Source organism: Achromobacter sp. UBA2119 (assembly GCF_002331005.1).
GTDB lineage: Bacteria > Pseudomonadota > Gammaproteobacteria > Burkholderiales > Burkholderiaceae_B > Achromobacter > Achromobacter animicus.
The window spans coordinates 504,622-619,964 of record NZ_DCYD01000019.1 but is presented as its reverse complement, the minus strand read 5'-3'; the positions used below and the strand labels follow the sequence as shown (position 1 = coordinate 619,964).

The 115,343-nt window shown below is 66.2% G+C and carries 100 protein-coding genes and 1 pseudogene (2 of these 101 only partly in view); 59 read left to right on the top strand and 42 right to left on the bottom strand.

Annotated elements, in window-relative coordinates:
* Positions 1–1,515, top strand: partial view of an ATP-dependent chaperone ClpB gene (gene clpB / locus B3098_RS26405; protein WP_175123530.1) — the 3' portion only. 1,092 nt of this gene lie to the left of the window's left edge; only the last 1,515 of its 2,607 coding nucleotides appear in the window; its start codon lies off the left edge, out of view; the stop codon is at positions 1,513–1,515.
* A 112-nt stretch (positions 1,516–1,627) separates the two neighbouring features.
* On the opposite strand, the gene B3098_RS26400 is transcribed toward clpB, so the two are convergent.
* Both B3098_RS26400 and B3098_RS26395 read right to left on the bottom strand, forming a co-directional pair.
* Positions 1,628–3,292: an S-layer protein gene (locus B3098_RS26400; RefSeq protein ID WP_286900082.1), complete on the bottom strand. Its 1,665-nt coding sequence runs from the start codon at positions 3,290–3,292 to the stop codon at positions 1,628–1,630.
* Positions 3,293–3,428: 136 nt separating this feature from the next.
* Positions 3,429–4,076 carry a TetR/AcrR family transcriptional regulator gene (locus B3098_RS26395; RefSeq protein ID WP_286900281.1) on the bottom strand — a complete coding sequence of 216 codons (648 nt, stop codon included), beginning with the start codon at positions 4,074–4,076 and terminating at the stop codon, positions 3,429–3,431.
* 161 nt (positions 4,077–4,237) lie between these two features.
* Here B3098_RS26395 and B3098_RS26390 point away from each other — a divergent pair, with 161 nt between their 5' ends.
* From B3098_RS26390 to B3098_RS26380, 3 genes are read left to right on the top strand one after another with little or no spacing between them, the layout of a single operon-like run.
* Positions 4,238–5,449 carry a Tm-1-like ATP-binding domain-containing protein gene (locus tag B3098_RS26390; RefSeq protein ID WP_286900080.1) on the top strand — a complete coding sequence of 404 codons (1,212 nt, stop codon included), beginning with the start codon at positions 4,238–4,240 and terminating at the stop codon, positions 5,447–5,449.
* Between the two features lie 12 nt (positions 5,450–5,461).
* Positions 5,462–6,292: a phosphoenolpyruvate hydrolase family protein gene (locus B3098_RS26385; RefSeq protein WP_286900079.1), complete on the top strand. Its 831-nt coding sequence runs from the start codon at positions 5,462–5,464 to the stop codon at positions 6,290–6,292.
* A gap of 57 nt (positions 6,293–6,349) precedes the next feature.
* Positions 6,350–6,796, top strand: coding sequence for an SRPBCC family protein (locus B3098_RS26380; protein ID WP_286900077.1), 447 nt, complete (start codon positions 6,350–6,352; stop codon positions 6,794–6,796).
* Between the two features lie 50 nt (positions 6,797–6,846).
* Here the strand turns inward: B3098_RS26380 and B3098_RS26375 are convergent, their stop codons facing one another.
* Positions 6,847–7,812: a LysR family transcriptional regulator gene (locus B3098_RS26375; protein WP_286900076.1), complete on the bottom strand. Its 966-nt coding sequence runs from the start codon at positions 7,810–7,812 to the stop codon at positions 6,847–6,849.
* Between the two features lie 89 nt (positions 7,813–7,901).
* On the opposite strand from B3098_RS26375, the gene B3098_RS26370 reads away from it, so the two are divergent.
* Together B3098_RS26370 and B3098_RS26365 are read left to right on the top strand one after the other, a co-directional pair.
* The gene (locus tag B3098_RS26370; protein WP_286900073.1) at positions 7,902–9,359 is read left to right on the top strand and encodes an N-acyl-D-amino-acid deacylase family protein; all 1,458 of its coding nucleotides are present in this window, start codon (positions 7,902–7,904) and stop codon (positions 9,357–9,359) included.
* A 28-nt stretch (positions 9,360–9,387) separates the two neighbouring features.
* Entirely contained in the window at positions 9,388–10,347 is a 960-nt protein-coding gene (locus tag B3098_RS26365) for a tripartite tricarboxylate transporter substrate binding protein BugE (protein ID WP_175123523.1), read from the top strand.
* 30 nt (positions 10,348–10,377) lie between these two features.
* Here B3098_RS26365 and B3098_RS26360 read toward each other — a convergent pair whose 3' ends face one another.
* From B3098_RS26360 to B3098_RS26340, 5 genes are all read right to left on the bottom strand, one after another.
* Positions 10,378–11,754 (bottom strand): sulfite reductase subunit alpha, encoded by a 1,377-nt coding sequence (locus tag B3098_RS26360; protein ID WP_414631316.1) that lies wholly within the window; start codon positions 11,752–11,754, stop codon positions 10,378–10,380.
* A 6-nt stretch (positions 11,755–11,760) separates the two neighbouring features.
* Positions 11,761–12,777: an FAD:protein FMN transferase gene (locus tag B3098_RS26355; RefSeq protein ID WP_414631315.1), complete on the bottom strand. Its 1,017-nt coding sequence runs from the start codon at positions 12,775–12,777 to the stop codon at positions 11,761–11,763.
* A 15-nt stretch (positions 12,778–12,792) separates the two neighbouring features.
* The gene (locus B3098_RS26350; RefSeq protein ID WP_175123521.1) at positions 12,793–13,593 is read right to left on the bottom strand and encodes a DUF4198 domain-containing protein; all 801 of its coding nucleotides are present in this window, start codon (positions 13,591–13,593) and stop codon (positions 12,793–12,795) included.
* 62 nt (positions 13,594–13,655) lie between these two features.
* Complete coding sequence (locus tag B3098_RS26345; protein ID WP_056562769.1) at positions 13,656–14,171, bottom strand: DUF2271 domain-containing protein; 516 nt, start codon at positions 14,169–14,171, stop codon at positions 13,656–13,658.
* 27 nt (positions 14,172–14,198) lie between these two features.
* Complete coding sequence (locus tag B3098_RS26340; RefSeq protein ID WP_286900066.1) at positions 14,199–14,825, bottom strand: PepSY-associated TM helix domain-containing protein; 627 nt, start codon at positions 14,823–14,825, stop codon at positions 14,199–14,201.
* A 202-nt stretch (positions 14,826–15,027) separates the two neighbouring features.
* Here B3098_RS26340 and B3098_RS26335 point away from each other — a divergent pair, with 202 nt between their 5' ends.
* Both B3098_RS26335 and B3098_RS26330 read left to right on the top strand, forming a co-directional pair.
* On the top strand, positions 15,028–15,582 hold the full coding sequence (locus B3098_RS26335; protein ID WP_056562763.1) for an HdeD family acid-resistance protein: 555 nt from the start codon (positions 15,028–15,030) through the stop codon (positions 15,580–15,582).
* A 5-nt stretch (positions 15,583–15,587) separates the two neighbouring features.
* A complete protein-coding gene (locus tag B3098_RS26330; protein WP_175123518.1) occupies positions 15,588–15,980 on the top strand; it encodes a fluoride efflux transporter CrcB in 393 nt (130 codons plus the stop codon).
* Positions 15,981–16,061: 81 nt separating this feature from the next.
* On the opposite strand, the gene B3098_RS26325 is transcribed toward B3098_RS26330, so the two are convergent.
* From B3098_RS26325 to B3098_RS26315, 3 genes are all read right to left on the bottom strand, one after another.
* Positions 16,062–16,850 carry a GntR family transcriptional regulator gene (locus B3098_RS26325; RefSeq protein WP_218344710.1) on the bottom strand — a complete coding sequence of 263 codons (789 nt, stop codon included), beginning with the start codon at positions 16,848–16,850 and terminating at the stop codon, positions 16,062–16,064.
* A gap of 21 nt (positions 16,851–16,871) precedes the next feature.
* Entirely contained in the window at positions 16,872–17,837 is a 966-nt protein-coding gene (locus tag B3098_RS26320) for a Bug family tripartite tricarboxylate transporter substrate binding protein (protein ID WP_286900063.1), read from the bottom strand.
* 89 nt (positions 17,838–17,926) lie between these two features.
* A complete protein-coding gene (locus tag B3098_RS26315) occupies positions 17,927–18,820 on the bottom strand; it encodes a LysR family transcriptional regulator (RefSeq protein WP_218344711.1) in 894 nt (297 codons plus the stop codon).
* A gap of 85 nt (positions 18,821–18,905) precedes the next feature.
* Here B3098_RS26315 and B3098_RS26310 point away from each other — a divergent pair, with 85 nt between their 5' ends.
* From B3098_RS26310 to B3098_RS26290, 5 genes are all read left to right on the top strand, one after another.
* Positions 18,906–19,751 carry an HpcH/HpaI aldolase/citrate lyase family protein gene (locus tag B3098_RS26310; RefSeq protein WP_286900061.1) on the top strand — a complete coding sequence of 282 codons (846 nt, stop codon included), beginning with the start codon at positions 18,906–18,908 and terminating at the stop codon, positions 19,749–19,751.
* 49 nt (positions 19,752–19,800) lie between these two features.
* Positions 19,801–21,009, top strand: a complete 1,209-nt coding sequence (locus B3098_RS26305; protein ID WP_175138440.1) for a CaiB/BaiF CoA transferase family protein — start codon at positions 19,801–19,803, stop codon at positions 21,007–21,009.
* Positions 21,010–21,063: 54 nt separating this feature from the next.
* Positions 21,064–22,068, top strand: coding sequence for a cyclase family protein (locus tag B3098_RS26300; RefSeq protein ID WP_286900059.1), 1,005 nt, complete (start codon positions 21,064–21,066; stop codon positions 22,066–22,068).
* Between the two features lie 65 nt (positions 22,069–22,133).
* Positions 22,134–23,120 carry a Bug family tripartite tricarboxylate transporter substrate binding protein gene (locus tag B3098_RS26295; RefSeq protein ID WP_175123512.1) on the top strand — a complete coding sequence of 329 codons (987 nt, stop codon included), beginning with the start codon at positions 22,134–22,136 and terminating at the stop codon, positions 23,118–23,120.
* Between the two features lie 66 nt (positions 23,121–23,186).
* Entirely contained in the window at positions 23,187–23,645 is a 459-nt protein-coding gene (locus tag B3098_RS26290; protein WP_286900057.1) for a carboxymuconolactone decarboxylase family protein, read from the top strand.
* Positions 23,646–23,686: 41 nt separating this feature from the next.
* Here the strand turns inward: B3098_RS26290 and hpnE are convergent, their stop codons facing one another.
* Genes hpnE through hpnC form a run of 3 tightly spaced genes read right to left on the bottom strand, consistent with a single transcriptional unit; the run spans position 23,687 to position 26,713 of the window.
* Positions 23,687–25,009, bottom strand: coding sequence for a hydroxysqualene dehydroxylase HpnE (gene hpnE / locus B3098_RS26285; protein ID WP_286900056.1), 1,323 nt, complete (start codon positions 25,007–25,009; stop codon positions 23,687–23,689).
* Complete coding sequence (gene hpnD, locus B3098_RS26280; RefSeq protein ID WP_175123509.1) at positions 25,006–25,869, bottom strand: presqualene diphosphate synthase HpnD; 864 nt, start codon at positions 25,867–25,869, stop codon at positions 25,006–25,008. The genes hpnE and hpnD overlap by 4 nt, the downstream gene beginning before the upstream one ends.
* A 13-nt stretch (positions 25,870–25,882) precedes the next feature.
* Entirely contained in the window at positions 25,883–26,713 is an 831-nt protein-coding gene (hpnC, locus tag B3098_RS26275; protein ID WP_175123508.1) for a squalene synthase HpnC, read from the bottom strand.
* Positions 26,714–26,862: 149 nt separating this feature from the next.
* On the opposite strand from hpnC, the gene alr reads away from it, so the two are divergent.
* The 6 genes and pseudogenes from alr to B3098_RS26245 all read left to right on the top strand — a co-directional run.
* Positions 26,863–27,990 carry an alanine racemase gene (gene alr / locus B3098_RS26270; RefSeq protein ID WP_279972284.1) on the top strand — a complete coding sequence of 376 codons (1,128 nt, stop codon included), beginning with the start codon at positions 26,863–26,865 and terminating at the stop codon, positions 27,988–27,990.
* 142 nt (positions 27,991–28,132) lie between these two features.
* Positions 28,133–28,852 carry an SDR family oxidoreductase gene (locus B3098_RS26265; RefSeq protein ID WP_175123506.1) on the top strand — a complete coding sequence of 240 codons (720 nt, stop codon included), beginning with the start codon at positions 28,133–28,135 and terminating at the stop codon, positions 28,850–28,852.
* A gap of 124 nt (positions 28,853–28,976) precedes the next feature.
* Positions 28,977–29,525, top strand: a complete 549-nt coding sequence (locus tag B3098_RS26260; protein ID WP_239215806.1) for a sigma-70 family RNA polymerase sigma factor — start codon at positions 28,977–28,979, stop codon at positions 29,523–29,525.
* The gene (locus B3098_RS26255) at positions 29,525–30,508 is read left to right on the top strand and encodes a FecR domain-containing protein (protein WP_286900053.1); all 984 of its coding nucleotides are present in this window, start codon (positions 29,525–29,527) and stop codon (positions 30,506–30,508) included. The genes B3098_RS26260 and B3098_RS26255 overlap by 1 nt, the downstream gene beginning before the upstream one ends.
* Before the next feature lie 87 nt (positions 30,509–30,595).
* Positions 30,596–33,022 carry a TonB-dependent siderophore receptor gene (locus tag B3098_RS26250; protein WP_286900050.1) on the top strand — a complete coding sequence of 809 codons (2,427 nt, stop codon included), beginning with the start codon at positions 30,596–30,598 and terminating at the stop codon, positions 33,020–33,022.
* Positions 32,968–34,170, top strand: a pseudogene (locus tag B3098_RS26245) (PepSY-associated TM helix domain-containing protein); the annotation flags it as partial. The gene B3098_RS26250 and the pseudogene B3098_RS26245, both read left to right, overlap by 55 nt.
* A 23-nt stretch (positions 34,171–34,193) precedes the next feature.
* Here B3098_RS26245 and hpaI read toward each other — a convergent pair.
* The 3 genes from hpaI to B3098_RS26230 all read right to left on the bottom strand — a co-directional run bounded on the left by hpaI (position 34,194) and on the right by B3098_RS26230 (position 36,385).
* Complete coding sequence (gene hpaI, locus B3098_RS26240; protein WP_175123500.1) at positions 34,194–34,994, bottom strand: 4-hydroxy-2-oxoheptanedioate aldolase; 801 nt, start codon at positions 34,992–34,994, stop codon at positions 34,194–34,196.
* Positions 34,995–35,034: 40 nt separating this feature from the next.
* Positions 35,035–35,496 carry a homoprotocatechuate degradation operon regulator HpaR gene (hpaR, locus tag B3098_RS26235; protein WP_105239511.1) on the bottom strand — a complete coding sequence of 154 codons (462 nt, stop codon included), beginning with the start codon at positions 35,494–35,496 and terminating at the stop codon, positions 35,035–35,037.
* 187 nt (positions 35,497–35,683) lie between these two features.
* Complete coding sequence (locus B3098_RS26230) at positions 35,684–36,385, bottom strand: hypothetical protein (RefSeq protein WP_286900046.1); 702 nt, start codon at positions 36,383–36,385, stop codon at positions 35,684–35,686.
* 418 nt (positions 36,386–36,803) lie between these two features.
* Between B3098_RS26230 and radA the strand changes: the two genes are divergently transcribed.
* From radA to B3098_RS26205, 5 genes are all read left to right on the top strand, one after another.
* Complete coding sequence (gene radA, locus B3098_RS26225; RefSeq protein WP_175123498.1) at positions 36,804–38,165, top strand: DNA repair protein RadA; 1,362 nt, start codon at positions 36,804–36,806, stop codon at positions 38,163–38,165.
* Between the two features lie 28 nt (positions 38,166–38,193).
* Positions 38,194–38,973 carry a sulfite exporter TauE/SafE family protein gene (locus tag B3098_RS26220; RefSeq protein WP_286900043.1) on the top strand — a complete coding sequence of 260 codons (780 nt, stop codon included), beginning with the start codon at positions 38,194–38,196 and terminating at the stop codon, positions 38,971–38,973.
* Between the two features lie 321 nt (positions 38,974–39,294).
* Positions 39,295–39,513: a hypothetical protein gene (locus B3098_RS26215; RefSeq protein ID WP_175123496.1), complete on the top strand. Its 219-nt coding sequence runs from the start codon at positions 39,295–39,297 to the stop codon at positions 39,511–39,513.
* Between the two features lie 332 nt (positions 39,514–39,845).
* Positions 39,846–42,176: a T6SS effector phospholipase Tle3 domain-containing protein gene (locus B3098_RS26210; RefSeq protein WP_286900041.1), complete on the top strand. Its 2,331-nt coding sequence runs from the start codon at positions 39,846–39,848 to the stop codon at positions 42,174–42,176.
* Positions 42,173–43,822 (top strand): type VI lipase adapter Tla3 domain-containing protein, encoded by a 1,650-nt coding sequence (locus tag B3098_RS26205; protein WP_286900039.1) that lies wholly within the window; start codon positions 42,173–42,175, stop codon positions 43,820–43,822. Before B3098_RS26210 ends, B3098_RS26205 begins: the two co-directional genes overlap by 4 nt.
* Before the next feature lie 141 nt (positions 43,823–43,963).
* Here the strand turns inward: B3098_RS26205 and B3098_RS26200 are convergent, their stop codons facing one another.
* The 3 genes from B3098_RS26200 to B3098_RS26190 all read right to left on the bottom strand — a co-directional run bounded on the left by B3098_RS26200 (position 43,964) and on the right by B3098_RS26190 (position 47,101).
* Entirely contained in the window at positions 43,964–44,920 is a 957-nt protein-coding gene (locus B3098_RS26200) for a 2-hydroxyacid dehydrogenase (protein WP_279972274.1), read from the bottom strand.
* 132 nt (positions 44,921–45,052) lie between these two features.
* A complete protein-coding gene (locus B3098_RS26195) occupies positions 45,053–46,024 on the bottom strand; it encodes a Bug family tripartite tricarboxylate transporter substrate binding protein (protein ID WP_286900037.1) in 972 nt (323 codons plus the stop codon).
* Between the two features lie 75 nt (positions 46,025–46,099).
* Positions 46,100–47,101, bottom strand: a complete 1,002-nt coding sequence (locus B3098_RS26190; RefSeq protein ID WP_175123493.1) for a Bug family tripartite tricarboxylate transporter substrate binding protein — start codon at positions 47,099–47,101, stop codon at positions 46,100–46,102.
* Between the two features lie 236 nt (positions 47,102–47,337).
* Here B3098_RS26190 and B3098_RS26185 point away from each other — a divergent pair, with 236 nt between their 5' ends.
* The 4 genes from B3098_RS26185 to garL all read left to right on the top strand — a co-directional run bounded on the left by B3098_RS26185 (position 47,338) and on the right by garL (position 51,176).
* Complete coding sequence (locus B3098_RS26185; RefSeq protein WP_286900036.1) at positions 47,338–48,267, top strand: dihydrodipicolinate synthase family protein; 930 nt, start codon at positions 47,338–47,340, stop codon at positions 48,265–48,267.
* A 114-nt stretch (positions 48,268–48,381) separates the two neighbouring features.
* Entirely contained in the window at positions 48,382–49,155 is a 774-nt protein-coding gene (locus B3098_RS26180; protein ID WP_370633056.1) for a FadR/GntR family transcriptional regulator, read from the top strand.
* 48 nt (positions 49,156–49,203) lie between these two features.
* Positions 49,204–50,316: an Ldh family oxidoreductase gene (locus tag B3098_RS26175; RefSeq protein ID WP_175123491.1), complete on the top strand. Its 1,113-nt coding sequence runs from the start codon at positions 49,204–49,206 to the stop codon at positions 50,314–50,316.
* 92 nt (positions 50,317–50,408) lie between these two features.
* Positions 50,409–51,176, top strand: coding sequence for a 2-dehydro-3-deoxyglucarate aldolase (gene garL / locus B3098_RS26170; protein ID WP_056562673.1), 768 nt, complete (start codon positions 50,409–50,411; stop codon positions 51,174–51,176).
* A 109-nt stretch (positions 51,177–51,285) separates the two neighbouring features.
* Here garL and lysA read toward each other — a convergent pair whose 3' ends face one another.
* On the bottom strand, positions 51,286–52,518 hold the full coding sequence (lysA, locus tag B3098_RS26165; protein ID WP_286900033.1) for a diaminopimelate decarboxylase: 1,233 nt from the start codon (positions 52,516–52,518) through the stop codon (positions 51,286–51,288).
* Between the two features lie 113 nt (positions 52,519–52,631).
* On the opposite strand from lysA, the gene B3098_RS26160 reads away from it, so the two are divergent.
* Positions 52,632–53,549: a LysR family transcriptional regulator gene (locus B3098_RS26160; RefSeq protein WP_286900030.1), complete on the top strand. Its 918-nt coding sequence runs from the start codon at positions 52,632–52,634 to the stop codon at positions 53,547–53,549.
* 184 nt (positions 53,550–53,733) lie between these two features.
* Here the strand turns inward: B3098_RS26160 and rpsT are convergent, their stop codons facing one another.
* From rpsT to B3098_RS26110, 10 genes are all read right to left on the bottom strand, one after another.
* Positions 53,734–53,997, bottom strand: coding sequence for a 30S ribosomal protein S20 (gene rpsT / locus B3098_RS26155; protein WP_043542310.1), 264 nt, complete (start codon positions 53,995–53,997; stop codon positions 53,734–53,736).
* A 288-nt stretch (positions 53,998–54,285) separates the two neighbouring features.
* Positions 54,286–55,254 carry a FecR domain-containing protein gene (locus tag B3098_RS26150; RefSeq protein ID WP_286900026.1) on the bottom strand — a complete coding sequence of 323 codons (969 nt, stop codon included), beginning with the start codon at positions 55,252–55,254 and terminating at the stop codon, positions 54,286–54,288.
* A gap of 196 nt (positions 55,255–55,450) precedes the next feature.
* Complete coding sequence (gene murJ / locus B3098_RS26145) at positions 55,451–57,010, bottom strand: murein biosynthesis integral membrane protein MurJ (protein WP_286900024.1); 1,560 nt, start codon at positions 57,008–57,010, stop codon at positions 55,451–55,453.
* 132 nt (positions 57,011–57,142) lie between these two features.
* Positions 57,143–57,901 carry a 3-hydroxyacyl-CoA dehydrogenase gene (locus B3098_RS26140; protein WP_175123486.1) on the bottom strand — a complete coding sequence of 253 codons (759 nt, stop codon included), beginning with the start codon at positions 57,899–57,901 and terminating at the stop codon, positions 57,143–57,145.
* 134 nt (positions 57,902–58,035) lie between these two features.
* Positions 58,036–58,692, bottom strand: a complete 657-nt coding sequence (adk, locus tag B3098_RS26135) for an adenylate kinase (RefSeq protein ID WP_175123485.1) — start codon at positions 58,690–58,692, stop codon at positions 58,036–58,038.
* A 91-nt stretch (positions 58,693–58,783) separates the two neighbouring features.
* A complete protein-coding gene (gene kdsB / locus B3098_RS26130; protein ID WP_286900021.1) occupies positions 58,784–59,548 on the bottom strand; it encodes a 3-deoxy-manno-octulosonate cytidylyltransferase in 765 nt (254 codons plus the stop codon).
* Positions 59,549–59,558: 10 nt separating this feature from the next.
* Complete coding sequence (locus B3098_RS26125; protein ID WP_175123483.1) at positions 59,559–59,741, bottom strand: Trm112 family protein; 183 nt, start codon at positions 59,739–59,741, stop codon at positions 59,559–59,561.
* A gap of 69 nt (positions 59,742–59,810) precedes the next feature.
* Positions 59,811–60,950 (bottom strand): tetraacyldisaccharide 4'-kinase, encoded by a 1,140-nt coding sequence (gene lpxK / locus B3098_RS26120; RefSeq protein WP_286900019.1) that lies wholly within the window; start codon positions 60,948–60,950, stop codon positions 59,811–59,813.
* Positions 60,947–61,360 carry an ExbD/TolR family protein gene (locus B3098_RS26115; protein WP_175123481.1) on the bottom strand — a complete coding sequence of 138 codons (414 nt, stop codon included), beginning with the start codon at positions 61,358–61,360 and terminating at the stop codon, positions 60,947–60,949. The genes lpxK and B3098_RS26115 overlap by 4 nt, the downstream gene beginning before the upstream one ends.
* A complete protein-coding gene (locus tag B3098_RS26110) occupies positions 61,357–61,980 on the bottom strand; it encodes a MotA/TolQ/ExbB proton channel family protein (RefSeq protein WP_175138397.1) in 624 nt (207 codons plus the stop codon). Before B3098_RS26110 ends, B3098_RS26115 begins: the two co-directional genes overlap by 4 nt.
* A 352-nt stretch (positions 61,981–62,332) precedes the next feature.
* Between B3098_RS26110 and xseA the strand changes: the two genes are divergently transcribed.
* The 6 genes from xseA (at position 62,333) to pcaF (ending at position 72,681) form a co-directional block, all read left to right on the top strand.
* Entirely contained in the window at positions 62,333–63,700 is a 1,368-nt protein-coding gene (gene xseA / locus B3098_RS26105) for an exodeoxyribonuclease VII large subunit (protein WP_286900016.1), read from the top strand.
* Between the two features lie 79 nt (positions 63,701–63,779).
* The gene (locus tag B3098_RS26100; RefSeq protein WP_286900013.1) at positions 63,780–67,040 is read left to right on the top strand and encodes an ankyrin repeat domain-containing protein; all 3,261 of its coding nucleotides are present in this window, start codon (positions 63,780–63,782) and stop codon (positions 67,038–67,040) included.
* A gap of 167 nt (positions 67,041–67,207) precedes the next feature.
* Positions 67,208–67,786: a superoxide dismutase [Fe] gene (gene sodB, locus B3098_RS26095; RefSeq protein WP_056324270.1), complete on the top strand. Its 579-nt coding sequence runs from the start codon at positions 67,208–67,210 to the stop codon at positions 67,784–67,786.
* Positions 67,787–68,065: 279 nt separating this feature from the next.
* Positions 68,066–69,772 (top strand): methyl-accepting chemotaxis protein, encoded by a 1,707-nt coding sequence (locus B3098_RS26090; RefSeq protein ID WP_286900010.1) that lies wholly within the window; start codon positions 68,066–68,068, stop codon positions 69,770–69,772.
* A 141-nt stretch (positions 69,773–69,913) separates the two neighbouring features.
* Positions 69,914–71,308, top strand: a complete 1,395-nt coding sequence (locus B3098_RS26085) for a chloride channel protein (RefSeq protein WP_286900276.1) — start codon at positions 69,914–69,916, stop codon at positions 71,306–71,308.
* Between the two features lie 167 nt (positions 71,309–71,475).
* Positions 71,476–72,681, top strand: a complete 1,206-nt coding sequence (pcaF, locus tag B3098_RS26080) for a 3-oxoadipyl-CoA thiolase (RefSeq protein ID WP_175123475.1) — start codon at positions 71,476–71,478, stop codon at positions 72,679–72,681.
* A 105-nt stretch (positions 72,682–72,786) separates the two neighbouring features.
* On the opposite strand, the gene B3098_RS26075 is transcribed toward pcaF, so the two are convergent.
* Together B3098_RS26075 and B3098_RS26070 are read right to left on the bottom strand one after the other, a co-directional pair.
* Positions 72,787–73,329 (bottom strand): DUF192 domain-containing protein, encoded by a 543-nt coding sequence (locus B3098_RS26075; protein WP_286900008.1) that lies wholly within the window; start codon positions 73,327–73,329, stop codon positions 72,787–72,789.
* A gap of 94 nt (positions 73,330–73,423) precedes the next feature.
* Entirely contained in the window at positions 73,424–73,669 is a 246-nt protein-coding gene (locus B3098_RS26070; RefSeq protein WP_006220277.1) for a cold-shock protein, read from the bottom strand.
* Positions 73,670–73,895: 226 nt separating this feature from the next.
* On the opposite strand from B3098_RS26070, the gene clpS reads away from it, so the two are divergent.
* The 13 genes from clpS (at position 73,896) to B3098_RS26005 (ending at position 96,996) form a co-directional block, all read left to right on the top strand.
* Positions 73,896–74,210 (top strand): ATP-dependent Clp protease adapter ClpS, encoded by a 315-nt coding sequence (gene clpS, locus B3098_RS26065; protein WP_056562630.1) that lies wholly within the window; start codon positions 73,896–73,898, stop codon positions 74,208–74,210.
* A gap of 170 nt (positions 74,211–74,380) precedes the next feature.
* Complete coding sequence (locus B3098_RS26060; protein ID WP_414631314.1) at positions 74,381–79,603, top strand: alpha-2-macroglobulin family protein; 5,223 nt, start codon at positions 74,381–74,383, stop codon at positions 79,601–79,603.
* Positions 79,600–81,810, top strand: coding sequence for a penicillin-binding protein 1C (pbpC, locus tag B3098_RS26055; protein WP_286899988.1), 2,211 nt, complete (start codon positions 79,600–79,602; stop codon positions 81,808–81,810). The genes B3098_RS26060 and pbpC overlap by 4 nt, the downstream gene beginning before the upstream one ends.
* Positions 81,811–81,865: 55 nt before the next feature.
* Positions 81,866–84,178, top strand: coding sequence for an ATP-dependent Clp protease ATP-binding subunit ClpA (gene clpA / locus B3098_RS26050; RefSeq protein ID WP_175138389.1), 2,313 nt, complete (start codon positions 81,866–81,868; stop codon positions 84,176–84,178).
* Positions 84,178–85,494: a paraquat-inducible protein A gene (locus B3098_RS26045; RefSeq protein WP_286899987.1), complete on the top strand. Its 1,317-nt coding sequence runs from the start codon at positions 84,178–84,180 to the stop codon at positions 85,492–85,494. Before clpA ends, B3098_RS26045 begins: the two co-directional genes overlap by 1 nt.
* A gap of 46 nt (positions 85,495–85,540) precedes the next feature.
* Positions 85,541–87,205 carry an intermembrane transport protein PqiB gene (locus B3098_RS26040; RefSeq protein ID WP_191575612.1) on the top strand — a complete coding sequence of 555 codons (1,665 nt, stop codon included), beginning with the start codon at positions 85,541–85,543 and terminating at the stop codon, positions 87,203–87,205.
* A gap of 6 nt (positions 87,206–87,211) precedes the next feature.
* Positions 87,212–87,895: a PqiC family protein gene (locus B3098_RS26035; protein ID WP_175138386.1), complete on the top strand. Its 684-nt coding sequence runs from the start codon at positions 87,212–87,214 to the stop codon at positions 87,893–87,895.
* Positions 87,896–88,067: 172 nt separating this feature from the next.
* Positions 88,068–91,889 (top strand): trifunctional transcriptional regulator/proline dehydrogenase/L-glutamate gamma-semialdehyde dehydrogenase, encoded by a 3,822-nt coding sequence (gene putA, locus B3098_RS26030; protein ID WP_286899985.1) that lies wholly within the window; start codon positions 88,068–88,070, stop codon positions 91,887–91,889.
* Positions 91,890–92,128: 239 nt separating this feature from the next.
* Positions 92,129–93,274, top strand: a complete 1,146-nt coding sequence (locus B3098_RS26025) for a branched-chain amino acid ABC transporter substrate-binding protein (RefSeq protein ID WP_279972239.1) — start codon at positions 92,129–92,131, stop codon at positions 93,272–93,274.
* Between the two features lie 182 nt (positions 93,275–93,456).
* Positions 93,457–94,386 (top strand): branched-chain amino acid ABC transporter permease, encoded by a 930-nt coding sequence (locus tag B3098_RS26020; RefSeq protein ID WP_175138385.1) that lies wholly within the window; start codon positions 93,457–93,459, stop codon positions 94,384–94,386.
* The gene (locus B3098_RS26015; protein ID WP_175123463.1) at positions 94,383–95,471 is read left to right on the top strand and encodes an ABC transporter permease subunit; all 1,089 of its coding nucleotides are present in this window, start codon (positions 94,383–94,385) and stop codon (positions 95,469–95,471) included. Before B3098_RS26020 ends, B3098_RS26015 begins: the two co-directional genes overlap by 4 nt.
* Positions 95,468–96,271 carry an ABC transporter ATP-binding protein gene (locus tag B3098_RS26010; protein ID WP_056324304.1) on the top strand — a complete coding sequence of 268 codons (804 nt, stop codon included), beginning with the start codon at positions 95,468–95,470 and terminating at the stop codon, positions 96,269–96,271. Before B3098_RS26015 ends, B3098_RS26010 begins: the two co-directional genes overlap by 4 nt.
* On the top strand, positions 96,268–96,996 hold the full coding sequence (locus tag B3098_RS26005) for an ABC transporter ATP-binding protein (protein ID WP_218344733.1): 729 nt from the start codon (positions 96,268–96,270) through the stop codon (positions 96,994–96,996). The genes B3098_RS26010 and B3098_RS26005 overlap by 4 nt, the downstream gene beginning before the upstream one ends.
* 45 nt (positions 96,997–97,041) lie before the next feature.
* Here B3098_RS26005 and B3098_RS26000 read toward each other — a convergent pair whose 3' ends face one another.
* The 3 genes from B3098_RS26000 to B3098_RS25990 form a co-directional block, all read right to left on the bottom strand.
* Positions 97,042–98,313 carry a CaiB/BaiF CoA transferase family protein gene (locus tag B3098_RS26000; RefSeq protein ID WP_286899978.1) on the bottom strand — a complete coding sequence of 424 codons (1,272 nt, stop codon included), beginning with the start codon at positions 98,311–98,313 and terminating at the stop codon, positions 97,042–97,044.
* A 21-nt stretch (positions 98,314–98,334) separates the two neighbouring features.
* Positions 98,335–99,123, bottom strand: a complete 789-nt coding sequence (locus B3098_RS25995) for an enoyl-CoA hydratase/isomerase family protein (RefSeq protein ID WP_218344735.1) — start codon at positions 99,121–99,123, stop codon at positions 98,335–98,337.
* Between the two features lie 61 nt (positions 99,124–99,184).
* Positions 99,185–100,180, bottom strand: a complete 996-nt coding sequence (locus B3098_RS25990; protein WP_286899976.1) for a Bug family tripartite tricarboxylate transporter substrate binding protein — start codon at positions 100,178–100,180, stop codon at positions 99,185–99,187.
* 128 nt (positions 100,181–100,308) lie between these two features.
* Between B3098_RS25990 and B3098_RS25985 the strand changes: the two genes are divergently transcribed.
* The gene (locus tag B3098_RS25985) at positions 100,309–101,013 is read left to right on the top strand and encodes a GntR family transcriptional regulator (RefSeq protein ID WP_286899975.1); all 705 of its coding nucleotides are present in this window, start codon (positions 100,309–100,311) and stop codon (positions 101,011–101,013) included.
* A 35-nt stretch (positions 101,014–101,048) separates the two neighbouring features.
* Here the strand turns inward: B3098_RS25985 and B3098_RS25980 are convergent, their stop codons facing one another.
* Positions 101,049–102,332: an MFS transporter gene (locus B3098_RS25980; RefSeq protein ID WP_286899972.1), complete on the bottom strand. Its 1,284-nt coding sequence runs from the start codon at positions 102,330–102,332 to the stop codon at positions 101,049–101,051.
* Positions 102,333–102,459: 127 nt separating this feature from the next.
* Between B3098_RS25980 and B3098_RS25975 the strand changes: the two genes are divergently transcribed.
* Both B3098_RS25975 and B3098_RS25970 read left to right on the top strand, forming a co-directional pair.
* Positions 102,460–103,092, top strand: coding sequence for a TetR/AcrR family transcriptional regulator (locus tag B3098_RS25975; protein ID WP_286899971.1), 633 nt, complete (start codon positions 102,460–102,462; stop codon positions 103,090–103,092).
* 171 nt (positions 103,093–103,263) lie between these two features.
* A complete protein-coding gene (locus B3098_RS25970; RefSeq protein ID WP_105239468.1) occupies positions 103,264–103,485 on the top strand; it encodes an XRE family transcriptional regulator in 222 nt (73 codons plus the stop codon).
* Between the two features lie 78 nt (positions 103,486–103,563).
* Here B3098_RS25970 and B3098_RS25965 read toward each other — a convergent pair whose 3' ends face one another.
* Positions 103,564–104,853, bottom strand: coding sequence for an Nramp family divalent metal transporter (locus B3098_RS25965; RefSeq protein WP_286899970.1), 1,290 nt, complete (start codon positions 104,851–104,853; stop codon positions 103,564–103,566).
* Positions 104,854–104,982: 129 nt separating this feature from the next.
* Positions 104,983–105,408, bottom strand: coding sequence for an OsmC family protein (locus B3098_RS25960; protein WP_056562575.1), 426 nt, complete (start codon positions 105,406–105,408; stop codon positions 104,983–104,985).
* A gap of 294 nt (positions 105,409–105,702) precedes the next feature.
* Here B3098_RS25960 and B3098_RS25955 point away from each other — a divergent pair, with 294 nt between their 5' ends.
* The 6 genes from B3098_RS25955 (at position 105,703) to B3098_RS25930 (ending at position 111,254) form a co-directional block, all read left to right on the top strand.
* Complete coding sequence (locus tag B3098_RS25955; RefSeq protein WP_175123455.1) at positions 105,703–106,857, top strand: ABC transporter substrate-binding protein; 1,155 nt, start codon at positions 105,703–105,705, stop codon at positions 106,855–106,857.
* Positions 106,858–107,035: 178 nt separating this feature from the next.
* The gene (gene ehuB / locus B3098_RS25950; protein WP_286899966.1) at positions 107,036–107,947 is read left to right on the top strand and encodes an ectoine/hydroxyectoine ABC transporter substrate-binding protein EhuB; all 912 of its coding nucleotides are present in this window, start codon (positions 107,036–107,038) and stop codon (positions 107,945–107,947) included.
* Between the two features lie 9 nt (positions 107,948–107,956).
* On the top strand, positions 107,957–108,610 hold the full coding sequence (gene ehuC, locus B3098_RS25945; RefSeq protein WP_105239463.1) for an ectoine/hydroxyectoine ABC transporter permease subunit EhuC: 654 nt from the start codon (positions 107,957–107,959) through the stop codon (positions 108,608–108,610).
* The gene (gene ehuD, locus B3098_RS25940) at positions 108,607–109,278 is read left to right on the top strand and encodes an ectoine/hydroxyectoine ABC transporter permease subunit EhuD (protein WP_286899962.1); all 672 of its coding nucleotides are present in this window, start codon (positions 108,607–108,609) and stop codon (positions 109,276–109,278) included. The genes ehuC and ehuD overlap by 4 nt, the downstream gene beginning before the upstream one ends.
* Entirely contained in the window at positions 109,275–110,045 is a 771-nt protein-coding gene (ehuA, locus tag B3098_RS25935) for an ectoine/hydroxyectoine ABC transporter ATP-binding protein EhuA (RefSeq protein WP_105239461.1), read from the top strand. The genes ehuD and ehuA overlap by 4 nt, the downstream gene beginning before the upstream one ends.
* A gap of 96 nt (positions 110,046–110,141) precedes the next feature.
* On the top strand, positions 110,142–111,254 hold the full coding sequence (locus tag B3098_RS25930) for an NADH:flavin oxidoreductase/NADH oxidase (protein WP_175123451.1): 1,113 nt from the start codon (positions 110,142–110,144) through the stop codon (positions 111,252–111,254).
* A 121-nt stretch (positions 111,255–111,375) separates the two neighbouring features.
* Here B3098_RS25930 and B3098_RS25925 read toward each other — a convergent pair whose 3' ends face one another.
* The 3 genes from B3098_RS25925 to B3098_RS25915 all read right to left on the bottom strand — a co-directional run bounded on the left by B3098_RS25925 (position 111,376) and on the right by B3098_RS25915 (position 113,321).
* On the bottom strand, positions 111,376–112,026 hold the full coding sequence (locus B3098_RS25925) for a dUTPase (RefSeq protein WP_286900273.1): 651 nt from the start codon (positions 112,024–112,026) through the stop codon (positions 111,376–111,378).
* Between the two features lie 91 nt (positions 112,027–112,117).
* Positions 112,118–112,669, bottom strand: coding sequence for a hypothetical protein (locus B3098_RS25920; RefSeq protein ID WP_286899959.1), 552 nt, complete (start codon positions 112,667–112,669; stop codon positions 112,118–112,120).
* A gap of 13 nt (positions 112,670–112,682) precedes the next feature.
* Positions 112,683–113,321: a DedA family protein gene (locus B3098_RS25915; RefSeq protein ID WP_175123449.1), complete on the bottom strand. Its 639-nt coding sequence runs from the start codon at positions 113,319–113,321 to the stop codon at positions 112,683–112,685.
* Between the two features lie 106 nt (positions 113,322–113,427).
* Here B3098_RS25915 and B3098_RS25910 point away from each other — a divergent pair, with 106 nt between their 5' ends.
* Positions 113,428–114,468, top strand: a complete 1,041-nt coding sequence (locus tag B3098_RS25910; RefSeq protein ID WP_286899956.1) for a metal-dependent hydrolase — start codon at positions 113,428–113,430, stop codon at positions 114,466–114,468.
* 146 nt (positions 114,469–114,614) lie between these two features.
* Positions 114,615–115,343: the 5' portion of an IclR family transcriptional regulator gene (locus B3098_RS25905; protein ID WP_191575594.1), read on the top strand. The gene runs 39 nt beyond the window's last position; only the first 729 of its 768 coding nucleotides appear in the window; its start codon is at positions 114,615–114,617; its stop codon lies off the right edge, out of view.

Here is a 115,343-nt window from a genome sequence, read left to right as displayed (position 1 = left end):
ACCGACCCGGCCATCGTCGCGGCCGCCGAGCTGTCGCATCGCTACATCACCGACCGCTTCCTGCCCGACAAGGCCATCGACCTGATCGACGAAGCCGGCGCGCGCATCCGCATGGAAATCGACTCCAAGCCGGAAGTGATGGACAAGCTGGACCGCCGCATCATCCAGCTCAAGATCGAGCGCGAGGCCGTCAAGAAGGAAACGGACGACGCCTCCAAGCGCCGCCTGGGCGTCATCGAGGACGAGCTGCAAAAGCTGCAGCGCGAATACAACGACTTCGAGGAAATCTGGAAGGCCGAGAAGGCCGCGGTGCAAGGCACGCAAGCCATCAAGGAAGAGATCGACAGCGTCCGCGCCGAAATGGCGGAACTGCAACGCAAGGGCCAATTCGACAAGCTGGCCGAGCTGCAATACGGCAAGCTGCCGGATCTTGAGGCACGTCTGAAGGCCGCCGAGGTGGGCGCTGCCGAGGCCGCCGAAAACGCCGAAGGCGACGAATCGCGTCCGCGCCTGTTGCGCACGCGTGTCGGCGCCGAGGAAATCGCCGAAGTCGTGTCGCGCGCCACCGGCATTCCGGTGTCGAAGATGATGCAGGGCGAACGCGAAAAGCTGCTGCACATGGAAGAGTTCCTGCACAAGCGCGTGGTGGGTCAGGACGAGGCCGTGCGCCTCGTGTCCGACGCCATCCGCCGTTCGCGTGCGGGGCTGGCGGATCCGGCGCGGCCGTATGGCTCGTTCCTGTTCCTGGGCCCCACCGGCGTGGGCAAGACCGAGCTGACGCGTGCGCTGGCTGAGTTCCTGTTCGACTCTGAAGAGCACATGATCCGCATCGACATGAGCGAGTTCATGGAGAAGCATTCGGTGGCGCGGCTGATCGGCGCGCCGCCCGGATACGTGGGCTACGAAGAGGGCGGCTACCTGACCGAGGCCGTGCGGCGCAAGCCCTACAGCGTGGTGCTGCTCGATGAAGTCGAAAAAGCGCACCCGGACGTGTTCAACGTGCTGCTGCAAGTGCTGGACGACGGCCGCCTGACCGATGGCCAGGGCCGCACCGTCGATTTCCGCAACACGGTGATCGTCATGACGTCGAACCTGGGTTCGCACCATATCCAGACGCTGGCTGGCCAGCCGTACGACGTGGTCAAGGAAGTGGTGTGGGATGAACTGAAGCAGACGCTGCGGCCTGAATTCCTGAACCGCATCGACGAAGTGGTGGTGTTCCATGGCCTGGAAGCGCAGCACATCGAGTCCATCGCCCGCATCCAGCTTCGCCGTCTGGGCGAGCGCCTGGAAAAGCAGGAGATGCGGCTGGAAGTGACGGAACCGGCCCTGGCCGAACTGGCCCGCTCCGGCTTCGATCCGGTGTTTGGCGCGCGCCCCTTGAAGCGTGCGATCCAGCAGCAGATCGAGAACCCGGTGGCGCGTCTGATCCTGGAAGGCAGGTTCGGTCCGCGCGACGTGGTCCCGGTGGATTGGCAGGATGGCCAGTTCGTCTTCACCCGCACGTTGCAGTGATCGCGCTGCAATAAGCAGAATGCCCGGCGCGTAGCCGGGCATTTTTTTGTCTGCGCCGTAGCGCCGCAGCGCCGCCGCGCCGAACAGATCGGCGCGGCGCTGGGCAATCACATCACTTCGCGACCGTCACGAACACCGGGTTCGAGTAGAACCACAGATCGTTGTAGTTGCGGGCGTTGATGGCGTTGAAGCGCGCCGCGTTGTCGGCAAAATCGACCTTGGCGTCCGGCAGCGGTTCGCCCGCCGCGGTTTCGCCTGCCACGTCCACGCCAAGATTGGTGCCGCGCAGGCGCAGGTATTGGCTCTTGTCGGCTTTGATCGTGGTCGTGATGACGTTGTAGCCATCTTCGTCGACCTTCCAGTCGGCCTTGGTGAAGCGGGCCAGCACGCGCGTCGTGGGGTTGGTGTCGGCGTCGTATTCCGGGGTGCCGGGTGCGGCGCGTTCGGTCACGTCGCCGACGATCAGGTCCACGTGGTTGACGGTGGGCTTGACGTAGGTGGGGTTGCCGCTTTCGATCGGGTACTCGTAGTTGTTGCGCTCGGGGCTGCGGAAGCGGATCGTGACCTCGACGGTTTCACCCTTGGCCGCCTGCAGTTCGCCGCCCATGTGCACGGCGCCAGCCGCGCCCTTGGCCTGGAAGTCCAGCGCGTCGATCAGGTCGCCGAAGACGCCGAACATACGGCCGCTTTTCAGGCCCGTGACCACGGCCGCCATGTCGTCGCCGTCCTTCCAGACGTACGTCTTCGAATATTCGCCGGGCGCGTAGCCGCTGCTGTACAGACCCTGGCTCGTGCGGAAGTGGTAGTCCGAATCGGCCACGTTCCAGATGCGTCGGCCTTCGCCCAGCAGCGCGTCCCACGTGCCGCCCAGGTGCGCGACCAGGTAATCGGTGCCGCCGTACGTGCGGTTGGGCAGGAAGGCGTTGGTGTAGGCGGTGGCGTAGCCGCCACGGTCCGGTTCCATCTGGTTGCCGACCATGCCCTCGATCGCGAAGAAGACGCTCGGGGCCAGGTCATTCATCTCGCGCAGCTGGGCGATGGTGTACTTGCCCGCGTAGCGCGACGGGTGGTTCAGCAGCATGTAGCTGTCGGGGTACTTGTCGCGCAGCCACTTCAGCGCGGCCAGCGAGTCGGCGTGCGTGGTGAACGCGCGCGTTTCGCCGGACAGGCGCGAGACCAGCAGCGGGTCGAACAGGTTGGGATCACGGTTGGTGAACAGGTACTCGAACTCGGCCACGGCCTCCAGCGACTTGGGCGACTGCGGATCGTTGTAGCCGATGCCGATGTTCACGTGGTCATGCGTGGGCATGTCCCATTCGAACGACGAGAAGATGATCTTGCCGGCGTAGCGGCCCGCGGCCTGCGCCTGCTTGATGTAGGGCACTTCGTACTGCGCCATGCCTTGCGAGAACGGGATCGATCCGCCGGGCAGGTTGACGCCGGTATGGTCGCGGGCGGACAGGCGCAGATGGTTCGAGATGGCGGCCCAGTCCAGCTTGTAGCGGTCGAACGCCTGATCCAGCGCGCTTTCCAGGCTGACCTGCGCGTCGTCCGACTGGAACGTGTGCACGTGCAGATCGCCCGTGGACCACGCACCCGTTTCGACCGGCTTGGGTTGCTCTGCGGGCGGCGTCGGGTCGGTCACGACGGGCGGCGTCGGCTCAGGGGTGACCACCTCGTCATCGTCATCGCTGCCACCGCAAGCGCTCAGCAGGGTCAGGCAAGCCAGCGACAAGGGCATGATGGCTCGCCGCAGGCGGGATACTTCGAACTGCATCTACAACACTCCAACGTCATGTCGGCATGCAACGCGCATGCCGCAAAGCGCGCAACTATGCGGGCGGGGAATGACGTGGGAATGACAGTGGCGCGCCGGATGTCGTTTTCCGTGCGCCTGGCGTTGCCTTTAGCAGCTATTTTTTCGCCGTTCGGGCTTCGGCCAGCGCCTGCGTGATGATGGCGTTCGCGGTCCAGCGCACCACATCGGTGACCTCGGGCAGGTCGAGCTTCCAGATGTCCTTGAGCACCAGGAACACCTCGGTGCCGTACACCAGCGACAGCGCCTGCGCGACGCGGTCCTGCTGCGCCGGCGTCAGGTCGGCGGCCAGGGGTGCGATGGCGCGCCTGAGGATGTCGACGCGGTGGCCGCGCACCAGTTGGGGCTCGGCGCCGGCCTTGCCTGCGCTGGCCTGCGCATGCTGTTGCAGCGACACCTGAATGGCAGCGCGCAGCGGCGCCTCGTGCGCCGCCAGCCGCGGATACGCAAAGCGCAACAGCTCGTCGACGCGCGCCGCCGCGTCGGGCGCATCGGAATTCCACGCGAGGATGGGGCCCAGGCTTTCGTCCACCACGGCGGCGATCAGCGCGCTCTGGCTGGGAAAGTAGCGGTAGGCGGTGGCGCGCGAGACTTGCGCGTGTTCGGCCAGCTCGGCGACCGAGGGCGTGACGCCTTGCGCCATCAATTGCTGGGCGGCGTCGAGCAGGGTCTTGCGCATCCGTGCGCGCGGCCCGTGCGGGGGTTCGCCGCTGGCGGCTGCCTGCGGGCTGGCGGGGGCGATCAGCTTCGTGCCGGCCGCTGCCGAGGACGCCTTGCGGGCGGGGGATTCGGATTGACGTGAGACAGGTGTCTCAGTATGATTCTTTCGTCTCATTTCTGGATTCTACGGGCCTTTGGCCTCACATATCGAGGCGCGCACGCAGTGTAGCCGCCCGCGGAGGAGTCATGACGCATACCAAGCAGCGGGTCTTTGTCGCCGCGACCTACGACACCAAGGGCCACGAGGCCGGCTACGTGGCGGATCTGCTCCGGCGCGAGGGGCTGGACGTGGTGTCGGTGGATGTCTCGACCTCGGGCGCGCCCAGCGCCGCGCAGGTCTCGGCGCAAGAGGTCGCGCGCAACCACCCGGACGGCGCCGCGGCCGTCTTCACGGGCGATCGGGGCACGGCGATTGCGGCCATGGCTCTTGCGTTCGAGCGCTACGCCGCCGGCAACGCGGAAATCGGCGCGCTGCTGGGCCTGGGCGGCTCGGGTGGCACGGCGCTCATCACGCCGGCCATGCGCGCGCTGCCCATCGGCACGCCCAAGGTGATGGTGTCCACGATGGCGTCCGGCAATGTCGCGCCTTATGTGGGGCCGTCGGACATCGCGATGATGTATTCCGTGACCGACGTGGCGGGCCTGAACCGCATTTCGCGCCGCGTGCTGGCCAATGCGGCCGGCGCGATCGGCGGTGCGTTCCGCCAGTCGTCGGCCGCGGCGGCTGACGATGGCCGGCCGGCGGTAGGCATCACCATGTTCGGCGTCACCACCGCCTGCGTGCAGCAGGTCACGCCGCTTCTGGAATCGCAATTCGACTGCCTGGTGTTCCATGCCACTGGCACGGGCGGGCAGTCGATGGAAAAGCTGCTGGACAGCCGCCTGCTTGCCGGTGTGCTGGACCTGACCACGACTGAGGTCTGCGACCTGCTGTTCGGCGGCGTGCTGGCCTGCACCGATGACCGCTTTGGCGCGGTGGCGCGCACGGGCGCGCCCTATGTCGGGTCGTGCGGCGCGCTGGACATGGTGAACTTCGGCGCGATGGACACCGTGCCCGAACGCTACCGCGCCCGACGCTTCTATCCCCACAACCCCCAGGTCACGCTGATGCGCACGACCGCAGAGGAAAACACGCGGCAGGGCGAATGGATCGCCGACCGGCTGAACCGTTGCGACGGCCCGGTGCGCTTCCTGATTCCCGAGGGCGGCGTGTCCGCGCTGGATGCGCCGGGCCAGGCGTTCTGGGATTCCGAGGCCGACGCGGCGCTGTTTGCCGCGCTGGAGGCCAACCTCCGGCAGACGGCGGACCGCCGCCTGATCCGCGTGCCTTGCCACATCAACGATCCGCTGTTCGCCAGGACGGCGGTCGACCACTTTCTTGAAATTGCCGCACATTGAAGGACTGCCGCCATGCCGCGTTTTGACCGTAACGAACTGCTGGACAAGTTTCGCGCCATGATGCGCGCGCGTACGCCCATCGTGGGTGGCGGGGCGGGCACCGGGCTGTCGGCCAAGTGCGAGGAAGCGGGCGGCATCGACCTCATCGTGATCTACAACTCGGGCCGCTACCGCATGGCGGGCCGCGGCTCGCTCGCGGGCCTGCTGGCCTACGGCAACGCGAACGAGATCGTCGTGGACATGGGCCGCGAAGTGCTGCCGGTGGTCAAGAAGACGCCGGTGCTGGCCGGCGTGAACGGCACCGATCCGTTCTGCGACTTCGACGTGTTCCTGGACGACCTGAAACGGCAGGGCTTTGCCGGCGTGCAGAACTTTCCCACTGTCGGCCTCATCGACGGCAACTTCCGCGCCAATCTTGAAGAGACCGGCATGGGCTATGCGCTGGAAGTCGACATGATCCGTCTGGCGCATCAAAAGGGCATGCTGACGACGCCGTACGTCTTCAACGAGGACGACGCCGTGGCCATGGCCCGCGCGGGGGCTGACATCATCGTGGCGCACATGGGGCTGACCACCGGCGGGTCCATTGGCGCTGAAACGGCGCTGACGCTGGATGATTGCGTGGGCGCCATCGACCGTATTGCCGAGGCCGCGCTGGCGGTGCGCCCGGATATCATCGTGCTGTGCCACGGCGGCCCGATCGCGACGCCCGACGATGCGGCCCACGTGCTGCGCGCGTGCAAGCATTGCCACGGCTTCTATGGCGCCAGCTCGATGGAACGCCTGCCGACCGAACAGGCCCTGACGGCCGCCACGCGCGAATTCAAGAACCTGACCTTCTGATCCCCATCGCCGCAGTTTTCGGCTTATTCGACACGCATTGCGTATAACGGAGCCCGTATGCCGCATACCGTACACATCACCGCTGTCGTCCACGCGCCATTGAACAAGGTCTGGCCGCTGTTCCGGGATTTCAACGGCCTGGCAGGCTGGCATCCCGGCGTCGCGGAGAGCCGGCTGGAAGCGGGCGGCCGCCATGACGTCGTGGGCTCGGTGCGGCATCTGACGCTCAAGCCTTCCGGCTTCGTGCGGGAGCAGCTTTTGATGCTGGACGATCCCAATACCGAGCTGCGGTATTCGATCATCGAGACGGATCTTCCGATGCGCGATTATGTCGCGGGCGTGTCGCTGCATCCGGTCACCGAGGGCGGCGGCACGCTGGTGCAATGGTGGGCCGATTTCCGCGTCGAGGGGGCAGCGTTAAACGATGTGGCTGCGGCGGTCGGGCAGAACGTGTTCGCGGCGGGATTGGCCGCGTTGGACGAGAAGCTGCGCGCGGGTGTCTGACACCCGATCGCAGGGGCGGCGCCGGTCAGCACGCGCGTAACACCGCGCACCTAGTGTTTCTGCCGTGTGGCGGACAGGCGGCGGCAGCCTGCGGGAAGCGGGGCCGTGCGCAGGTAGTCGTGGATCGATGCGATCAACGCCTGCGCGGCCGGGCTCAGCGGGTATTCCTTGTTGCGGATGACGCATAGCGTGCGCACCACCGTGGGCCGGGCCAGCAGCGCGTAGGCCAGCCCTGGCTCCATCACGCGTTGCGCGGCCAGCGCCGGCAGCAGCGCGACGCCCATGCCTGCCTTGACCAGCGCGGCCTGCGACGTGGTGCTCGATGCTTCATAGAACGGCGCCGCCGCCTCGATGGGCAGGTCGGCGCGGGCGCGCAGCAGGGCCATGATGCCCGTTTCATCCACCACCCCAACCAGCTTGCGGCCGGTCAGGTCGGACCAGCGCATGGCGCCGTCGCGCCCCGGGCGCAGCGTGGCGTCGTCCTGGCGGTAAAGCACACCGAAGCGGTCTTCGAGCAAGGCGTCGAATTGGAGGCCGGGGGCGTCGGCCCAGCGGCTGGTCAGGCCGAAATCGACCTCGCGCGCGGCCACTTTGCGTTGGATGCGGCCGGAGTTGTCGTCGCTGAGATAAAGCCGCACCGCCGGATACTGCGCCGCGAACACGGCGGCGGCGGGCGCGATGAGCTGCGTGATGGCCGACGGCGCCGCCGCCACGCCCACCCGTCCGCGTTCCAGCGCGCCAAAGCGCACCACGTCTTCGATCACGCCATCAAAATCCGCCAGCAGCCGCATGACGCGCGGCAGGAATTCCTCGCCGGCCGGCGTCAGCAGCACGCGCCGGCTGGTGCGCGCAAAGAGCTGGGTGCCCAGCGCGTCTTCAAGCTGGCGAACCAGGCTGGTGACGGACGACTGCGTCTGGAACAGGCGTTTGGCGGCATGCGTGAAGCTGGACTCCTGGGCTACCGCCACAAAGGCGGTCAGGTGCTTCAAGGTGACGTGCTTGGGCAGGCGATGCATTTCAAAACGCGATAGATGGATCAATAAAAACAATTTTTCCAGATTGATCGCGCGGACGATACTAGGTCCTTCACCAAGGCAGGAACACCATGCAGGAGACTTTGGATCTGATCATCGAAGGCGGCTGGCTCATCGACGGGCTGGGCGGTCCGCGCAGGCGCGCCGATGTAGGCGTGGCGGGCGAACGCATTGCGGCGATCGGGGACCTGTCGAAGGTGCCAGCGGCCACGCGCGTGAACGTCGCGGGCAAGATTGTGGCGCCCGGCTTCATCGATGTGCACGGTCACGACGACCTGATGTTTGTGGAAAAGCCCGATCTGGCGTGGAAGACGAGCCAGGGCATCACCTCGGTTGTCGTGGGCAATTGCGGCGTCAGCGGTGCGCCCGCACCGCTGCCGGGCAACACCGCGGCGGCGCTGGCGCTACTGGGCGAGACGCCGCTCTTTGCCAGCATGACGCACTACTTCGACGAGCTGCGCGAGCGTCAGCCCGTCATCAATGTGGCCGCGCTGGTGGGCCACGCCAACCTGCGTCTTGCCGCAATGCGCGATCCGGCGGCCCAGCCCACGCCCGACGAACAAGCCGCCATGCAGCAGATGCTGGCCGACGCGCTGGACGCGGGCGCCGTGGGCTTCAGCACGGGTCTGGCCTATCAGCCGGGCGGGGTGGCGCAGCCGCCTGAACTGGAAGGGTTGGCCCGCGTGGCGGCGGCGCGCGGCGCGATGCATACCAGCCACATCCGCAACGAGGGCGACGCGGTCGAGGCGGCCGTCGACGAGGTGCTGACCATCGGCCGCAACACCGGCTGCGCCACCGTGCTGTCGCATCACAAGTGCATGATGCCGCGCAACTGGGGCAAAAGCGCCGCCACGCTGGCCAACATCGACCGTGCCCGTGCCGAGGGCGTGGACGTGGCTTTGGACATCTACCCGTATCCCGGCAGTTCCACCATCCTGATCCCGGAGCGCGCCGACACCATCGACGACATCCGCATCACGTGGTCGACGCCGCACCCCGAATGCAACGGCGAGTACCTGAGCGACATTGCGGCGCGCTGGGGCTGCGACAAGACCACGGCGGCCGAACGCCTGTGCCCGGCCGGGGCGATCTATTTCGCGATGGACGAGAACGAGGTCCGCCGCATCTTTCAGCACGAATGCTGCATGGTTGGGTCCGATGGCCTGCCCAATGACGCGCATCCGCATCCCCGGCTGTGGGGCAGCTTCACGCGCGTGCTGGGGCGCTACGTGCGCGAGGCGCAGCTTGTCACGCTGGAGGCGGCGGTGGCCAAGATGACCGCGCTGCCGGCCCGCGTCTTCGGGCTGGCGGAACGTGGCCGGATTGCCGTGGGCGCGTGGGCGGACATTGTGGTGTTCGATGCCGATACGGTGATCGATCGCGCCACCTGGGAAGCGCCGACGCTCGCGTCTGCCGGTGTGGAGCACGTGCTGGTCAATGGCACGCCGGTTTTTCCGGCCACGGCAGACACCCCACGGCCCGGCCGCATTCTTCGCCGCGATCAGGCCGCGGCCCAACCCCTTCCATAACAACAGCCGTACCAGGAGACCCAACATCATGATCCGCAAGACTTGCGCCGCCCTGGCGCTGGCCGCCGCGCTGCCGGCCGCTCACGCCGCCTTTCCCGACCGCCCCATCACGCTGATCGTGCCGTTCCCGGCGGGCGGTCCCACGGACATCGTCGGCCGCGTGGCCGCGGCCAAGGCAGGCGAAATTCTGGGCCAGCAGATCGTCGTAGAGAACCGCACGGGCGCGTCGGGCACCATCGGCATGACGGCCACCGCGCGCGCCAAGCCGGACGGCTACACCGTGGGCCTGGCCACCGTCAGCACGCACGGCACGGCGCCGCACCTGTTTCCCAACCTGGCCTATGACCCGGTCAAGGACTTCACGCCCATCAGCAACCTGGTGACCAGCCCCAACATCCTCAGCGTGAATCCGAACTTCCCGGCCAAGACGCTGGCCGAGTTCGTGACCCACGTGCGCGCCAATCCGGGCAAGGACGGCTACGCGAACGCGGGTGCGGGCGGCGTGAACGACCTGGGCATGATCTGGTTCCTGCAGATCATCGGCGGCAAGATGAACAGCATTTCCTATCGCGGTTCGGCGCCGGCGCTGACCGACACGGTGGGCGGCGTGGTGCCGGTGATTTTCGACAACTTTCCGTCGTCGCTGCCGTACGTCAAGAGCAATCACCTGAAACCCCTGGCGATTACTGGAACGGCGCGCAATCCGCGACTGCCGGACGTGCCGACCTTTGCCGAGCAGGGCTACAAGGATTACGACGTGACGGCCTGGTACGGCGTGGTGGGGCCGGCCAACATGCCGGCCGATGTGCGCGACAAGCTGGCGGATGCCTTTGCGCGTGCGGTGCGCGATCCGGCGACCGCGGCAAAGATGGAAGAGACCGGCGCGTTCCCGCTGGGCAACACGCCGGCGCAGTTTGGTGAGCAGATCAGCACGGAACGCGATCGCTGGAAGACCGTGATCGAGCGCGCGCAGATCAAGCTGCAGTAAGGACTCGGGAAACGCGGGCCGCGTGCGTCGTCAGTACACGTCGCGCCGGTAGCGGCCCGCATGCTGCAGGGCCTGCAGGCGGTCCGCGCCCAGGATGTCCTGCAGCGCGGCTTCCACGCCGCCCGCCATCCCTTGCAGGCTGCCGCAGACATACACGGCGGCGCCGGCATCCACCCAGGCACGCACGGCGTCCGCCTGGTCGCGCAGGCAGTGCTGCACATAGCGGCGCTCAGGCTGGTCGCGTGAAAACACCGCATCCACGCGTTCCAATGTGCCGTCTTGCCGCCAGGCGTCGATCTCATCGCGGCAGAACGCGTCGCAAGCGGCGTTGCGCTCGCCGAAGACCAGCCAGTTGCGGCGGTGGCCGGCAGCGCGGCGCGCTTTGATCAGCGCGCGCAGGCCCGCAAGGCCGGTGCCGTTGCCGATCAGAATCAGCGGGCGGTCGTCAGCCGGCGGGTGGAAATTTCGGTTCGTGCGTACACGCAAGGCGATCTCGTCGCCGGTCTGCGCAATGTGCGTGAGCCAGCCGCTGCCCAGACCCAGCGCGCCGTCGGCGCCTTGCATCTGGCGCACCAGCAGCTGGATGGCGCCGTCAGCGGGCAGCGAAGCGATGGAGTATTCACGATGCGCCTCCAGCGCGCCGCCGCGTTCGCGCCGGGGGCCGATTTCGGCGATGTCGCCCGCCTGCCATGCTGCCGTGCTCTCGGGCGGCGGCGACAACGTCAGCAGATAGCAAGGGCCGCCCTGGCTGCCGGGATTTAGCAGTTCCCGGCCCGCCAGGCGCCAAGTGTCGTAGACGGGCGCTTCCCAATCGGGCAAATCGCTGCGGCCGGCCAGCAGGCCCAGATGATGCTGCCAGTGGCGTAGCGCGGCCGCGTCGTCGTTGTCGACCTCGACCAGATCGAACAACGGCGTCGCGCCTTGCGCGTGCAGCCAGTCGTTCAACCGGTGGCCAAAGCCGCAGAACTGCGCGTACTCGCTGTCGCCGAGCGCCAGGACGGCATATTGCGCACCGGCCAGCGCGGCGCCCTGTGGCGTCTGTTGCATCTGGCCGGCAAACGCCGCGGCCGCATCGGGCGGATCGCCCTCGCCGTAGGTGCTGACGACAAACAGCATGCGCCGGCAGGCGGCCAGACGTTGAAGGTCCAGTTGGTCCAGCGAGGCGACGCGCACGGTCAGACCGCCGGCGCGCAGAGATTCCGCAGTCTGCATGGCCAGCGACTCGGCGTAGCCGGTCTGGCTGGCGTAGGCCACCAGCACGGCGTCTTCGGGCGCGGGTGCGCTCAGCGCCTGCAGCGCCAGCGCGTGTTGCGCATGCTGGCGGCGGGCGCGTTGCCAGGCCCACAGGCACAGCAGCAGCCAGGTCAGCACCACGCACGTTGCCGCGATCAATCGGGTGTGCAACATGGGCATTCAGGTTGCCAGGGCCAGGGCTTCAAACTGCGGGGTGGCGACGACGCGCCAGGCGTCTTCGCCGCGCACGATGAACAGCGCGGCGAGGCCATGGCGGCGCGCATAGGCCAGCCCCTCGGCTTCGCCCAGCACCGTCAGCACGGTGGCCAGCGCGTCGGCCTGCATGCAGATGGGGTGCAGCACGGTTACCGAGGCGACCGCGTTGCGTACCGGGTGGCCGGTGCGCGGGTCGATCGTGTGGGCGTAGCGCGCATCGCCGTCGCCGGCGTGGCGCCGGTAGTCGCCCGACGTGGCGATGCTGCAGTTGTGCAGCGGCAAGGCCAGCGCATGGTCGTCGCTGGCGTCGGGGACTTCAATGGCCACGCGCCAGGATTGTCCGTCGGGACGCTTGCCGCGGGCGCGCAACTCGCCGCCGACTTCGACCAGGTAATCGGTGATGCCCAAGGCATCGAGCGCCATCGCCGCGCGGTCCACGCCGTACCCCTTGGCGATGGACGACAGGTCCAGATAGACGCCGCCGGGCTGCCAGGCCGCGCGGCGGTCTTGGTCCAGCGGCACGCGCCGCCAGCCGCAACGATCAAGCGCGGTCTGGATGGCGGCCGGAGAGGGCGGTTCAAAGGCGCGCTGGTGCGGCCCGAAACCCCAGGCATTGACCAGCGGCCCGACGGTGGGGTCGTAGGCGCCGCCGCTGTCCTCGGCCAGCATCAGCGCATGATGCAGCACATGGAAAAACTCGGGCGGCAGCGTCTGCCAGCCGGACTCGGCGCGGTTGTAGCGCGTGATGTCCGAGTCTGCTTCCCAGGTGCTCATTTGCGCGACGACCTGGTCCAGCGCGGCCTGGATGCCTTGCCGTGCTGACGCTTCGGTCACGCCCGCCGGCAGCGCCAGGCGCGCGGACCAAGTGGTGCCCATGGTGGCGCCGGCCAACGCGGCCGGGCGCGCTGGCATGGCGCCATAGGCGACGCGAACGGCCGGGGCCGCCGCGTTGCGCGGTGCGAAGGAAGGAGAGGTCGCCACGCGCGCGCCTGTGCCTTACGGTTGCAGCACTTCGACGGTGCCGGCGTACGACAGGCGGCGCTTCTTGGCCTGCGGCACGGTGACCTTGGCGTCTTCCATGCCGGCTTCGATCCAGTACAGACCGGGCTGCGGCCACTTCACCGAGAACTTGCCGTCCTTGTCGGTCTTGATCTGGATTTCGCCGACCTTGTCGCGATAACGGCTGCCGCCCGGCACGACGTTCACGTCCAGGTCGGCGGCGGGCTTGCCGTCCAGCAGCATCTGGAACGTGGCCGCTTCGTCCGTGAAGAGGTCGTTCGGGTGCGTCACGGGCGCCAGCTCCAGGCCACGGCCCACGGGCTTGACGGCCGAGGGCTTGCCGGCGGTGACGAAGGTCTCGACGCGGCCCAGGCTTTGCGAGACTTCAAGCTCGTCGGCCTTGGCCGGCACGGCCTGCGCCATGCCTTCCACCTTGCCGAAGTAGCGCTTGTTCTTGCCGTCTTCCTTCCAGCGCGCGAACACGCCGTCGTTGACCACGGCAACGCGGTAGGTGCCGGCTTGTTTCAACTGCAGGTCGAACGTGCTGCGCAGCTTGCCGCGGTTGATGTTCTCGGCTTCGGCGGCATTGCCGTCCGGCGCGGTGACGGTCAGGCCGTCCAGGCGCAGCGGCGCGTGGTTGAAGTAGAACTTGTCGTTGCCGACCGCGGCGTCCACGGTGATCCAGCTGTCGGTGCCGGACAGCACCGTCGAGGAGGGCACGATCCAGACGTCATGGGCGTGAGCGGCAAAGGGCAGGCACAGCGCCAGGGCGGCGGCCAGTTTGGCGGCGGATTTCATCGTTGCGTTCCTTGCGTTTCTTGCGTTGCTTGCGTTGCTAAAGGGGCTGGTCACGAGGCCGGTCAGGGTTTGAGGTCGAGCGCGATGGCGCCCAGTTCGTGTTCGCCGCGCGCGCTCAGTTGCTCGGCCTTTTGCGGCGGCCATTGGAAGGGGATGCGCACCAGTTCGCGGCCGCCCACTTCGCGCGCGGCTTCGACCACCACCGCGTACTGGCCGGGCTTGAGCTGCGCGAGCGGCTTGCTGGCCGCGTCAAACGACAGCGCGTGCTTGCCCACGGGCTTGGTCGCGCCGCTGACGCCGTCCACCGGGAACTGCTGGTTGCGGCCGCTGCGGCGCCACCACTGGCGCATGTCTTTGAGCCACTCGGTGCCTTCGTTGTTCTTCTTGGCCACGTCGTACCAGACGGCCAGGTCGGTGGCGACGCTCTGGTCGGGGTTCTCGATCCAGATCGCCACGTACGGGCGGTGGTATTCGGCCACGTCCAGACGCGGCACCTCGATGGACAGGCCGATGTCTGCGGCATGGGCCGTTCGGGCGATCAGGCCGGCGAGCAGCGCCGGCAACAGCAATTTGCGCATGGAAATCTCCAGGGCGTATCGATGGAATCAGTGAATGAAAAGCAGCGCCAGCACCAGCGGAATCACGACGCCCAGTCCCACCATGGGCCAGGTTGCGCTGCGGTTGCCGGCGTGCATCTTGAGCAGCACCAGTCCGGTCAGCGAGAACACCAGACAGGCGACGGCAAAGATGTCCAGGAACCAGCTCCACGCCAGACCCGTATTGCGGCCCTTGTGCAGGTCGTTCAGGTACGAGATCCAGCCACGGTCGGTGCGCTCGTATTCGATGTCGCCGCTGGCGCGGTCGATGGACAGCCAGGCGTCGCCGCCCGCGCGGGGCAGCGACAGGTAGACCTCGTCGGGCGACCACTCGGCGGTCTTGCCGGCTGTCGAGGCGTCCAGCGTCTCGTCCAGCCAGGCGGCGACCGAGGCGGGCAGGGGCGCCTTTTTTGCCGCGGGCGCGGCGGCGAGCTGCTGGAGCTGGGATTCAGGCAGACGGGCCTCGCGGCTGGTCACCACGGCCTTCGATTCGATGTGTGACGCGTTGTTCAGCGTCAGCCCCGTCACCGCGAACAACAGCATGCCCAGCAGGCAGAGCGCAGAACTGATCCAGTGCCACTGATGCAGTGTCTTGAGCCAGTAGGCGCGGCGGCGGGGAACGGGTTGGGTGTCCATGGAATGTCGGGCAGGAAGCGGCCGGATTCTAGCATTTAATGAGAATTACTCTTAAAAAAGCGCGGCCTTTTCGCGCACGAAAATTTCAATCGATTTCGGCGGAAAGCGCCTTATTTGCCGAAGCTGAATGCAGGCTGAACGGATGCGCCTGCCGGCCAGCGGGACTAAGATAGGCCACCCTTTGCAAACACCGGAGGTCGTCATGCTGCAACAGCAAGTCGTGGATCAAATCGGTCGTCATTGGGGATGGGTGGCGCTTCGCGGCGTCGTTGCCATCCTGTTCGGGTTCATGGCCATGTTCATGCCGGCCATCACCTTGTCGGCGCTGGTGCTGGTGTGGGGCGCTTTCGCGCTGGTGGACGGGGTGCTGGCGCTGATCGCCGGATTCCGCATCCGGGACAACGGCAAACCGCTGTGGGCGCTGATCATCGTGGGCCTGCTGGGCGTGGCGGCGGGTATCGTCACCTTTCTGTGGCCGGGGCTGACCGCGCTGATCCTGCTCTACATCATCGCGATCTGGGCGATCGTCGCAGGCGTCTTCCAGATCATTGCCGCCGTGCGCTTTCGCAAGGCCATCCGCAACGAATGGCTGCTGGGCCTTTCCGGGCTGGTGTCGGTGGCCTTCGGCGCCATGCTGGTCATGCAGCCGGGCGCGGGTGCGCTGGCGCTGGTGTGGGTGATCGGGATCTATGCCGTGTTCTTCGGCATACTGCTGCTGGTCTTTTCCCTGCGTCTCAAACAACACGGCACCGTCTGACCTCCATGTCCGCCTATCAAACGCTGGTTCCCCTGAATTTCCTGGCCGTGGGCCTGGGCGCGATCCTTGGCGCGTGGTCCCGCTGGCTGGTCGGTCTGTGGCTGAATGCGGGCTCGTGGCCGTGGGGCACACTGGCGGTCAATCTGGCCGGCGGGTATCTGGTAGGCGTGGTGCTGGCGCTGGTGGCCGGGCATCCCGAGTGGCCCGCCTGGGTGCGGCTTGGGGCCATCACCGGTTTCATGGGCGGGCTGACCACGTTCTCGACCTTCTCGGCCGAGACCGTCGCGATGCTGGAGCGTGGCGCGTATGTCAGCGCGCTGGGCTATGCCGGTTTCAGTCTGGCCGGGTCGCTGGCGCTGACGGCGGCGGGGCTGGCCACGGTCAGTCTGCTGCGCTAGGCACGTTGACGCATGTGCTTTAGCGGCGATTGAAGCTGCGGGCGTGCCGCCGCCATTGACGTCTTGCGCGTGCCGCGCCGATCAGGCCCCGTCTGCACGCGTGGCGACCGCCGCGGGCAGCCACGTCGGCTGGCCGGGCATGTCGTGCGCCTGCATGTTCATGCGGTATTCGTAGCGGTCTGGCCGGTAGCGGGCATGCAACCACTCTACCGGCCGCCCGGACTCGTCGCGCACCACACGGTGCAAGCTGAGCAGGGCCGAACCCACCGGCACCTCCAGCAATTCGGCGATGCCGGGCTCGGCCAGCACGGCTGAAATCGACTGTTCGGCCCGCGCCACGCGCACGCCCAGGTCGCGGAAGATGGCCAAGAGCGGTTTGGCGTCCAGATCCTGGCGGCGGATGCGCTGGCCGATGTCATCCGGCACAAACGTGGTCAAGTAGGAAAACGGCTGGCCTTCGTGGCTGCGCACGCGCACGGCGCGCTGCACGGGTGCGCCGGGCGGCAGTTCCAGGCGCGCCGCCACTGGCGGCGGGGCGGGCGCGGTTTCCAGTTCAAGCAGGCGCACCTGCGTGTGCATGCCCATGCGGGCCAGGTGCGCCATCAGCGCATCGATACCCGCACCGTGCTGCGGGCCCGGAAACTGCGCCGGCGGGGCCGCGAACGTGCCGCGCCCCTGCCGCCGCTCGATGAGGCCATCGGCCGCCAGCGCATCGAGCGAGCGCCGTATCGTCAGCCGGGACACGCCGTATTCGGCGGCCAGCGCGTTTTCGCCGGGCATCGCCCTGTCCGTGGCGAACCCGCCTGCTTCAAGCCGTTGCTTCAGCAACAGATAGACCTTGTGATAAAGCGGCAGCGGGCTGTCGGGCACGGAGGGGCTCCTGGTTGACGTTCAGTCGACGGTCGCGCCGGTGAACTTGACGATCTCGGCATAGCGCGCGATGTCCTCGCGCACGAAGACGCCCAGTTCCTCGGGGCTGCTGCTGACCGCGCTGGCGGCCTCGCCTTCGAGCAGCTTGCGGAACGATGGCGTGTCGACCGCCTTGCGCGCCGCGGCGTTCAGGGCCGCCAGCTTGTCGGCCGGCATCTTGGCCGGACCAAACAGCGCGAACCACGCGTTCGATTCGAAACCCTTGATGGTATCGCCGATGGGCGGCACGCCGGGAAACTGCGGCAGCGCCTGCGGACTGGTGACCCCCAGCGCCCGCAGTGCGCCGCTCTTGATGTGCGGCAGCGCGTTCAGCGAACTGGCGAACATCATGTCCACCTGACCGCCCAGCAGGTCGGTGATGGCCGGCGCCGTGCCCTTGTACGGCACGTTCAGGATGTCCAGGCCCGCCATCATCTTCATGCGTTCGCCGGCCATGTGCAGCGACGACCCGATCGCGCCCAGCGCCATCGTGTGCTTGCCGGGGCTGGCTTTGACCAGCGAGACGAACTCCGGCATGGTGCGCGCCGGAAAGTCCTTGCGCACGACCAGCACGCTGGGCACGTTGGCCAGCATGCTGATCGGCGTGAAATCGGCCACGGGGTCGAAGGGCAGGTTCCGGTACAGCGTGGCGTTGATGGAAAAGCTGGTGAAGGTGACCAGCAAGGTATTGCCGTCGGGATTGCTCTTGGCGACATAGTCGGCGGCGATGTTGCCGCCCGCGCCCGGCTTGTTCTCAACCACCACGGGGCGCTTCAAGTCCACTGCCATGTGCTGCGCGATGCTGCGCGCCACGGTGTCGGTGGTGCCGCCCGGCGGTGCGCCCACGACCAGCCTGATGGCGTCCGCCTGCGCGAGGGCGGGGGCGGTTGGCATGGCGAACGCCGCCAGCAGCGCGCAGCCCGCGGCGATCCGATGAAGTCCCGGCATGAGTTGTCTCCTGATATGTTGTATTGAGGACAATACAAGTATAGGAAGACGCTCCCGGGCACGCCAGATCGTTTCCCCGTAGAAAGGCGTCAATTGTCCGGCGCACCTGCCGCCTTCGCGTACTCCACGATGGCGATGTCCCGGAACGCCTGGATCAACGCCAGCCGCGGCGACACGCGCGACCAGATCAGTCCGAAGCGGCGCGGTTCGCAGTGCGCGGGCAGCGGCAGGGCGAGCAGACCCAGCCGTTCGATCGTGCCGTTGGTGGACCGGGGCAGGATCGCCACGCCCAGATCCCGGCTCACCATGACCGCAATCGATTCGATCGCGTTCAGCTCGAACCGGTCCCGCGGCGTGATGCCGACGCGGCGCAGATACTCGTCGACATGCCGCCCGCTCCAGTCGTTGCGCTGGTAGCGGATGAACGGCTCCGCGGTGAGCAGGCTGTGCGGATGACGGCCGGCGTGGCGCGGGGCCGCCGCCAGCACATAAGGTTCTTCGCGCAGCAACTGCCAGCCCAGGCTTTTGGACAGCGGATAGGGCGCTTCCAGCGCGATGGCCGCATCGAGTTCGCCGCTTTCAATGGCCGGATAGAAGCGGGCGCTGTGGCCGGGCTGGATCTCCACGCTGATCAGCGGATGGCGTCCAACCAGATGTTCAAGAATGGCCGGCACCATGGAGTTCAGCGCGGTGTTGCCGGCGCCCAGCCGAAGCTCGCCCATCATCTCGCCCGACCGCGCCAGGTAGCGGATCTTTTCGATCCGCTCCAGGACCTCGCGCATCGGTCCGATCAGTTCGATTGCCTTGGCCGTCAGGTGCACGGTGCGGCCGGCGCGCGCGACCAGTGGCACGCCCAGCTCCTGTTCCAGCTTGCGGATCTGCTGGGCGACGGCGCCGTGTGTCAGTCCCAGGCGGCGGGCGGCCTCGGCCATGGAGCCGTGCTGCGCCACGGCGGACAGCGTGTGGAGAAAGTCGGTGTTCATGATGATAGAGATTCTATCTTCTTATCGTATGGCGGCTTTCCCCTGGCGGCGTGCAGCGCGGTCACAATGCGGCCAGGAGACCACAATGAGAAGCAAGCTTTTCGTGCCGGCGTCACGCCCGGAACTATTCGACAAAGCCATGGCCAGCGCTGCCGATGCACTGTCCTTCGATCTGGAGGACGCGGTCGCGCCGCCTCGCAAGGCGGCTGCGCGTGCCGAGCTGGCCAGCTGGCTCGGGTCGCCCGCCTTTCAAACGGCGCAGGCTCAACATCCCAAGAAAATTATCGTTCGCGTCAATGCGTCGGACACCCCTTATTTCGCGGACGACCTGGACGCGCTGGGACGATCGCCGATCGACATGCTGAATCTGCCCAAGGTCGAGTCCGCCGACGCGCTGCGCGAGGCCGCGGACCGCGCCGGCCAGGCCGGTTTCGAGGGCGAGCTGCTGGTCACCGTTGAAACGCCGCTGGCGCTGGCCCGCGCGGCCGAGCTGGCGGCGGCGCACCCGCGCGTGGCAGGCCTGCAATTGGGGCTGGCCGACCTGTTCGAGCCCCTAGGCATCGACCGTTACCGGCCCGAGACCCTGCGCGCGGTGATGCTGGCGTTGCGGCTGGGCGCCGGTTCCGCGGGCAAGTACGCCATGGACGCCGCCTATGCCCGCGTGCGCGACGGCGAGGGCTTCCAGGCCGAGGCGCAACTGGCGCGCTCGCTGGGTTTCCTGGGCAAATCCTGCGTGCATCCCAGCCAGATCGCCATCGCCAACGAGGTCTTCGGATTCAGTGCCGAAGAGATCGATGCGGCCGAACGGATCGTCGCGGCAAGCCAGGCGCAGGAAGGGGTGGGCGCCTTTCTGCTGGACGGCAAGATGATCGACGCGCCCTTCGTGCGGCGCGCCCGCGACGTCCTGCTGGCCGCAGGACGCGCCGCCTGAAACGGCCTGCGCGAATTGCGGCCGAGCTTTTTATCGGATGAATTGCATGATGGAAATTGAAACCTCCGCTCAGTTGCCGCTGGCCGGCGTCAAGGTGCTGGACCTCAGCGCCTACATCGCGGGTCCGTACGGCTGCGCCTTGCTGGGCGACATGGGCGCCGACGTGATCAAGGTCGAGCCGCCCGAAGGCGACAACCTGCGCAAGTACCCGTCGACGCTGCCGGCCGAGAGCCGCGCCTTTCTCGGCATCAACCGCAACAAGCGCGGCCTGTGCCTCAATCTGAAAGACGAAGCGGGTTACGAGGTGCTGGTCAGGCTGGTGCGCGAGGCCGATGTGCTGGTCCACAATTTCCGCCCCGGCGTGCCGGAGCGCCTGCGCATCGACTTCGCCACGCTGGCCGCCATCAACCCGCGCCTGATCTATTGTGCGATGACGGGTTACGGCGCGGCCGGTCCGATGGCGCGCCACGCGGGCTACGACCAGGTGCTGCAGTCCATGACCGGCATGTGCGCGGCGCAGGCCAAGCCCGACGGCCCGCCCGAGGTGCTGTACGGATCGGTGGTCGACTACTACGGCGCCGCGCTGATCTCCAACAGCGTGTCCGCCGCGCTCTATCAGCGCGAGAAGACCGGGCGCGGGCAGGCCATCGAAGTGTCGCTGCTGGGCAGCGCGCTGGCCATGCAGTCCGCCCGCCTGGTCTGGGCCGAAGGCGAGCCGCGCCGCATCGAACGCGACATGCGCTCGGGCGGCATCACGGGCATCCATCCCACGCGCGAAGGCCATCTCTACATCTCGGCCAACACGCCGCATTTCTGGCGTGCGCTGTGCGATCACCTGGACCTGCAGGATCTGGCGGACCATCCCGACTACGACACCGTGAAAAAGCGCGCGGCGCAGGCGGCCGTGCTGATCCCGCTGGTGCGCGAGGCGCTGGCGCGCGCATCGGCCCGCGAATGGGCCGAGCGCTTCGGCCAGAGCGTGCCTTGCGCGGAGGTGCGGCCGGTCGAGGACATGTTCGACCACCCGCAGGTGGAGGCGATGGGATTCATGCGCCCGTATCACAGCGAGAAGGCGGGCAATTACCTCGGTCTGGCGCAATGGGCGCAGTTTGGCGGAGCCGCCGCGCAAGACGAAGCCAGTGCCGGCGCCGTGCGCGCCGCGCCGGGTCTGGGTGAACACAGTCGCACCATTCTGTCCGCCCTGGGATACACAACGAGCGAAATCGACCAATTGCTGCACACCTCCGTGGTGCAATAAGCAGTAACAACCAAGATAAGAATCGTCCGGCAAAAGGGCGAGGAGACAGGAATCATGAATCAAGCGCAACGCTATGTGCGCCGCCCGGACGGATCGAACTGGGGCGATTTCGGACACGATGACCAGCTGGGCACCCTCAACCACCTTGACGTCCAGGCGCGCCTGGCCGCGGTTGCCGAAATCCGCACCGGGATCTCGTTTTCGCTGAGCCTGCCGCTGACCGTGCCGCGCGCGCCGGTGCTGAATCCGCGCCGCAAGGGCCCGGTGATCCAGCCTGCCGAAAAAAACGGGGTGCCGGTCTACCGCTATCCGCTGGACCGCGACGTGCCGGGCGCCACCGATGTCATCAGCGACGACCGCGTCACGCTGTCGCCGCAATATTCCACGCAATGGGACGCGCTGGGGCACGTGGGCTCGATGTACGACGCCCATGGCACCGGCCAGCCGCAGCCCACCGGCTACAACGGTTTCGCCGTCAGCGAGCCCGCCACTGAGGGCTTTACCGGCACCCGCGACCTGTCCATTGAACCGATGGCGCGCCACGGCATCCAGGGACGCGGCGTCATGGTGGACCTGCGTGCCCATTTCGGTGATGCGCAGCGCAAGGTGTCCCACCGCGAGCTGATGGACGTGATGCGCGCCGATGGCGTGGAAGTCCGGCCGGGCGACGTGCTGTGCCTGCACACCGGGTTGGCCGACCTGGCGCTGACGCTGGGTGACGACGAGCAAGAGCGGCTCAAAACGAGCTGCTGCGTGCTGGACGGCGCCGATGCGGACCTCTTGGCGTGGATCAAGGACAGCCGGATCGCGGCCATCGCCGCCGACAACCACGCGGTCGAACTGCGCAACCATCACCTGGACACGGGCAAGGGCGCGCTGCTGCCCCTGCACGAGCAATGTCTGTTCAAGCTGGGCCTGCCGTTGGGCGAGCTCTGGCACCTGACCCCGCTGGCGCAATGGTTGCGCCAGCACGGCCGGCATGCCTTTTTCCTGACCGCGGCGCCCATGTACGTGCCCGGTCTGGTCGGCGCGCCGGTCAACCCCATCGCGACCGTCTGACGACGGCTCGCGCCACGACCCTTGACCGATCGAACATCCCCGCAGGGGAGACCCGAGGAGCACACATGAAGAAAACCCGTCGCACGGCCCTGGCCGCAATTCGTCCGCTGGCAGCCGCCATCGGTCTGGCCACCGCATTTGGCGCGGCGCACGCCGCCGGCTACCCCGAGCAGCCCATCACCGTGGTGGTGCCGTATTCCGCCGGCGGCGGCGCGGACAACGCCGCGCGCATCATCGCGCAAGGCATGGGCGAAGTCGCCGGCCAGAGCGTGGTGATCGAGAACAAGGGCGGCGCCAGCGGTTCCATCGGCGCGGCGTTCGTGGCGCGGGCCAAGCCCGACGGCTACACCGTGCTGTACGACGCGTCGTCCTTCTCGATCAATCCGGTGCTGCGCAAGCTGCCTTATGACGCCAAGAAGGACTTCGTTCCGGTCTCGCAGGCCGTCAGCGTGCCCAACATCCTGGTGGCCGCGCCTGGTTCCAGCTTCAACAACCTGCAGGACTTCATCGATGCCGCGCGCGCCAAGCCCGGCCGCCTGACGTTCGCGTCCTACGGACCGGGCAGCCTGGCCCAGATGGCCGCCGAGCTGCTCAAGAAGGATGCGAACCTGGATATGGTGCACGTGCCCTACAAGGGTGGCGCACCGGCCATCGTGGACGTCATGGGCGGTCAGGTCGACGTCTACTTTGCCAACGCCGCGTCCAGCCTGAACTACGTCACCGGCGGCAAGCTGAAGGCGCTGGCGGTCTCGTCGTCACAGCGCATGCCCGAACTGCCCAACGTGGCGACCGTGGGCGAAGCCGGCATCAAGAACTTCAACGTGGTCGAGTGGAACGGCTTCTTCCTGCCGGCCGGCGCCAGCCCCGAAGTGGTGGCCAAGCTGCAGGACCTGGTGCAAAAGGCGCTGGCGCGTCCTGATACCCGCGAGAAGCTCGCCAAGCTGGGCCTGACGCCGGTCGGCAGCAGCGCCGAGGACTTCGCCAAGTTTGTCGACGCGGAACAGACCCGCTGGGCCGAGGTCGTGAAAACCAATAACATCCAGGTGAATTGATCATCCGGGGGCGGGCGCGGCAACGTTTGCACGCGCCAGCCCCCGATCCGAATGGAGATTGACCAGATGAGCCGGGAAGACGATTTCGAGCGCGGCCTGGAAAACCGCCGCGCCGTGCTGGGCGATGAATGGGTGCAGCGTTCGCTGGATCGCGCCACCAAGTTCACCGCCGACTACCAGAACATGATCACGCGGTATGCCTGGCACGATATCTGGAGCCGCCCCGGATTGCCGCACAAGGCGCGCCGCATGATGGTGCTGGCGGTGACGTTGTCGCTGGGCCGCTGGGAAGAATTTGAACTGCACGTGCGCGCCGCGTTGACGGCGCAGGACGCCTCGCGCCTGACGCCCGACGAACTCAAGGAAGTGCTGCTGCAGAACGCGATCTACGCGGGCGTGCCGGCGGCCAACACGGCCTTCAATCTTGCGCAGAACATCCTGCGCGAGGTTGCGGGGCAGATCGGCTACGAGCTCGCCGCGGCGGATCCGCGCCAGGCCGACCTGTTCGGGACAAAGCAGGCCTGACCGGTCTGCGTCAGGCGGGCGGCTTGCCCGCCTGACGCTGTTCAGTCCGCGCGGGGATTCAGCACGCGAGCCGCCTGCAGGCCGCTGCGCACCGCGCCTTCCAGGACGCCGGGATAGCCGGTGTCGGTCCAGTCGCCCGCCAATGCCAGCGTGGGCCACGGCGTCGTATTCAGCGGGCGGGTCAGGCCCGGCACCGCTGCAAACGTCGCGCGCTTTTCAATGAACAGTTCAGCCGCGGCCACCTCGGGCATCGGCGGCAGCCGCAGCGGATGCGCCGCGGCCTGTTCGGCCACCTGATCGATCAGGGCTTCAATGGTTTGCCGCCGGTTGCGTTCGCTCATGCCGATGGCAGCGCTGGCCACCACGGCCAGCTCCCCGGCCTTGGTGTCGCCCGCGAGCTGGGCGCGGTCGAACAGCCACTGGCCGGCATGGCCGCGGGCCGCATCCTCGCGCAGCATCATCATTGGCTCGGGCAGCCGCCACGGGCCAGCCAGCCGTATGTTCAGCGTGGCGATGGGCAGATAGTCGAAGGCCTTCAGCGCATCGAGCAGCCCCGTGGCGCCGGCCTCGCGCAGCGGACCATCCAGGAGGCGCGCGGCGAAGGTGGGTGGCACGGCCAGCACGGCCGCGTCAAAACGTTCCTGATTGATGTCGATGCCGTCGGCGGACGGATGCAGCTGGCGCACTGTGCTGCCATAGCGCATGGTGACCTGTCGCGCGGCGGCGTCCGGCCACAGCGCCGACAGGTCCGTGCACGGCAGCAGCATATCGCTGTCTTCGCGCGCGCCAGCCAGGCTGTCGCGCAGCACGCGGGCGAACAGCACCGCGCTGGCCGAAGCAATTGGCGTGTTCAGCGCGGCCAGGCAAAGGGGTTCCCACATCTGCCGGATCAGCACGTCGGATTGCGCGTGATAGTGCAGCAATTGCAGCACGGTCCAGTCGCGCGGCGGCGACCAGGACATGGTCTTCAAGCCGCGCATCAGGCGCAGCATCGCCAGCCGGTCGCCCCACGACAGGCCACGTGCGCGCAGGACGGCCATGGCCATGTGCAGCGGCGCCGGCAGGCGCGGGGCGGACAGGTTGAAGCGGCCGTCCAGGCTTGCCAGCCGCAAGGGGCGCCGCATCAGCAGGGCGTCGGGGTTGCGGCCCACGCGGCGCATCAGCGCCAGGGTTTCCTTGTAGGCGCCGCACAAGAGATGCTGGCCGTTGTCGAGCGGTGCTTCAAAATCGCCATGGAACACGCGCCGCGCGCGGCCGCCGGGGGTGTGCCCGGCCTCGAACACCGTGACCTTGGCGCCGGCTTCACGCAGGGCGACGCTGGCCGCCAAGCCGGCCCAGCCTGCGCCAATGACTGCCGCCTTCACCGGGCCAACCGGCGGACCAGGCCGCGTCCGCCGCCCACCCAGGTTTTCCAGGCGAGCCAGAGTTTGCGCAAGGGGGTGAGCGAAATGCGCTGGTGCAGCACCTGCCAATTGTCGCGCTCGATCTCGTCGAGCAGCGCATGGTAGATGGCGGCCATCATGAGTCCCGGACGCTGCGCGCGCCGGTCGGCCTCGGGCAGGTTGCTCATCGCCTCGCGGTAGAGTTCGCGGGCGCGGTCGGCCTGGAACTTCATCAGCGCGCTGAAGCGGTCGGAATACTCGCCATTCAGGATGTCCGAGGCCTTGACCTCGAACTGCTGCATGTCGTTGACCGGGATATAGATGCGGCCGCGGCGGGCGTCGTCGCCCACGTCGCGGATGATGTTGGTCATCTGGAACGCCAGGCCCAGCTTTTCGGCGTAGACCAGCGTCTTGGGATCGGAATAGCCGAACACGCCGGCGGACAGCTCGCCCACGACGCCGGCCGCGTGCCAGCAATACTTGCGCAGGCCGGGCCAGTCCAGATAACGGGTCTGGTCCAGGTCCATTTCCATGCCGTCGATCACGGCCAGCAGGCGGGCGCGGGTGATCGAACAGCTTTCCAGGTGCGGCTGCAACGCGCGCGTGACGGGATGGTCGGGCTTGCCGTCGAACATCTGGTCGATCTGCGTGCGCCACCAGGCGAGCTTGATGCGCGCCAGCGACGGATCGGTGCACTCGTCGACCACGTCGTCGACTTCGCGGCAGTACGCATACAGGGCCGTGATGGCGCGCCGGCGCTCGGGAGGCAGGAACAGGAAGGAGTAGTAGAAGCTGGAGCCGCTTTTGGCGGCTTTTTCCTGGCAATACTCGTCAGGGGTCATTAGGCACGGCCTGTTACTTGATGGAGCGCCACAACATGATGGCCCAGTCTTTGGCGCCCAATTCGGGGCGATTCATGAATACATCGTAGCCGCTCGCCTCGATCCGCTCCAGGACGCGCAGCCCGCCTTGCACCACCAGGCGCAGCTCCAGGCCGATGCGGCCCGGCAGGCGGCGCGCCAGCGGAGCGCCGAAGTGTAGCAGCGCGCGTGTGCGGTCAACCTGGAAGGCCATCAGCTCGCGCCACGCTGGCGTAAGCCGGCAGGCGGCCAGGTCTTCATCCGACACGCCGTGGCGGCGCAGGTCTTCCTGCGGGAGGTAGACGCGGTGCTTGTGCCAGTCCACCCGCACGTCCTGCCAGAAGTTCACCTGCTGCAGGCCGGTGCAGATGGCGTCGGACTCGGTGATGTTCTGCGGCGTGCTGGCATCGAACAGGTGCAGCATCAGGCGCCCGACCGGGTTGGCCGAGCGGCTGCAGTAATCCATGAGGGTGGTGTAGTCCTCGTAGCGCTTGACCGTCAGATCCTGCTCGAAGGCGGACAGGAGGTCGTAGAACGGCGTGATCGGCAACTGGTGGCGGGCGATCGTCTGCGCCAGCGGCCCGAAGATGTCGGACAGGGGCGGCAGGCCGGGCGCCGGGGGCGTGCCGGGTTCGGCGCCGATGCGGTGCAGCTCGGTGCGGAACGTGGCGAGCTGAGCGAGGCGCTCCTCGTCGGTCGCGCTGCCTTCGTCGGCAATGTCGTCCGCGGCGCGGGCGAACCGGTAGATATCGGTCACGGCGCCGCGCAGCCTGCGCGGCAACAGCAGCGAGGCAACGGGAAAGTTCTCGTAGTGATCGATGGACATAAAAAGAGGCCAGTGGGCAGGAATGGACCTGCAAAGACGGCGTAAAGCGGAAAACGGTCTCATTTTAGAGTAGTCGCCCGCGCTTGATCCGGCGCGCCGCCGCCGGGGGCGGCGATCAGTTAGACTTGGACGCCACAGGATCCCACACCATGCCGCGCCCAATATCCGCCACCGTTTCCGTTTCCGCCCTTGCGCACAATCTGGCCACCGTGCGCCGCCACCTGGACCAGACCGCCGCCGCGGCCGCCGGGCTGCCGCCGTCGATCTGGGCCGTCATCAAGGCCAACGCCTACGGCCACGGTATCGAGCAGGCGGTAGCGGGCTTTTCCAAGGCGCAGGGCCTGGCCATGCTGGACCTCGAAGAAGCCGTGCGTTGCCGCGAGGCCGGCTGGGGCGGGCCGATCCTGCTGCTGGAAGGCTTCTTCAACCCGTCCGACCTCGACATCGTCGACCGCTACCATCTCAGCAGCACGGTCCACCACCGCGACCAGCTCGACATGCTGGCCCGCGCGCGCTTGTCGCGTCGCGTGGACATCATGCTCAAGCTCAACAGCGGCATGAACCGGCTGGGGTTCAGCCCGGCGGCGTTTCCCGCCGCCTACGAGCGCGCCGCGCTGCTGCAGCAGCAGGGCACGCTGGGCTCGGTCGGCAAGATGACTCACTTTGCCTGCGCGGATGGCCCGCAAGGCGTGAACGAACAGCTCAGCGTCTTCAATTCGGTGACGCATAAGCTGCCCGGCGCGATCAGCGTGTGCAACTCGGCCGCCGCCCTGCGCTTTGCCGACATCGCCGTCGGCTCCGAAAGCCAGGCGCACTGGGTGCGGCCAGGCATCTGCCTCTACGGCGCGTCGCCTTTCGCGGATGCCGAAGCATCCTCTTTCGGCCTGAAGCCCGCCATGTCGCTCCGCTCGGAAATCATTGGGGTCCAGGAAATCAAGGCCGGCGACTCCGTCGGCTACGGCGCACTGTTCCGCGCCGAACGCGCCATGCGCATCGGCATCGTGGCCTGCGGCTACGCCGACGGCTATCCGCGTCACGCCTCCACCGGCACCCCGGTCGTGGTGGCGGGTATCCGGACCCAGCTGCTGGGGCGGGTATCCATGGACATGCTGGTCGTTGATCTGGGGCCCGTGCCGTCCGCCGGGGTCGGTTCGCCCGTGTCGCTATGGGGCGAAGACGGCCCCTCGGTGGACGAAGTCGCCAGCGCGGCCGGCACCATCGGCTATGAACTGCTGTGCGCCCTGGCGCCGCGCGTCCCGGTCACCCGGGACGTCTGATCCCCCCGGCGCCACGGCGTCCAGGGGGCAAGAATTGCTACGCAATTTACAAGACACGCGGCGCCGGATGGTGTCTACTTTGAAAACCGGGCGCTCAGGCGCCCGTTTTTGACCAAGAAAACAGACTGCGAGGTTTCAATCCATGAAGGACAAATGCGTGCTCATTACGGGCGCCACCAAAGGCATAGGCTGGGCGCTTACTCAGCGGTTGTCCGACATGGGCTGTCACGTGGTTGGGATCGCGCGCAACACGACCGACGTCGATTTCCCGGGCTACCTGTACGCCTGTGATCTGGCCGACGCCGGCCGCACCGAAGAGGTCCTGCGCGAAATCCGCGAAAAATTCCCCGTCGACGCCGTCGTCAACAATGTGGGCATCGTGTCGCCCCAGCCGCTGGGCGAAATCGATCTGGCCACCCTGTATAACGTGCTGGACCTGAACGTGCGCGTGGCGGTGCAGGTCACGCAGGCCTTCATTGAATCCATGAAGGTGCGCCGCGCCGGCCGCATCGTCAACGTGGTCAGCCGCTCCATCCACGGTGCGCTGGACCGCACGGCGTATTCCGCCGCCAAGAGCGCGCTGGTGGGTTGCACCCGCACGTGGGCGCTGGAATTGGCCGAATACGGCGTCACCGCCAACGCGGTCGCGCCGGGTCCCATCGAAACCGAAATGTTCCGCGCCACCCGGCCTGCCGGCAGCGACAACGAAAAGCGCGCGCTGGCTTCCGTGCCCATGAAGCGCCTGGGCACCCCGGCCGAAGTGGCCGCGGCCATCGCCTTCCTGTTGTCGGATGACGCGGGTTTCATTACCGGCCAGGTGCTGGGCGTGGACGGTGGCGGCAGCCTCGCGGGCCGTTCCTGAATATCGCCGCTGCAAGTGTGAACAACGCACCCCACGGGGTGCGTTTTTTTGGCTGGCGCAAGCATGGCGGCGTTCAGCCGGGCTTGTATAATAATAACTATCATTTCCATTTTGGATGCTCGCCGTGTCGGACCGAGAGCACGCAGTTGGCGCATCGCTTTCCGCCCTGTACACCGCGCATTGCGGCTGGTTGCAGAATTGGCTGAATCGCCGTCTTCAGGATAATCACCAGGCCGCCGACCTGACCCAGGACACCTTTCTGACCTTGCTGGTGCGCCGGCACGCCATTGCGGATGTGCGTGAGCCCCGGGCATTCCTGACCACTATCGCGCGCGGCCTGCTGATCGATTTCTGGCGGCGCCGGGACATTGAACTGGCCTGGGCCGAAACGCTGGCCGCGCGTCCCGAGATCACCCACCCATCCCCCGAAGTGCAAGTCCAGGCGCTCCAGGCGCTGGTCGAGATCGACCGCAAACTGCATCGCCTGGGCGTGCGCGCGCGCGCCGCTTTCCTGATGCACCGTATCCACGGCATGACGCATCCCGCCATTGCGGCAGAGCTGCGCGTGTCCGAGCGGACGGTGCGCAACGACATCGCGCAGGCCATGCTGTGCTTTTTGCTCGATACCGACCTGCAACCCGCTGGTGTGTATGGCGAAGAGGCAGGACGTTGATGGGCGCCGCCGCCGTCGATCCGCGCATTCTTGAGGCTGCCGCGCAGTGGTATGCGCTGCTGAGCTCGGGGGCGGCCAGCGAGCAGGAGCGCGCACGCTGGCAAGCATGGATGGACGCCGACAACGCGCATCGCCGGGCGTGGCAACGCGTCGAGGATGTGGGCGCTCAGTTCGATGCGCTGGTCGCCCAGCCGATGGGACGTGAGGCCAGCCTGGCCAGCCTTAATGCCGCCGCGCAGGGCCGGCGCGAGCGCCGCCGGCTGCTGACGGTTGCGCTGATTGCAGGCGCGACGGGATTGCTGGGCCTGGGCATTGCGCAGTCGCCAGCCGGCCGTCGAACCTGGGCGGTCTGGCAGGCGGACCTGGTCACACCGGTGGGCGGATCGAAAGAAATCCGGCTTGCCGACGGCACGCTGATCCAACTCAATACCGATACCGCAGTGAAGGTCGACTACACCCGCGACCAGCGCCGCCTGGTGCTGCTGCGCGGCGAGATCATGATCGCCACCGCGCCCGACCCCGGGCGCACCTTCGTGGTGGACACGCCAGAAGGGCGGTTGCAGGCGCTGGGTACGCGGTTCAACGTGCGCAGCCTTGACGGCGAAACCACGCTCGCCGTGCTGGAGGGCGCGGTGCAGGCGCATTTTGCGGGGGCGCCGCCCGCCGGGATTCGAGTCGATGCCGGCATGCGGATGCGTGGCGGATCGCAAGGCATGGACGCGCCGGCAGCGCTGCGGGCCGACGACCACAACTGGACACGCGGCATCGTGCAGTTCGAGGAGGCGCCGTTGGCGCGGGTGGTCGCGGAACTGGCGCGTTACCGCCGCGGGCATCTCGGTTATGCCGATGACGTGGCGGCGCTGCCCGTGACGGGCACGTTCCCGCTGCATGACAGCGATCGCGCGCTGCGCCTGCTGAGCCAGGCACTGCCCGTGCGCATCAGCCAGCCGCTGCCGTGGTGGACGACCCTCCAAGCCCGCTGAACCCTCGCTGTTACAAATTAGTTTGCCGCTTTTGCCGCGCTCATCCGGCCTATGGGCAATTCAACACCCATATCGCGGATTCGTGGCATGACCATCCCCCTCACTGTTTTCCCCAACCTTCCGCGCCGCCGCGCGCGCATCGCCCCGCTGGCGCTTGCCATCGGCGTGATGCTGAGCGGCGGGGCGCCCCTGGGCGTCGTGCACGCGCAGTCCATCCAGACGCAGGTCCGCGACTACGACATCCCGGCCGGACCGTTGAGCCAGGTGCTCAATCTGTTTTCCGCCGAAGCCGGCCTCTTCGTCAGCGGCCACGGCGATCTGAGCAGCGGCCGGCAGAGCCCCGGCGTACGCGGCAGGTATACGCCCGAGGCCGGGATGGCCGCGTTGCTGACCGGTACCGGTCTCGTGGCGGAACGTCTGCCCGATGGCGGCTTCGTCCTGCGGCAAGGCCGCCAGGACGTGACGCTGCTGGAGCCGATTGCGGTGACCGCCCAGATCGAACGCCCGGATGGCCCGGTGCTGGGCATCGCCGCCACGAACAGCGCCACGGCAACCAAGACCGACACGCCGATCATCGAAACGCCGCAGTCGATCTCGGTGGTGAGCGCCGCGCAGATCAGCGATCAGAAGGCGCAGAATCTGCAACAGGCGCTGGGCTATACGCCCGGCATCATGCCCGGCATCGTCGCCAAGAGCTCGATGTTCGAAGACACGATGAGCATCCGCGGCTTCGAAGCCAACCCGCAGACCGGCAGCTATTACCGCGACGGCATGCGCTACATGATCAATCAGTACAACGGCAAGCAGGAGCCGTACGGACTGGAGCGGGTGGAAGTGCTGCGCGGGCCGTCATCCGTGCTGTATGGCGCCGCCGCTCCGGGTGGCATCGTCAACACCGTGACGAAGCGTCCGCCCGGCGAAACGATGGGCGAGATCAATCTGGACGGCGGCAGTTTCGACCGCCGTCAGGTGTCGGCGGACATCGGCGGTCCGATCGATGAGGCCGGGGTGTGGTCCTATCGCCTGACCGGCCTGTTTCGCGAGAGCAAGCAGTTCATCGACTACAGCGCCGACGATCGCACCTACATCGCGCCCGCGTTGACGTGGCGCCCGTCAGCGGCCACCTCGGTCACGCTGCTGGCCAACTATCAGCGCAGCAAGACGATCAATCCGACGGAGGTGCCGGTCACCGGCTCGCTCTGGACCAACCCGAACGGACAGGTTCCGCGTTCGCGCTTTCTGGGCGAGCCCAACAACAACCGCTTCGACGTCGAATCGACGTCGTTGGCCGTGCTGATCGAACATGCGTTCAATGACACGCTGAAGTTCCGCCAGTCGATGCGCTACTACGACGCGGACCTGACGATGCGCTACGTGCTGCTGCAAGGCGACGTGGACGCCGCGACGCAGCGCAGGGTGGCGCGTTCGGCACGCGGTTTCGATGACCGCACCACGGTGCAGACGATCGATACCAACATCGAAAAGCGATTTGAAACGGGGCCCGTGACGCAGACGATTCTTGCGGGCTTCGATTACACACGCTCCACCTACAACAGCGACCGCCTGCGCGGCAATCTGCGGCCCATCGACGTCTTCGATCCGGTGTACATGCCCGGCGATGTCGTGGTCCTGCCCTGGCAGCAGCGCCGCAACACCGAGCATCGCCTTGGCATCTACCTTCAGGATCAGTTGAAGATCGCGGACAAGGTGGTGGTGCTGCTGGGTGGACGGTATGACAACGTGCGCGCCGAGAACCGCGCCTTGCACGCGCCGTCCACCAATTCGAACGACAAGGACACCGCCTTCACCGGCCGCGCCGGCGTGGTGTATCTGGCGGACAATGGCCTGGCGCCGTACGTCAGCTTCAGCCAGTCGTTCGAACCCACCAGCGGACGCGACCGCACCGAGGGCGCCTTCGAGCCCAGCCGCGGGACGCAGTACGAAGTCGGCATCCGATATCAGCCTGCCGGTCAAGACATCATGCTGAGCGCGGCGCTGTTCAACCTGGAGCGCAAGAACGTGCTCACGCCGGATCCGGTGGATCCGACCTTTCTGGTGCAGACCGGCAAGGTGCGCTCGCGCGGCCTGGAGCTCGAGGCGCGCGCACGCGTCACGCCGCAAATCGATGTGATTGCCGCCTACACCTACACCGACGCCCGCGTGGTCAAGAGCAATCTGCCGGGCGAAGAGGGCGAGCGCTTCAACACGCCTCTGCACGCTGCTTCCCTGTGGACCGATGTGAACCTGTCGGAGTGGGTGCTGATGGGACTCAAGGCCGGCGCCGGCGTGCGCTATGTCTCGGCGCGTCCCGATCGGCCGTCCAGCGGTTCGCTCGGCGGCGCCGGCTACACGCTGATCGACGCGCGCGTCAGTTATGAAAGCGGCCCGTGGCTCTACGCGCTCAACGTCACCAACCTGACGGACAAGACCTACATTCCGTCGATCTGCTACGGCGGCGTGTGCGACTACGGCGAGCCGCGCCGCATCATCGGCACGGTGAGCTACCGCTGGTGAACGTGCGCGCCGCGCTGCTGCGGCTGCATCGCTGGACCGGCCTGGTGCTGGCCGGCTTTCTTTGCCTGGTGGCGCTGACCGGCATCCCGCTGGCGTGGTACGACACGCTGGACGCCGCCACCGCGCCGGCCTTGCATCGCGTGGCGCCGCCTTCGGCGGATGCCACGCGGCTGGACGCGTTGATCCTGCGGGAACACGTAGCCCGACTCGCGCCCGCCGCGGCGATGCCCGCCACGCCGCTCGGTGGACAGGACGGCCGCAGCGTGCCGTTCCCGGTCTGGCTGCACGAGGAAGGCGCGGGCGCGCCGGTGCTGCACGAGGTCTTCGTCGACCCGTACTCCGGCGCCATTCTGGGCCAGCGCCGCTGGGGCGATCTGCGGGAAGGGCTGCGCAATCTGATGCCGTTCCTGCATCGGATCCACACGGCCCTGCTGTTCGAGGGTATCGGCGAGCTGTTGCTCGGCATTGTCGCCTTGGCGTGGACGCTGGATGGATTCGTCGGCGCGTGGCTCACGCTGCCTGCCCGGCCCCGAGCGCGCAAGCCGGCGTCCTCCGCGTGGCAGCGCTGGGCGCCCGCCTGGCGCATCCGCTGGCAGGGTGGTCCGCATAAGCGCAACTACGATTTGCATCGTGCCGGCGGGCTGTGGCTGTGGGCAGCGCTGACGCTGATGGCATGGAGCAGCGTCGCGCTGAACTTGCCCTCCATTTACGATCCGGTGATGCGTGCCGGTCTGAGCTATCAGGCCGATCCCCGGCGCGGCGCGGCCGTGGCGGCCGGTGACCCGATGCCGCCTGCTCAGGCCCGCGACGCCGGGCGGCGGCTGATGGCGGAACTGGCTGCCCGCGAAGGCTTCGTCGTGCTCGGCGAACACTGGCTGGCGCTGGATGCGCGCCGCAAGCTGTATCGCTACAGCGTGCGTAGCAGCCGGGATCTGCGCACGCGTAGCGGCGCGACGTCGGTCGTGTTCAATGCGGTGAATGGGCAGTTCATTGGCAGCCATCTTCCAACGGGCAGGGCCGCCGGCGACACCGTCAAGCATTGGCTGACCAGCCTGCACATGGCGGCGTTCTGGGGCTGGCCGTTGCAGCTGATGGTGGCGCTGGTCGGCGTGGTTACGCTGGCGCTAAGCGTGACCGGGGTCTGGCTGTGGTGGACGCGCCGCCGCGCCCGTCAGTACGGACCCTTGCTTGCGCCGACGGCGGCCAGTTCCTTGAACTCGCCGGCCAGCGCCTCGGCCGCGCGCGCCAGCAGTACGGCGTCCACGCCCACCGCCACGAAGGTCGCGCCCAAGGACAGGTAATGCTTGGCCTGCGTCACGCCGCTGTGCAGGATGCCTGCCGCCTTGCCGGACCGCACGATGCGCGCGATGGCATCGTCGATGGTCTTCTCGACCACGGGATGCTCCGGCTGGCCCAGGTAGCCCATGCTGGCCGACAGGTCGGCGGGTCCGATAAAGACACCATCCACGCCGTCCACGGCCAGGATCTCGTCAAGCGCCGCGATGCCGTCCGGGGTTTCGATCTGCACCAGCACGCACATCTGGTCGTTGGCGCGTTCAAGGTAGTTGGGAATGCGATTCCAGCGCGACGCGCGCGCCAGCGCACTGCCCACGCCGCGGATGCCCTGCGGCGGATAGCGCACGGCAGCAACCGCGGCGGCCGCTTCCTGTGCCGATTGGATCATGGGCACCAGCACGGTCTGCGCGCCGGTGTCCAGGATCTGCTTGATCTGGACGGGGTCATTCCAGGCCGGACGCACCACGGGGGCAACCGGATACGCCGCCACGGACTGCAATTGGGCGAGGGTGGAGTCGAGCGTATTGGGCGCGTGCTCGCCGTCGATCAGCAGCCAGTCGAACCCGGCGCCCGCAAGGATTTCCGAGGTGTAGGCGCTGGCCAGGCCGGCCCACAGGCCGATCTGGGGTTTGCCGTCGCGCAGGGCTTGCTTGAACGTATTGGTCAGGAGGTCCATGGACTGGGGATCGCGTGGAGGGAGGAGAGGGGATTGACGTTCAGGGCGTACCGGCATCACGGGTGGGGCCGTCGCGCTTGATGAGGTCGACCATGGCGTCCACATCGGTGTACAGGCGCTCCAGCAATTCCTTGCCGATCCTTTCTTCGATTTCCTGGTACTTCGCGTCGACCTGGGGCCGCATGCGGTCGATGAGCTTGTTGCTTTTGGCGGTCAGGGAGATTTCCTGGCGGCGCTGGTCGGCGCTGGACCGCGTGCGCTTGATGAGCCCTTGCTCTTCCATGCCGGCCAGCATGCGCGTGAGGCTGGGGCTCAGGATCTGACAGGCCCGGGCGATCTGATTGGGTTCCAGCGAGCCTACCTCGCTCAGCGTGCGCAAGACCCGCCATTGCTGTTCGGTGACGCCGGCTGCGTGCAGGATGGGGCGGAAATGCGCCATCAGCGTTTCGCGCGCGTAGAGCAGCAAATGGGGAAGATTGCGGTGGTGGAAGCTCGGACTCATGGCGGCTATGTTAGCAAGAAGCCGCCCAAAAAATGCTCAATTATTCAGGCCTGAACGAGGCCTGCCCCGGCGCGGCGGCGGGCCGGGGCAGGGGCAGGTCAGGGGGGCAGAGCAGCGGCGCAGTCAGGCCGCAGTCAGGAGGCAAAGCCAAGGCCGCATTGGGACTGGCGAGGGCCAGTCCCGGACGTCACGCCGGGTTCTGGCGGGACAGTTCCTGCAGGTCGTCGGGCAGCGCAAAATCGGGCGCGCCCCGCTGCAGCTCGCGCAACGCCTGCACGGCGTCTTCTTCGCGGTCGTCCACGATCAGGCCGCGGATCTGGGCCACGCGCGCCTCGATGTCCTGTTCGGTAAAGGCTGCAACCTGCTGTGCTTCTGCCGGGGCCTCCTGCACGGCTGCTTGCGCGGATTCCTGCGCAGCCGTTTCAGGGGCCGCGGGCTCGGCGGGTGCTGCGGCCGCGGCGGGTTGCGCCGCTGCAGGATGGGTCGATACGGGTTGGGTCGATGCAGGTTGCGACACCGCCGGCTGTGCCGGGACGGCTGGTTCCTGTTGCAGCGCGACGACGCGGCGCAGGGGCGACGGATCGCTGGCCGGCGCGGCGGACGCGGAAGGCGCAGCCTGCGCGGCGTCGCTTTCCTGCACGGCCACCAGTTGCATCTGAGGCTCGGTGTCCTCGATGGCCTCGCGCATGTCGGTCCATGCAAAAAGGCCTGCGACCATCACGGCGCAGGCGGCGGCGCCCCAACCGGGATGCCAGCTATGGCCAGGGTGCCATCTGCGTCGTACTGCGGCATCCAGTTCCGGATTGGCGCCGGGACCCGGCTTGCGGTACAGGGCGCGCAGATCCCGTTCATCGTCTTCGTCAAAAGGGGGGCGATAAGTAATGCTCATGCGCGTACTCCTCGCACATACGCCGGGTGGCACAGCGTATCCGCGTTCGACCTTTGCGAGCGCCGCGCCGGTGGTCCGGCGTCTGGTCGTGCTTGGGTCATGTTCCGGTTTGAGCGGTCTCGTGAAAGGCCGCGAGTGATTGCGCCGCGATTCCCCACGCAGTGCGTCGCAAGGACGTCCGTCGTGGAGTATGCCGTCCGGTTGGGACGGTTCGACAATATGCGCTGCACCTGGCGATTATGCGCGATTTGAAACCGATCGGGCAGGAAATTTCTTCTGTTTGCATCATGTAACTGCTGTGCGTCCCTGTTTGTGAAAGCTGTCTGAAAGAAATGTCTTCCGCCCGCACGCAACCGGTGTGCCAAAACGATCTCTGTACTGGCGCAGCGCCCGGAGGTTGCCGGGTACACTTTCGCGCATGGCAAAAACCCGAACCGTATATGTGTGCGCCGATTGCGGCGGCACCACCCCCAAGTGGCAGGGAAAATGCCCGCACTGCAACGCGTGGAACACGCTTGAAGAAACGGTGGAATCGTCCGCGCCCGCGGCCGCTGCCCATCGTTATGCGCCGCTGGCCTCGTCCAGCCCGGTGCGCAGCCTGTCCGAAATCGAGGCCCGCGAAACCCCGCGCACGCCCACCGGCCTGGACGAATTCGACCGCGTGCTCGGTGGCGGCCTGGTGGCCGGCGCGGTGGTGCTGATCGGCGGCGACCCCGGCATCGGCAAGTCGACGCTGCTATTGCAGGCGCTGGCTTCGCTGTCAGAGTCCACCAACGTGCTGTACGTCACGGGCGAAGAATCCGCCGAACAGGTCGCGCTGCGCGCGCGCCGGCTTGGCCTGCAAACCGGCAACGTCAATTTGCTGGCCGAAATCCGCCTCGAAGCCATCCAGGCCGCGGTGTCGGAACAGAAGCCGTCGGTTGCCGTCATCGACTCGATCCAGACGCTGTACAGCGGCGAACTCACCGCGGCGCCCGGCTCGGTCTCGCAGGTGCGCGAATGTGCCGCGCAACTCACGCGGCTGGCCAAGCAGACGGGCATCGCGATCGTCATGATCGGCCATGTCACCAAAGACGGCGCGCTGGCCGGCCCGCGCGTGCTGGAACACATCGTGGATACCGTGCTGTATTTCGAGGGCGACACGCATTCGTCGTTCCGCCTGGTGCGCGCGTTCAAGAACCGCTTTGGCGCCGTCAACGAACTGGGCGTGTTCGCCATGACCGACCGCGGCCTGCGCGGCGTGGCCAATCCGTCCGCCTTGTTCCTGTCTCAACACGAACAGCAGGTCGCGGGCTCGTGCGTCATGGCCACGCAGGAAGGCACACGCCCGTTGCTGGTCGAAATCCAGGCGCTCGTCGACAGTTCCCATGCGCCCAATCCGCGCCGCCTGACGGTCGGCCTTGAAGGCAACCGGCTTGCCATGCTGCTGGCCGTGCTGCACCGGCATGCGGGCGTGTCCACCTTCGACCAGGACGTGTTCGTCAACGCGGTGGGCGGCGTGCGCATCACCGAACCCGCGGCCGACCTGCCGGTGCTGCTGGCCATCATGTCTTCGCTGCGCGACCGGCCGCTGCCGCGCGGTCTGATCGCGTTCGGCGAAGTCGGTCTGGCCGGCGAGATCCGTCCCGCCCCGCGCGGGCAGGAGCGCCTGCGCGAAGCCGCCAAGCTCGGCTTTTCGGTGGCCCTCATCCCCAAGGCCAACGCGCCGCGCCAGCCCATCGAGGGCCTGGAGATCTGGGCGGTGGACCGGCTGGACGCGGCACTGGAAAAGCTGCGCTGATGCGTGGCGTCGTTGGTTGGAGCAATACGTGAGTCTGTTCGTCATCGCCGCATGCCTGGCCGCCGGCTGCATGATCGGTTTCATGGGCGGCGTGCTGGGCATCGGGGGCGGGCTGATCGCCATTCCGGCCCTGGTCCTGCTGATGGGCATGTCGCAGCAGCTCGCGCAGGGCACGGCGCTCATCATGGTCTTGCCGACCATCATGATGGCCGTGCGCAAATACAACCAGCAGACGCGCATCGACAAGCGCGTCGCGCTGGCCGGGGCGGCGGGCGCAGTGGTGTTCACGTGGGTCGGCGCGCAGATGGCGCTGGGCATCGACTCGACCTTGCTGCGCCAGAGCTTCGCGGTGTTCCTGTTTTTCATCGCACTGTTCTACGTCTGGCAGACTTGGCGCGCCTCGCGCCCGGCGGCCCATCACGCACCCCGGCCGACACGCGCCACGCCCGTCTTCACGCCCCGGCGTGCCAGCGTGTTGGGCATGCTGTGCGGCACGCTGGGCGGGTTCTTCGGCGTAGGCGGCGCGGTGCTGGCCGTTCCCATCATCACAACGGTCTTCCGCCTGCCGCAGACCACCGCGCAAGCGCTCGCGCTCAGCATGGTGATCCCCGGCTCCATGATCGCGCTCATCACCTACACGTGGGCAGGCCAGGCCAACTGGATGGTCGGCGCGCCGCTCGCGATCGGCAGCCTCATCTTCGTGCCCATCGGCGTGCGGCTTGCCTACCGGCTTCCTGAACGCAAGCTGAGAGCGTGCTTTGCGCTGATGTTGTTTGCCACCGTCGCGTTGCTGGCGTTCGAAGGGTAAACCGACAAAAAAATAGCCGCCCCGCCGCCGGGGGCAAACGCCTCGGGGAGCAGCAAGCGAGCGAAGCGAGTGCGGCGTGGGGGCGACAAGAACAGCCGCCCCGCCGCCCGGCCGCCCGAAGGCGGGGCAGCCCCCTCGGGGGGCAGCAAGCGAGCGAAGCGAGTGCGGCGTGGGGGCAACAATTCTTTAGTGACCGAAAAATTGTGGTTCGGCGTTGAACCTTCTGGATGGGCAAGCTTCAAACCGCATACGGGCCTAGCGGCATCGTGCCGCCCCGTAACGGAAGAGGGCATCTGCCCTTCACCAACCAGGAGTACTTAGATGACGACTCACTCCCGCATTGCTGCGTTTCTTTCCACTTCGGCCCTGTGCCTGGGCCTCGCTGCCGCGCCGTCGGCGTTCGCGGCTGGCGCCAGCAAGACCGGCGACACCAAGACCCAGGCGCATCACAAGCATCACAAGGCTGACAAGTCGTCCGCCAAGCATTCAGCAGGCGCAGCGACCAACCACAAGTCCGGCGCCACGACGCCGACCAAGTAACCGCGCCGGGCGGCGACGCCCACGTTCCTTTGCGCGACAAAGACTGACCGGACACGCGGGGGCCGGAAAGTCGAAAGCCTCTCGGTATGGGCGCCGAGAGGCTTTTTCATTTCTGTTATCTGGCGCAAAAAGAAAGCAGGGCGTTGACGCAACCGTGGAATCGATGCGTAGCTTGCTCAAACGCATTGATGGACTCGTTCCATTTCGTTAATAGGACGCTTCTGATTTACGAGCCCCATGGGCGGCTTGTACAAGTGTCGATGCCATTCGGCGCTAAATATGCCTATACCCAACTTTCGGGAAACACTCGGAGGTCATAGGGAGTTGAAGGGATGTACTCGCCCCCCATTACCGGAAAGACCCGAGCGCTCGTGGCGCCCAATGCCACGGATGCCTATGTTCAAAAGCAGCAGCCAAAGCCCTGCATCGTGATCTTGATCCACGGGGTCAACGATCTGGCAGGCGTCTACGACACACTGGAAACCGGCATCTGCATCGGCCTGAATGAACGTCTGGACCACCTGCTCACCAAACGCGGCGAGCGCAGCCCGGCTGCGCTGAATCCCGCCCGGTACACGTCGCCCAAGGACGATGACGGCAGAGCGCCGGACCCGGACGCGGTCTACTACCGCCGCGTGGCGACGTTAGGCAAATATGGCGGTCGTTCGCGTAGCGTGGTCATCCCCTTTTATTGGGGGTTTCGCGAAGAAGAAGGCCGGATACAGAAACAGACCACCCATGGCGAATGGCTTGACCGCTTCGGCAATCGACTCGACAAGGCCGGGTCCAAGGAGGGCGGTCCCTTTGCCAATGCCACGACGGCCCTGCCGGACATGTTTGGCCAGGGATTCTCCGGCAAGGTGGCTGGGTTGCCTGCCAACTTGATGTTTGGATCTCCGGATCATCCGCTTTTTCCAGCGCCGTCGCGGCGTTACATGGTACTGGCGGCGCAGCGGCTGGCCATGCTGGTCCGGATCATTCGCGCCTATCGGCACCCAGATGGTCGTTCAGGCGCAGACGACACCATCAACGTGGTCGGGCATAGCCAGGGCAATCTCATTACGCTGCTGGCCAATGCCATGCTTCACGATGAAGGCCAGCGCCCCATCGACGGCTTTGTCCTGATGAGCCCACCCTACAGTCTGGAGGAAACCGTCTTCGAACGCAGTGAGTTGGGCAAGGCTCAGCAGACGACTCCCGCACGCGTAAAGACGCTGCGCAATATCGTCAGATTTATCGCTGACAACGCCCATCCGAAGCCGTCTTTGGCTGACATGGCCGATGCCACGAAAGATAGTTGCATCGGAGGTCTACGCTGGACGGGGCAGCAATGCGAAACCTCGATTGATGGCGATAAGGTGAGCTTCGCCGAGCGGGACAATCGAGGCAGCGTGTTTCTGTATTTCTCGCCGCAGGACCAGACCGTTGGCATGGCCAACGTTCAGGGAATCGGCTGGCAAGGCGTTGGTGAACATGCCAGCTACTACTGGTACTTTGATCCCGATGCTTCAAGCGCCACGACTTGCCGCGTTGAATCCCAATCGAGCTCGGATGGAGGGGATTACAGGCGCTTCGATGTGCCCGCCCTGGCTTCACTCGGTGCGCAGTTCTTCCAGCGTGTCTTCACGATACGTGAGCGAGACGGCCAGGGCGAGCACGTTGGCAAGCCTCCTTCCTATACCTACAAGCTGGTGGGACACGGCGTCTTGGGAATGGGTGAAAGCACCTGGGAAGGCACCCAATTCGGGGCGGGGCGCAAGATGGTGGCGAACGCCGATTTTTTGGTTGGACAAACCGTCACCATCCAGGCGCCGGCTCTGCCCGCTCTCTTCCTCCCGGATTTTGTTGCCGACGGTACTTCGCAGGGCCACGAAGGTTCCCGGGGCATCAAGCCCGTATGGATGGATACCGACCCCATCGACGCTTCGATTTCCATAACCAATGGCGGCATCAATGCGCAGACGACCCGGGTGATATCACTGCCCATCGCCGATCTGCGTGGCCCGGCGCTACGGCGCGCATTGGAGGAAAAAGCCCCCGATATCAATGATCCAAGCCGTAACCCCTACCTGGCTCCGGAAAACAATGAATGGGCTTCCGACTGGCATCGTGTCGCGCACATCAAGCCGCTCGGTGGAGGACGCTACGAAGCCATTTTTGAAGAGTCGCCTAACGAGGCGCGCCGGCGGATGATGGATGCGCCGGCGGGCAGCAATGAACCCATTTCGTTCCACTCGGCGATTCCCATGAGTGCCATGCACAGTCGTCGTGCCGTGGCCTACGACCTGGCCATCGGCCAGGCTTGCAGTATTGATGATGAGGTGTTCTACGCCTATTTGTGCCGCGTGGCGGATTGGCGGCTGCATTGGGAGAAACGAGATGGAACCTGGGGTGGTTCTCAGGACGCGGCAGCGAGCGATGAACCCGACGAAGCAGTATTGGAATGCTACGAGGCTGAATCAGAGGCGAATAGAAAGCTGATTGCCGCTACCTCCCTTTACCAAAGCGACGAGATTCCGCCTCCAGATAGTCCACTCCAAGGTGGTGGCTTCCTACCGCAGACGACGCTTGATGCGAACTATCCCAGCCTGGTCGCCTGGCAGAGCGTGAGAGATAGGAGCGAAGGCCGGGGTCTACAGTGCGGCTCAGGGAGGAGCCTATGAGCCCCATCTCGCTCCTGGCCGCATCATTGCTGTTGCGTTGGTGGGCGGTCGCCCCTGAGGCGCCACCGTTGCCCGAGCCGGAAACCGCGCCTCTCGCGGCAATGGCGTGTCCGTTGCCATCGGCTGAAGCGCATCGCACGGCGGCGGTCTTACCGAATACTCCCTCTGCTTCCAAAGGTGCTCCCATGTTGCAACCTCGTCTGGAAACCCTGGATATCGTCCGCGTGGGACTGAGTCTGGATGTCTATCGTCAAGGACAGGCCTGGGCGCAGTTGCGTAAGCAAAGCGCCGATCAACCCAATGCCTTGCTCGTGGATAGCGCCTTGCCGATGGATCCGCGCGACTATCCCGTTGACGGTACGCTTAAGGACATGGCCTGGGGCCAGCGAAAATCCAACGCGCTGGAACTGGCCCTGAAGAGTTTCCCGGAACGCTGGCCTCTGCCGACCATGGTGGTTGTAAGGGACTACAACCCAAAAATGGACCGGCCGCGTGTGCCGCCCGAGGAAATGGAAGTGGCGCTCAGAATAATGGCAACAGCAGAGCGCGGTGATGCAGGGTTGCACTGGCACCGGCTCCGTCAGTTGGACAATGGCGTCGTCTGCAATACCAACCCGGAAGCAGTAATCGAATCCATCTTTCAATTGTTCGAGCGCAATCCGGACATGCCAGCCTTGCTGGTCTATGCGCTCGACAGCTTCAACTTGCGGGCGGCGCTGTCCAGCAAGAATACTCGCCTGAACGACATTTCACCGCGCGGCGAGCGCACCCATCAGACACCCACCGATGCCGTCGTGGCCCTGGTTGTCGCCCGCCCCGAGCGTCTGGCTTGGCTGCGCGAGTTCGCCAAGTACACCAAAGAAAAACCTGACTCTATCGACCCGGCCTTCATCGGCTGGGAACGTTCACCGCGGCAGGCGTTCAAGCCGACAACGTTCTTCGCCGAGCCGATTACGCGCCGAGGCTTTGAGCAATGGGATCGCTTGAAGGTACTGGCGCGGTTGCATCGGCCGGTGACGGTTTCGTTGCACGCGAAAGATGACGCCGAAGTGCTCCTCAAGAACCCGGAACGGGACCAGGCAATTGCCAGCGGCTGGGACCAAGCGATCACGGCGCTGGGTTCCACGCCAACGCGCGCTTTCTTCGACACGGGCAAACTTTCGGGCGGAATTGCGCAGTTGGCTCCGGCCCTGCAACGGGTGCAGCACCCCCTGGACCTGCTGGACTCAACCCGAAGTTACGACCTTTCCCAACGGGTAGGCGATACAGGCGCCGCATCGCCCTTTGTCGGCCTGGCGCTGGCCACGATGGCGAGCTATCTCAATGCCGACAGTAGTCTGGTGGTGCCTTTGCGCCGCGCCGATCGTGCGACCTTCATCGGCATCAGCCCACCGGCGCCTGGTAAAAAACCCGTTGACGATCCGTTTGGCGTTTCGCTGAGACCACAACACACCGCAGTTACCGACGAGCCCTCCCCGGAGTTCAGGGCCTGGCTGGGGCAACGGCATGTTGACCACCAGCGTGAGCAGGAACGCAGTGCCCCGCGTTATCGAGACCCGGCAGTCGTGGCCCGGGAACAACGCGTTCTTGATGACTTTATTGCGGGCCTTTCCGGCGACGACTCTCTGGGGCCGAAGAATAACTAGGTTTCGCAGAAACGGAAATTGGTTGCCTGGCGCGACTGCGCTTCCCGATCGCCTTATGCCGACATCAATTCCGCGCCGAATGGTGAACCAGGTCAAGAATGCGCCGCCGCTCAGCGCCATGCCGGCGGCGGCCGCATTCGCTTACTCCACTGGCGTGATCACGCGGCCGTTCTCGAAGAACGACTGCAGGTTCTCCAGCATCATGTCTTCCATCGCCAGGCGCGTTTCCTCGGTGGCGCTGCCGATGTGCGGCAGCAGCACGGCCTTGTCGCTCTTGATCAGCGCTTCCGGCACCTTGGGCTCGTGCTCGAAGACGTCAAGCGCGGCGCAGCCCAGCTTGCCGGCTTCAAGCGCGGCGACCAGCGCCGTCTCGTCGATGACCGGCCCGCGTGCAATGTTGACGATGATGCCCTTGGGTCCCAACGCCTCGAGCACGTCGCGGTTCACCAGGTGGCGCGTGCTCGGTCCGCCGACGGTTGCCACGATCAGGAAATCGGCCCACTTGGCCAGGTCCGTCAGCGAGGCCTCGTAGCCATAGTCGACGTCGTCGCGCTTTCTGCGGTTGTGATAGCGCACGTCCATGTCAAAGCCCGTACCGCGCTTGGCGATGGCTTCGCCGATGCGGCCCAGACCCACGATGCCCAGTTTCTTGCCGCTGACGCGCAGCCCCAGCGGAATGCTGCCGTGCACCTGACCCCATTGGCCGGCACGCACGAAGCGTTCGCCCTGGCCCATGCGGCGCGCGCCGGCGATCAACAGGCCCCAGGCCAGATCGGCCACGCAATCCGTCAACACGTCCGGCGTATTGCTGACCAGCACGCCACGCTTGCGCGCGGCCTCGACATCGATCGTCTCGTAGCCCACGCCCCAGCTGCAGATGGCCTTCAGGTCGGGCAGCGCGTTGATGAGGTCGGCGTTGGCGCCGAAGTTCGCGGACGTGACGACGGCGGTGACGCCCTTGCCATGTTCGGCCAGCGCGGCCTTGCGATCCGGGTACTTCCACAATTCGATGACGTCATAGCCGTCGGCCAGGCGCTTGTTGGCGGAGGGAGAGCCGGCCAGCGAGCCGACCTGGATGATGCGTTGCTTGGTGGTCATGTTGTCGTACGGTTGGGTGGCGAAGGGGTCATGCTACTTGATTCAAGCTGGGATGCTGCGGGCCCGTCCTGCGTGCGTGGCAACAGGACAGGCCCCGGACAAAAGATGCCCGCCTCTGGGCATCCCGTGGCTTTACTCGAGCTGAATGTTGGCTTTCTGGATCACGTCCTTCCAGCGCTTGACCTCGGCCTGCTGGAATTCCGCGAACTGCTGCGGCGTGTTGGCGACCACTTCAAAGCCCAGGCCTTGCAGCGTCTTGTGCGTCTGCGGCTCGCGCAGCGCGGTGCGCAAAGCCTCGGCCAGCTTGTCGACGACCGGCTGCGGCGTGCCCTTGGGCACCGCAAAGCCCTGCCAGGAATACACGACCATATCGTTGATGCCGGCCTCGGCCAGCGTCGGCACATCGGGCAGGTCCGTCGCGCGCGTGTCGCCCGTGATGGCCAGCGCCTTGAGCTTGCCCGCCTTGATGTGGTTCTGCACCGCGCCCACATTCTGGAAGGACACGTTGACCTGGCCGCCGATCAGGTCCGCGATGGCGGCGCCGCCGCCCTTGTACGGCACGTCGACGCCGGTGCTCTGCGTGCGCTGCCGGAACAGCACGGCCGACAGGTGGTCCGACGATCCCGTGCCGGACGAGGCGTACGACACGCGGTTCGGATTCTTCTTGGCGTAGTCGACCAGTTCGGCCACGGTGCTGGCCGGGAACGACGTCGCCGCGACTAGCACGTTGGGGTTGCGCACCGCCTGCGTCAGGTAGGTGAAGTCCTTGCTGGGGTTGTACGACAGGTTCTTGTACAGGGCTTCGTTGATGGCGAAGGTGCCGATGGATCCGACCATCATGGTGTAGCCGTCGGGCGTGGAGCGGGCCAGCGCCTGCGCGCCGATCGCGCTGTTTGCGCCCGGCTTGTTCTCGACGACGAAGGTCTGCCCCAGCATCTTCGCCAGCGCCGGCGTGACCGAGCGCCCGGTGATGTCGGAAGAACCGCCTGGCACGAAGGGCACGATCATGGTGACGGGCTTTTCCGGGTAACCGGCGGCAAGGGCCGCCGGCGACCCAAGCACAACGGCGCCCGCCGCGAGTACGGCGCTGATCAGTTTGTTCATGGTGTCTCCTGGTTCGCGTGATGATGAAGAGCCCGCCGCTCACGCGTTGCGGACGGGCCCCGGATCGGCGCAGGGTCAGTCGACCTTGGCGCCGGATTTCTTCACAACGTCGGCCCACTTGACGGTTTCCTGGGCCATGAACTGCTTGAACTGGGCGGGCGTGTTGCCGGATGGGGTCGCGCCTTGCGCCTGAAGCTGTGCGCGCACGGGCTCCTGCTGCAAGGCCGCCGCCACGTCTCGCTGGACCTTTTCCACGATGGCGGGCGGCGTGCCGGCCGGCGCCAGCAGACCGAACCAGCTCGAGGCCTCGTAGCCCTTCACGCCGGCTTCAGCCATCGTGGGCACGTCGGGCAGGGCGGGGGAACGGTTGGCGGTCGTCACGGCCAGCGGGCGCAGCTTCCCGGCCTTGATAAAGCCCATGGACGAGGGGAGATTGTCGAAGATCAGGTCCGCCTGCCCGGCCATCACGTCGGTGAGGGCCGGGCTGCTGCCCTTGTAGGGCACGTGCGTCATGCGCGTGCCGGTCATGCTCTGGAAGAGTTCGCCCGACAGATGCGTGGAAGTGCCGTTCCCCGTGGACGCCATGTTGACGCTGTCGGGATTGGCCTTCAGGTATTTGATCAGGTCCGCCACGTTGCGGATGCCGTGCTTGTCGGCGAACTTAGGGTTGACCTCCAGGATGTTGGGCACCGGGATCACTAGCGTCACCGGCACGAAGTCCTTGACCGGGTCATAGGGCAGCTTGGCGTACACGGACTGATTGATGGCGTGGGTGCTGACCGTGCCCATCAGGAAGGTATAGCCGTCGGGCGTGGCGCGCGCGGCTTCGGCCGAGCCGACATTGCCGCCGGCGCCCGCCTTGTTGTCGACCACCACGGGCTTGTTCCAGCTCTTGCCCAATTCGGCCGCCACGACGCGCGCGGCTATATCGGCAGTGCCGCCGGCGGGGAAGGGCACGATGATCTTGACCTCGCGTTCGGGGTAGTCCGCGAAAGCCGGCGAGGCCGGCAGGGCAAAGGCGGTGGCCGTCAGCAGGGCGGCCGCAATAAACCGGCCTCGCACAGGGGCTGCATGCATGGAATTCGTCTCCTCGGTGTGCGCGTGGCCGCGCATCGTTTCTGGGGGGTATTCCGCTCCCGGCGAGCCGGGAGCTCAAAGCCGCATGCGGCCCGCGCCTCATGCGACTTGTTTGCTGCCGAACTACTTGTAAAACAAATATAGGTATTGAGCTATAGCTTGTCAACCAAGTATACTTTTTTCACCTTACTTATCTGACAACCGCACTGACAACCCACCCGCCAGGAGTCCCTTCCATGAAAACCACCCCGGTCACCGCCCAGGATCTGCAGCGCTCGGTCATCGCCGTGCCGCCGCTGGCCCGCAACGCCGATCTGTCGCTGAACGAAGCGGCCAACAAGACGCTGCTCGGCCACCTGGAAGCGGGCGGCGTGCGCAACGTCATGTATGGCGGCAACGCCAACTTCTACAACGTGGGTGTGAGCGAATATGCACGCATCGTAGACATGCTGGCAAGCCTGGCGGGTCCGGACACCTGGATCCTGCCCTCGGTGGGGCCCGACTACGGCAAGATGATGGACCAGGCCGCCATCCTGCGATCGCGCGCCTTTCCGACCGCGATGCTGCTGCCCATGTCCTTCCCCTATACCGACGCCGGGCTGGCCGACGGCGTGCGCCGCTTCACGGATGCGCTGGGCAAACCTGCGGTGGTCTACATCAAGTCGGCCGACTACCTGGCCCCGGAAACCGCGGCACGTCTGATCGAGGAAGGCCGTCTCGTCGCCTTCAAGTACGCCGTCGTGCGCGACAACCCGTCCGAGGACGCCTACCTGTCCGCGCTGCTGCAAGCCGTGGATTCGCGCTGGGTCGTCAGCGGCATCGGCGAGCGCCCGGCCATCGTCCACTACCGCGAATTCGGCCTCAAGAGCTTTACGTCGGGATCCGTCTGCGTGGCGCCGCGCGGTTCGATGCGCCTCCTGCATCTCTTGCAGGAAGGCCGCTTCGACGAAGCCGAAGCCGTGCGTGAGCAGTACATAGGCCTGGAAGACTGCCGCGACGGCATCAGCCCCATTCGCGTGCTGCACGATGCCGTGACGCTGTCGGGCGTGGCGGACATGGGCCCGATGCTGCCGCTCCTGACCGGCATCTCCAGCACCGAACGCGAACGCGTAGCGCCCGTGGCGCGCGCGCTGGCCGCCTGGGACCGCGAAACCGCCACGGCATGACCGCGTGCGGCGCAGCGGACGCAATGCGGGTACGATGAGCGCCGTCCGCGCATCGCAGCAGTCTTTCAGGGCCTGTTCTCCGCGCGAGGACAGGCCCTACTACCAGGAGTTTCCGTGGCTCGACCCAAAGCATCCCCCTCATCCACGCCGCACGCGCCCGACGAGGCGCAAGCGCCCGCCGCGCCGGTGCTGGAACGCGGGCACCGGGTGCGGCTGGCGGACCAGCTTTACGGGCAGATCTTCGAACAGATCGTGTCCGGCGGACTGAACGTCGGCGACAAGCTGCCGTCCGAAAACGAAATCTCCGAACGCTTCGGCGTGTCGCGGCCCGTCGTGCGCGAAGCCTTGCTGCGCCTGCGCGCCGACGGCCTCATCACCGCGCACCAGGGCCTGGGCACTTTTGTCAGCCACCAGCCTGCGCCGCGCCTGAAGGCCTTCAACGATGTGCAGAATGTCAGCGCCTATCTGCGCGCCCAGGAGGTGCGTGTGGCGCTGGAGGGCGATGCCGCGCGCCTGGCCGCGCTGCGGCGCACCGATGATCAGCTTGGAAAGATTGCCGACGCTCACGCGGCGTTTGCGGACACCCTGGCAAAGGGACAAGTGTCCGCCGAAGCGGACCTGGCCTTTCATGCCAGCATTGCCGAGGCCAGCGGCAACGACTTCTATCTGGGCGTGCTGGAAAGCATCCATGAGTCCATCAGCGGCTTCATGCGCCTGACGCTCAACCTGACGCGCACCGGCTCGCGCCAGCGCGCGCAGCGCGTCGTGGACGAACATGCCACCATCCTGGACGCCATCCGCGAACAGGACGGCGAACGCGCGCGCGTCGCCATGCAATTCCATTTGGGCCAGGCGCGACACAGACTGGTCGACCGCGACCGGGACTGACCCCGCTGCCGACGCCCGCCACACCTACAAGACGACAGGAGACAGACAGTGTCAGGGAACGGAGCAAACGCCACGGCCGTGCCGGTGGAGCAGGTGCGAGAACAGATCCTGCAGGTGCTGATGGCATGGGGCATGGCCGAAGACCTTGCCCACATCACCGCGGGCCTGATGGCGCGCACGGACCTGCTGGGCATCGATTCGCATGGCATCTCCATGCTGCCCGCCTATGAGGACAAATGGCGCGCCGGCACGCTGCGGCTGGACGCACGGGCCCGCGTGGTGCGCGACGGCGGCGCCAGCGCGCTGATCGACGGCATGGGCGGCCTGGGCTATCCGGTCGCCGCGCAGGCCATGAACCTGGCCGTGGACAAGGCGCTGGAACACGGCGTGGGCGCTGTCTCGGTCTGCAACTCGCACCACTTCGGCGCGGCCGGCGTCTATGCGCGCATCGCCGTCGAGCGCGGCGTGGTGGGACTGGTCACCAGCAGCGCCAACGGCGTCATCATGGTGCCCACGCGCGGCGCGATGCCGATGCTCGGCACCAATCCCATCGCGTTCGGTGCGCCCGCCGCCTACAACGAACCCTTCGTGCTCGACATGGCGACGACGACCGTCGCGGCCAACAAGGTCAAGGTCTACGACTTCCTGGACAAGCCGCTGCCGCCGGGCTGGGCGGTGGACGGGCAGGGCGCGCCGGTCACGGACGCGGATGCGGCCATGCAGTACATCTTCAAGCGCCCCGAGGGCGGCCTCACGCCGTTGGGCGGCACCACCGCCATGAGCAGCCACAAAGGCTATGGCCTGGCGATGATGGCGCAGATCCTGGGCGGCACGCTCAGCGGCAGCGCGTTCGCTGCGCGGCGTGCGGGCACGCGCCGTCCCGGCGAGCCCGACGACGTCGGACATTTCTTTTTGGCGCTCAACCCCGACGCCTTCCGCGCGGCCGGGTCGTTCGAAACCGACATGGACGACATGATCGACGCCATGCACGACACGCCGCCCGCCGATCCCGCCGAACCCGTGCTGGTGGCGGGCGAGCCCGAAGCGGCCGAACGCATGCGCCGGCTGCGCGAGGGCATCCCGATTCCCGCAGCGCTGGCCGAACGCCTGCGCGGCATCTGCGAGCGCGCTGGCACGCCGTATCTGCTGGATCCCGCCTGACCGGTCGTGGCGCGCGCGCAAGAAGCCCGGGGCGCTTTGCGTTCCCGTGGCCATCGGATTCCAAGTTCACTTTTCAAGACATGAGGTCAGCAATGAATTCACCTCTTCCCAATCGTTTCCGGCAACGCATCCTGGCCCGCGAGCGGCTCATCGGATTCTGGATGTGCATGTCCAGCCACATCACCGCCGAACTCGTCGGCCTGGCGGATTTCGACTGGCTGCTTCTGGATGGCGAACACTCGCCCAACGAGGTGCCGATGTTCCTGCAGCAGCTCCAGGCCCTGCAGGGCAGCGCCAGCGCGGCCGTGGGGCGTCCGTCCTGGAATGATCCGGTCGAGATCAAGCGCCTGCTGGATATCGGTTTCTACAACCTGCTGATTCCCTTCATCGAATCCGAAGAAGATGCGCGCCGCGCGGTGGCCGCCACGCGCTACCCGCCGCAAGGCATTCGCGGCGTGGCGGGCGCGATGCGCAGCAACCGCTACGGCACGGTGCCGGATTATCTGCACACCATCAACGACAACATCTGCGTGCTGCTGCAGATCGAAAGCCGTCCGGGCATTGAGGCGGTGGACGAGATCGCCGCCGTCGAAGGCGTGGATGGCGTGTTCATTGGCCCGTCGGACCTTGCTGCGGCATTGGGTCATATTGGCAACCCCGGCCACCCCGAGGTGCAGGAGGCGATCCGCCACCTGCATCAGCGCGTGACTGCGCAAGGCAAGGCGGTGGGCATTCTGGCGCCCGTGCATGCCGACGCGCGCCGTTATCTGGACATGGGGATGCACTTCGTGGCCGTGGGGACCGACCTGGGCGTATTCAAGCAGGCGACCTTCGCGTTGCGCGAGGCGTTCCCGACCTGATGTCTTGATGCGCCAGGCCCCCCGTGGGGGCATTGGCCGTTGCGAGCGAAACCGCTACGCCGGCGCCGGACAGGCAAACTGTCCGGCGCCGTTTGCATTTACAGGCGGCTTACTCTTCCAGCGCGAGCAGCTCGGCCACGGTCTGGCGGCGCCGGATCAGGCGTGCCTCGCCCTGGTCCAGCAGGACCTCCGGTGCGAGCGGTCGGCTGTTGTAGTTCGAGGACATCGACGAACCGTAAGCACCTGCGTTGTGAAAGACCATGAAGTCGCCGATGCGCGGACGAGGCAGCAACTGGTCGGTCATGACGCCGCCTTCGTTCTGCGTGAATACGTCGCCCGATTCGCACAGCGGGCCGGCCACCGCGATGCGCGTCTGCGGCGCGTCCTGCGGGTCGCTGCCGTCCGGCGCATGCACCGAGATCCGGTGATAGCTGCCATACATGGCCGGGCGCATCAGATCGTTGAAGCCCGCGTCAACCAGCGCAAAGTCGCGCTCGGGACGCCGGTTGATCGAATGCACTTCGGCGACCAGCACGCCGGACTCGGCGATCAGGAAGCGGCCGGGTTCGATCTCCAGGCGGATCTCATGACCCAGATACTGGGCAATGCGCTGACGCGCGGCATCCCATTGCTCGAAGTAGTGATCGCAGTCGATGCGCGGCTCGCCGTCACGGTAGGGGATCGACAGCCCGCCGCCCGCCGAAATGGCTTCGATGTCGTGATCCAGCGACTTCACCACGTCCACCATGGCGTCGCACACGTTGGAAAGATGGCCGTAGTCCACGCCCGAACCGATGTGCATGTGCACGCCCACCAGCTTCAGGCCGTGGCGGCGCACGATGGAGATCGCCTCGGCCACATCGCCGATCCAGATGCCGTGCTTGCTTTGCGGGCCGCCGGTGTTGGTCTTGTTGCTATGGCCGTGGCCAAAGCCCGGGTTGATGCGCAACCAGACGCGATGGCCCGGCGACGCCTGGCCCACACGCGACAGCATATCCAGCGACCCGGCGTTGACCGTGATGCCGTGCTTGAGCGCGGTGGCCAGCGTGGCGTGGTCGATCAGGTCGGCCGTGAAGACGATGCCTTCCGGTTCGCTGCGCGGGTCGAAGCCGGCGGCCAGGCTGCGTTCGATCTCGCCCAGGGATACCGCATCCACCACCACACCTTGCGCGCGCATCAGGCGCAGGATGTGCAGGTTCGAGCACGCCTTCTGCGCGTAGCGGATCGTGTCGAAGCGGCGCAGTTGGGCGATGCGTTCGCGGATGACGGCGGCGTCGTACACCCAAAGCGGCGTGCCGTGTTCGGCGGCAAGTTGGGTGAGCTGGCGCGGATCGAAGGTCATGATGAAAGGAACCCTGTGGGAAGTGAAGCGAAGGCGGCATGATGCCTGCGGCGATCCATCCAGTAAAATGCTTTGATTTACGACACCGATTCATTCCTGATATGGGAGGCGCGATGCTCACGCATCGGCATATCGAAGTCTTCCGCGCGGTGATGATCGCGGGCAGCGTGACGAAGGCCGCCGATCTGCTCAACACGTCGCAGCCCACCGTCAGCCGCGAACTGGCTCGGATGGAGCAAACGATCGGTTTCGCCCTCTTCGAACGGATCGCGGGGCGCCTGCGGGCCACGATGCCGGCGTTGGCGCTCTTCGAAGAGGTGCGGCAGTCCTACGCCGGCCTTGAGCGCGTGGCGTCCGCCGCGGCCCGTTTGCGGGCATTTCGCGAAGGGCAGCTCTCGGTGATCACCTTGCCGGCGTTTTCGCATTCGATACTGCCCGATGCGTTTCAGCGTTTTCATGGTCAACACCCGGGCGTTAGCCTGTCACTCGAAACGCAGGAGTCACCGCTGCTCGAAGAGTGGCTGACGGCGCAGCGCTATGACCTGGGCCTGACCGAACACGATGCCGCGCCCGCCGGCACCCGGCTGGAATTGCTGGTGCAGGTTGACGAGGTCTGCGTGCTGCCTGACGGCCATCCGCTGCTGGCGCGCGCGGCGGTCGAGTTGGCGGATTTTGAGGGGCATTCCTTCGTCAGTCTGTCCGCCAGCGATCCCTACCGCGTCCAGATCGACGAAGCGTTCGCCCAGGCGGGCGTGTTGCCCCGCTCCATTGTGGAAACGCCTACTGCGGTGTCGGTTTGCACATTCGTGCGGCAAGGACTGGGCCTGGCGATCGTCAATCCGCTGACCGCGCTGGACTTCGTGGGACGAGGGCTGCACATCCGGCCGCTGACGCGATCATTTCCGTTTCGCGTCAATGTGGTGCTTCCGGAACACCGTCCGGGCAATCCGCTGGTCGGCGCGTTCATGGAATCGCTGCACGACGCCGCGGCAGCCATCAAGGGCAGGCTGGCGGCAGCAGAATCCGCATGAAGCGGGGGAAGGCACGCTCGAGAGGGGCGGCCCGGTAGGCAGGCTGAGACGCAGGTGCTGGACCTTGGGGCGCGCAGCGAACCGTTCAGTCAATCGGCGCAGACAACAAAAAAGGATGCCCTTGGGCATCCTTTTTTATTTGCCGTATTCGTGTCGCCCCGGAAGACCGGAGCGGCAGAATGGCTTAGGCCAGCGCCTTGATGGCGGCAGCCAGGCGGCTCTTGTGGCGAGCGGCCTTGTTCTTGTGGATGATGTTCTTGTCAGCCACGCGATCGATCACGCTGGTGGCCTTCTGGAACACTTCGCCAGCCGCAGCCTTGTCGCCAGCGGCGATGGATTGGCGAACGCGCTTGATGGCGGTGCGCAGCATCGAGCGCAGGCTGGAATTGTGCTTGTTGCGCTCAACGGATTGGCGAGCGCGCTTGCGGGCTTGGGCGGTATTGGCCATGTTGCTTTGTAAGTTGAATTCGGCAAAGTCGAACATTGTAGCAAGTCCCGTGGGGAATGCAAGCTTTTAATGTCGCTTCAACCGATGGAGCGCCCGTCAACCGGGCGGGAGGGCGCTGCTGGGAAGAATTCCCGGGTTGGAGAACCCTTGCGTCAGATCCTCTTGAAAACATGAGGAAAATTCGCGGCGCCTATCGATAAAACCAATGGACAAACCACTGGATAAAAACTAGGTGTCGAGTATACAACGGAAACCGCGCCGCCCGGCATACCTTCGGGGCGGACGTTGTCAGGCGGCGACGTTGATGGAGACGAACCAGGGCGTGAAACGGCGCACCTGGATGGGCATCTGGTCTTGCAGGCTGTCCAGCGCGGCGTCGGTGTCGTCCAACGGAAAATGGCCGGACACGGGCAAGCCGCCTGCGGCCATGGACACGCGCAAGGTGCCGCTGCGATAGGGGCGCAGCGCCGCGATGACTTCGCCCAGGGGGCGGCCACGGGCCTCAACCCAGCCCGATTCCCAAGCGGCTTCGGCCATGAGCTCGGCGCGCGGCGTGTCCATGCGGGCATTGTCGAAACGGGCGCCGGTGCCGGCGCGAATGGTGCCATGCGCCCCGGACATGGTCTCGACTTCGGCTTCGTGTTCGTGCACCACGACGACCGTACGCTGCGCCTGCTGGCGCACCATGTAGCGGGTGCCGAGCGCGCGGACCGTGCCTTGCGCAGTCTGCACCAGAAAAGGACGGCGGGAATCGGGTGCGACCGACACGGTCACGGCGCCATCCAGCAGACGGACCTGACGATACGCAGGCGTGAAGTCCAGGTTGACGCGGCTGCGCGCGTCGAGCAAAAGCTGGCTGCCGTCCGACAGCAGGTAGCGGCGGCGCTCGCCCGTTGCGGTGGCCGCGTCGGCGGCAACGTTGTTCAGCGGGTAGAACGCATTGCCGACATAGGCAGCGGCCGCGCCGGTGCTGACGAGCGCAAGCGCGCCAGTCAGAAAACGGCGGCGGGGCGGCACGATGGCGGCGGGTGGGGGCGGGATCAGCGACTGGGCAGCGGCAGCGGCGTCGCCACTGCCGGTGGCATAGGCGTCGCCAAGCCGGCCAAACGACGAACCTGCCAGGGTGCCCGTCAGTTGCTGCCAGGCGTTTTCATGGACAGGGTCAGCCGCTCGCCAAGCCAGGAAGTCGTTGTAGTCTTGGGCCGTTGCCTTGCCGGAGCGCAGCAGCAGCAGCCAATTGATCACCTGGTCCGCCATGGGTTGTCCTTGGGCGTACTTCAATTCATGCTTCCCGCAGGCGGGGGCCTACAGGGGGTCCTCTCAGTGGCAATTTTTAAATCATAAAGGTTTTTTACCAAAGATTACGGGGTGGTTGTCAATTCTTGACGAAATTAATGCGAAAAGCCGGCGTTTGGCCGGCTTTTTGAAGGCAATGTAGCCCGAACAGGCGGAATTACTGCTTCGGGCGTCGTCCGAAGTCCCTGGGGCGAAATCCAAACAGTAACAACATTCCGAAGTACACCACGCCGCTTGCCGCCAGCACGCCGGCCAGCAAGAGGACACGCTGGCCGGAGTGCGTTTGCAGCGCGATCCAGTCGATCTGTGTGTCCGCATACCAGAGCAGCGCCGCCAGCCCGGCCAGCGCGGGCACCAGGCGCAGCGCAAACGCAGTCCAGCCGGCGCCCGGCATGTACACGCCCCGCCGCCGCAGCCCGATCAGGAGCGCCAGCGCGTTCAGGCAGGCGCCCAGGCCAATGGCCAAGGCGAGCCCCGCGTGGGCCAGCGTCGGCACCAGCATCACGTTCAGCAGCTGCGTCACCACCAGCACGGCGATGGCAATCTTCACGGGCGTGCGGATGTCCTGCTTGGCATAGAACCCGGGGGCAAGGATCTTGACCGCAAGCAGTCCAATCAGCCCGGCAGAGTAGGAGATGACGGCCAGGCGCGTCTGCAGCACGTCCTGCGCGCTGAAGGCGCCGTAATGAAACAGCGTGGCGACAAGGCCGTCCGACAGCATTGCCATGCCCACCGCCGCGGGCAGCCCCAGCAGCAGTACCAGGCGCAGGCCCCAGTCGAGCAGCGCGCTGTAGCCGCCGTGGTCGTCGCGGGCATGCGCCGCGGACAGGCTGGGCAGGAGGACGGTGCCCAGCGCCACGCCCAGCAGCGCCGTGGGAAATTCCATGAGGCGGTCGGCGAACGACAGCCACGTCACGCTGCCCGGCGTGAGCCACGTCGCGATATTGGTGTTGATCAAGAGCGAGATCTGCGCCACCGACACGCCCAGCGTGGCGGGCGCCATCTGCTTGAGGATGCGCTGCACGGTCGGATCGGCCCAGGCCTGCCCAAAGCGCAGCGAAAAACGTGGCGTCAGGCCCAGGCGCGCCAGGGCCATCCATTGCACCGCCAATTGCAGCACGCCGCCGATCATGACGCCGACGGCCAGCGCGTAGACCGGGATGTCCATGCGCGGCGCAAGCCAGATGCAGGCGCCGATCATGGACAGGTTCAGCAGCACGGGCGTGAAGGCGGGCACTGCAAAGCGCCGCCACGTATTGAGCACGCCGGACGCGAAGGCGATCAGCGACATGCAGAGGATGTACGGGAACATCATCCGCGTCATCCAGACCGCCGCGCCGAATTCGGTGTCGCGCGCCGCACCCCGCAGGCCGCTGGCCATGGCGGACACCACCCAGGGCGCCGCGACGATGCCGATCAGCGTGACCAGCATCAAGGCGGCGGTCAACAGCAGGGCCACGCGGTCCAGCAGCGTGCGGACTTCTTCTTCGGAGCGGTTGTTGCGCGCGGCGCCCAGGATGGGGACGAAGGCCTGGGCGAAGGCGCCCTCGGCGAACAGGCGGCGCAGCAGATTGGGAATGCGGAAAGCGACCCAGAAGGCGTCGGTAATGGGGCCGGCGCCAAACGCGCGGGCCACCAGGATGTCGCGGATCAGGCCGGAAATGCGGGACAGCAAGGTGAAACTGCTGACCGTGGCCGCCGAACGGAACAGGCTCATGGGTGGACTACTGAAGTGAAAAGCGGGCCGGATCGCCGCGTTGATGGGGACGGAATGCCGGCCATCTGCAGGGCCGGCATTGCAAGGCAGGCCCCTTTGGACCGGCCCGTACGGACCGGCCATAAAGCTGAGTTACTTCGGCGGCATGCGGATGGCGCCGTCGAGACGGATGGTTTCGCCGTTCAGCATGTCGTTGGTGATGATGCTGTGGACCAGCTTGGCGTAGTCTTCCGGGCGGCCCAGGCGCGCGGGGAAGGGGATGCTGGCGGCCAGCGAGTCCTGCACTTCCTGCGGCATGCCGAAGATCATCGGGGTGCCGAAGATGCCCGGGGCGATGGTCATGCAGCGGATGCCGGTCTTGGACAGGTCGCGCGCGATCGGCAGCGTCATGCCCGCAACGCCTGCCTTGGAAGCTGCATAGGCCGCCTGGCCGATCTGGCCGTCAAAGGCGGCGACGGATGCCGTGTTGATCATGACGCCGCGTTCGCCGGTGGGTTCGGGCGTATTGGCGCTCATGGCCTCGGCGGCCAGACGCATCATGTTGAAGCTGCCGATCAGGTTGATCGACACGACTTTCTGAAAGAGCTCCAGCGGGTGCGCGCCATTCTTGCCGACGATCTTGGCGGCGGGGGCGACACCCGCGCAGTTGACCAGACCGAACAGCGAGCCCAGTTCCAGCGCGGCGGCCACGACCTTCTTGCCGTCGGCTTCCTGCGTCACGTCGCAGTGCACGTAGCGCTGGCCGAGTTCCTTGGCGAGGGCTTCGCCCGGCTCGTCCTGCAGGTCGGCAATGACGACCTTGGCGCCATGTTCGACCAGCATGCGGGCGGTGCCGGCGCCCAGGCCGGATGCGCCGCCGGTAACGATGAATACCTTGTTCGCGATTTCCATGTGTGTACCACCAGATCAGTTCAAGGGAAGGAAGGCGGCGCGCCGGGCGCCGGATGCAACAAGGCCTTCGGGCCTGGGCCGGAACGCGCTGCGTCCGGCCGGCGCCGAAGGCCTTTGGGCCATCGAGACGCCGATCAGCTTTGAACGGCTTCGAACAGGCGCGACTTGATTTCGTCGACGGCGCCCACGCCCGAGATCTTGCGGTACTTCGGGGCAGCGGCCGAATCTTGCTGCGCCCAGGCCGAGTAATAGTCGACCAGCGGACGCGTCTGCTCGCGGTACACCGACAGGCGATGGCGCACGGTTTCCTCGCGGTCGTCGTCGCGCTGGACCAGGTCCTCGCCGGTGACGTCGTCCTTGCCTTCGATCTTGGGCGGGTTGAAGCGCACGTGGTAGCTGCGGCCGCTGGGCTGGTGCACGCGGCGTCCGCTCATGCGTTCGATGATGTCTTCTTCGGGCACGGCGATTTCCACGACGTAGTCCAGCTTGACGCCGGCGCTCTTGAGCGCGTCGGCCTGCGGGATGGTGCGGGGAAAGCCGTCGAACAGGTAACCGTTGGCGCAGTCGGGCTGCGTCAGGCGGTCTTGCACGAGGCCGATGATGATCTCGTCGGAAACCAGGCCGCCGGCGTCCATGACCTTCTTGGCTTCAATACCCAGCGGGGTGCCCGCTTTCACCGCGGCGCGCAGCATGTCGCCGGTGGAGATCTGGGGAATGCCGAAGTGCTGCGTTAGAAACGCGGCCTGGGTGCCTTTGCCGGCGCCGGGGGGTCCGAGCAAGATGAGACGCATGAGTGCTCCTGAAGGGGTTTATTTTTTGTGATCCGGGGGATTATGCCGCAACGCAGCAGCCAATGCGGGGCTGCGCCATGGGAAATAACCCTTATATCTGATTGCTGTAGATCAAGCGGACGCGTTCGAGATCGGCCGGGGTATCTACCCCACCTGCAGGAGGCGTCGACGCCCGATGGACGACGATGACGTGGCCGTGTTCCATGGCCCGCAATTGCTCCAGCGATTCGAAGCGTTCCAGCGCGCCTTGCGGCAGGGTCGGGAAGCGGCGCAGGAACGACGCGCGGTAGGCGTACAGGCCGATGTGATGCCAGGCGGGCAGTCCCTGCGCCAGCACGCGTTCGCCGCCGGCCAGCGCGTCCCGCGCCCAGGGAATGGGGGCGCGCGAAAAATACAGCGCGCGGTCGTCCGCGGCGCAGACCAGCTTGACGACGTTGGGATTGAACAGCGCCTCGGCGTCGGCCAGGGGGCAGCCACAGGTGGCGATGTCAGCCTGCGGATACGCTTGCAGCTTGGCCGCCACCGCGTCGATGAGTTCGGGTTCGATCAGGGGCTCGTCGCCCTGCACGTTCACCACGATGGCGTCGTCGGGCAGGCCAAGCTGCTCGACCGCTTCGGCCAACCGGTCGGTGCCGGTGGGGTGATCGCCACGGGTCATCAGGGCGCGCAAGCCGTGCGCCTGCGCCGCCTGCTGCACGCGCCCGTCATCGGTGGCGATGAAGATCTGCGAGGCGCGGGACAGGGCAGCACGGTCGGCGGTGCGCACGACCATGGGCTTGCCGGCGATGTCGGCCAGCGGCTTGTCGGGCAACCGGGTCGACGCAGTGCGTGCCGGAATGATGGCGATGAAGCTCACGATGCGGCGTTCAGCGAGGGGCGGCGGTGTCGTCCAGCGCGCGGGCCTCGGACTCCAGCATGACCGGAATGCCGTCGCGCAGCGGGAAGGCCAGCCGGTCCGCGCGGCAGACCAGTTCGGCCTGCTGCCGGTCGTGTTCGAGGCGGCCCTTGCACAAGGGGCAAACGAGGATGTCGAGAAGGCGGGATTCCATGACCGCGATTCTAAAACAGTTTTGCCGCCGGACAGCGCGCGGCGCGTCGGGGTTGCGGCAAGCGGCCTGTTACGCCGTTGGGTTGCGGCCCCGATTTTCGCCGCCACCGTTCTGCCCACGACCCGGGCGCTCTTTGCGAGCGCGCAGCAGGTCGGCCAGCCAGTCAAAGAGCTCCGGGTCGGAGAACGCGGCTTGCACCGGCACTTCCCACAAGCGGGGATCGTTCAAGGCGCCGCATTTGATGGCGTCCTTGGCGGTCACCAGGATGACGTCGGCGTCCAGCGCCTGGAAGGGTGACGTGGCGTAGTCGTGGTGATCGGGCAGGGATAGCGTTGCGGACAGCGTGATGCCGGCTGCCCGCAGCGTGGTGAAAAAGCGTTCCGGATTGCCGATGCCGGCTGCGGCCGCAATGCGCGGCTGGCCGGCAAAGGCGGACAGCGGCTGCGAGGCCTGTCCCCCGATATGGCGCGCCAGGCCGGGTTCGAGCCACATCTGGATATGGCGGGGCCGGGTGTCTGACACCATCGGGACACGGCCGTCATGCTGCGAAGGCGCCTCAAGGGTGTCGGACACTGCAGGCGAGGCGCTGGGCGTACCGATATTCGTGACCACGGCGTCCACGTCGGCCAGACGGCTGGCGGGTTCGCGCAGCGGGCCGGCGGGCAGCAGGCGCCGGTTGCCCACGCCGCGCTGGTCCTGCACCACGATTTCGATGTCCCGTGCTAACGCCAGATGTTGCAGGCCGTCGTCCGAGACGATGACATCGACCTTCGGATGCGCCTGCAGCAACACCTGGGCGGCGAGGGCGCGCTTGGGGTGGATGCACACGGGGGCGCCGGTGGCGCGCGCGATCAGCGCGGGTTCGTCGCCGAATCGAGCGGCTTCCAGGTCGCCCAGCCCCACCCGCGGATGGGGACCGACCTTGACGCCATAACCCCGGCTGACCACGCCCGGCGTGTAGCCGCGGGCCCGCAGGTTTTCGACGGTGGCGATCACCATGGGCGTCTTGCCCGTGCCGCCCACGAAGATATTTCCGATGACGACCACGGGCACGGGCGGCCGGTAGGACACCTTGGCGCCGCTGGCGTAGCGCGCGCGCTTGCGCTCGACCGCCCAGGCGGTCAGCGCGGACAGCGGGCGCAGGGCGGTGGACAGCCAGCCGCCGCGCTGCCATTGGCGGGCCAGCAGTGATGCGCGTCGGGTTTTCAACGGTTGGTCTGGGCTGCGAAATTGACGCGGCCGATGCCGGCAAGGCGCGCGGCTTCCATGATGTTGATCACGGACTGGTGGGTGGCCTGGGCGTCGGCATTGATGATGACGAGCGGCTCGGTCTTGCCGGCCGCGGCCTGGCGCAGGGCGTCGGCGATTTCGGGCGGCGTGGAGACGTCGATCAGGGTTCCGTTCAGGGCGTAGCGGCCATCCTGGCTGACCGCGACTTCCAGCGCGGGCGGCGTGTCCTGTTCGGACGATGCCTGGGGCAACGTCACCTTCAACTGCGTGAACCGGGTGAACGACGTGGTGGCCGCCAGGAAGATGAGGATGACCAGCAGGACGTCGATGAGCGGAATCAGGTTGATGTCCAGCTCATCGCGGTCGCCCCGGGAACCGCGGAAATTCATGGGCGGGCCTCGCGGGAGGCGCGCGCCGGCGCAAGGGCACGGATCAGGCGCGATGCAGCCTGTTCCATGGCGTTGAGGTAGCCGTCCACGCGGCCGCGCAGATAGCGGTGCGCAATCATGGCGGGAATGGCGATGAGAATGCCGAAACCGGTGTTGTAGAGCGCAATCGAAATGCCGCGCGCCAGTTGGGCGGGGTCGCCGCCGCCGGGCGTGTAGGAGCCGAAGATTTCGATCATGCCGACGACCGTGCCGAACAGGCCCATCAGCGGGGCGACGACGGCGATGGTGCCGATGGCGGAAATGTAGCGGCTGAGATCATGCGCGACGGCGCGGCCCGTGTCTTCGACCACATTGCGCAGTTCTTCGCGCGGCAAGTGGCGGTGGCGCATCACTTCGGCCAGCACGCGACCCAGCGGCGAATTGCGTTCCAGCCGGTGGATCGAGTCTGGCGTGTCCTGGTGATTGCGCAGCATTTCGGCGACCTGCTCGTTCAGGCCGCGCGGCATCACCAGGTTTCGGCGCAGGGACAAAAAGCGCTCGAAGATCAGCGCCAAGCCCAGCACGGATGTCGCCAGCAGGGGCCAGATGGGCCAGCCGGCCTCGCGCAGAATGGAAAGCAAAGCGGTCAACTCCTGAGGAGCCGATGGCGCCGCAAGCGGCGCACAGTGGCATCTAAACAAGCCGAAACTGTAACGGTGCGGCGCGTATGTGGCAAGGCAGGGGAAGACCCGAATTATCCACAGAATCTGTGGATAATTCTGTGTAGAACTCAGCCGGAAGGCTTATGGGCACGGGGCTTGCGCTTGTTTGCTTCAAATGCGCGCACTGCTGTGTCCTATATAAGTCCTTATAAATCAATGATTTGCACCGAATTTGCTGGCTTTCTGGGCAGTTCGTGCAAATTTCTGCGAACGCGGTATCATTGCGCCCCGCTCCGCCTGCCCTGTGGACAGGTTCGCATCGGAAAGCCCCATGACAATTGAGCTCCCAGTCACAAACAACGCATTTGCGCGGGATATCCTTACAGTTGCCCAGCTAAACCAAGCAGTGGGGCAGTTGCTGGAACGCAGCATCCCGGCGCTGTGGGTTCGCGGCGAGATTTCCAACTTCACGCAGGCAGCGTCCGGGCATTGGTACTTCACGCTCAAGGACAGCCGGGCCTCCGTGCGGGCCGTCATGTTCCGCAGCCGCGCCAGCGCCGTGGGCTTCGTGCCTCGGGCAGGCGACCAGGTCGAGATTCGGGCGCGCGTTTCCCTGTACGAACCGCGGGGCGACTATCAGCTCCAGGCTGACGCCATGCGGCGGGCAGGATTAGGGAATCTGTACGAGGCTTTTTTGCGCCTCAAAGAGCAACTGGCCTCCGAGGGGCTGTTCGATCCGGCCCGCAAGCGCGAGCCCGTCCGTCTGCCCCGCGCGATCGGGGTGATCACCTCGCTGCATGCGGCAGCGCTGCGCGACGTGCTGTCGGCCCTGGCCCGGCGGGCGCCGCAGGTGCCGGTCATCATCTATCCGGCCCCGGTTCAGGGGGCGGATGCCGCCAACAAGCTGGCCGCGCAGTTGCGTCTGGCCAACGAGCGGGCCGAGGTCGATACGCTCCTGCTGGTGCGGGGCGGCGGCAGCATCGAAGACCTCTGGAGCTTCAACGACGAAGACCTGGCGCGCCAGGTGGCGGTCAGTGAGATTCCCGTCATCAGCGGCGTGGGTCACGAAACCGACTTCACCATCGTGGACTTCGTGTCGGACCTGCGGGCGCCCACGCCCACCGCTGCGGCCGAACTGGCCTGCGCGCCGCGCGCCGAATTGCTGGGCCGCGTCATGCAGATCCTGCAAACGATGGTGCGCGGCCAGCAGCGCCGGCTGGAGCGGGCGGCGCAGCGGCTGGACCGCGCCACCGCGCAGCTGGTGTCCCCGGCACAACGCCTGCAACACCAGCGCGAGCGCTTGAACAGCCTGCAATACCGACTGGCGTCGGCCTGGTCCGCGCCGCAAGGCCGGCGCGCCGCGCGCGTCAATCTGCTGGCGCAGCGCCTTGGCCATCGCGTGCCGGATACGGGCAGGGCCGCCGAACGTCTGGCGGGCGCCGTGCGTCAACTGGGGCAGGCCCATGCCCGCCTGCTGGTGCAGCGGCGTAATCGCCTTGCCGCCGCCTCGGCGCAACTGCGCGCCCTGGATCCGGGCAATACGCTGGCGCGCGGTTACGCGATCGCCCGCGACGCGGAGGGCCGCATTGTTCGTGACGCAGCCGCGCTGTCGGCGGGCCAGCCGCTCGACCTGAGCTTCGCGCAGGGCGGGGCGCAGGTCCAGGTGCAATCCACGCGTTCCACGCGCGACCCAAGCTAGTTTTTCCGCGAGCCCCGACAGGGGACGGCGCGCGGCGCAATCGCACGCAAATCCTCTCCCCCCGAATCATGGCGGCAGGATGTTCCACGACAGAAATCTGAAATGGGCGGCCACCGGACTGGCCGCGGCGATCTGGGCGGCCGGGGTTGGCTCCGTGGCCTACGCGGAAAACGCAGCCGCTTCCCCGGCAGCGCCCGCAGCCACCGCACCCTCAGTCACACCACCCTCAGCCGCAGACGCGGATTGCAACTGCACGTCGCCGTACCGCGAATACAAAAGCGCCGACACGCCGGAGACGGAGGCCCTGTTCGCAGCAGTCGGCGGCAACGACGAGGCGGCATTCCTGGCCGCGCTGGCGCAGGTCGAACGGCCCGGCGACTATGCCCGTGACGGCGTCCCCTTGCTGCACGCCTTGCTGATGCCGCCACGTGATCTGCGGTCGCAGTACGTGTATTGGGACATGACGCCGGAAGACGCGGCGCGGTTGCGCCAGGCGCACGAGGCCGGCCTGCCGGCCCGCGCGCGCATGCTGGCCGCGCTGCTGGCCACCAAGCCGGACCTGAACGACATCACGTACGAATCGCGCCGGCCACCGCTCCACCTGGCGCTGTTGTACGGCACGCCGGTCATCATGGAGGCGTTGCTGGCCGCGGGCGCCAACCCCGACCAGCGGGGTGACCAGAACAACACCCCGCTGGAATTCCTGCTGCACCGGGATTTCGAATTCGCGGTGCGCCAGACCTACCTGCCGCGCCTCGTCGACCGCAAGAGCCTGACGCGCATGGTGGTGGCCTTGTTCGGTGCCGGCGCCAGCCGCCCGTATGCGGCGCTCGACGCCGATACCGCCGCGTCAAGTGTCTTGAAGGACGGACAGGGCAAGACGCGGCCCGCGGCGGACTTCCTTGCGTGGTTGCCCCTGGTGGAACTGACGGAAGGTGCAGAGGCGCTGCGAGCGCTGGCCGCCACGGGCAGCCGGCCTGCCTATGAAGAGGAACTGACCGCCCTGGCGTTCGCCGCCTACGAAGGCGATGCGCAGGCCGTGTCGTACCTGATGGAGGTGAGCCCTCGCACGATCCCGGCCACGGCGTACGGAGAAACCGGCGACCGTGACGTGTGGCTGGATGCGGCGCAAGCAGCGGTCGAAGGCGGACACCCCGCAATCGCAGAACAATTGCTGCGCGCGGGCATGCCCTTCGCGCAACGCGGCCCGCAAGTGGGCTCGGGCGGCCTGATATTCGCCAAGCCCCAGATGGGCAACCGGCCGATCATGAACCTGGCGGCCCAGCGCGGCGACACGCAGACCGTGCAGCGCCTCCTGGCCCTCGGTGCGCCGGTCGACGGCGATCCCGCGGAACCGCATGGCAACACGCCGCTGGCCGATGCCGTCGAAGCCGGCAAGTCCGGCGTCGTGAACGCGCTGCTGGCCGGGGGCGCCGATCCGGGCTTGCGGCGCGAAGGCTACGACCGCCGGTCGGCGCTGGAGGTTGCGGTGCGGGCCGGAGACACCGCGCTGCTGCGCACCCTGTTGGCGGCGATGAAACCGGACGCGCTGCGCGCGGCGCTGCAGAACCCCGCCGACTCGCCTGTCGCGCAACTGCTGCGGCAGCCGGGCGGGCAGGGCGCGGCAGTGCTGCGCATGTTCGCGGACGCCGGTTTCGATATGAAGACGCTGGACGCAAGCGCCATTCGCCAGGCACTCGAAAGCCGCGATACGGCGCTGGCCTTGATGCTGATAGAGGCGGGCGTGCCGGTGAATCCGTATGTGGACCCCGCGGTAAAGGCGGCCGATAAAGCAGCCGGGGATGGGGCCGGCCGCGATGCCTGGCCGCCAAGCCTGGACGATCCGCGCGGCACGCCGCCGCTACTCCTGGCGGCGACCTCGGGCCAGGTGGCGGTCGTCGATGCATTGCTGGCCAAGGGCGCGGACCCCGCCGCCATCGCGCCTGACGGCGAGAGCGCTTTGTATTGGCTGATCGGTCGTCAGGACGCCGCCATGCTGGATCGGCTGCTGCGCGCCGGCGCGCGGTTGGACGACCCGCGGCTGCCGGTCGCGCCCAACCCGTACGCACTGCTCAATGCCGCCGTGGCGTCCGGCGACATGGAAACGGTGCGCCGCGTGAGCGCGGCGAACCGCCAGCCGGTTGCGCAAGCGTGCATGCCAGACAACGGGGAGTTCGTGCTGATCGACAAGCCTGGCTACTTTGCAGCACTGCATGCGGCCGGTTTCACCGGTCAGCCATCGTCATGCGCGCGGGATGGACGTGCCTTGCCCGATCGCATCGTGTCGATGCTGCTGCATAGCCGGGAGCTGGTCACCGCGCGGCATGACACTGTGGTGCAGGTATTGCGTCTGTTGAAGGCGTCGGGCACCGATCTGGATGCGCCGCTGCCCGACGGCGATACGCCCCTGAACGCCGCCATCCGGCTGGGACGCCGGGACCTCGCCCAAGCGTTGCTCGACGCCGGCGCCAGCCCTGAAGCCGGCGACGGCTCGGGCCGCGGTCCTGCGTGGATCGCACTTGAAACCGGCCAGCCCGCCATGCTGGCCTTATTGGCGCAGCACCACGCGCGCTTCGACGCGGCGGTGGCGCCGCCGGGCCAGTCGTTCCGCACGGCGCTTGTCTGCCAATCCGATCCGGCCTTCGCGCGCGTCCTGCAGGATGCGGGCATCACGCTGCGGGCGGACTGCGCGCCGCCGCCCGCGCAAGGCCGGCGCGTGGGATCCAAAGCCGCCAGCAAGTCTTCGGAAGCCGTGCGCATTCCGGGGCATTACTACCTGCGCGGCGTGCGGGAAGTCGGCAGCGAATTGCTGCTTCTGGAAGACGGCAGCTTCGAATATTTCCTGAGTTATGGCGCCGTCGACATCAACGCGCGGGGCGTCTGGCGTAGCGACGGCAAGCAGGTATTCCTGGACACGCCGCCGCTGCGGCCGTACTCCGCCATCGCGAACGTGCGCCCGGACACACAGACGGCCGAACCCGGCATGCTGACGGTGCGCGTGTATTACCGTGGCCGTCCGGTCAATATCGACGTGGCGGTGTCATCGGCCGATCAGGACTACGGCGGCGGGCCGCGCCAATCGGAAGGGGCGGACGGCGTCTCCGTGCCCATCGCGGCAGGCGCGTTGAAGGCGCTGGCCGTCTTCGTGCCGGCGCCGTCTGGTGGACGTTGGCACGAGGTGGACGTCTCCCGCATCGACGCCGCCACGCGGGCCGTGCGCATCGACGTCGACGTGCCCGACGACGCGGCCAGCGCGCCGCTGCACAAGGTCCTGGCCATGGATAAGGACGGCGCGCTGGTCGAAACCGGCAGCGGGCAGGAGCTACGTTACGTGAAGTGACGCCATGCGGTGACGCCATGCGGTGAGGCCGCGCGCGGGCGCAACAACGCGCGGTCATAAGCATGTGCCCGTTAACCCCGCGCCAGCGCGGGGTTAACACGGTATCCTCAGGAGTTGCCGATACAATTGACCGGCTTGATCGTGCTCTCAACAGAAGGAACCATCACATGGCACATACTCTTCCCCCCCTGCCTTACGAACTCGACGCTCTGGCGCCGCACATCTCCAAGGAAACGCTGGAGTTCCACTACGGCAAGCATCACCAGACGTACGTCACGAATCTGAACAACCTGATCCCGGGTACGGAATTCGAAACGCTGTCGCTGGAAGACATCGTGAAGAAGTCCTCGGGCGGCATCTTCAACAACGCAGCCCAGGTCTGGAACCACACGTTCTACTGGAACAGCCTGGCTCCCAAGGCCGGCGGCGCACCGACGGGCGCGCTGGCTGACGCCATCAACGCCAAGTGGGGCAGCTTCGACGCCTTCAAGGAAGCCTTCAACAAGTCGGCTGCCGGCAACTTCGGTTCGGGCTGGACCTGGCTGGTCAAGAAGGCCGACGGTTCGGTCGACATCGTCAACACCAGCAACGCCGCCACCCCGCTCACGACGGCCGACAAGCCGCTGCTCACCTGTGATGTCTGGGAACACGCGTACTACATCGACTACCGTAACGCGCGTCCCAAGTACCTGGAAAACTTCTGGGCCCTGGCGAACTGGGATTTCGCTGCCAAGAACTTCGCCTGATCGGCGGTTCCGGCGCGCATGCGGCCCTAGCGCCGCATGCCTGGAAACACGACCCCTCGCCCCGGCGAGGGGTTTTCTTTTGTTCAGCAAAAAGTCAGTTTCGAAAACCCTGTCGACTGTCGCGTTCATTACACGGAACTGACGCCTGAACTGGCTTTTTCTCAGGGTAAGCCCTAGACCAAACGTCGATATCGTTCCTCCCCGGTCAGCGCTTGCACCCCGGAGCGCATGGCTGCGGCAACGCCGCCACAAGCCGGGGCACATACAGGGAAGGGAAGCATGTTGCGGTTATTCAAGGGGATGCGCATCGGCGCTCGCCTGACAGGCGCGTTTTTGCTGGTGGCGGTGATAGGTGGTGCGATCGGGGCCTTCGGCGTATGGGGGCTGTCGCGTATCAATGAAATGAATGACAGGCTTTACGACACCGAATTGCGCGGTATTTCGGATCTGAAGGAAGCCAACATCAACCTCATTTACGCGGGGCGTGCGCGCAACGCATATCTGGCGGCGTCGACCGAGGCAGACCGGCAGGCGCTGCGCAAACAGTTCGACGACGCGGTCAAGAACATGGACGTGCTGCGCGAGAAGGCAGCCGCCAATTTCTACGAAGAACAGACCAAACACCTGCTCGCGCAGTTCGGCGAAACCGAACAGGTGTGGAAGCGCGAGGCGGCCGCATTCTTCGATGCGGCCAAGTCGCAGCCCATGACGCAGACCGATCCGCGCGTGGCCGAGGCCGAAAAGCGCGTCATCGCCTCGTCGCAGAAGCTCGATGACCTCATGACCAATCTGGCCATCAGCAAGGAAAAGGCCGCCGAGCGCTCGGTGGCGGAAGGCACGGCGCTCTACAACACGGTTCGCGCCATCATGATCGCCCTGGCGATCGCGGGCGTGGCGGTTGGCATGCTGTTGGGATGGCAGGTGACGCGCGGCATCGTGCGTCCGCTGGGCGAAGCCGTATCGGCCGCACGCCAGGTGGCCGCCGGCGACCTGACCACCGAAATCCGCGTGGTCACGCGCGACGAGACCGGCGACCTGATGGGCGCGCTCAAGGCCATGAACGAAAGCCTGGCCCGTATCGTCAAGGACGTGCGCGACGGCTGTGAAAACATTGCGTCGGCGTCGTCGCAGATCGCGCAGGGCAACGCGGATCTGTCGCAACGCACGGAAGAGCAGGCATCTTCGCTCGAGCAAACTGCGGCCTCGATGGAAGAGCTGACCAGCACGGTGCAGCAGAACGCCAACAACGCCAGCGAGGCCGACCGCCTGGTCAGCCAGGCGTCGAACGTCGCCGTGCGCGGCGGCGAGGTGGTCGAGGGCGTGGTGCAGACCATGAGCGCGATCTCGGACAGTTCGCGCCGCATTGCCGACATCACGGGCGTGATCGACGGCATCGCGTTCCAGACCAACATTCTGGCGCTCAATGCCGCCGTGGAAGCGGCGCGCGCGGGCGAGCAGGGCCGCGGCTTCGCGGTCGTGGCGGGCGAGGTGCGCACGCTGGCCCAGCGTTCCGCTGTGGCTGCAAAGGAAATCAAGGCCCTGATCGACGAATCCGTGACGCGCGTCGAAGGCGGCTCGCGTCAGGTCGACGAGGCCGGACGCACGATGCGCGAAGTGGTGGACAGCGTGCGCCAGGTCGCGACGCTGGTGCGCGAGATCTCGGGCGCATCGGAAGAGCAATCGACCGGCATCGGGCAGGTGAACCAGGCCGTCTCGCAGATGGACACGGTGACCCAGCAGAACGCCGCCCTGGTCGAGGAAGCCGCGGCCGCCGCGGCCAGCATGCAGGAGCAGGCCACGCGTCTGGCGCAGGAAGTGCGCCGCTTCAAGGTGGATGCAGGCAGTGGATCTGCGGTTCAGGCGCAAGCCCGGCTGCTGCCGGCCGAACGCATGGCGGTGCGCAAGCCCGCTGCGCCGGCAGCCCGTGCGGCGCAGGCCCGGCCCGCGCTGGCAGGCGCTTCGCAGGACGAGTGGTCGTCGTTCTGAAGCCTTGCCGCGTCGTGATGGACGGCCGTTGACCGGCCGTTCCCGTCCGCGCTTGCGCGTGCGCAACGCTGCATTCTTTCGGCTACGGGTCAGGATGGGATGGTAAGGTTGGCAACCTCCCACGCCGCCCTGTCCCCGTCCATGAGTCTGCCCGACCCCGTCCGTCGCGTCATCGCCCGAACACGCCGGCTGGTGCGCCGCAAGGTGCGCCAGATCAACCGTCTGTCCAGGAAGAGCGTGCAGCTCGGGCTGTTGCTCGGCGGCGCCGCGTTGGTGGCGCTCATGTCGCTGGGCTTTACCTATCTGGCCGACAAGGCGCTGGCCTGGAACCGCCAGTGGGTCGCCTACAACGGCTGGCTGGCGTTGCTGGTCATGCCGTTTGGGCTGGCCGCGCTGCGCTGGCTCACGCTGCGTTTCGCGCCCAACGCTTCCGGCAGCGGCATTCCGCAAGTCATCGGCGCCTTGTCGCTGCCGCCGGGTCCCAGCCAGAACAGCCTGGTGTCGCTGGCCCAAAGCCTTTGGAAGATACCGCTGGCGTTCTTCGGCATGCTGTGCGGCGCGTCGATCGGCCGCGAGGGTCCTTCCGTGCAGGTCGGCGCGGCGCTGATGCTGGCGTGGGGCGATTTCTGGAAACGCCGCGGCTTGCAGCTGCGCGGCTTTCACGCCAACGAGCTGATCGCAGCGGGCGCCGCCGGTGGCCTGGCGGCGGCCTTCAACGCGCCGCTGGCCGGCGTTATCTTCGCCATCGAGGAACTGGGGCGCGGCACCGTGCTGCGCTGGCAGCGGCTGGTGCTGATCGGCGTGCTGGCCGCCGGCTTCCTGGTGGTGGCGGTGGAAGGCAACAATCCTTATTTCGGCGTCTTTGCCGGCGCGCCCCTGTCGCAGAACATGGTGATGTGGATCGTCATCTGCGGCGCCCTCAACGGCGCGCTGGGCGGCATCTTCGCCCGCCTGCTGGGCAAGGGGCCGATCGGCGCGGCGCCGCAGTCGTGGCGCGCGTGGATCCGGACGCATCCGATCTGGACGGCGTTCATCATGGGTCTGGCGCTGGCGGTGATCGGCCTGTGCACCGCGGGCAGCGTGTACGGCACCGGTTACGCCGTCGCGGCTGACCTGCTCAACGGCAAGGACGCGGTGCCGGACGGCTTTGGCCTGGCCAAGCTGGCGGCCACCGTCGCGTCCTATTGGGCGGGCATTCCCGGCGGCATCTTCACGCCGGCGCTGACCACGGGCGCGGGCATCGGCCATCACATCTGGGAGTTGGCAGGCGAGGGCGTCGACCAGCGCGTGCTGGTGCTGCTGTCCATGGCGGCCTTTCTGGCGGCCGCTACCCAGGCGCCCTTGACGGCGAGCGTCGTGGTGATGGAAATGACGGGCAGCCAGCCGATGCTGTTCTGGCTGCTGGTCGGGTCGTTACTGGCGTCGGGCGTGTCGCGCCAGTTCTGCCCGCAACCGTTCTACCACCTGGCGGCCGGCCGTTTCCGCCGTCAGGCCATCGTCGACGCGGGCCGCGCGGCCAAGGCCGGCGCGCACTGATCCCGGGCATGGCGGCCCGGTTCCGTGCACGCGCGCGCCGGTCCAATGTGAACGTCTACTGGACACTGTCCGTTCTTCGGACATCCGGGTAACGCACCAACTTGGCGCGAAACCGCTGCGTTAACATCGTCCGATCCCGAGTTCTTTCACTTCACTTCGAGCTTCCCATGACCGTGAATGCCTTTATCTGTGATGCGATTCGTACCCCCTTCGGCCGCTACGGCGGTGCGCTGGCTTCCGTGCGGCCCGACGATCTGGCTGCCGTAGCCATCAAGGCGCTGGCGGCGCGCAATCCTGGCGTGCGCTGGGAAGAACTCGACGACGCCATCATGGGTTGCGCCAACCAGGCGGGCGAAGACAACCGCAACGTGGCCCGCATGGCCACGCTGTTGGCCGGCCTGCCGGTCGAAGTGCCCGGCGCCACGGTCAACCGCTTGTGCGGCTCGGGTCTGGACGCCATCGGCACCGCCGCGCGCGCCATCCGCGCCGGAGAAGCCGGCCTGATGCTGGCCGGCGGCGTGGAAAGCATGAGCCGCGCCCCGTTCGTCATGGGCAAGGCCGACAGCGCCTTCTCGCGCAGCGCCGCCATTTATGACACCACCATCGGCTGGCGTTTCATCAACAAGCTGATGAAGGCGCAGTACGGCGTGGACTCGATGCCCGAGACCGCCGAAAACGTCGCCGACGATTTCAACATCAGCCGCGCCGACCAGGATCTGTTCGCGCTGGCCAGCCAGGAAAAGACCGCGCGCGCCCAGAAGGAAGGATTCTTCGACGCCGAGATCGTGCCCGTGTCGATCGCCCAGAAAAAGGGTGACCCGATCATCGTCTCCAAGGACGAGCACCCGCGTGAAACGTCGCTGGAATCGCTGGCCAAGCTCAAGGGCGTGGTCCGCGAAGGCGGCAGCGTCACGGCCGGCAACGCGTCGGGCGTGAACGACGGCGCCGCCGCGCTGCTGCTGGCCGATGAAAAGGCTGCCGCCCGCCATGGTCTGACCCCGCGTGCCCGCGTCGTCGGCATGGCGACCGCCGGCGTCGCGCCGCGCATCATGGGCATCGGTCCTGCGCCCGCCACGCAGAAGGTGCTGGCTCAGACCGGCCTGACGCTGGATCAGATGGACGTGATCGAACTGAACGAAGCGTTTGCCGCGCAAGGCCTGGCCGTGCTGCGCCAGCTTGGCATCGCCGACAACGACCCGCGCGTGAACCCCAACGGCGGCGCGATCGCCCTGGGCCACCCGCTGGGCGCCAGCGGCGCGCGTCTGGCCACCACGGCCATCAACCAGCTGCATCGCACCGGCGGCCGCTATGCGCTGTGCACGATGTGCATAGGCGTCGGCCAAGGCATCGCGCTGATCATCGAACGCGTGTAACGCGCGTGGTACGGCCGGCGGCGCGCGTCGCGCTGTCCGGCAAACAACAAGGGAGCCCTCGGGCTCCCTTTGTCATTACCTGCCGGGGCGGTCTGCCGGAAGGCGTCATGGCAGGCCGTCGAGCTTTTTCCCGGCAGTGATGCCGTGCTTGCCGAACCACCCTTGCGCCATTTCCAGCGCGTAGCGCACCGGCTTCTTTGCGCAATGCGGGTCTTCGGTCTGCGGCGCCATGTCTTCAATGTTGACGATCGTGCCGTCGTCGGCGATAAAGGCAATCGACAGGGGCAGCAGCGTGTTGCGCATCCAGAAGCACTGCACGTCCGGCTGGTCGAAGACGAACAGCATGCCGTCGTTGCCCGGCAGTTCCCTGCGGAACATCAGACCGTCGCGCCGCGTGGCGTCCGTGTTTGCAACTTCTGCCCGGATAATATGGATTCCGGCCGACAATTGCGTCGTGGGCAGACGCGGCTGCGGGCCGGTCTGCTGCTGGGCGCTGGCGGGCAGGGGCAGGGCGGCTGCGATCGCGATGGCGGCGGCGGCGATCACCGGCGCCTTGCGGCCGCCCGCGTTTGCCGCTGTCGTTGCCTTGTTGAAGGTTGTTTTGAACAGCGTACGAACAATGGGAAACAAAACGGCAATCTTCAGCATGGCCCGGCGGAGTATTAAGAAAAATAACAAGGCGGGGCCCGAAAGCCCCGCCTGGATAATGGCGCAACCTTACCGTTGCGCTTTAAAGGGTAACTCAGGCAGCCGTAATATTGAGCGCCTGTTTTCCTTTAGGCCCCTGGATAATCTCAAAGGCCACTTTCTGGCCTTCTTTCAGGGTTTTAAAACCATTCATCTGGATGGACGAGAAGTGGGCGAACAGATCTTCACCGCCATCGTCGGGCGTAATGAAGCCAAACCCCTTTGCATCGTTGAACCATTTGACGGTGCCCGTCGATTTGGGATTGTCCCCTTGGACGGCGGTTGCGGTCGTATCAGACATGCGGCCTGCCTCATTGAATCGTATGTTGACAGAAGGGCATTGTGGTCTAGACCCCTGTCCCCCCTCCGGCTTCCTGGCAGATTTTCGGTAAATTGAAAACCCCAGAATGCGTGGATAATGCGCCGCTTTTCTTGACCTAGTCAAGTATGGATACTACGTATTTCTGCGTGTAATTTTCAGTAAGTTGAGTGGTTGCCGTCCCCAGTTTAAATAGAATACCCGCCCTATGAGTTCTACCTTGGATTCCCAGCATGACTTGGTCGTCGAGAAGGCGCCGGCACGTACTGCGCCGCCGCCGATGTACCAGGTGTTGCTGCTTAATGACGACTACACCCCGATGGAGTTCGTCGTGAAAGTGCTGCAGAAATTCTTCAATAAAAACCAGGAAGAGGCGACGCGCATCATGCTGCAAGTGCATCACGAAGGCCGAGGCGTCTGCGGGGTTTACCCCCGTGACCTCGCCGCCACACGGATCGCGCAGGTAGGTCAGTATGCGCGGGCGCGTCAACACCCGCTGCAGTGCGTGATGGAACCGGTTTGAACTCGACAAAACACAATGGCGCCGCCAGCAATGGCGGCGTTGTGCTGCCGGTTGCATCCCAGGCATAGGGATGGACGGTTTTGCCGCGTAACGGGAAGCGCGCGGCACATGCGGGTCGGCAGCTCCGCCGCTAAGGAGCGTTGCGTTCTAGTGGGCGGGGAGGTTTCGCCGTGAGTGGAAAGTTCAACAAGACCTGGCTGGCTGTAGCCGGGATCGCGGTGGTGGCCGGCGCAATTGGCGCGGGCTGGTGGATGGGCAAGGGGCAGCAGCCGGCAAGTCCGGCAGCGGTTCCGGCGGCGCAGACAGCGACCGCCGCGGCTCCGCAGGCGGCGAACAACGCGGCGCCAGCACTGCCTGCCACCGCAACCGTGGGTGCCGCGGATCCCTTCGCGGCCTTGAATTGCCAACCCCGCCAATACAACGATGCCTTGTCGCTGGCCGTGACCTTCACGCAGCCGGTGGATGCCAAGAGCAATCTGGACGCTTTCCTTCAGGTGACCGATACGGGTTCGACGGCCGGCAAGGCCGACGAGGACAGCGAATCGGCCGCCGCGCCGGGCCAGCAGCCGGCCTCGGTGCGTCCTGGCGATTCCGCGCCCAAGGGCAAGATCCTCAAGGGCAACTGGGTCGTCGGCGACAACCCGCGCGTGGTGTACTTTCCGTATGTGCAGCCGCAGCGCTCCTACGCGATCACGGTCCGCTCGGGCCTGCCCGGCGCGGGCGAAAAGGTCGCGCTGACCGAGGCTTCGCATTGCGAAGTCAGCACGCAGGCCATGCCGCCGTCGTTTTACTTCGCCAGCCGCGGCGTCGTGCTGCCCGCCGGCCAGAACGGCGGCCTGCCGGTCGCCACGGTCAATGTGCCCGAGGTTGACGTGCAGTTCCTGCGCGTGTCCCCCGACCGCGTGCCCGAACTCTTCGACACCGTGCTGGGCGTGGGCCGCACCCCCGCCGCCTCGGAAGACGAGGACGACGGCAACTATGACGAGAACGACTGGCGCTACGCCGGTAACCGCAGCCTGAAGGGCTCGGTCAGCAACTGGGACCTGGACCGGCTGAATTCGCTGACGACCAGCGTCTATCAGGGCCGCTTCGTCACCGACGACAAGCCGAACCGCCGTCACGTCACGTTCCTGCCCGTCGAGGGCATCAAAGAACTGCAGGAGCCGGGCATCTATGTTGCGGTCATGAGCCAACCGGGCCGTTTCCGCTATGAGTACCAGGTCACCTATTTTTACGTCAGCGACATCGGGCTGCACGCGCGCCGCTACAGCGACCGCATCGAAGCGTATTCGGTGTCGCTGAAATCCGGCCAGGCCATTTCCGGCGCGGTGTTTGAACTGGTGGACGGCGCCGGCAAGCCGCTGGCCAAGGCGGCCGCCGATGCGCAGGGCCATGTCCGCTTTGACGGCAGCTTTGCCAATGCCCGCGTCATCCGCGCCTCGCGCGACAAGGAAATGACCGTGCTGGCGCTGGGCGAACCGGCGCTGGATCTGTCCGAATTCGATACGGGCGGCCATGCGTCGCGCGCCAACAATCTGTTCGTCTACGCCGGCCGCAACCTCTATCGCCCTGGCGAAACCTTCCACGTATCGGTGCTGCCGCGCGACCTCGACGGCCGCGTGCTGACGCCGTCGCCGCTGACTGCCACCATCAAGCGTCCGGATGGCCGCACGATGCAGACCGCGCTGTGGCAACCGCAGAAGGATCTGCCCGGTTACGTCGAACGCGCGATCGATCTGCCGCTGGATGCCCAGACCGGCACGTGGCTGCTGGAACTGCGCGTCGATCCGTCCTCGCGCGCGCCGGATGCCTCGTGGAAGTTCCAGGTCGAGGAATTCCTGCCCGAACGCATGAAGATGGCGCTGACCTCGGGCCAGGACGTGTTGTCCCCCGACGAGGAGCTGACCGTCGACGTGCAGGGCGACTACCTGTATGGCGCGCCGGCTGCCGGCAACCGTCTGCTGGCCACCTTCCAGGTCAAACGTGATCGTTTTGCGCTGGCCCAGCAATGGCCCGGCTTCATCTTTGGCGATGTGGCCGACGATACGCGCCGCAGCTTCGGTGAACTGCCGGAATCCGCGCTGGACGACAAGGGCCGCGCGCAGCTCGACGTGAATCCGAACGCCGCCGGCACGCATTCGCCCATGAAGGTCCGAGTGTCCGCCAGCCTGCTGGAATCCGGCGGCCGCCCGGTGGTCCGCTCCATCGAACGCACCGTCTGGCCCGCCGACAAGCTGATCGCCGTCCGTCCGCAGTTCGACAGCGACGTGGCCCGCGAGAACGCGCCGGCCGGTTTCGAAGTCATCCGCGCCAACGCGCAAGGCAAGATCGAACCGCTCGCGCAGGCGCAGATGCGTCTGTTCCGCGAAGAGCGCCAGTACTACTGGCGATTCGACGACCAGCGCGGCTGGAACAGCGGCTATACCGAAACCGAAGAACTGGTCGACTCGCGCGAAATTGCGCTGAACGATCGCACCCAGCTGACCGTGCCGGTCAAGTGGGGCCGCTACCGTCTGGAAATCACGGATCCGGAAACCGGCGAAACGATGCGCTATCGCTTCTATGCCGGCTGGAACGCGCAGGACGCCGACGCCATGGGCAACCGCCCCGACCGCGTGCAGATGAAGCTGGAAGGCGTGCCCGCCAAGCCGGGCGACACCGTCAAGCTGACGCTGACGCCGCCGCATGATGGCCAGGCGCTCATCACCGTCGAAGGCGACCGCATGCTGTGGTCCAAGTGGGTGGCCGTGAAGGCAACGGGCACCGAGGTCGAGATTCCGGTCGACAAGGAATGGAAGCGCCACGACCTGTACGTGGCCGCGGCGGTGTTCCGCCCCGGCAGCGAGGGCGACCGCGTCACGCCGGCCCGCGCGCTGGGCCTGGCGTTCCTGCCGATCGCCAGCGCCGACCGCAAGCTGGACGTCAAGCTCACCGCCGCGCCCAAAGCCGTGCCGGAGACCAAGACGACCGTGCGCGTCAAGGTCGATGGCGCGCAGGGCAAGCAGGCGATGGTGACGCTGTCCGCGGTCGACGTGGGCATTCTCAACATCAACCAGTACGCCACGCCCGATCCGCTGGATTACTTCTTCGGCAAGCACCGCTACGCGCCGGAGTTGCTGGACATGTACGGCAAGCTCATCGAGAAGATGGACGGCACGAAGGGCAAGCTGAAGTGGGGCGGCGACGCCGCGATGCGCGGCGACAGCAAGAGCCTGCCCAAGAAGGTCAAGCTGGTGGATCTGTTCTCGGGTCCCGTTGCGCTCAATGCGCAGGGCGAAGCGGACATCCCGCTGGACCTGCCGGACTTCAATGGCACGCTGCGCCTGATGGCCGTCGCGTTCACGCCCGACAACTACGGCAGCACCGACGCCGAAATGGTCGTGGCAGCGCCCATCGTGGCGGAACTGAACACCCCGCGTTTCATCACGCCGGGCGACCAGGCCGCCATTGCGCTGGACGTTACCAACATGAGCGGCGCCGAACAAAAGATCTCGGTCAAGCTCGAGGCCCTGGATCCGCTGGCCATCGTCGACGGCGTGCGCACTGTCACGTTGAAAGACAAGCAGCGCACGACGCTGCGGTTCACGGCGACCACCACCGGTTCGTACGGCCTGGGCCTGATGCGTCTGACCGTGGACGGGCAGGGCGGCGCCAAGCCGATCCGCATCGTGCGCGAGTCCGTGCTGCAGGTGCAGCCCGCGCATGCGCCGGAGCGCCAGGTGCGGCGTCTGCGCCTGAATCCGGGCGAGTCGCAACCGGCGCAGGCGTCGTGGGTCGCGTCCTATTACCCGGATTCGACGACCGTCAGCCTGACCGTGTCCAATCGTCCGCCGTTCAACGTCAACCGTCTGGTCGAGGACCTGCTCAACTATCCGTATGGATGCACCGAGCAGACCATCAGCGCGGCCATGCCGTGGGTGATGCTGGATGAAGACGCCGCCAAGCAGTTCGGCCTGAAGCCGCGCACCGAGGCCGAACGCGCCGCCAAGGTCGCCGGCGCCATCAGCCGCCTGTCGGGCATGCGCAACTCGGTCGGTTCGTACAACCTCTGGAGCGGCGCGTCCTCGCGCGACGTGTGGCTGACGGCCTACGCCGTGGGCTTCATGCAGGACGCACGCGATCGTGGCTTCGACGTGCCCGAGGCGTCGCTGGATCGTTCGCGCACGTGGCTGCTGGAGCAGGTGCAGCAGAGCGCCGGCGCATTCGGCACGTGGTCGGCCAATCTGCGCCGCAACGTCGAGGCCAACCGCATCGACAGCAGCGACGCCAACGTGCTACGCGAAGACCATCGCCGCTTTGCCGGCCTGGCCACCGCCGCGCTGGTGCTGGCGCGCGACAAGAAGGCGCCGTTGTCGACCGTGCGTCAGCTGTTCGACAACTATCAGGAGCGCGCGCGCTCGCCGCTGCCGCTGGTGCAACTGGCCGCCGCGTTCAAACTGATGGGTGACGAAGGGCGCATGAAGCAGGCGCTTGACCTGGCCATGACGCGCACCTATGGCATCAACATCAACAACCGCAGCAGCGCCTACTACGACGAATGGATGGGCGACTACGGAAGCAGCGTGCGCGACTACGCGTTGTCCTACGCGCTGGTCTCGCAATACGAGCTGCGCCACGAACGCAGCGAGAACCTGCTGAATCAGCTTTCCAGCCGCCTGGGCAATCGTTCGTACCTGTCCACGCAGGAACAGATGGCCCTGCTGCTGGCCGCGCGTGCCGCGGGCGGCAGCAAGAACACGCCGTGGGAAGCGGTGCTGACTGTCAATGGCGAGCGCAAGCCGCTGACGGGCGGCAAGAGCGACCAGACCGTGTCGCTGTCGGCCGCGGATCTGGCGGGCACGCAGTTGCAGAACACGGGAAGCCAATCGCTGTTTGTCGAATACGACATCCAGGGCAGCCCGACCGCGACGCCCGCGCCGCGCAACGACATCATCCAGCTCAAGCGTGGCTGGTACCGTCCGGACGGCCGCCCGTGGGACGGCGGCACCCTGAAGACCGGCGACATGCTGGTGGTGTGGGTCCAGGCCAGCGCCAACCAGAACATCCCCGATGGTCTGCTGGTTGACCGCGTGCCGGCGGGCTTCGAGGTCGAAAACCTCAACCTGTCGCAGAGCCCGGAAATGCAGGACTGGAAGATCGGCGGGCGCCGCGTGGCCGACGCCATGTCGGATTCCAACATCAAGCATCGCGAGTTCCGCGACGACCGCTATGTCGCCGCGGTGTCGCTGGGCCGTGGCAAGGTGGACGTGTTCTATCTGGTGCGCGTCGTGACGCCGGGCCGCTACGCGGTGCCGTCGACGGTGGCCGAGGACATGTACCGCCCCGAAATCCGCGGCGTGGGTGAGCAATGGAGCACGGTCGAAATCCGCGATCGCGGCGCCAAGCGTCCTTGAACGCCGCCGCCGCTTGCCAGGCGGGCGCATCGCGCGCCCGCCGCTGGCGGCGGCGCGGCATCTTCGCGGCCAGCGCGTTGTCAGCGCTGGCCGCGTTGTTATTCGCGCTTGACCGTCTGTATCCGCTGCCTCCCATCGATTCGGGCGGGGCGGCGGTTGTCGTCGCCGCTGATGGCACGCCGCTGCGCAACTATCCCAGCCGCGACGGCATCTGGCGCTACCCGGTCCAGCCCGATCAGGTGTCGCCCCGCTACCTGGAGACGCTGCTCACCTACGAGGACCGCTGGTTCTACTGGCATCCCGGGGTGAATCCCGTGGCGCTTGCGCGCGCGGGCTGGCAGTGGGCCACCAATCGCCGCATCGTGTCTGGCGGCTCCACGCTGACCATGCAGGTGGCGCGGCTGATCGATCCGCAACTGGCGGGCAAGCCGTCGCGCACGATGTCGGCCAAGCTGCGGCAGGCGTGGCGCGCCGTGCAGCTGGAGATGCACTACAGCAAGGATGAGATTCTTTCCCTTTACCTGACCCATGCGCCGATGGGCGGCATCGTCGAGGGCGTCGAGATGGGCTCGCGGCTGTGGCTGGGCAAGCCGGCCCGCGACCTGGGCCCGGCAGAAGCGGCGATGCTGACCGCCTTGCCGCAGGCCCCGTCACGGCTGCGTCCCGACCGTCACCCCGAGGCCGCGCAGGCCGCCCGCGACAAGGTGCTGGATCGCATGGCCGAACTCGGCCGCTGGACTCCGGCCGAGGTGGCTGACGCCAAGATCGAAACCGTCATCGCGCCGCCGTTGCGGGCGCGCTGGCTGGCGCCCCTGGCGGCGCAGCGCCTGCTGCTGGAAGCGGGCGGCGCGCGCCGCGCGGGCGGCCGGCCACCGCTGGTCACCTCCACGCTGGATGCGGACATGCAGGCGTCGGTGGAACAAATGTTGCTGGACCGGGTCGATAACCTTCCGCCCAAGGTGTCGATGGCGGTGCTGGTGATGGACAACGACTCGCTGGAGGTCAAGGCTTACGCCGGATCGGCAGATTTTTCCGACGATACCCGGTACTCGCATGTGGACATGGTGCGCGGCGTGCGATCGCCGGGGTCGACGCTCAAGCCGTTTCTGTATGCCCAGGCCCTGGACGAGGGGCTGATCCATTCGGAAAGCCTGCTGATCGACGCGCCCATGTCGTTCGGCGGCTACGCACCCGGGAATTTCCAGGCGGCCTTCGCCGGGCCGATCAGCGTGGCGCAGGCGTTGCAGCGGTCGCTCAACGTGCCTGCGGTGGATTTGCTGGACCGGGTCGGACCGGCCAGTTTTGCCTCGGTTATGCTGGCGGGCGGCGTGAAGTTACGAATGCCCGCGGGCGCCGAGCCAAATCTGAGCTTGATTTTGGGCGGGGGTGGCACCACATTGGAAGAACTGGTCGGCGCGTATCGTGCGCTGGCCCGGGACGGCATCTCGGGGCGGCCCCGCTTGACGGCGGAGCAGCCGGTTGTCGAGTCCCGTATGATGAGTCCTGGCGCGGCCTGGATCGTCCGGGACATCCTCGAAGGTGGTGGACACCCGGACCGGCCGTTTTACCAGTCGGGCAATCCTGGCCGGCAACTGGCCTGGAAAACCGGGACCAGTTTCGGATTCCGGGACGCCTGGGCAGTCGGCGTGACCGACAGATGGACGATCGGCGTATGGGTCGGCAGGCCCGACGGTACGCCGAATCCAGGATTTTTTGGGGCGAACGTGGCGGCGCCGCTACTGCAGGACATCGTGGCGGCATTGCCGGAAGGGGCCCAGCAGGTCCGCGTCAGGCCCGAAACGGTGCAGGCGGTGGTGACATGCTGGCCCTTGGGTTACAGGCTGGGTAGCGAGCCCTCGGGCGCGTGTCCCGAACAGCGGGCGGCCTGGATGCTCAATGAAACGGCGCCGCCCTCGTTTGCCGGCTATGCCGATGCCACCCAGGGACCGCTTCGGCTCGGGGGTGTGGCCAACGGCTCGGTGCTGCGGCCCGTGCCCGGCATGCGGCAAGTTGCGCTGGACGTCGACGTCCAGGGCGCTGAAGGCGAAGTCTGGTGGATGCTCGATGGTCGTGTCGCAAGTCATGGCGCCGCGGGTCATCCGTTTAATTTGGTGCTGGCGCACGACGGCCGGTATACGCTAACCGTCATGGATACACATGGCCGGCACGACAGCGTGGTTTTTGAAATCGCTGGCGTTACGCCATGATCGGCATAGAATATGAATCGTGTATTAGCCCGCTTCGATGCGTTACGGAGGAAGCGTGATTTCTCAAGAGCTTGAAGTCAGCCTGCATATGGCTTTCGTCGAGGCCCGTTCGGCCCGGCACGAATTTATTACCGTCGAGCACCTGCTGTTGGCGTTGCTCGACAACGCTTCGGCGGTCGAGGTCCTGCGCGCCTGCGCGGCCAATCTGGACGATCTGCGCCGCAACCTGCGCCAGTTCGTATCGGAAAACACCCCGGTGATCCCTAGCGGCGCCGAAGTCGACACGCAGCCCACGTTGGGTTTCCAGCGCGTCATTCAGCGCGCGATCATGCACGTCTCGGCCGGCGGCACGGGCAAAAAGCCTGTGACGGGCGCGAACGTGCTGGTGGCCATTTTTGGTGAAAAGGACTCGCACGCCGTGTACTACCTGCAACAGCAGGGCGTCACGCGCCTGGACGTGGTCAATTTCCTGTCCCATGGCATTACCAAACAGCCGCAGGTGGAGTCCGCCGCCGTGCAGAAAGAGCAACAGCCCAATGGTGAAGAGCAGGGCGACTCGCGTCAGTCGCCGCTGGATCAGTACGCCACCGACCTGAACGCCGCCGCGCTGGCCGGCCGCATCGATCCCCTGATCGGCCGCGAGCACGAAGTCGAGCGCGTCATTCAGGTGCTGTGCCGCCGCCGCAAGAACAACCCGCTGCTGGTGGGCGAGGCCGGCGTTGGCAAGACCGCCATCGCGGAAGGCCTGGCCTGGCGCATCACGCGCGGCGAAGTGCCCGAAGTCCTGCAGGCCGCTCAGGTCTATTCGCTGGACATGGGCGCGCTGCTGGCCGGCACCAAGTATCGCGGCGATTTCGAACAGCGTCTGAAAGGCGTGCTCAAGCAGATCCGCGGCAACCCCGACGCGATCCTGTTCATCGACGAAATCCACACGCTGATCGGCGCCGGTTCGGCGTCGGGCGGCACGCTGGATGCCTCCAACCTGCTCAAGCCGGCGTTGTCGTCGGGGCAGCTCAAGTGCATCGGCGCCACCACCTACACCGAATACCGCGGCGTCTTCGAAAAAGATCACGCGCTGTCGCGCCGGTTCCAGAAGATCGACGTGCCCGAGCCCAGCATCGAACAGACCGTGCAGATCCTGCGCGGCCTGAAAAGCCGCTTCGAAGAGCACCACAGCGTGCGTTATTCGGCCGCGGCGCTGTCGGCTGCCGCCGAGCTGTCGGCGCGTTTCATCAATGACCGCCACCTGCCCGACAAGGCCATCGACGTGATCGACGAGGCCGGCGCCGCGCAACGCCTGTTGCCGCGTTCGCGCCAGAAGAAGGTGATCGGCAAGGTCGACATCGAAAACATCGTTTCCAAGATCGCGCGCATCCCGCCGCAGTCCGTCTCCAACGACGACCGCAGCAAGCTCGCCACGCTGGACCGCGACTTGAAGACGGTGGTGTTCGGCCAGGACGGCGCCATCGACGCGCTGTCGGCCGCCATCAAGATGGCGCGCTCGGGCCTGGGCAAGCCGGAAAAGCCGATCGGCGCTTTCCTGCTGTCGGGCCCCACGGGCGTCGGCAAGACCGAAGTCGCACGCCAGCTGGCGTTCACGCTGGGTGTCGAACTGCTGCGCTTCGACATGTCCGAATACATGGAGCGCCACGCGGTGTCGCGCCTGATCGGCGCGCCGCCGGGATATGTGGGTTTCGACCAGGGCGGCCTGCTTACCGAGGCAATCACCAAGCAGCCGCATTGCGTGCTACTGCTCGACGAAATCGAAAAGGCGCACCCGGATGTGTTCAACATCCTGCTGCAGGTCATGGACCACGGCACGCTGACCGACAACAACGGCCGCAAGGCAGACTTCCGCAACGTCATCCTCATCATGACGACCAACGCGGGCGCCGAGACCTTGAACCGTCCGTCGATCGGTTTTGCGAACTCGCGGATGGTGGGCGACGAAATGGCGGAAATCCGCCGCATGTTCACGCCCGAATTCCGCAACCGCCTGGACGCGATCATTCCCTTTGCCGCGCTGGACCACGAGGTCATCATGCGCGTGGTGGACAAGTTCCTCATGCAGCTTGAAGACCAGTTGCACGAGCGCCGCGTGGAGGCCGTATTCACCACGCGCCTGCGTGAACACCTTGCCAAGGAGGGGTTCGATCCGCTCATGGGCGCGCGTCCCATGCAACGTCTTATTCAGGACACCATCCGGCGCGCGCTGGCCGACGAGCTGCTGTTCGGCAAGCTGGTCGACGGCGGGTCGGTCACGGTGGATCTGGACGAGTCGGGCAAGGTCACGCTGGACTTTGACGATAGCGGCAAGCCGCCTTCGTCGGACGCGCCGGATAAGCAGGAAGTCGAACTCGTCGACTGATGACCGCGGACCGCCAGCCGCTGATCGAATGCGAACATTGCGCAAGCATCTATCGCCGACATCAGCTTGAACCTGGCGAGACCGCCAATTGTGCCCGCTGCGGCGCCGTGCTCTGGCGCTACAGCGGGCTTACTTTGTCCAATTGGCTGGCGCTCGCCATCACTGCCCTGATCGTCTTCGGGGTGGCCAACGCCTACCCGGTCGCTTCGATGTCCGTGCAGGGCATGGTCCAAGAAGCTTCCCTGCTGGATTCCATCTCCATTACCTGGCGTCAGGGCCATTGGGTCGTCTCCATCATGACCGGCCTGGCGGGCTTCGCGCTGCCGCTGTTGCAACTGATCGTGCTGCTGTGGGTGCTGGGTCCGCTGTCGCGGGGCCGCGAGCCTGCGGATTTCCACGCCGCCATGCGTCTTTTGGGTGTGCTGCGGCCGTGGTGCATGGTGCCGGTTTTCCTGCTTGGTGTGCTGGTTGCGGTCGTGAAACTGGCCGGGATGGCCGCGGTGGCGCCTGGCATCGGTCTGGCAGCGTTCGGCATCCTGACTGTGCTGCTGACGATGCTCGGCAAACTGTCGCCCCATGTGCTGTGGCGGTATGCCGAATCCGTCGGCGTGGTGCCCGTGCATGTGCCCGAAGCCGGGCCCGACGTCGTGTTGACCGGGTGCCACGTCTGCGGCCAGGTGCAGGCGCTGTCGAAGGACGCCGACCCCGAGGCGCATCATCACTGCGTGCGCTGCGACGCGGTGGTGCATTACCGCAAGCCCGACCATGTGGCCCGCACCTGGGCGCTGCTGCTTGCGGCCGTCGTCTTCTACATCCCTGCTAATGTGCTGCCGGTCATGAACGTCAGTTCGCTGCTGGGCGACAGCGCGCACACCATTCTTGGTGGCGTGGTGGAACTCTGGCAGATGGGCTCGTGGGACATTGCGCTGATCGTGTTCATCGCCAGCGTGGCGGTGCCGCTGACCAAGCTGCTGGCACTTATCTTGCTGCTGCTGACTGAGCAATGGCGTAGCACAACCAATCTGGGTGCGCGTACGCGGTTGTATCAGATGGTTGAATTCATTGGCCAGTGGTCCATGCTGGATGTATTTGTCGTTATATTGCTGGCGGCCCTGGCTGACTTTCAGGGCTTGATGGAAATCAGCGCCGGTGCCGGCGCCGCCGCATTCGGCGTGGTTGTCATCCTGACCATGCTGGCTGCCATGAGCTTCGACCTGCGTCGTAGCTGGGACCTTGAAGGTCAGACCGAAATCGAATCAGCGCCGGTGGAGGGCCGGCATGCGCCGGCGTCCGTCTCCGGCAAGCAAGTGGGCTAGGAAAGGCCTCCCGCCGTTGTTTTCCGCTCAGAAAAGGAAAAAGTAGATGTCCGAGCAAGCCCCCGGATCTGGTGAAGAGAAATTCGCGTCGCCCGCGATCTCGCGCAAGAAGAAGAGCCGGATCTCCTGGATCTGGCTGGTCCCTGTCGTGGCCGCATTGATGGGCCTGTCGCTGGTCGTGCGAACCTGGATGCAGGCCGGACCCGACATTTCCATCTCTTTCAATACTGCCGAAGGCCTGGAAGTGGGCAAGACCCAGCTTCGCTACAAGGACGTGAACATCGGCACGGTCAAGTCCATCGGCTTCAATGCCGACCGCAGCAAGGTGGTCGTGAAAGCCGAGCTCTCCAAGCAGGTCTCCGACCTGGCGCGCGAAGGCACGAACTTCTGGGTGGTGCGGCCGCGGCTGGACGTAAGCGGCGTGTCGGGCCTGGGCACTCTGCTGTCGGGCGCCTATATCGGCGTGGACGCGGAAGAGGGCAAGGACAACAGCAACCGCGCCACGAAGCTGTCTTTTGAAGGTCTGGAGACCCCGCCCGCCGTGACCCACGACCGCGCGGGCAAGCGCTTCATGCTCAAGGCCTCGGACCTGGGCTCTCTGGATATCGGCTCGCCCGTCTATTACCGCCGCATCAACGTGGGCCGCGTGATCGGTTACGCCCTGGACGAGAACGGCAGCGCCGTGAACGTCGAGGTGTTCGTCGATGCGCCCAACGACAAATTCGTCACCAACGGCACCCGCTTCTGGAACGCCAGCGGCGTGGACTTCAGCGTCAATGCCGATGGACTGAAGGTGCGCACGCAGTCGCTCGTCTCGATGGCGGTGGGCGGCGTGGCGTTCGCGACCGTGCAGAACGCCCGCGACGGCGATGCGGCGGCCAAGGCCGACACCGAGTTCGACCTGTACGCCACCGAGGCCGCAGCCAAGGCCAACCCGGACGGCGAGGCCTTCCCGATCCGCATGCGCTTTGACCAGTCGATCCGCGGGCTGACCGTGGGTGCACCGATCGACTTCAACGGCATCACGCTGGGCGACGTCACGCAGATCACGCTGGACTTCGATCCCGCCACCAAGCGCTTCTATTCGCTGGTGGACGCCACCCTGTATCCGGAACGGCTGGGCCGCGTCTACGAAGAAGTCCGCGAACGAGCGATCAAGGAAGGCGACGTGGCAGGCGGCCGCTTGCTGGGCGTGATGATCAAGCATGGCCTGCGCGCGCAACTGCGCACGGCCAACCTGCTGACCGGCCAGCTCTACGTGGTGCTGGACAACGTGCCGAACGCCAAGCCGGTTGAGTTCGAGATGTCGGAACCGGCGATCATTCCGACGGTGCCGGGCAATCTGGATCAGCTCCAGCAGCAGGTCACCAACATCGTCACCAAGATCGAGAAGATTCCGTTCGACAAGATCGGCGAGGACCTGCGCGCCACGCTGGCCAGCACGTCCAAGCTGATGAATCGTCTGGACAAGCAGGTGGCGCCCGAAGCCCAGAAGGCGCTCAAGGCAGCCAAGGACTCGATGGCGAACATCAACTCGCTGCTGGCCTCTGACGCCTCGCTGCCGGTCAATACCGAACGGGCGATGCAGGAACTGAGCCGCGCGGCGCGTTCGCTGCGCGCGCTGGCCGACTTCCTGCAATCGAATCCCGAAGCCCTGCTGCGCGGCAGAGGCGAAGACCCCATCCCGGGCGCCGGCCCAGTCAGGAACTAGACGCTCATGAAAAGCCGACTCTCTTGCTCCGCAACCCCGTCCCGCAGCAAACGCGCCCGCGCCGCGCTGGCCGTGCTGGCGCTGTCCGGCGCGCTGGCCGCGTGCGGGTCGTCGCCGCCCGTCCACTACTACACGCTGCAGACGCCCGAGCGGTCGGGTGCGCCCGCCGCGGCGCCGGGTTCCGCCTCGTTCCTGATCGAGGTGCAGCCCGTCACGCTGTCCACGCAAGCCGACCAGCCGCAGTTGATGGTCCGCACCGGCGACGGCAGCATTTCCGCCTTGTATTCCGAACGCTGGAGCTCGCCGCTGGGCGACGAGTTGCGTAATGCCTTGTCCGATGCGCTCAAGCGTGACCTTGGCGCACTCGACGTGCAGATGGTCAAGCCGGGGCCTGGGGCACCGATCTGGCGCGTCCAGACCGACGTGCAACGCTTCGAGATGGTGTCGGGCAGCATGGCGCAACTGGACGCCACCTGGCGAGTACGGCCCGTCGACACCAAGGGCAGGGGCCTCTTGTGCCGCAGCGTCGTCACCGAAAACGTGCCGGACGAGGCCGTCGGCAGCCTGATCGCGGCGCAGCAGCGCGCGGTGGTGAGCCTGGCGGGCGTCATGGCGGCTGCCATTCGCGGCCAGAATCCGGCGGGTTCCGGCTCGGTCCAGATGATGGGATGTTCCGCGCTGAAGGAATGATCCTTCCGGGTTTCCCGGATAAACCTCGCGATCTCAAGCGGTTAACTGGGTTCAACCTAGGGTTAACCTTAATACAAACGCGGTTGCAACCTGTCTAGCATACGGTCCTACCCATACTGGGTCCCGTCCGGGCCCAGTTACACCTTTGCCATGCGACAGGAAGCAATCTCTTATGGCCAGCACGACCCTCGGCGTCAAAGTCGACGACGCACTCCGCGACCGCCTGAAAGCCGCCGCCACCAAGCTCAACTGCACGCCGCACTGGTTGCATAAGCAGGCGATCCTGTCCTATCTGGACAAGATCGAGCGCGGCCATCTGCCCGCCGAGGTGTCCCACCTGAGCGCGGATGCCGCGGGCGAAGAGGATGCGGCCGAATCCCATGCCGCACCCACGCCGCCGTTCTACGAATTCGGCCAGGACGTGCAGCCGCAATCCGTGCTGCGCGCCGCCATCACGGCGGCCTATCGCCGGCCGGAACCCGAGTGCGTGCCGCTGCTGCTGGGCCAGGCCCGCGTGCCCAACCTGGAAAAGGTGCACGCGATGGCGGCCGGCCTGGTCAAGAAGCTGCGCGGCAAGCGCACCGGTGGCGGGGTCGAAGGCCTGATCCAGGAATTCTCCCTGTCCAGCCAGGAAGGCGTGGCGCTGATGTGCCTGGCCGAAGCGCTGCTGCGCATTCCCGACCGCGCCACGCGCGACGCGTTGATCCGCGACAAGGTCGCCCGCGGCGACTGGAAGTCGCATATGGGCGGTTCGCAGTCGCTGTTCGTCAACGCGGCCACCTGGGGTCTGATGATCACGGGCAAGCTGGTGGCCGTGAGCAGCGAGCAGTCGCTGTCCAAGGCGCTGACGCGCCTGATCGGCAAGGGCGGTGAGCCGCTGGTGCGCAAGGGCGTGAACATGGCCATGCGCATGATGGGCGAACAGTTCGTGTCCGGTCAGACGATTTCCGAAGCCCTGGCCAACAACCGCAAGATGGAATCGCGCGGTTTCCGCTATTCGTACGACATGCTCGGCGAAGCGGCGACCACGGCGGAAGACGCCGAGCGCTACTACGCCTCGTATGAGCAGGCCATCCACGCGATCGGCAAGGCCGCTGCGGGCCGCGGTATCTACGAAGGCCCCGGGATCTCGATCAAGCTGTCCGCCCTGCATCCGCGTTATTCGCGTGCCCAGCGCGAGCGCGTCATGGCGGAACTGCTGCCGCGCGTGAAGGCGCTGACCATCCTGGCGCGCAGCTACGACATCGGCCTGAACATCGATGCCGAAGAAGCCGACCGCCTGGAGATCTCGCTGGACCTGCTGGAAGCGCTGTGCTTCACGCCTGAACTCGAAGGCTGGAGCGGCATCGGCTTCGTCATCCAGGCGTACCAGAAGCGCGCACCGTTCGTCATCGATTACGTGATCGATCTGGCCCGCCGCAGCCGCCACCGCGTGATGGTCCGCCTGGTGAAGGGCGCGTACTGGGATAGCGAAATCAAACGCGCCCAGGTCGACGGCCTGGAAGGCTACCCGGTCTACACCCGCAAGCTGTACACGGACGTGGCGTACATTGCCTGCGCCCGCAAGCTGCTGGCCGCGCCCGAAGCCGTGTATCCGCAGTTCGCCACGCACAACGCTTACACGCTGGCGGCGATTTACCAGCTTGCCGGCCAGAACTACTACCCCGGTCAATACGAGTTCCAATGCCTGCACGGCATGGGCGAGCCGCTGTACGAAGAAGTGGTCGGCCCGCTGACCCAGGGCAAGCTCAACCGTCCGTGCCGCATCTACGCGCCGGTCGGCACGCACGAAACGCTGCTGGCGTACCTGGTGCGCCGCTTGCTGGAAAACGGCGCCAACACCTCGTTCGTGAACCTGATCGGCGATGAGACCATCCCGGTCGAAACGCTGGTTGCCGACCCGGTGGAAGCCGCCTCGCGCATCACGCCGCTGGGCGCCCCGCACGAGAAGATTCCGCTGCCGCGCGAGCTTTACGGCAATCCGCAGGACGGCGCCCGCGCCAACTCGGCGGGCCTGGACCTCAGCAACGAACATCGCCTGGGCTCGCTGTCGGCGGCGCTCCTGGCCAGCGCCGGCACGCCGTGGCGCGCCGGTCCCATGTTGGGCGAAGGCGGCGAACACTGGGATGCCGCCAAGGCAATCGAAGTGCGCAACCCCGCCAATCTGCGCGACGTGGTCGGCCATGTCATCGAAGCCGATTCGGCTGACGCCGAAGTCGCCCTGCGCGCCGCCGCCAATGCCGCGCCGATCTGGCAGTCCACGCCGGTCGCCGAGCGCGCGCAGTGCTTGCGCCGCGCGGCGCAATTGCTGGAAGAGCAGATGCAGACCCTGCTGGGCCTCATCGTGCGCGAAGCCGGCAAATCGCTGCCGAACGCCATCGCGGAAGTGCGCGAGGCCGTGGACTTCCTGCGCTACTACGCCGACCAGGCCGAGCAGGAATTCAGCAACGACACGCACCGTCCGCTGGGCACCGTGCTGTGCATCAGCCCGTGGAACTTCCCGCTGGCGATCTTCACCGGTCAAGTGGCGGCTGCGCTGGCGGCGGGCAACACCGTGCTGGCCAAGCCGGCCGAGCAGACCCCGCTGATCGCGGCGCAAGCCGTGGCCATCCTGCGCGCGGCCGGCGTGCCCGCCGGGGCCGTGCAGCTGCTGCCGGGCCGCGGCGAAACCATCGGCGCGCAACTGGTCGCCAATCCGGGCGTGCGCGGCGTGATGTTCACGGGTTCGACCGACGTCGCCCGCATCATCGCGCGCACCCTGGCCGACCGCCTGGACGACAACGGCCACACCATCCCGCTGATCGCGGAAACCGGTGGCCAGAACGCCATGGTGGTGGATTCGTCGGCCTTGTCCGAGCAGGTTGTGTTCGACGTGCTCAGTTCGGCCTTCGATTCGGCCGGCCAGCGTTGCTCGGCGCTGCGCGTGCTGTGCGTGCAGGAAGACAACGCGGATCACGTGCTGACGATGCTGCGCGGCGCGATGCGCGAGCTGGCCGTCGGCAATCCGGATCGCCTGTCCGTTGACGTGGGTCCCGTGATCGACACCGAGGCCCGCAACGGCATCCAGCGTCACATCGAATCCATGCGCACGGCCGGTCATCGCGTCGACCAGGTCGAGCTCAACGGCGAATGCCGCCACGGCACCTTCGTGCCGCCGACCATCATCGAAATCGACAACGTCAGCGAGCTGACCCGTGAAGTCTTCGGGCCGGTGCTGCACGTGGTGCGCTACAAGCGCGACGAACTCGACGCGCTGCTCGACGCCGTCAACGGCACGGGTTACGGACTGACGTTTGGCGTGCACACGCGTATCGACGAGACCATCGCGCACGTGACGGGCCAGGTCCACGCCGGCAACGTCTACGTCAACCGCAACATCGTGGGCGCCGTGGTGGGCGTGCAGCCGTTCGGCGGCGAAGCGCTGTCGGGCACGGGTCCGAAGGCGGGCGGTCCGTTGTACATGTACCGCCTGCTGGGTACGCGCCCCGCAGGCCTGCCGCCGGCGCTGGACGCCGCGGCGCCGCTGCCGCAGCGCATCGCGCTGCCCGGCCCGACGGGCGAGACCAACACCTATATGGTCGAGCCGCGAGGCGCCGTGTACTGCGTGGCCGCCACCGAGGCCGGCGCGCGGGCACAGTGGTCCGTGGCCCGTCTGACCGGCAACCACGCGTGGTTTGCAGACACGCCGGCCGCGCAGGCGCTGCTGGCGACGCTGGATGCCGATCAGCAGGGCCAGGCCGGCATCCTGTCGGATGCTGACGTGGACGAGGCCGACTACCAGGCCGTGCTGTTCGAAGGCGACGGCGACGCGCTCAAGGCGCTGAACCAGCGCATCGCGCAGCGCCCGGGTCCCATCCTGGCGGTGCACGGCCTGACCTCCGACGCCTTGGCGGCGGGCGCCAGCTACGTGCCGGAACGCCTCCTGACCGAGCGTTCCGTCAGCGTCAACACGGCGGCCGCGGGCGGCAACGCCAGCCTCATGACCATCGGTTAAGCGTGACCAGGGGTAACCCTCAGGAAACTGAGGGTTATCTCCAATATCGGGCTAGGTTGCACTGGAACGAAAATCCGGTCGCACCTCTGGCCTGGCTGCCGCAATCCGGCATTCAGGCTCTGCAGAAAATGCATGCGCGGGACCCGGATATCACTGGGCCCGCGGTAGTAAAAAACCAAAAGCCTGGCTAAAAGCTCAGGTATAACAAGGCCTTAGTCCGATATTTCGGAGGATTCCCCATGAAGTTCCGCACCCCTTTGAAGCTTCTCGCTGCAAGCATCGCCGCCGCCGGCATGACGGCCGCCGTGCAGGCCGCCGACGTCAAGTTCGGCTTCGCAGCCCCGCTGACCGGTCCGCAATCGCACTACGGCGAGGACATGCAGAACGGCCTGAACCTGGCCCTCGAAGAAGCGAACAAGAAGGGCATCAAGATCGACGGCGAGACGGCCAAGTTCGTGCTGGTTTCGCGCGACGACCAGGCTGATCCGCGCGTGGGCGTGCAGGTCGCCCAGCAACTCGTCGACCAGGACGTCGTGGGCATCCTGGGTCACTTCAACTCGGGCACCACGATTCCCGCGTCGCGCGTCTACCACGAAGCCGGCCTGCCGCAGATCGCCATGGCGACCTCGCCCGAATACACCAAGCAGGGCTACGAAACCACGTTCCGCATGATGACCAGCGACACCCAGCAGGGCGCCGCGGTCGGCAAGTTCATCGTGCAGAACTTGAAGGCCAAGAAGGTCGCGATCATCGATGACCGCACCGCCTACGGCCAGGGTCTGGCGGACGAAGTCGAGAAGGCCGTCAAGGCCGCCGGCGGCCAGGTCGTGCGCCGCGAGTACACCACCGACAAGGCCAACGACTTCACGGCCATCCTGACCAACATCAAGGGTTCCGCGCCTGACGCCATCTTCTACGGCGGCCTGGACGCCCAGTCCGGCCCGATGAAGCGCCAGCTCGCCACGCTGGGCCTGAAGGCGCCGCTGGTGTCCGGCGAAATGACGCGTAGCGACACCTTCATCAAGCTGGCGGGCGACGCCGCCGACGGCACCTATGCCTCGCTGGCCGGCGTGCCGCTGGACAAGATGGCCGCGGGCAAGGACTTCGATCAGAAATACCAGGCCCGCTTCAAGAAGGCCCCCGGCGTGTACGCGCCGTACGCCTACGATGGCGCCTGGAACATGATCACGGCCATCGAAGAGGCCGGTTCCGCCGACCCCGAAAAGTACCTGCCCAAGCTGGCCAAGCTGAACCGCAAGGGCGCGACGAGCGAGCACATTTCCTACGACGACAAGGGCGATCTGAAGGAAATCTCGGTCACCATCTACGAAGTCAAGAACGGCAAGTGGGAGATGGTTGAAACGATGGTCAGCCAGGCTAACTAAGCCGGCTTGAAACCAGGGCGGAGCTGGCCGCGCGCCACTAGCCGTGCGCCACTAGCCGCGCGCCACGTTCCGCCCGCTCTTTTCCGCACGCGCCGTCCGGCGCAGCGGCGCGCGACCCGCGGCCAGGCCTTTGCGCCCTGGCCGCCCCCGCGCGATTCTTCCAGGCTTATTCAGCGGCCCCTATGGATATCTTCATTCAACAACTGATTAACGGCGTCACGCTAGGCAGCGTGTATGCCCTGGTCGCCCTTGGCTACACCATGGTGTACGGCATCATCGGGCTGATCAACTTCGCGCATGGCGACGTCGTCATGATTGGCGCAATGGCGGCCACCACGGTCGCCATCACGCTGGTGGGCGGCGATCCCGGCGCCTCGGCCTTCGTGGTGCTGGGCGTCGGCCTGCTGGTCTCCGTGCCGCTGTGCATGGCGGTGGGCTGGACGGCCGAACGCGTGGCCTACCGGCCGCTGCGCCGCGCGCCGCGTCTGGCAGCGCTGATCACCGCGATCGGCGTGTCCATCATCCTGCAGAACGTCGCCATGATGGCCTGGGGCCGCAACTACCTGAACTTCCCGCAGGTGCTGTCGCCGCAGGTGTTCGAGTTTGGCGGCGCGCGCATGAGTTCGCTGCAGATCGCCATCGTGGTGATTGCGGCGCTGATCATGGGCGGACTGCTGGCGGTCGTGCACAAGACCCGCCTTGGCACCGCGATGCGCGCCACCGCGCAGAACCGCGAGGTTGCAGGCCTGATGGGCGTGAACATCAATACCGTGATCTCGGCCGCCTTCCTGATCGGCTCGGCGCTCGCAGCCGTGGCCGGCATGATGGTCGCCACGTATTACGGCGTGTCGCAATACACGATGGGCTTCATGCTGGGCCTGAAGGCCTTCACCGCCGCGGTGCTGGGCGGGATCGGCAATCTGGTGGGCGCGATGGCTGGCGGTCTGCTGCTGGGCATCATCGAGTCGCTGGGTGCGGGCTACATCGGCGACCTGACGGGCGGCTTCCTGGGCAGCCATTACCAGGACGTGTTCGCGTTCTTCGTGCTGGTGCTGGTCCTGATCTTCCGTCCCTCGGGTCTGCTGGGTGAACGGGTGGGGGATCGCGCATGAGCACGCATCTGAAGAAAAGCGGGTTCTCCACCCGCACGCTGATCGGCATCGCGTTGATCGGCGTCGTGCTGGCGGTGCTGCCGTTCGTGATCGGCATGGCCGGGCAAAGCTGGGTTCGCATCCTGAACTTTGCGCTGCTGTACGTGATGTTGGCGTTGGGCCTGAACATCGTGGTGGGCTTCGCGGGTCTGCTGGACCTGGGCTACATCGCGTTCTACGCGGTGGGCGCCTACACCTGGGCATTGCTTGCGTCGCCGCATTTCGGGCTGCACCTCCCGTTCTGGGCAATCCTGCCGATCGCGCTGGCGGTGGCATGCCTGTTCGGCGTGCTGTTGGGGGCGCCGACATTGAAGTTGCGAGGCGACTACCTGGCCATCGTCACGTTAGGGTTCGGCGAGATCATCCGCATCTTCCTGAACAACCTGAACGCGCCCATCAACATCACCAACGGGCCGCAGGGCATCAACCGCATCGACACGTTCAAGGTTGGCGAGTTTGCGTTCGGGCGTACCCAGAACCTGCTGGGCATCCGCTTCACCGGGCCGGAAAAGTACTACTACCTGCTGCTCGCGCTGACGCTCATCATCATCGTGGTCTGCGTGCGCCTGCAGAATTCCCGAATCGGCCGTGCGTGGGAAGCCATTCGCGAAGACGAAATCGCCGCCAAGGCGATGGGCATCAACACCCGCAACATCAAGCTGCTGGCCTTCGCGATGGGCGCATCGTTCGGTGGCGTGGCCGGCGCGCTGTTCGCGTCGATGCAAGGATTCGTCAGCCCCGAAAGCTTCTCGCTCATGGAGTCTATTTCGATCCTGTGCATGGTGGTGCTGGGCGGCATGGGCCACATTCCGGGCGTCATCCTGGGCGCGCTGATCCTGGCTGCGTTGCCGGAGTTCCTGCGCGCCGTCGTGGAGCCCGTGCAGCACATGCTGTTCGGCGCCGTGGTGCTGGATCCGGAAGGCATCCGCATGCTGCTGTTCGGCCTGGCCATGGTGTGCGTGATGCTGTTCCGTCCGGCGGGCCTGTGGCCGTCCGCGGTGCGCAAGCGCGAACTGGCGACCAAGACGCAAGGAGGCGCGGCATGAGCAAACTGCTGCAAGCCCAGGGACTGGGCAAGCGCTTCGGCGGCCTGCAGGCTTTGTCGGGCGTCAGTTTCGATATCGAACAGGGCGAGATCTACGGCCTGATCGGCCCGAACGGCGCGGGCAAAACCACGCTGTTCAACGTGCTGACCGGCCTCTATATCCCCGAGGAAGGCACCTGCACGTTCAACGGCGAATCCATGTCGGGCAAGAAGCCGCACGAGGTCGCCTACGCGGGCCTGGCGCGCACCTTCCAGAACATCCGCCTGTTCGCCAACCTGAGCGCGATCGAAAACGTGATGATCGGCCGCCACATGCGCACCCGCGCCGGCGTGCTGGGCGCGGTGCTGCGCACGCGCGCAACGCGTGCCGAAGAGGCCGCCATCGAGGCGCGCGCTCAGGAACTGCTGGACTACGTCGGCATCGGCCATCGCGCCAACGACGTCGCGCGGTCGCTGCCGTATGGCGACCAGCGGCGCCTGGAGATCGCGCGTGCGCTGGCGACGGATCCCAAGTTGCTGGCGCTGGACGAACCGGCCGCAGGAATGAATGCCTCGGAAACGGTAGTGCTGCGTAAGCTGGTCGAAAAGATCCGCGCGGACGGTGTCACCGTGCTGCTGATCGAACACGACATGAAGCTCGTCATGGGCCTGTGCGATCGCGTGCTGGTGCTGGAGTACGGGAAAGTGCTGGCGATGGGCAAACCCGCCCAGGTGCAGCGCGATCCCAAGGTCATTGAAGCGTATCTGGGCGCGGGCGCCGCGCAGGATCCGCTCATCCACAACGAGGGCCAGGCAACATGACGGCATCCCAACCCCTGCTCGAGCTGCGGGGCCTGCAAGTGTCCTACGGCGGCATCCGTGCAGTGCGCGGCATCGACCTGCGCGTGGACGAAGGCGAACTGGTCTGCCTGATTGGTGCTAACGGCGCGGGCAAGAGCACGACGCTGCGCGCCATCTGCGGACTGGTGCCGCTGGCCGGCGGCGAAGTCGTCTACGCCGGGCAATCCATCGGCGGCCAGAAGTCGCATGAGCTGGTCCGCAAGGGTCTCGTCATGGTGCCCGAAGGCCGCGGCATCTTTGGGCAACTGACCATCGAAGAGAACCTGGCGATGGGCGGCTACATCCGCCGCGACGCGGCCCAGATCCGCCAGGACACGGATCGCGTCTTCACCTTGTTTCCGCGTCTGGCCGAACGCCGCAAGCAGGCCGCCGGCACGCTGTCGGGCGGCGAGCAGCAGATGGTGGCGATGGGACGCGCGATGATCGCCCGTCCCAAGCTGCTGCTGCTGGACGAACCGTCGATGGGCTTGGCGCCCTTGATGGTGGAAAAGGTGTTCGAAGTGGTTCGCACCATCGCCAGCGAAGGCGTCACCATTCTGCTCATCGAGCAGAACGCGCGCCTGGCCCTGGAAAACAGCCATCGCGGCTACGTGATGGAGTCGGGCGAGATCACCTTGTCCGGTCCCGCGCGCGACATGCTGCACGATCCCAAGGTGCGCGCGGCGTACCTGGGCGAAGTGGAGTAATCAGGCGGACGCAAGGCGGTCTTGCCGCCTTGCGTTCTTGCTGCTTCAGGCCTGCACCGGCTCGCGGTCCACGGCCGCGACCACCCCGGCGCCGATCAGCGCGTCGATCTCTTCCTTGCCGTAGCCGAATTCCCCCAGGATCGCGATGGAGTCCTCGCCCAGCCGCGGCGCGGCGCGATGGTAGCGGGCGGGCGTGGCCGACAGTTTCACGGGCATGCCGACGGTGCGCACCTTGCCGGCCACCGGATGATCCTGTTCCACCACCATTTCACGCGCCAGCGTCTGCGGGTGCGATAACGCCTGCGCGATCGAGTGCACGGGGCCCGCCGGAACACCCGCGTCGTCGAAGATATTCAGCCATTCCTGCGCATCACGGGTCTTCAGGATGGCGGAGATTTCCTCCACCAATTCATCGCGGTTCTGCATGCGGTCGCGATTGCGGGCAAAGCGCGGATCTTCCGCCCACTCGGGCCGGCCCAGCGCCTGCGCGATGCGCTGCCAGTTTTTTTCGTTGGCGCCGCCGATGATGATCCAGTCCGTGCGCGTGGGAAACGCCTGGTACGGCGCGCTCAGCACATGCGCCGATCCCGTGGGACCGGGCGAGACGCCGCTGCCGAAATAGATGGCGGCGTGCCAGTAGAGCTGCTGCAGGCTGGCTTCCAGCAGCGAGGTTTCGACGATCTGGCCTTCGCCGGTGCGTTGCTTGTGCTGGTACGCGGCCAACACGCCAAAGGCCGCCAGCAGGCCCGCGTTGATGTCGGCCACCGAATTGCCCGTGCGCAGCGGCGGGCCGCCAGGCTCACCGGTGATGGCCATCAAGCCTGAAAACCCTTGCGCCACGAGATCGAAGCCGCCTTTATCCGCAAAGGGGCCGGTCGTGCCGTAGCCGGACACGGCGCAATAGATCAGGCCCGGGTTCTCCTTGCGCAGCGTCTCGTAGCCCAGCCCCAGCTTCTCCATCGTGCCCTTGCGGAAGTTCTCGGTCACCACGTCGGCGTCGCGGATCATGCGCAACAGGACCTTCTTGCCCTCCGGATGTTTGAGGTCCAGCGCGATGGCGCGCTTATTGCGGTTGAGCATCAGGTAGGGCGCCGAGATGCCGTTGATCTGCGGGTCGCGGTACTGGCGCGAATCGTCGCCGCCGTCGATCTTTTCGACCTTGATGACGTCGGCCCCCAAGTCGGCCAGCATCATGCCGCAGGTGGGGCCAGCCATGATCTGGGACAGCTCGATGACGCGCATGCCGGCCAGCGCGCCGGCGGGGGCATCAGAACCAGGGAAGGGCGGGCGGCCGGAGCCGCGGGTGTCGTTGTGCATGCGTATTCCTCGATCTCTCGTTCAGCGGCCGGTGAATTGCGGCTTGGCCTTGGCCAGAAAGGCGCGATAGCCCGCGCGGAAATCCTCGGTGTCGAAGCAGTCGAAGGCTTCGTCGCGGTCGGCGTCGGTCAGCGTCTTGCCCTGCACCAGATTGCGCACGAACTTCTTGTGCCAGCGGGCCACCAGCGGCGCGCCATCGGCGATCCGGCGTGCGGCCGCCTGCGCCTCGTCGGCCACCTTGTCGTCCGCGACCACGCGCGAGACGACGCCCAGGCGCAAGGCTTCGGCGGCGTCGAAGATGTTGCCTTCCAGCAAGACCTGCAGCGCGACGGTCGGACCGACCAGCCGAACCAGCGGGGCCAGCTCCGAGTACGACATCACCAGGCCCAGGTTCTTGATGGGCACGCCGAACCGCGAGCTTTCGCCGCAGATGCGCAGGTCGGCCAGGCTGGCGATCTCCAGCCCGCCGCCCACGCAGATGCCGTGGATCTGCGCGACCACGGGGTGACGGCAGCCGCCGATCGCCTCGATCGTGCGGCGCATGACGGCGCCGTATTCCACCGCCTGGCGCTTGTTGCTGCGCGCGGTCTCGAATTCGCCGATGTCGTTGCCAGGCGAAAACGCCTTCTCGCCCGCGCCGCGCAGCAGCACGCAGCGCACGCCGTCGTCGCGGTCCAGTTCGAGAAACGTGTCGCCCAGCAGCCGCCAACTGTCGATGGTGAACGCGTTGAGCTTTTCGGGCCGGTTCAGCACCACGGTCGCGATGTCGCCGTTTCGCTCGAGCAGGATGGGGGTAGCGGTAGCAGTCATGAGGTTCCTTTTGCTTGCGCGGGGCGGTCCCCGCCGGATGGATCGGGTTCAGCGTCGAGGCTTATTGCTTCTTCAGGCCCAGGCTGGCGGTGAGCTTGCCGTACTTGCTCCACTCATCCCGCACGTAGGACGCGAAGGCCGCGGGGGTTTGCGGGCCGCCGCCCAGGTCCATGCCCTGGTCGGCCAACTTGGCGGCGATCTCGGGGTCCGCGAGCGTCTGGGCGAGTGCCCGATCCAGCTTGTCCATGATGGGACGGGGCAGTTGGGCGGGCGCGAGGACGGCGTACCACTGCACGACGTCCAGACCCTTGATGCCGGATTCGGCCAGCGTCGGCACGTCGGGCAGCCGCTTGCTGCGTTCGGGGCTGGTCACGGCCAGCGGACGCAGCTTGCCCGCCTGGATCTGGTTGATTGCGCCGGGCAGCGTGTCGAAGTTCAGGTCGACGTTGCCGCCTAGCAGGTCGGTCATGGCCTGACCGCTGCCTTTGTAGGGCACGTGCTCCATGGACACGCCGGCAATCTGCGAAAACCGTGCGGCGCTCAGGTGCTGCGGACTTCCCATGCCGGATGAGGCGTACAGCAGTTGCTTGGGCTTGGCCCGGGCGTCGTCCACCAGGTTCTGCACGGTGGTGTAGGCATGCTTGGTGGGGTTTACGACCAGCACGTTGGGCACGGATCCGATGTACCGCACCGCCGTGAAATCCTTGTTGGGGTCGATGTTGGACTGCACGACATAGGGGGCCGCGACAGTGGATTGCATGTTGGCCAGGAGCAGCGTGTAGCCGTCCGGGTCGGCCTTGACCACGTAATCGGCCGCGATCAGGCCGGAGGCGCCCGGCTTGTTCTCGACCACGACCTGCTGGCCGAGCAGGGAGGAGAGCCGTGCCGACAGAATCCGGGCCGACACGTCGGTGCCGCCGCCCGGAACGAAACCGACGACCAGGCGAATGGGGCGTTCCGGCCATTTCGAGTAGTCCTGCGCCAGGGAGGGGGTGGCGGCCGACAGTCCGGCGGACAGCGTCAATACGCCGATCCAGGCGCGAGCATGCTTTTTCATAGGGTCTCCTTTGGTGGATGAATCCTGCCCAGGGGCTGCTTGCTCTATGATTTGGGTCAGGTTGGTATGCCGTTGGTGTTTGGTATACCAGATACAAAAATAGTCGAAGTCGCGAGCATGAACAACCCATGGCTAACCCTGAACCCCTGATTGCCGACGTGTCCGTCCCCGATTTGGCTATCCACCATCCCACCTTGCCGGCGGTCGTGGCGGAACGGCTACGCCAATTGATCATCGATGGCACCCTGAAGCCGGGCACCTGGCTGAACGAACGGGATCTGTGCGATCAACTGAAGATTTCCCGCACGCCGCTACGCGAGGCATACCGGATGCTGGCCTCGGATGGCCTCGTGACCTTGCAGCCCAAGCGCGGGGCGATGGTGATCGAGCTGTCAGCCGAAGACATCGAAAACATCTTCGACGTGTTGTCGGTGCTGGAGGGGCTGGCGGTGCGCAGCGCCGCCGAGCGCGCGTCTGAGGCGGAGCTTGCCCAGATCGCGCGTCTGCATGCGCAGATGCTTGAAAACTATGAGAAACGCGATATCCGCGCGTACTTCGCGGCCAGCATGGGCACGCACATCGCAATCAACCGCGCCGCGCACAATCCGGCGTTGTCGCATTCCTACGACCGGTTGAACCTGCAGGTGCAGGCGCTGCGCTACAAGTCCAATTTCGACCTGGATGAATGGACGACGGCGGTGGCCGACCACGAGGCCTTCGTGCAGGCACTGTTGGCGCGCGATGGCGAACGCGCCGAAGCGCTGATTCGCAAGCACGTCGGCGGCAAGAAAGCCTACAACCTGCGCGGCCGGTCCGGGAACGGCGTGGCCTGACGGCATGGCGGCCTGCGCCGCCATGCGGTTGGGAATCAGGCGGGCTGCACGACCACGCGCTTTCGGCCGATCATCAAGGCAAGCACGGCGGCGATGATGCCCGTCGCGCCTGACACCACGAAAGCCATCAGGTAGTTGCCCTGTGCCTCGCGCAGCGCGCCCGCCATCCAGGCGGCGCTGGCCGCGCCCATCTGGTGACCCGCCACGATCCACCCGAAGACGATCGACGCGTCGCGTTCGCCGAACGCTTCCGTCGTCAGGCGCAGCGTCGGCGGCACCGTGGCGATCCAGTCAAGGCCGAAGAAGATCGCGAAGATCGACAGGCTGTAGAACGAGAAATCGGAGTAGGGCAGGTACATCAGCGACAGGCCGCGCAAGGCGTAGTAAACGAACAGCAGCTTGCGCGGGTCGTAGCGGTCGGTCAGCCACCCGGATGCCGTGGTGCCGAGCAGGTCAAAGATGCCCATCATGGCCAGCAGTCCGGCCGCCTGCACCTCGGGCATGCCGTGGTCGCCGCAAAGCGCGATCAGGTGCGTGCCGACCAAGCCGTTCGTCGTGAAGCCGCACACGAAAAACGTGGCGAACAGATACCAGAACGTGCGGGTCTTGGCCGCCCGGACCAGCGTGCCGAACGTGGCGGCCACCATGCCCGTGCGCGGCGCGGCGGGCGCGGGCGGTGCGTGCGGATCGCTGCCGAACGGCACGAGGCCCACGCTGGACGGCCGGTCGGGCACCAGCCACCAGGCCAATGGCACCAGCGCGGCTGCGGCGCCCGCCACCGTCCAGACCACGCGCGTCCAATCGCCGGACGAGGCCAGCGCGGCCAGGACCGGCAGAAATACGAGCGTGCCGGTGGCGGCGCTGGCGGTCAGCAGGCCCATCATCAGCCCGCGGTGCTTGACGAACCAGCGGTTGACCACGGTGGCGCCCATGACGATCGCCACGGCGCCCGAACTCAGGCCCGAGAACACGCCCCAGGTCATGATCAGATGCCAGGGCTCGGTCATATAGGCACTGACGGCGCTGGACGCCGACATCAGGATCAGCGCGGTGATCAGCACGCGCCGCAGCCCAAAGCGTTCCATCGCGGCGGCCGCGAACGGGCCCACCAATCCGTACAGAAAAATGCCCAGCGCCGCGGCAAACGAAATGGAGCTTCGGCTCCATCCGAACGTCTCTTCCAGCGGCACCAGCAGCACACTGGGCGAAGACCGCAAGCCGGCCGCGACCAGCAGTGAAAGAAAGATCACGCCGACGACCACGAACGCATACTTTTGGCCGGCGCGGCGGAAGGGAAAGGGAGGCTGGGCTATACTCATGTTACTGACCGGTACGTATTAGGGTTCGCGCATAGTACGTACCGGTCAGTAACATCGTCAAGCGTTTTTTGGCGACCCTGTTTCCGGAGCGGCCGTGCGTGTCGTTCCGCAGAAAAGGAGCCCCTGTATGGCCAGCAAGACCCCTTCCGCCGCCGCCACCGGCAAGGCCGGCAAATCCGCGTCCAAGCCGCTTCTGGCGGCCGACCGCATTCGCAAGACCGCTCGCGAGATGTTCTACCGCGACGGAATCCGCGCGGTGGGTGTAGATGCCATCGTCACCCAGGCGGGCGTAACCAAGCCCAGCCTGTACCGCAGCTTTTCCTCGAAGGACGAACTGGCCGCTGCGTACCTGCGCGACTACGACGCCGAATTCTGGGCACGCTTTGACGCCGCCTGCGCTGCGCATCCGGGCGACCCGCGCGCCCAGTTGCTCGACTATCTGACCGGCATGGCCGGCCGCGCGGTGCAGAACGGCTATCGGGGTTGCGGGCTGACGAACGCGGCCGTCGAGTACCCGGAATCGGAGCATCCCGCCCGCGCCGTCGCCGTGGAGCACAAGCGCGAACTGCGCCGCCGGCTGAACGCCATGGCTGCCGGGATGGGGGCGGAGGACCCGGAAGCGTTGGCAGACGGATTGCTGCTGCTGATCGAGGGTGCATTCGTCTCAAGCCAGCTTTTTGGTGAAGGCGGACCGGCGGGCAGGGGGGCGGCGATGGCCGACAAGTTGATCCAGGCGCATCTGCCCCGCCGGACGGGCTAGGTCATCGCACAAAAGCGGTGCGTAACCCTGTGCGGCGCGCACCGTTTTGGTGGTGTTTGTCCCCATTGCGCAACGCCGAAAAAAATGTTTGTGATTTTTATTGCAACGCAGCATACGTGGATCTAAGATGGCTTCACGTTGTTCCACATCGCTTTTCTCAAGGAGAGAATCATGAGCGATACCGCGTTGAAAAATGCCCGTATGTCGGATGCGCTGGAGCGGTCCCTGATCCGCGAGGCCATCAAGGCGGAAACCCTGTCCGGCCCCCACGCAGGCTCGCGCTGGTTGCGCCTGAAGCTGCGCATGGCCGCACTGGGCGGTGCCGTCGGCGAGGTCCTGCACAATATGGACGCCGGCCGTCGTCAGCACCCGGTAGTCTCCGCCTACCACTGAAGTACCCCGCCAGAAAAAACGCCAGCTTTGATCGCTGGCGTTTTTTTTGTGTCCGCCGCATAGGGCGGTGTGGCCCTTTCAGGCGACGAGATCAAGCAGCAGGTAGCCGTCCAGCACGATGATGCCCACGGTTGCCCCGATCGCGGCCCAGGCCCAGGCGCCCCGCAGCACATAGGCGCCCATCAGACGTTTGCGGCATGCCAGCACCACCAGCGGTCCCAGGGCGAAGGGCAACGCCAGGCTCAGGATGACCTGGCTGAGCACCAGCAATCCGTCCGGATCCTTGCCACCCGTGAACGCAAGCAGGCCCACGGCGGCGGCGCCTGCCACCACGCGCGTCATCAACGCACGGCGCCGGTCCGACCAGTTGCTGCCCACCTGGAATCCCTGCGACAGGATGCGGCCAGCCAGCACGCCCGTGATGGTGGAGCTTTGTCCGGCGGCATACAAGGCCACGGCGAACACCACCGCTGCGCCGATCCCTAACGTATGGCCGATCACCGCGTGGGCGTCGTCCAGGCTGGACACCACCATCCCGGAACCGGACAGCGACGCCGCAGCGACGATCATGATCGCCGCGTTGATCAGCATCGCCACACCCAAGGACACGATGGTGTCGTTGCGCGCCACGCGCATCGCCATGCCGCGCGCCTGCTGGGGCAAGCCTTGCGCCCGTTGCGCCAGCGTGCCGGAATGCAGGTAAAGGTTGTGCGGCATAAGGGTGGCGCCAAGAATCCCCAGCGCAATCAGGAAACCTTGCGGATCGCGCAGTGCCTTGCCGGTCTCGGTCACGCCATGCGCCACTTCCGTCCAGGCCGGGTTGGCCTTGAACAGCAAAAATATGAACGACAGCGCCACAACGGACAAGAGCAGGGCGATCACGCGTTCGTGCCGATCGGCATTGCCACGCGTCATGGCCAGCACGGCGAAGGTGCCGATGCCCGTGACAGCAACCCCTGCGATGAGCGGCAGATTGAACAGCAGCCGCAGTGCAATCGCGCCGCCAATCAGTTCGGCCAGCGCGGTGGCCAGGATGGCGGCCTCGCCGGCCAGCCAGGCGGCCTTGGCCAGACGGGGCGACAGATGGCGGGCGGTGAGGGTGGCCAGATCCTGGCCGGTTGCCAGCGCCAGACGCGACACCAGCACTTGAAAGCCCAGTGCCAGAAAGGCCGATGTGATGACGACCATCAACAGCCCATAGCCGAAGCCGCTGCCGCCGGCGATGTCGGTGGCCCAGTTGCCGGGGTCGATGTAGCCGACGGCCACGAGGATGCCGGACCCGACCATGCGGCGCAGGTTGGCGGAAGTCCGCGCGTCCTGCGCCAGGGCGGCATTGCCGCCTGAAATCGCGTAGATGAATCCGGTCATGCGTCGCTCCTGAGAATGGTTCTCATTGTCCGGAAGCGACTTTGCATCGTCCAATTGATTTTGACCACGTCCGGAATAGGGCGCGCCAATGATCCGGCCCCGGTTCGGAGGCCGGATCGCCCGCGTTGATCAGGACTTGAGCTTGGCGTCCATCGAGATCTTGGCGTTCAGCACCTTGGAAACCGGGCAGCCCTTTTCGGCCTTGCGCGCGGCGTCCTCGAAGGCCTCGGCGGAGGCGCCCGGAATGACCGCCTCGACGGTCAGATGGACGGCGGTGATGGCAAACCCATCGTCGAGCTTGTCCAGCGTGACTTCGGCCTTGGTGTCCAGGCTGTCCGCGACCAGGCCGGCTTCGGAAAGAATGTTGGACAGCGCCATGGTGAAGCAGCCGGCGTGCGCCGCGCCCAGCAGTTCTTCGGGGTTGGTGCCCGGCGTGTCGCCGAAGCGGGTATTGAAACCGTAGGGTTGGCTCTTGAGCGCGCCGCTCTGCGTGGAAATCGTGCCTTTGCCAGTCTTCAGATCGCCCGACCAGGCGGCGGATGCGGTTTTCTTCATACAGGACTCCTGTGTGGGAACGCGGCCGTGCGCGGCGCGTCCGGGGTGGGTGAGAGGCGCCGTCTCGCGGACGGCGCGCCTTGCCTCAGGCGGCACCGTCGATGATACGGCCCGTCACCCCGCCCGGCGCGGAAAACGCCGGTACGCAACGGCAAGCCGATGTAACGGCAGGTCGGCCACGCGTGCCGGTCGCGCGCCCGGCCGATGAAGATGGGCCGGCCACATCAAGAGCCCGCGTGAGCGCATCAGGCAAAATAGCGGCATCTCCTTCACTCCTACCCAAGAGCCGTAGTCATGCCTCGCATCCTTGCCCGCTACGCCTGCGCTGTCGCGCTGGCTGTTCCCGTCCTGTCCGCTCAAGCCGAAATCGTGATCGGCGTGGACGTGTCAACCACGGGCCCCGCCGCCGCCATCGGCATCCAGACCAACAACGCGATCCGGCTGTGGCCCAACACGCTGGGCGGCGAGCCTGCTCGTTACGTGGTGCTGGACGACGGCACGGACGTGAGCCGCGCGGTCAAAAACATGCGCAAGCTGACGTCCGAAGACAAGGTAGACGCCATCGTCGGCCCCAACATTACGGCGTCTGCATTGGCCGGACTGGACGTGCTGGCCGAGACCAAGACGCCGATGATTGCGTTGGCGGCGTCCAGCGTCATCGTCGAGCCGCAGTCGGATCCCAAGCGCACCTGGGCCTTCAAGATGCCGCAGAACGACTCGCTCATGGCGACCGTGCTGGTCGAGGACATGAAGAAAAAGGGCCTGAAGAACGTGGCCTTCATCGGCTTTGCGGATTCCTACGGCGATAGCTGGTGGAAAGAGTTTTCGGCCGCCGCCGGCTCGGACCTGAAGATCGTGGCGCAGGAACGTTTCCAGCGCACCGACGCCTCGGTCGTCGGGCAGGTGCTTAAGGTCATTGCCGCCAAGCCCGACGCGGTGCTGATTGCCGGCTCCGGCACGCCGGCGGCGCTGCCGCAAAAGACGCTGCTGGAGCGCGGTTTCACCGGCGCTGTCTACCAGACGCACGGCATCGGCACGCTCGAGTTTCTGCAGGTGGGCGGCAAGGACGTGGAAGGGACGTTGTTCCCCACGGGCCCGGGCGTCGTGGCGCGCGAGCTGCCCGATTCCAATCCGGTCAAGAAGGTGGCCGTGGAATTTGCCGACAAGTATGAACAGCAATACGGCCCGAACACGTTGACGCAGTTCGCCGGTGATGCCTACGGCGCCTGGATGCTGCTGGACTCGGCCGTGTCGCGCGCCTTGAAAACCGGCGCCAAGCCCGGCACGCCGGAATTCCGCCTGGCGCTGCGCGACGCGCTGGAAAACACCCGCGATCTGGTCGTGCCCAATGGCGTCCTGAACATCACCAAGGACAATCACCAGGGCTTCGACGAGCGCGCCCGCGTAATGGGCACGGTCAAAAACGGGCGTTTTTCGTACGCAGAATAATTGGTGCCATATCTCTGTACCGTTCGTAACGTGTTCTAACGCTCCATAGGGCAACGGACGACAAAAGCAGGCTTAGGCCTGCTTTTTCATGTCTATATCATTCGTGTCCGAATCATTTCTTAGCGTATTATTTTTAGTGAAGCCATGCACCTAGAAATAAATTCGGGAGAAATAATTCATGACCCTCATCCAATCCAGACGTCTGTTGCTGGCCCTGAGCCTGGGCGTGCTTGCTGCATGTTCGGATTCGGGCGGCGACAAGTCCGCGGCCGGCGGCGGCGAGACCGCCAGTAACGCCAGCACCCTGGAAGCGGCCAAGGCAGCGGGCAAGATCCGCATCGGTTATGCCAATGAGGCGCCGTTCGCGTACATGGATAGCAAAGAGGCCAAGGTCACCGGGGAATCCGTGGAGATTGCCCGCGTGGTGCTCAAGCGCATGGGCATCAACGAAGTCGAAGGCGTCCTGACCGAGTTCGGATCGCTGATCCCCGGCCTGGCCGCCAAGCGCTTCGACATCATCGCGGCCGGCATGTACGTCACGCCCAGCCGTTGCCAGCAGGTCGCGTTTTCGAATCCGACGTATGGCGTCGGCGAAGCGTTCCTGGTCAAGCAGGGCAATCCCAAGAATCTCCATAGCTACGAAGACTTGCTGAAGAACCCCGACGCCAAGCTGGGCGTCGTGGTCGGCGCCATCGAAGGCGAGTACGCCGAAAAGCTCAAGATCCCGGCCGGCCAGGTGGTCGTGTTTCCGGATGCCGTCAGCGCGCTGTCCGGCGTGCAGGCCGGCCGGGCCGACGCCTACGCCGCCACGGCGCTCACCGTCAACGACCTGATGGGCAAGACGCAGGAGGGCAGCGGGCTGGAGAAGGCCGATCCGTTCACTGATCCGGTCATCGACGGCAAGGGCGTGCGCGGCTACGGCGCCTATGCCTTCCGTACGGACGACAAGGCCTTCGCGGATGCCTTCAACGCCGAACTGGCCAAGTTCATCGGCACCGATGAGCACAAGCAGCTTGTGGCGCCTTTCGGCTTTACCGCCGACGAACTGCCCCAAGGGGTGACCGCGGACAAGCTCTGCAGCGGACAGTAAGGGGCGCCGATGCAGCTGATGTCTGAACATATCGCGGAGCTGGTGCCGCCCCTGCTCGAGGGGTTGGCCGTCACGCTCCAGATCATGGCGGGCGCGGTGGTCCTGGCGGTGCCGCTTGCGCTGCTGTCCGGGATCGGGCGGCTGTCTTCCCTGCGGCCGGTGCGGTGGACGGCGTCGGTGTACGTCGAGGTCTTTCGCGGCACATCCGCCCTGGTGCAGCTCTTCTGGTTCTACTTCGTGCTGCCGCTGTTCGGCGTGCAGCTGCCTGCGATGCTGGTCGGCATTGTGGTGCTGGCGCTGAACGCGGGCGCGTACGGTGCGGAGGTGGTGCGCGGCGCCATCCGGGCCGTTCCGCCCGGGCAGCGTGAAGCCGGCGTGGCGCTGAACCTGACGCGCCGCCAGATCATGCAGCGCATCGTGCTGCCGCAGGCGGTGCCCGCCATGCTGCCGCCGGCGGGCAACCTGCTCATCGAGCTGTTGAAGAACACCGCGCTGGTGTCGCTGATCACCATCACCGACCTGACCTTCCGCGGCCAGTTGCTGCGCAGCGAAACCCTGCGCACGACCGAGATCTTCACGCTGATGCTGCTGATGTACTTCGGCGTGGCGCTGCTGATCACCGCGGGCGTGCGCCTGCTTGAGCGGAGGGTCCGAGTCCGATGACACCGATATTCGACTGGTCTTTCGCACTGGAAATCCTGCCCACGCTGGGCTCGGCGCTCGTCATCACCATCCAGGCCACTGTGCTCGGCATGCTGGTGGCGGTCACGTTGGGCCTGGTGCTTGCGATGCTTCGCCGATCGAAGCTGCGCGTCGTGTCGCTGCCCACGGCGTTCTTCATCGAGTTCGTGCGCAGCACGCCGCTGCTGGTGCAGATGTACTTCCTGTTCTATGTCATGCCGCTGACGGGGGCGCAGATGTCGCCGCTGATGACGGGGATCGTGGCGCTGGGGTTGCACTATGCCACCTATTGCGCCGAGGTCTACCGCGCCGGCATCGAGGCCGTGCCGCGCGGCCAATGGGAAGCCGCCACGGCATTGAACATGTCGCGCTGGCGCACGACGGTGGGCGTGGTGCTGCCGCAGGCGATTCCGCCCGTGGTGCCCGCGCTGGGCAACTACCTGGTGGCCATGTTCAAGGACACCCCGCTGCTGTCGGCCATCACGGTGGTCGAACTGCTGCAGCAAAGCAAGATGATCGGATCGGCGACGTTCCGGTACACCGAACCCCTGACCCTGGTGGGCCTGCTGTTCCTGGCGCTGAGCCTGGTCGCGGCCTGGGGCGTGCGCGGCCTGGAGGCCCGCCTGCAACGATTTGGAGGAAAGCGATGAGCGCCAGCGTAAGCATCAAGAATCTGCACAAGCGTTTTGGAGACGTGGAAGTCCTGCGCGGCATCAACCTCGAGATTCCGGCGGGGCAGACGGTGGCCGTCATCGGGCCGTCGGGCTCGGGCAAATCCACGTTGCTGCGCGTGCTGATGACGCTGGACCCGCCCACCAGCGGCGAGATCGAGATCGACGGCGAACCCATGTGGACCGACGCGCAGGGCCGCCCCGCCGGCGTCAATTCCGAACACCTGCGCAACGTGCGCGGCAAGATCGGCATGGTGTTCCAGCACTTCAACCTGTTCCCGCACATGACGGCGCTGGGCAACGCCATGGAGGCGCCGCTGCACGTGCTGGGCATGCCGCGCGACCAGGCACGCGATCGTGCCGTCGAATACCTCGAGATGGTGGGGCTGGGCGACAAGCTGGACGTCTATCCGGCGCAACTGTCGGGCGGGCAGAAGCAGCGCGTCGGCATCGCGCGCGCGCTGGCGATGTGTCCGCAGGTCATGCTCTTCGACGAGGTCACGTCCGCGCTGGATCCGGAGCTGGTCGGCGGGATTCTGCAGATCCTGCGCGACCTGTCGGCCCGCCGCAGCATGACGATGATCATCGTGACGCACCAGATGAAGTTCGCCGAACGCAGCTCGGATCGCACGCTGTTCTTTGACCAGGGCAACATCGTCGAAGACGCGGAATCGTCAGTGCTGTTCAGCCAGCCCAAGGAGGCGCGCACGCGCCAGTTCCTGGATTCGGTGATCGAAGGGCAGTAGGCGCGCGCTTAAACCCTGCCGGGGGCGTTGGGATTTGGGGGCGTTTGCATGTCCGGGCGCTATGCTGTTTCGTCCAATGCACCCGGAGCCCCTCGCATGAGCCATCTGTTCAGCCCCACGTCAATCGGCAACGTCGAACTGCCCAACCGCATCGTCATCGCACCCATGTGCGAATACTCGGCGGAAGAGGGCCGTGCCACCGACTGGCACATGATTCACCTGGGACATCTGGCGCTATCGGGCGCGGCGCTCCTGTTTACCGAAGCCACCGCAGTCGAGGCCGATGGCCGCATCTCGCCGGGAGACCTGGGCCTGTGGTCCGACGAGACCGAAGCCGCACTGGGCAAGGTGGTCGCCGCCGTGCGCCGCTATTCGCCGATCAAACTGGGCATCCAATTGGGACACGCCGGCCGCAAGGCATCCAGCGATGCGCCCTGGAACGGCGGCCAGCTCGTGCCCGAAAGCGACGGCGGCTGGCTGGGCTGGGCGCCGTCGGCTGTACCGCACAACGCGCACGAGCCCGCGCCGCATGCGCTGGACGATGCGGGCCTTGAACGCATCCGCAATGCATTTGTGGACAGCGGCCGCCGCGCGCTGCGCCTGGGCTTTGATGCGATCGAGGTGCATGCCGCACACGGTTATCTGCTGCATCAATTCCTGTCGCCGCTTTCGAATCGGCGCGACGACGCGTACGGGGGATCTCTGGAAAACCGCATGCGCTTTCCGCTGGAAATCTTCCAGGCCCTGCGCGACATCACGCCGCCTTCCGTGGCGCTGGGCGTGCGCGTATCAGCGACGGACTGGGTGGAGGGCGGCTGGGACCTTGAGCAAACCCTGGTGTTCGCCGAGGCGCTGAAAGCGCGCGGCTGTGAATTCATCGACGTGTCCAGCGGCGGCGTGTCGCCGCAGCAGAAGATTCCGGTGGGGCCGAATTACCAGGTCCCGTTCGCCGAAGAGATCAAGCGCCGGATCGGCATGCCGACCATCACGGTGGGATTGATCACCGAGGCCCAGCAGGCCGAGGACATCCTGGCGCAGGGCAAGGCGGACATGGTCGCGCTGGCGCGCGGCATGCTGTATGACCCGCGCTGGCCGTGGCACGCGGCGGCCGAACTGGACGGCCAGGTCAGCGCGCCGAAGCAATACTGGCGGTCGCAGCCGCGCGAGCTGAAGGCGTTGTTTGGCGAGACGCGCTTCGGACAGCGATAGGCTGTCAGGCAAGGTCAATGAAGAAACGCCGCGATTGCGGCGTTTTTTTCGTCAGAATTCTGCGGGCAGCTTTTCGCGTCAACGGATTGCGGGCAGCGCCGGCCGTCATCGGCCACGCCGCCTACAGCTTGGCGTATGCGGCTTCCAGCTCGCGATGCAACACGTCGGCAAAGTCCGCGCTGGCGGGATCCTGCTGCGACAGCAGGCGCGCCAGCACGACGTTGTCTTCCTCGCCGTTCCAGATCTTGATGTAGGTGCCTTCCTTGTAGCCGTGCTGCTGGCGGAAGATGTTCAACACGTTCTTGGACACGTATTGGGTGTAGGCGTCGTTCCAGGTCATCTCGCAGGCGGTCATCGTCTGCTCCAGGACCTTGAAGCTGGCGCGTCCGCACACGGCCAGACCGCCGATCAGCTCAAGCAGTTCCGGCACGTTCAGCGCGTCCAGGGCGTAAGCCTTGCCGTCCAGCTCGACGCGGGCGGGTGAGGCCAGGTCGGCCACCAGCGCGCGGGCGGCGGCGTCGACGTCGCCAGCCGACTGGACGATCGTGTGCGACAGATAGAAGTGCAGGATGTCGACCAGTTCCATCTGGACCTGCGGCAGGTCGATGGTCTGCTTCTTCCACCACTTCCAGCCGTAGTGCTCCAGGGCTTCGGCCGATTCGACGAACGCGGCGCGCAGGAAGCGGGCGCCGCCGTTGACCCAGTCCGGATTGATCATGCTGTTCAGATGGCCTTGCAGCTTCAGCATCGTGGCCGCCTGGGCCTGGTTCAATCCGACTACGTTGTTCACTTTCACTCCGGGAGGGGCTGGTTCAATGGGCGGAAATGTTAGCACCAACGCCAACCAGCCAAGCCGCGGCGTGTCAGGCGCCGTCCTTGCGGTATGACGACGGCGTCAGGGGCGGCAGCTTGTTCAGCGGCGACTTGCGCGGGTTGCGCGCGCTGCTGGCCGCCTTGAACAGCATGAAGGCAAAGAAGGCCAGGAACACGGCGGGCATCAGTTCGTCCAGTTCAAACCGGGGGCTGTGAAACGCGCGGAAAGCGATGTTGGCCGCGGCCCAGCCTGCCATGATGCCGGCCACCGTCAGCACGGCGCCGATCTTGCGTGACCGCGCCTGGCGGGCGAGCGTGATGTTGGCCTCGTCGGGCTGGCCCGGGAACGTCGCCAGGGGCGCTTCGGATGCCGAACGCGCACGCGGGGATGGCGACGCGGTATTGCCCCAAGGCGCGTCGGACAGCGAACCGGGCGTCGGGGAGGGCGGGACGGCCACGGGCATCGGCACGGCAACCGGCGCCGTCTGCCTGCGCGTTTCGCGCCGGCTGGCGATGCGGCCCGGCGAGGCGCCTTTCGCGTTGGTCAACTCTTCGATATAGCGCGCGAAATCGCCGTTCTTGGGCTCGGCATCGATGGCCATGACGCTCTCCGGATCAATTGCCCCGCCGCGCGCGCACCGGTTGGCGGCGCTTGCGCACCATGGCGAGGAGAAGCCCGCATCCTAGCAAAACCGAGAGCCCCGCGCCGATCATCATGGCGATCTGCTGCGCGTTCTGCGCCGTGCCCAGGCTGCGCGCGGTGATGTAGCCGGGCGCCAGCATCAGCGGCATCCACAGCACTGCCGACAGCACGTTGGCCAGCTGGAAGCGGCCATGCGCCATGCCCATCACGCCCGCCACCGTGGGAATGGTGGAGCGGATGGGGCCCAGAAAGCGGCCGATCAGCACCGACGCAAAGCCGTAGCGGTAGAAGAACAGCCGAGCCCGTGCCACGCCGGTGCGCTGCTGCTTGAGCGGCCAGCGCCGCAGCACGCTGGGTCCTGCCCAGCGGCCCAGATAGTATGAGAGCGCGTCGCCCACGATCGCGCCGGCGATGCCCCAGGCGATCACGCCCCAGGGCGCGAGCGTGCCGGCGCCGATCAGGCCGCCCGTCAGCAGCATCAGGGCGGTCGCGGGAATGAAAAGTCCCAGGAGTACCATGGACTCGCCCAGCGTGAGCAGGAAGGTGATCGGTCCGGCCCAAGCCTGGTTGGCTTCGATGAACTGGCCGATCTGGGTGATGTATTCATCCATGATGCAAAGTTGAAAATTAGCTGAACGCAATCGAGTATGTTAACGCCTGCGCGGCCGGCCGTGAGGCGGCTAGGCCATTTGGCGGAACGCTCGACGTTGGAGAAACATGGATTCAGTTACACAAGCGGTGCTGGGCGCCAGCATTCAAGGCGCCATGCTGGGGCGCGTGCAGGGCAGACGCGCCCTCATCTATGGCGCGGCGCTGGCCACCTTGCCGGATCTGGATGTCCTGATGAGCTACCCGGACCCGGTGTCGCTCATGACCTATCACCGCGGCTTCTCGCATTCCGTTTTCGTGCTGACCGGCCTGGCGATGCTGCTGGCCTGGCTGATACGCAAGTATTGGCCCAATGCACCCTATGGCGGGCGAAGGCTGTTCCTGACGATATGGCTGGTGCTGGTGACGCATCCCATCCTGGATGCGTTTACCGTCTACGGCACCCAGTTGTTCTGGCCGCTGGCCCTCACGCCGGAAAGCTGGTCCACCGTGTTCATCATCGATCCGGTCTATACCGTGCCCCTGCTGTTGGGCGTCCTGTTTGCCATCGCGGTCGGAATGACCCGCAACGCGCGCCGCTTCATGGTGGGGGCGCTGGTCTTCAGCACGCTATACCTTGGTTTCGGGCTGGCTGGCCGCATGGCGGCCGAGCATCGCGTGCGGGACGCCATGCAGGAACAAGGCGTTACGGTGACGCAATTGCGCGCGGTGCCCATGCCGTTCAACACGTTGGTGTGGCGGGTGTTTGCCAAGACCGGCGATGGCGACTATTACGAATCGGTCAGCAGCCTGTTCGACCGCGATCCGCCTGAATGGGTGCGTTTGCCGCTCAATCTGGACGCCGGACGCGTGCTGTCGGGCGAGCCGCTGCACGAACGGCTGCGTTGGTTCACGGATGACTGGCTGCGGTATGACGTGATCGGCGATGCGCTGGTCGTGTCGGACCTGCGCATGGGAATGGCGGGTCACTATACCTTCCGGTTCAAGATGGCGGAGCGTGCGACAGATGGCACGTGGCGCGCGGTTACGCCGTCCGTCTGGCCGACCAGCCGCGGCGGCTGGAATGAGATGAAGCTGGTGCTGGGTCGCATCCTGCATGCGCAACCGCCGCTGCCGCTGGCCGAGTGGTCCGAACTGACGAAGCAGTAGGCTGAAGTCGGGCTGACGGCTCGCACGAACAAGGCTCCCGCGACCCGGGAGCCTTTTTTCTTGCGCGGCCGTATTGACCTGTTTCCGCTGCTTGCATTATTCTTGTTCGCTAATAAGGAACTTCAGTTCCGTTAAATGGAACAAACATGAGTATTCTTGACGGCGTTCAACGCGTGCTGTCGCTGTACGCAGAGGGCGCGGCCGAACTGAGCTTTACCGAGGTCGCCGCTAGGCTGGCCATGCCGAAAAGCACGGCTTCGCGTCTGCTGAACCAGATGCAGAACTACGGCATGCTCGATCAGGACGCCGCCACGCGCCGCTATCGGCCTGGCGCGCTGCTCGCGCAGGCCGTGCGTGCCGGTATGGCCGCCACGCCACTGGACGAGGCCTGCCGCGCCGTCCTGGCCCGGCTGTCGGACGACAGCGGACTCACGGCGTATCTGTCCACGCTGAATCAGCGCGAGACCGTCGTGCTGCAACGGCTGAATGGCTCGCACCCCGTGCAGGTGCTGTCGCCGCCCGGATCGCGCCGCGCCGCGTCGGGCACGGCGATGGGCCGGGCGCTGCTGTCGCGGCTGACCGACACCGAATTCCAGGCCCTGTATGGCGCCGATCCCGCCCAGTCGCTGCCAATGGAAGGACGAGACTGCCCGGCCACCGTCGGCGACCTGGCCGCGTTGGTTGCGCAGACGCGCGCGGACCACTGCGGCGTGGCGATCGACCAGGCTATGCCGGGCATCGGCGCCGTCGCGGCAGCTGTGCGGGACCCCGCCACCGGCGAACTGCGCGGGCTCTGCCTGTCGTTTGTCTCGTTCCAGGCTGATGCGGCGCGCGTGGCGGTGCTGCGCGAATCCGTGCTGCAGCACGTCGGCGCG

Bases quoted from the DNA above. Each gene is read 5' to 3' on its own strand.
- B3098_RS26400 (WP_286900082.1), bottom strand. From the start codon at position 3,292: ATGCAGTTCGAAGTATCCCGCCTGCGGCGAGCCATCATGCCCTTGTCG.
- B3098_RS26390 (WP_286900080.1), top strand. From the start codon at position 4,238: ATGACGCATACCAAGCAGCGGGTCTTTGTCGCCGCGACCTACGACACC.
- B3098_RS26385 (WP_286900079.1), top strand. From the start codon at position 5,462: ATGCCGCGTTTTGACCGTAACGAACTGCTGGACAAGTTTCGCGCCATG.
- B3098_RS26380 (WP_286900077.1), top strand. From the start codon at position 6,350: ATGCCGCATACCGTACACATCACCGCTGTCGTCCACGCGCCATTGAAC.
- B3098_RS26375 (WP_286900076.1), bottom strand. From the start codon at position 7,812: ATGCATCGCCTGCCCAAGCACGTCACCTTGAAGCACCTGACCGCCTTT.
- B3098_RS26370 (WP_286900073.1), top strand. From the start codon at position 7,902: ATGCAGGAGACTTTGGATCTGATCATCGAAGGCGGCTGGCTCATCGAC.
- B3098_RS26365 (WP_175123523.1), top strand. From the start codon at position 9,388: ATGATCCGCAAGACTTGCGCCGCCCTGGCGCTGGCCGCCGCGCTGCCG.
- B3098_RS26360 (WP_414631316.1), bottom strand. From the start codon at position 11,754: ATGTTGCACACCCGATTGATCGCGGCAACGTGCGTGGTGCTGACCTGG.
- B3098_RS26350 (WP_175123521.1), bottom strand. From the start codon at position 13,593: ATGAAATCCGCCGCCAAACTGGCCGCCGCCCTGGCGCTGTGCCTGCCC.
- B3098_RS26345 (WP_056562769.1), bottom strand. From the start codon at position 14,171: ATGCGCAAATTGCTGTTGCCGGCGCTGCTCGCCGGCCTGATCGCCCGA.
- B3098_RS26340 (WP_286900066.1), bottom strand. From the start codon at position 14,825: ATGGACACCCAACCCGTTCCCCGCCGCCGCGCCTACTGGCTCAAGACA.
- B3098_RS26335 (WP_056562763.1), top strand. From the start codon at position 15,028: ATGCTGCAACAGCAAGTCGTGGATCAAATCGGTCGTCATTGGGGATGG.
- B3098_RS26330 (WP_175123518.1), top strand. From the start codon at position 15,588: ATGTCCGCCTATCAAACGCTGGTTCCCCTGAATTTCCTGGCCGTGGGC.
- B3098_RS26320 (WP_286900063.1), bottom strand. From the start codon at position 17,837: ATGCCGGGACTTCATCGGATCGCCGCGGGCTGCGCGCTGCTGGCGGCG.
- B3098_RS26315 (WP_218344711.1), bottom strand. From the start codon at position 18,820: ATGAACACCGACTTTCTCCACACGCTGTCCGCCGTGGCGCAGCACGGC.
- B3098_RS26310 (WP_286900061.1), top strand. From the start codon at position 18,906: ATGAGAAGCAAGCTTTTCGTGCCGGCGTCACGCCCGGAACTATTCGAC.
- B3098_RS26305 (WP_175138440.1), top strand. From the start codon at position 19,801: ATGGAAATTGAAACCTCCGCTCAGTTGCCGCTGGCCGGCGTCAAGGTG.
- B3098_RS26300 (WP_286900059.1), top strand. From the start codon at position 21,064: ATGAATCAAGCGCAACGCTATGTGCGCCGCCCGGACGGATCGAACTGG.
- B3098_RS26295 (WP_175123512.1), top strand. From the start codon at position 22,134: ATGAAGAAAACCCGTCGCACGGCCCTGGCCGCAATTCGTCCGCTGGCA.
- B3098_RS26290 (WP_286900057.1), top strand. From the start codon at position 23,187: ATGAGCCGGGAAGACGATTTCGAGCGCGGCCTGGAAAACCGCCGCGCC.
- hpnD (WP_175123509.1), bottom strand. From the start codon at position 25,869: ATGACCCCTGACGAGTATTGCCAGGAAAAAGCCGCCAAAAGCGGCTCC.
- hpnC (WP_175123508.1), bottom strand. From the start codon at position 26,713: ATGTCCATCGATCACTACGAGAACTTTCCCGTTGCCTCGCTGCTGTTG.
- alr (WP_279972284.1), top strand. From the start codon at position 26,863: ATGCCGCGCCCAATATCCGCCACCGTTTCCGTTTCCGCCCTTGCGCAC.
- B3098_RS26265 (WP_175123506.1), top strand. From the start codon at position 28,133: ATGAAGGACAAATGCGTGCTCATTACGGGCGCCACCAAAGGCATAGGC.
- B3098_RS26255 (WP_286900053.1), top strand. From the start codon at position 29,525: ATGGGCGCCGCCGCCGTCGATCCGCGCATTCTTGAGGCTGCCGCGCAG.
- B3098_RS26250 (WP_286900050.1), top strand. From the start codon at position 30,596: ATGACCATCCCCCTCACTGTTTTCCCCAACCTTCCGCGCCGCCGCGCG.
- hpaI (WP_175123500.1), bottom strand. From the start codon at position 34,994: ATGGACCTCCTGACCAATACGTTCAAGCAAGCCCTGCGCGACGGCAAA.
- hpaR (WP_105239511.1), bottom strand. From the start codon at position 35,496: ATGAGTCCGAGCTTCCACCACCGCAATCTTCCCCATTTGCTGCTCTAC.
- B3098_RS26230 (WP_286900046.1), bottom strand. From the start codon at position 36,385: ATGAGCATTACTTATCGCCCCCCTTTTGACGAAGACGATGAACGGGAT.
- radA (WP_175123498.1), top strand. From the start codon at position 36,804: ATGGCAAAAACCCGAACCGTATATGTGTGCGCCGATTGCGGCGGCACC.
- B3098_RS26215 (WP_175123496.1), top strand. From the start codon at position 39,295: ATGACGACTCACTCCCGCATTGCTGCGTTTCTTTCCACTTCGGCCCTG.
- B3098_RS26210 (WP_286900041.1), top strand. From the start codon at position 39,846: ATGTACTCGCCCCCCATTACCGGAAAGACCCGAGCGCTCGTGGCGCCC.
- B3098_RS26205 (WP_286900039.1), top strand. From the start codon at position 42,173: ATGAGCCCCATCTCGCTCCTGGCCGCATCATTGCTGTTGCGTTGGTGG.
- B3098_RS26200 (WP_279972274.1), bottom strand. From the start codon at position 44,920: ATGACCACCAAGCAACGCATCATCCAGGTCGGCTCGCTGGCCGGCTCT.
- B3098_RS26195 (WP_286900037.1), bottom strand. From the start codon at position 46,024: ATGAACAAACTGATCAGCGCCGTACTCGCGGCGGGCGCCGTTGTGCTT.
- B3098_RS26190 (WP_175123493.1), bottom strand. From the start codon at position 47,101: ATGCATGCAGCCCCTGTGCGAGGCCGGTTTATTGCGGCCGCCCTGCTG.
- B3098_RS26185 (WP_286900036.1), top strand. From the start codon at position 47,338: ATGAAAACCACCCCGGTCACCGCCCAGGATCTGCAGCGCTCGGTCATC.
- garL (WP_056562673.1), top strand. From the start codon at position 50,409: ATGAATTCACCTCTTCCCAATCGTTTCCGGCAACGCATCCTGGCCCGC.
- lysA (WP_286900033.1), bottom strand. From the start codon at position 52,518: ATGACCTTCGATCCGCGCCAGCTCACCCAACTTGCCGCCGAACACGGC.
- B3098_RS26160 (WP_286900030.1), top strand. From the start codon at position 52,632: ATGCTCACGCATCGGCATATCGAAGTCTTCCGCGCGGTGATGATCGCG.
- rpsT (WP_043542310.1), bottom strand. From the start codon at position 53,997: ATGGCCAATACCGCCCAAGCCCGCAAGCGCGCTCGCCAATCCGTTGAG.
- B3098_RS26150 (WP_286900026.1), bottom strand. From the start codon at position 55,254: ATGGCGGACCAGGTGATCAATTGGCTGCTGCTGCTGCGCTCCGGCAAG.
- murJ (WP_286900024.1), bottom strand. From the start codon at position 57,010: ATGAGCCTGTTCCGTTCGGCGGCCACGGTCAGCAGTTTCACCTTGCTG.
- B3098_RS26140 (WP_175123486.1), bottom strand. From the start codon at position 57,901: ATGGAAATCGCGAACAAGGTATTCATCGTTACCGGCGGCGCATCCGGC.
- adk (WP_175123485.1), bottom strand. From the start codon at position 58,692: ATGCGTCTCATCTTGCTCGGACCCCCCGGCGCCGGCAAAGGCACCCAG.
- B3098_RS26125 (WP_175123483.1), bottom strand. From the start codon at position 59,741: ATGGAATCCCGCCTTCTCGACATCCTCGTTTGCCCCTTGTGCAAGGGC.
- B3098_RS26115 (WP_175123481.1), bottom strand. From the start codon at position 61,360: ATGAATTTCCGCGGTTCCCGGGGCGACCGCGATGAGCTGGACATCAAC.
- xseA (WP_286900016.1), top strand. From the start codon at position 62,333: ATGACAATTGAGCTCCCAGTCACAAACAACGCATTTGCGCGGGATATC.
- B3098_RS26100 (WP_286900013.1), top strand. From the start codon at position 63,780: ATGTTCCACGACAGAAATCTGAAATGGGCGGCCACCGGACTGGCCGCG.
- sodB (WP_056324270.1), top strand. From the start codon at position 67,208: ATGGCACATACTCTTCCCCCCCTGCCTTACGAACTCGACGCTCTGGCG.
- B3098_RS26090 (WP_286900010.1), top strand. From the start codon at position 68,066: ATGTTGCGGTTATTCAAGGGGATGCGCATCGGCGCTCGCCTGACAGGC.
- B3098_RS26085 (WP_286900276.1), top strand. From the start codon at position 69,914: ATGAGTCTGCCCGACCCCGTCCGTCGCGTCATCGCCCGAACACGCCGG.
- pcaF (WP_175123475.1), top strand. From the start codon at position 71,476: ATGACCGTGAATGCCTTTATCTGTGATGCGATTCGTACCCCCTTCGGC.
- B3098_RS26075 (WP_286900008.1), bottom strand. From the start codon at position 73,329: ATGCTGAAGATTGCCGTTTTGTTTCCCATTGTTCGTACGCTGTTCAAA.
- B3098_RS26070 (WP_006220277.1), bottom strand. From the start codon at position 73,669: ATGTCTGATACGACCGCAACCGCCGTCCAAGGGGACAATCCCAAATCG.
- clpS (WP_056562630.1), top strand. From the start codon at position 73,896: ATGAGTTCTACCTTGGATTCCCAGCATGACTTGGTCGTCGAGAAGGCG.
- B3098_RS26045 (WP_286899987.1), top strand. From the start codon at position 84,178: ATGACCGCGGACCGCCAGCCGCTGATCGAATGCGAACATTGCGCAAGC.
- B3098_RS26040 (WP_191575612.1), top strand. From the start codon at position 85,541: ATGTCCGAGCAAGCCCCCGGATCTGGTGAAGAGAAATTCGCGTCGCCC.
- B3098_RS26035 (WP_175138386.1), top strand. From the start codon at position 87,212: ATGAAAAGCCGACTCTCTTGCTCCGCAACCCCGTCCCGCAGCAAACGC.
- putA (WP_286899985.1), top strand. From the start codon at position 88,068: ATGGCCAGCACGACCCTCGGCGTCAAAGTCGACGACGCACTCCGCGAC.
- B3098_RS26025 (WP_279972239.1), top strand. From the start codon at position 92,129: ATGAAGTTCCGCACCCCTTTGAAGCTTCTCGCTGCAAGCATCGCCGCC.
- B3098_RS26020 (WP_175138385.1), top strand. From the start codon at position 93,457: ATGGATATCTTCATTCAACAACTGATTAACGGCGTCACGCTAGGCAGC.
- B3098_RS26015 (WP_175123463.1), top strand. From the start codon at position 94,383: ATGAGCACGCATCTGAAGAAAAGCGGGTTCTCCACCCGCACGCTGATC.
- B3098_RS26010 (WP_056324304.1), top strand. From the start codon at position 95,468: ATGAGCAAACTGCTGCAAGCCCAGGGACTGGGCAAGCGCTTCGGCGGC.
- B3098_RS26005 (WP_218344733.1), top strand. From the start codon at position 96,268: ATGACGGCATCCCAACCCCTGCTCGAGCTGCGGGGCCTGCAAGTGTCC.
- B3098_RS26000 (WP_286899978.1), bottom strand. From the start codon at position 98,313: ATGCACAACGACACCCGCGGCTCCGGCCGCCCGCCCTTCCCTGGTTCT.
- B3098_RS25995 (WP_218344735.1), bottom strand. From the start codon at position 99,123: ATGACTGCTACCGCTACCCCCATCCTGCTCGAGCGAAACGGCGACATC.
- B3098_RS25990 (WP_286899976.1), bottom strand. From the start codon at position 100,180: ATGAAAAAGCATGCTCGCGCCTGGATCGGCGTATTGACGCTGTCCGCC.
- B3098_RS25985 (WP_286899975.1), top strand. From the start codon at position 100,309: ATGGCTAACCCTGAACCCCTGATTGCCGACGTGTCCGTCCCCGATTTG.
- B3098_RS25980 (WP_286899972.1), bottom strand. From the start codon at position 102,332: ATGAGTATAGCCCAGCCTCCCTTTCCCTTCCGCCGCGCCGGCCAAAAG.
- B3098_RS25975 (WP_286899971.1), top strand. From the start codon at position 102,460: ATGGCCAGCAAGACCCCTTCCGCCGCCGCCACCGGCAAGGCCGGCAAA.
- B3098_RS25970 (WP_105239468.1), top strand. From the start codon at position 103,264: ATGAGCGATACCGCGTTGAAAAATGCCCGTATGTCGGATGCGCTGGAG.
- B3098_RS25965 (WP_286899970.1), bottom strand. From the start codon at position 104,853: ATGACCGGATTCATCTACGCGATTTCAGGCGGCAATGCCGCCCTGGCG.
- B3098_RS25960 (WP_056562575.1), bottom strand. From the start codon at position 105,408: ATGAAGAAAACCGCATCCGCCGCCTGGTCGGGCGATCTGAAGACTGGC.
- B3098_RS25955 (WP_175123455.1), top strand. From the start codon at position 105,703: ATGCCTCGCATCCTTGCCCGCTACGCCTGCGCTGTCGCGCTGGCTGTT.
- ehuB (WP_286899966.1), top strand. From the start codon at position 107,036: ATGACCCTCATCCAATCCAGACGTCTGTTGCTGGCCCTGAGCCTGGGC.
- ehuC (WP_105239463.1), top strand. From the start codon at position 107,957: ATGCAGCTGATGTCTGAACATATCGCGGAGCTGGTGCCGCCCCTGCTC.
- ehuD (WP_286899962.1), top strand. From the start codon at position 108,607: ATGACACCGATATTCGACTGGTCTTTCGCACTGGAAATCCTGCCCACG.
- ehuA (WP_105239461.1), top strand. From the start codon at position 109,275: ATGAGCGCCAGCGTAAGCATCAAGAATCTGCACAAGCGTTTTGGAGAC.
- B3098_RS25930 (WP_175123451.1), top strand. From the start codon at position 110,142: ATGAGCCATCTGTTCAGCCCCACGTCAATCGGCAACGTCGAACTGCCC.
- B3098_RS25920 (WP_286899959.1), bottom strand. From the start codon at position 112,669: ATGGCCATCGATGCCGAGCCCAAGAACGGCGATTTCGCGCGCTATATC.
- B3098_RS25915 (WP_175123449.1), bottom strand. From the start codon at position 113,321: ATGGATGAATACATCACCCAGATCGGCCAGTTCATCGAAGCCAACCAG.
- B3098_RS25910 (WP_286899956.1), top strand. From the start codon at position 113,428: ATGGATTCAGTTACACAAGCGGTGCTGGGCGCCAGCATTCAAGGCGCC.